99 protein-coding genes and 11 pseudogenes (1 of these 110 cut by a window edge) are annotated in these 115,343 nt (G+C 57.3%); 72 read left to right on the top strand and 38 right to left on the bottom strand.

Going from position 1 to position 115,343, the window contains the following annotated elements; all coding sequences use genetic code 11:
- The 8 genes from ATU_RS24220 to ATU_RS24255 form a co-directional block, all read left to right on the top strand.
- Positions 1–173: the final stretch of a hypothetical protein gene (locus ATU_RS24220; protein WP_035257813.1), read on the top strand. The gene continues 694 nt to the left of window position 1, outside the view; 173 of the gene's 867 nt are visible here — the last part of the coding sequence; its start codon lies beyond the left edge, outside the window; its stop codon occupies positions 171–173.
- 35 nt (positions 174–208) lie between these two features.
- Positions 209–517 (top strand): hypothetical protein, encoded by a 309-nt coding sequence (locus tag ATU_RS24225; RefSeq protein ID WP_010974321.1) that lies wholly within the window; start codon positions 209–211, stop codon positions 515–517.
- Positions 518–873: 356 nt separating this feature from the next.
- A complete protein-coding gene (locus ATU_RS24230; RefSeq protein ID WP_010974322.1) occupies positions 874–2,133 on the top strand; it encodes an ABC transporter substrate-binding protein in 1,260 nt (419 codons plus the stop codon).
- 58 nt (positions 2,134–2,191) lie between these two features.
- Complete coding sequence (locus ATU_RS24235; RefSeq protein ID WP_010974323.1) at positions 2,192–3,061, top strand: carbohydrate ABC transporter permease; 870 nt, start codon at positions 2,192–2,194, stop codon at positions 3,059–3,061.
- Positions 3,051–3,860, top strand: coding sequence for a carbohydrate ABC transporter permease (locus ATU_RS24240; protein WP_010974324.1), 810 nt, complete (start codon positions 3,051–3,053; stop codon positions 3,858–3,860). The genes ATU_RS24235 and ATU_RS24240 overlap by 11 nt, the downstream gene beginning before the upstream one ends.
- 16 nt (positions 3,861–3,876) lie before the next feature.
- The gene (locus ATU_RS24245) at positions 3,877–4,626 is read left to right on the top strand and encodes a glycerophosphodiester phosphodiesterase family protein (protein ID WP_010974325.1); all 750 of its coding nucleotides are present in this window, start codon (positions 3,877–3,879) and stop codon (positions 4,624–4,626) included.
- Complete coding sequence (locus ATU_RS24250) at positions 4,623–5,666, top strand: ABC transporter ATP-binding protein (protein ID WP_010974326.1); 1,044 nt, start codon at positions 4,623–4,625, stop codon at positions 5,664–5,666. Before ATU_RS24245 ends, ATU_RS24250 begins: the two co-directional genes overlap by 4 nt.
- Positions 5,638–6,564: a MurR/RpiR family transcriptional regulator gene (locus ATU_RS24255; RefSeq protein ID WP_236762350.1), complete on the top strand. Its 927-nt coding sequence runs from the start codon at positions 5,638–5,640 to the stop codon at positions 6,562–6,564. The genes ATU_RS24250 and ATU_RS24255 overlap by 29 nt, the downstream gene beginning before the upstream one ends.
- A gap of 245 nt (positions 6,565–6,809) precedes the next feature.
- Here ATU_RS24255 and ATU_RS24260 read toward each other — a convergent pair whose 3' ends face one another.
- Entirely contained in the window at positions 6,810–7,262 is a 453-nt protein-coding gene (locus ATU_RS24260) for a MarR family winged helix-turn-helix transcriptional regulator (protein ID WP_010974328.1), read from the bottom strand.
- Positions 7,263–7,394: 132 nt separating this feature from the next.
- Here ATU_RS24260 and ATU_RS24265 point away from each other — a divergent pair, with 132 nt between their 5' ends.
- Positions 7,395–8,216, top strand: coding sequence for an alpha/beta fold hydrolase (locus tag ATU_RS24265; protein ID WP_010974329.1), 822 nt, complete (start codon positions 7,395–7,397; stop codon positions 8,214–8,216).
- 72 nt (positions 8,217–8,288) lie between these two features.
- Positions 8,289–9,056 (top strand): alpha/beta fold hydrolase, encoded by a 768-nt coding sequence (locus tag ATU_RS24270; protein ID WP_010974330.1) that lies wholly within the window; start codon positions 8,289–8,291, stop codon positions 9,054–9,056.
- 298 nt (positions 9,057–9,354) lie between these two features.
- Here ATU_RS24270 and ATU_RS24275 read toward each other — a convergent pair whose 3' ends face one another.
- From ATU_RS24275 to ATU_RS24295, 5 genes are all read right to left on the bottom strand, one after another.
- Positions 9,355–10,248 carry a dihydrodipicolinate synthase family protein gene (locus tag ATU_RS24275; RefSeq protein WP_010974331.1) on the bottom strand — a complete coding sequence of 298 codons (894 nt, stop codon included), beginning with the start codon at positions 10,246–10,248 and terminating at the stop codon, positions 9,355–9,357.
- 22 nt (positions 10,249–10,270) lie between these two features.
- Positions 10,271–11,890 carry an ABC transporter ATP-binding protein gene (locus tag ATU_RS24280; protein WP_010974332.1) on the bottom strand — a complete coding sequence of 540 codons (1,620 nt, stop codon included), beginning with the start codon at positions 11,888–11,890 and terminating at the stop codon, positions 10,271–10,273.
- Complete coding sequence (locus tag ATU_RS24285; protein ID WP_170063832.1) at positions 11,883–12,749, bottom strand: ABC transporter permease; 867 nt, start codon at positions 12,747–12,749, stop codon at positions 11,883–11,885. Before ATU_RS24285 ends, ATU_RS24280 begins: the two co-directional genes overlap by 8 nt.
- A gap of 95 nt (positions 12,750–12,844) precedes the next feature.
- A complete protein-coding gene (locus ATU_RS24290) occupies positions 12,845–13,759 on the bottom strand; it encodes an ABC transporter permease (protein WP_010974334.1) in 915 nt (304 codons plus the stop codon).
- A 195-nt stretch (positions 13,760–13,954) separates the two neighbouring features.
- Positions 13,955–15,472: an ABC transporter substrate-binding protein gene (locus ATU_RS24295; RefSeq protein ID WP_010974335.1), complete on the bottom strand. Its 1,518-nt coding sequence runs from the start codon at positions 15,470–15,472 to the stop codon at positions 13,955–13,957.
- A gap of 351 nt (positions 15,473–15,823) precedes the next feature.
- On the opposite strand from ATU_RS24295, the gene ATU_RS24300 reads away from it, so the two are divergent.
- The 3 genes from ATU_RS24300 to ATU_RS24310 are packed head-to-tail and all read left to right on the top strand — an operon-like array spanning position 15,824 to position 19,101.
- Complete coding sequence (locus ATU_RS24300) at positions 15,824–17,014, top strand: sialidase family protein (protein ID WP_010974337.1); 1,191 nt, start codon at positions 15,824–15,826, stop codon at positions 17,012–17,014.
- A gap of 3 nt (positions 17,015–17,017) precedes the next feature.
- Positions 17,018–17,983, top strand: a complete 966-nt coding sequence (pdxA, locus tag ATU_RS24305) for a 4-hydroxythreonine-4-phosphate dehydrogenase PdxA (RefSeq protein ID WP_010974338.1) — start codon at positions 17,018–17,020, stop codon at positions 17,981–17,983.
- Positions 17,980–19,101 (top strand): iron-containing alcohol dehydrogenase, encoded by a 1,122-nt coding sequence (locus tag ATU_RS24310; protein ID WP_010974339.1) that lies wholly within the window; start codon positions 17,980–17,982, stop codon positions 19,099–19,101. Before pdxA ends, ATU_RS24310 begins: the two co-directional genes overlap by 4 nt.
- Before the next feature lie 60 nt (positions 19,102–19,161).
- Here ATU_RS24310 and ATU_RS24315 read toward each other — a convergent pair whose 3' ends face one another.
- Both ATU_RS24315 and ATU_RS24320 read right to left on the bottom strand, forming a co-directional pair.
- Positions 19,162–19,866, bottom strand: a complete 705-nt coding sequence (locus ATU_RS24315; protein WP_010974340.1) for a FadR/GntR family transcriptional regulator — start codon at positions 19,864–19,866, stop codon at positions 19,162–19,164.
- 3 nt (positions 19,867–19,869) lie between these two features.
- Positions 19,870–20,898, bottom strand: coding sequence for a four-carbon acid sugar kinase family protein (locus tag ATU_RS24320; RefSeq protein ID WP_010974341.1), 1,029 nt, complete (start codon positions 20,896–20,898; stop codon positions 19,870–19,872).
- 255 nt (positions 20,899–21,153) lie between these two features.
- Between ATU_RS24320 and ATU_RS27015 the strand changes: the two are divergent.
- The 7 genes and pseudogenes from ATU_RS27015 to ATU_RS24355 form a co-directional block, all read left to right on the top strand.
- A pseudogene (locus ATU_RS27015) lies at positions 21,154–21,356 on the top strand (transposase); the annotation flags it as partial.
- 1,073 nt (positions 21,357–22,429) lie between these two features.
- On the top strand, positions 22,430–23,491 hold the full coding sequence (locus ATU_RS24330; RefSeq protein ID WP_010974344.1) for a LacI family DNA-binding transcriptional regulator: 1,062 nt from the start codon (positions 22,430–22,432) through the stop codon (positions 23,489–23,491).
- Between the two features lie 45 nt (positions 23,492–23,536).
- A pseudogene (locus ATU_RS24335) lies at positions 23,537–24,783 on the top strand (ABC transporter substrate-binding protein).
- Positions 24,784–24,848: 65 nt separating this feature from the next.
- Complete coding sequence (locus tag ATU_RS24340) at positions 24,849–25,784, top strand: carbohydrate ABC transporter permease (RefSeq protein WP_010974345.1); 936 nt, start codon at positions 24,849–24,851, stop codon at positions 25,782–25,784.
- A complete protein-coding gene (locus tag ATU_RS24345; protein WP_010974346.1) occupies positions 25,781–26,659 on the top strand; it encodes a carbohydrate ABC transporter permease in 879 nt (292 codons plus the stop codon). Before ATU_RS24340 ends, ATU_RS24345 begins: the two co-directional genes overlap by 4 nt.
- A 28-nt stretch (positions 26,660–26,687) precedes the next feature.
- Positions 26,688–28,639: pseudogene (locus tag ATU_RS24350) on the top strand (glycoside hydrolase family 127 protein).
- Positions 28,636–29,768, top strand: a pseudogene (locus ATU_RS24355) (ABC transporter ATP-binding protein). The pseudogenes ATU_RS24350 and ATU_RS24355 overlap by 4 nt, the downstream one beginning before the upstream one ends.
- Before the next feature lie 32 nt (positions 29,769–29,800).
- Here the strand turns inward: ATU_RS24355 and ATU_RS24360 are convergent.
- Entirely contained in the window at positions 29,801–30,754 is a 954-nt protein-coding gene (locus tag ATU_RS24360) for a LysR family transcriptional regulator (protein ID WP_010974349.1), read from the bottom strand.
- Positions 30,755–30,847: 93 nt separating this feature from the next.
- Between ATU_RS24360 and ATU_RS24365 the strand changes: the two genes are divergently transcribed.
- From ATU_RS24365 to ATU_RS24380, 4 genes are all read left to right on the top strand, one after another.
- The gene (locus ATU_RS24365; protein WP_010974350.1) at positions 30,848–31,807 is read left to right on the top strand and encodes an MBL fold metallo-hydrolase; all 960 of its coding nucleotides are present in this window, start codon (positions 30,848–30,850) and stop codon (positions 31,805–31,807) included.
- A 681-nt stretch (positions 31,808–32,488) separates the two neighbouring features.
- Entirely contained in the window at positions 32,489–33,931 is a 1,443-nt protein-coding gene (locus ATU_RS24370) for a DUF7125 family protein (protein WP_010974352.1), read from the top strand.
- Positions 33,928–34,980 (top strand): sensor histidine kinase, encoded by a 1,053-nt coding sequence (locus tag ATU_RS24375; protein WP_010974353.1) that lies wholly within the window; start codon positions 33,928–33,930, stop codon positions 34,978–34,980. The genes ATU_RS24370 and ATU_RS24375 overlap by 4 nt, the downstream gene beginning before the upstream one ends.
- 1,099 nt (positions 34,981–36,079) lie before the next feature.
- Entirely contained in the window at positions 36,080–37,186 is a 1,107-nt protein-coding gene (locus tag ATU_RS24380; protein WP_162180338.1) for a cache domain-containing protein, read from the top strand.
- Positions 37,187–37,200: 14 nt separating this feature from the next.
- Here the strand turns inward: ATU_RS24380 and ATU_RS24385 are convergent, their stop codons facing one another.
- The 4 genes and pseudogenes from ATU_RS24385 to ATU_RS24400 form a co-directional block, all read right to left on the bottom strand.
- Complete coding sequence (locus ATU_RS24385; protein WP_010974356.1) at positions 37,201–39,174, bottom strand: glycosyltransferase; 1,974 nt, start codon at positions 39,172–39,174, stop codon at positions 37,201–37,203.
- A gap of 3 nt (positions 39,175–39,177) precedes the next feature.
- Positions 39,178–40,371, bottom strand: a complete 1,194-nt coding sequence (locus ATU_RS24390; protein WP_010974357.1) for an HlyD family secretion protein — start codon at positions 40,369–40,371, stop codon at positions 39,178–39,180.
- A 389-nt stretch (positions 40,372–40,760) separates the two neighbouring features.
- Positions 40,761–41,372, bottom strand: a pseudogene (locus tag ATU_RS24395) (transposase); the annotation flags it as partial.
- A gap of 41 nt (positions 41,373–41,413) precedes the next feature.
- A pseudogene (locus tag ATU_RS24400) lies at positions 41,414–41,746 on the bottom strand (transposase); the annotation flags it as partial.
- Between the two features lie 414 nt (positions 41,747–42,160).
- On the opposite strand from ATU_RS24400, the gene ATU_RS24405 reads away from it, so the two are divergent.
- Entirely contained in the window at positions 42,161–43,714 is a 1,554-nt protein-coding gene (locus ATU_RS24405; RefSeq protein WP_010974358.1) for an ISL3 family transposase, read from the top strand.
- A 518-nt stretch (positions 43,715–44,232) separates the two neighbouring features.
- Here the strand turns inward: ATU_RS24405 and ATU_RS24410 are convergent.
- A complete protein-coding gene (locus ATU_RS24410; protein ID WP_010974360.1) occupies positions 44,233–45,006 on the bottom strand; it encodes an SOS response-associated peptidase family protein in 774 nt (257 codons plus the stop codon).
- A gap of 55 nt (positions 45,007–45,061) precedes the next feature.
- The gene (ligD, locus tag ATU_RS24415) at positions 45,062–46,114 is read right to left on the bottom strand and encodes a non-homologous end-joining DNA ligase (RefSeq protein ID WP_010974361.1); all 1,053 of its coding nucleotides are present in this window, start codon (positions 46,112–46,114) and stop codon (positions 45,062–45,064) included.
- 272 nt (positions 46,115–46,386) lie between these two features.
- Here ligD and ATU_RS24420 point away from each other — a divergent pair, with 272 nt between their 5' ends.
- The 8 genes and pseudogenes from ATU_RS24420 (at position 46,387) to ATU_RS26625 (ending at position 56,167) form a co-directional block, all read left to right on the top strand.
- Positions 46,387–47,139 (top strand): ImuA family protein, encoded by a 753-nt coding sequence (locus ATU_RS24420; RefSeq protein WP_010974362.1) that lies wholly within the window; start codon positions 46,387–46,389, stop codon positions 47,137–47,139.
- Entirely contained in the window at positions 47,060–48,571 is a 1,512-nt protein-coding gene (locus ATU_RS24425) for a Y-family DNA polymerase (RefSeq protein WP_035257800.1), read from the top strand. Before ATU_RS24420 ends, ATU_RS24425 begins: the two co-directional genes overlap by 80 nt.
- On the top strand, positions 48,568–51,825 hold the full coding sequence (locus tag ATU_RS24430; RefSeq protein WP_010974364.1) for an error-prone DNA polymerase: 3,258 nt from the start codon (positions 48,568–48,570) through the stop codon (positions 51,823–51,825). Before ATU_RS24425 ends, ATU_RS24430 begins: the two co-directional genes overlap by 4 nt.
- A gap of 90 nt (positions 51,826–51,915) precedes the next feature.
- Positions 51,916–52,308 (top strand): annotated as a pseudogene (locus ATU_RS24435) (DUF1419 domain-containing protein); the annotation flags it as partial.
- 511 nt (positions 52,309–52,819) lie between these two features.
- Positions 52,820–53,419, top strand: a complete 600-nt coding sequence (locus tag ATU_RS24440; RefSeq protein ID WP_010974366.1) for a hypothetical protein — start codon at positions 52,820–52,822, stop codon at positions 53,417–53,419.
- 432 nt (positions 53,420–53,851) lie between these two features.
- Entirely contained in the window at positions 53,852–54,784 is a 933-nt protein-coding gene (locus tag ATU_RS24445; RefSeq protein WP_010974367.1) for an ArdC family protein, read from the top strand.
- 590 nt (positions 54,785–55,374) lie between these two features.
- The gene (locus ATU_RS24450; protein WP_035257795.1) at positions 55,375–55,686 is read left to right on the top strand and encodes a DUF736 domain-containing protein; all 312 of its coding nucleotides are present in this window, start codon (positions 55,375–55,377) and stop codon (positions 55,684–55,686) included.
- Between the two features lie 319 nt (positions 55,687–56,005).
- Complete coding sequence (locus tag ATU_RS26625) at positions 56,006–56,167, top strand: hypothetical protein (RefSeq protein ID WP_019565695.1); 162 nt, start codon at positions 56,006–56,008, stop codon at positions 56,165–56,167.
- Positions 56,168–56,316: 149 nt separating this feature from the next.
- Here the strand turns inward: ATU_RS26625 and ATU_RS24455 are convergent, their stop codons facing one another.
- The 5 genes from ATU_RS24455 to ATU_RS24475 all read right to left on the bottom strand — a co-directional run bounded on the left by ATU_RS24455 (position 56,317) and on the right by ATU_RS24475 (position 59,887).
- Positions 56,317–56,577, bottom strand: coding sequence for an HU family DNA-binding protein (locus ATU_RS24455; RefSeq protein WP_236762378.1), 261 nt, complete (start codon positions 56,575–56,577; stop codon positions 56,317–56,319).
- 51 nt (positions 56,578–56,628) lie between these two features.
- On the bottom strand, positions 56,629–56,940 hold the full coding sequence (locus tag ATU_RS24460; protein WP_010974371.1) for a WGR domain-containing protein: 312 nt from the start codon (positions 56,938–56,940) through the stop codon (positions 56,629–56,631).
- A gap of 520 nt (positions 56,941–57,460) precedes the next feature.
- Entirely contained in the window at positions 57,461–59,380 is a 1,920-nt protein-coding gene (traG, locus tag ATU_RS24465) for a Ti-type conjugative transfer system protein TraG (RefSeq protein ID WP_010974372.1), read from the bottom strand.
- Complete coding sequence (locus ATU_RS24470) at positions 59,377–59,610, bottom strand: conjugal transfer protein TraD (RefSeq protein ID WP_010974373.1); 234 nt, start codon at positions 59,608–59,610, stop codon at positions 59,377–59,379. Before ATU_RS24470 ends, traG begins: the two co-directional genes overlap by 4 nt.
- Complete coding sequence (locus tag ATU_RS24475) at positions 59,600–59,887, bottom strand: TraC family protein (RefSeq protein ID WP_010974374.1); 288 nt, start codon at positions 59,885–59,887, stop codon at positions 59,600–59,602. The genes ATU_RS24470 and ATU_RS24475 overlap by 11 nt, the downstream gene beginning before the upstream one ends.
- Before the next feature lie 222 nt (positions 59,888–60,109).
- Between ATU_RS24475 and traA the strand changes: the two genes are divergently transcribed.
- The 5 genes and pseudogenes from traA (at position 60,110) to ATU_RS24500 (ending at position 67,196) form a co-directional block, all read left to right on the top strand.
- The gene (traA, locus tag ATU_RS24480; protein ID WP_010974375.1) at positions 60,110–64,738 is read left to right on the top strand and encodes a Ti-type conjugative transfer relaxase TraA; all 4,629 of its coding nucleotides are present in this window, start codon (positions 60,110–60,112) and stop codon (positions 64,736–64,738) included.
- Positions 64,739–64,940: 202 nt separating this feature from the next.
- The gene (locus ATU_RS24485) at positions 64,941–66,263 is read left to right on the top strand and encodes a type II toxin-antitoxin system HipA family toxin (protein WP_010974376.1); all 1,323 of its coding nucleotides are present in this window, start codon (positions 64,941–64,943) and stop codon (positions 66,261–66,263) included.
- A 17-nt stretch (positions 66,264–66,280) separates the two neighbouring features.
- Positions 66,281–66,559: a helix-turn-helix transcriptional regulator gene (locus ATU_RS24490; RefSeq protein WP_010974377.1), complete on the top strand. Its 279-nt coding sequence runs from the start codon at positions 66,281–66,283 to the stop codon at positions 66,557–66,559.
- A 6-nt stretch (positions 66,560–66,565) separates the two neighbouring features.
- A pseudogene (locus ATU_RS24495) lies at positions 66,566–66,838 on the top strand (hypothetical protein); the annotation flags it as partial.
- 199 nt (positions 66,839–67,037) lie between these two features.
- A complete protein-coding gene (locus ATU_RS24500; protein ID WP_155276036.1) occupies positions 67,038–67,196 on the top strand; it encodes a hypothetical protein in 159 nt (52 codons plus the stop codon).
- 64 nt (positions 67,197–67,260) lie between these two features.
- Here ATU_RS24500 and rctB read toward each other — a convergent pair whose 3' ends face one another.
- The 4 genes from rctB to ATU_RS24520 form a co-directional block, all read right to left on the bottom strand.
- Positions 67,261–67,572 carry an SMa0974 family conjugal transfer regulator gene (gene rctB / locus ATU_RS24505; protein ID WP_010974380.1) on the bottom strand — a complete coding sequence of 104 codons (312 nt, stop codon included), beginning with the start codon at positions 67,570–67,572 and terminating at the stop codon, positions 67,261–67,263.
- A gap of 311 nt (positions 67,573–67,883) precedes the next feature.
- Positions 67,884–68,825: a nucleotidyltransferase and HEPN domain-containing protein gene (locus ATU_RS24510; protein ID WP_010974381.1), complete on the bottom strand. Its 942-nt coding sequence runs from the start codon at positions 68,823–68,825 to the stop codon at positions 67,884–67,886.
- 162 nt (positions 68,826–68,987) lie between these two features.
- A complete protein-coding gene (locus ATU_RS24515) occupies positions 68,988–70,229 on the bottom strand; it encodes an 8-amino-7-oxononanoate synthase family protein (RefSeq protein ID WP_010974382.1) in 1,242 nt (413 codons plus the stop codon).
- A gap of 125 nt (positions 70,230–70,354) precedes the next feature.
- Positions 70,355–71,080 carry a winged helix-turn-helix transcriptional regulator gene (locus ATU_RS24520; protein WP_010974383.1) on the bottom strand — a complete coding sequence of 242 codons (726 nt, stop codon included), beginning with the start codon at positions 71,078–71,080 and terminating at the stop codon, positions 70,355–70,357.
- 320 nt (positions 71,081–71,400) lie between these two features.
- Between ATU_RS24520 and ATU_RS24525 the strand changes: the two genes are divergently transcribed.
- Positions 71,401–71,616, top strand: coding sequence for a hypothetical protein (locus tag ATU_RS24525; RefSeq protein WP_010974384.1), 216 nt, complete (start codon positions 71,401–71,403; stop codon positions 71,614–71,616).
- Positions 71,617–71,634: 18 nt separating this feature from the next.
- Here the strand turns inward: ATU_RS24525 and ATU_RS24530 are convergent, their stop codons facing one another.
- The 5 genes from ATU_RS24530 to ATU_RS24550 form a co-directional block, all read right to left on the bottom strand.
- A complete protein-coding gene (locus ATU_RS24530; RefSeq protein ID WP_010974385.1) occupies positions 71,635–72,309 on the bottom strand; it encodes a winged helix-turn-helix transcriptional regulator in 675 nt (224 codons plus the stop codon).
- A gap of 38 nt (positions 72,310–72,347) precedes the next feature.
- The gene (locus ATU_RS24535; RefSeq protein ID WP_010974386.1) at positions 72,348–73,127 is read right to left on the bottom strand and encodes an SDR family oxidoreductase; all 780 of its coding nucleotides are present in this window, start codon (positions 73,125–73,127) and stop codon (positions 72,348–72,350) included.
- Positions 73,124–74,839: an acetolactate synthase catalytic subunit gene (locus ATU_RS24540; RefSeq protein WP_010974387.1), complete on the bottom strand. Its 1,716-nt coding sequence runs from the start codon at positions 74,837–74,839 to the stop codon at positions 73,124–73,126. The genes ATU_RS24535 and ATU_RS24540 overlap by 4 nt, the downstream gene beginning before the upstream one ends.
- Positions 74,839–76,173 (bottom strand): aspartate aminotransferase family protein, encoded by a 1,335-nt coding sequence (locus ATU_RS24545; RefSeq protein WP_010974388.1) that lies wholly within the window; start codon positions 76,171–76,173, stop codon positions 74,839–74,841. Before ATU_RS24545 ends, ATU_RS24540 begins: the two co-directional genes overlap by 1 nt.
- A gap of 114 nt (positions 76,174–76,287) precedes the next feature.
- Positions 76,288–76,977, bottom strand: a complete 690-nt coding sequence (locus tag ATU_RS24550) for a GntR family transcriptional regulator (protein ID WP_010974389.1) — start codon at positions 76,975–76,977, stop codon at positions 76,288–76,290.
- A gap of 205 nt (positions 76,978–77,182) precedes the next feature.
- Here ATU_RS24550 and ATU_RS24555 point away from each other — a divergent pair, with 205 nt between their 5' ends.
- From ATU_RS24555 to ATU_RS24585, 7 genes and pseudogenes are all read left to right on the top strand, one after another.
- Positions 77,183–78,295 (top strand): ABC transporter ATP-binding protein, encoded by a 1,113-nt coding sequence (locus tag ATU_RS24555; protein ID WP_010974390.1) that lies wholly within the window; start codon positions 77,183–77,185, stop codon positions 78,293–78,295.
- Positions 78,292–79,194 (top strand): ABC transporter permease, encoded by a 903-nt coding sequence (locus tag ATU_RS24560; protein ID WP_010974391.1) that lies wholly within the window; start codon positions 78,292–78,294, stop codon positions 79,192–79,194. The genes ATU_RS24555 and ATU_RS24560 overlap by 4 nt, the downstream gene beginning before the upstream one ends.
- Positions 79,184–80,041 carry an ABC transporter permease gene (locus ATU_RS24565; RefSeq protein WP_010974392.1) on the top strand — a complete coding sequence of 286 codons (858 nt, stop codon included), beginning with the start codon at positions 79,184–79,186 and terminating at the stop codon, positions 80,039–80,041. Before ATU_RS24560 ends, ATU_RS24565 begins: the two co-directional genes overlap by 11 nt.
- A gap of 27 nt (positions 80,042–80,068) precedes the next feature.
- A complete protein-coding gene (locus ATU_RS24570) occupies positions 80,069–81,151 on the top strand; it encodes an ABC transporter substrate-binding protein (protein ID WP_010974393.1) in 1,083 nt (360 codons plus the stop codon).
- Between the two features lie 485 nt (positions 81,152–81,636).
- Positions 81,637–82,296 carry an ABC transporter ATP-binding protein gene (locus ATU_RS24575; protein WP_035256994.1) on the top strand — a complete coding sequence of 220 codons (660 nt, stop codon included), beginning with the start codon at positions 81,637–81,639 and terminating at the stop codon, positions 82,294–82,296.
- A pseudogene (locus ATU_RS24580) lies at positions 82,293–84,700 on the top strand (ABC transporter permease). Before ATU_RS24575 ends, ATU_RS24580 begins: the two are co-directional and overlap by 4 nt.
- Positions 84,690–85,757, top strand: a complete 1,068-nt coding sequence (locus tag ATU_RS24585) for a lipocalin-like domain-containing protein (RefSeq protein WP_010974398.1) — start codon at positions 84,690–84,692, stop codon at positions 85,755–85,757. Before ATU_RS24580 ends, ATU_RS24585 begins: the two are co-directional and overlap by 11 nt.
- 517 nt (positions 85,758–86,274) lie before the next feature.
- On the opposite strand, the gene blcR is transcribed toward ATU_RS24585, so the two are convergent.
- Positions 86,275–87,102, bottom strand: coding sequence for an IclR family transcriptional regulator BlcR (gene blcR, locus ATU_RS24590; protein ID WP_010974399.1), 828 nt, complete (start codon positions 87,100–87,102; stop codon positions 86,275–86,277).
- Positions 87,103–87,157: 55 nt separating this feature from the next.
- On the opposite strand from blcR, the gene ATU_RS24595 reads away from it, so the two are divergent.
- From ATU_RS24595 to attM, 3 genes are read left to right on the top strand one after another with little or no spacing between them, the layout of a single operon-like run.
- Positions 87,158–88,612, top strand: coding sequence for an NAD-dependent succinate-semialdehyde dehydrogenase (locus ATU_RS24595; RefSeq protein WP_010974400.1), 1,455 nt, complete (start codon positions 87,158–87,160; stop codon positions 88,610–88,612).
- Between the two features lie 20 nt (positions 88,613–88,632).
- Entirely contained in the window at positions 88,633–89,793 is a 1,161-nt protein-coding gene (locus ATU_RS24600) for an iron-containing alcohol dehydrogenase (RefSeq protein ID WP_010974401.1), read from the top strand.
- Positions 89,794–89,838: 45 nt separating this feature from the next.
- On the top strand, positions 89,839–90,630 hold the full coding sequence (gene attM / locus ATU_RS24605) for an AttM family quorum-quenching N-acyl homoserine lactonase (RefSeq protein ID WP_019565706.1): 792 nt from the start codon (positions 89,839–89,841) through the stop codon (positions 90,628–90,630).
- 334 nt (positions 90,631–90,964) lie between these two features.
- Here attM and ATU_RS24610 read toward each other — a convergent pair whose 3' ends face one another.
- Positions 90,965–91,681: a class I SAM-dependent methyltransferase gene (locus ATU_RS24610; RefSeq protein WP_010974403.1), complete on the bottom strand. Its 717-nt coding sequence runs from the start codon at positions 91,679–91,681 to the stop codon at positions 90,965–90,967.
- 83 nt (positions 91,682–91,764) lie between these two features.
- Between ATU_RS24610 and ATU_RS24615 the strand changes: the two genes are divergently transcribed.
- The 3 genes from ATU_RS24615 (at position 91,765) to ATU_RS24625 (ending at position 94,923) form a co-directional block, all read left to right on the top strand.
- A complete protein-coding gene (locus ATU_RS24615) occupies positions 91,765–92,529 on the top strand; it encodes an AraC family transcriptional regulator (RefSeq protein WP_010974404.1) in 765 nt (254 codons plus the stop codon).
- A gap of 875 nt (positions 92,530–93,404) precedes the next feature.
- Positions 93,405–94,037, top strand: a complete 633-nt coding sequence (locus tag ATU_RS24620) for a CatB-related O-acetyltransferase (protein ID WP_019565710.1) — start codon at positions 93,405–93,407, stop codon at positions 94,035–94,037.
- 130 nt (positions 94,038–94,167) lie between these two features.
- A complete protein-coding gene (locus tag ATU_RS24625) occupies positions 94,168–94,923 on the top strand; it encodes an alpha/beta hydrolase family protein (protein WP_003517297.1) in 756 nt (251 codons plus the stop codon).
- Between the two features lie 69 nt (positions 94,924–94,992).
- Here ATU_RS24625 and ATU_RS24630 read toward each other — a convergent pair whose 3' ends face one another.
- Positions 94,993–95,421 carry a GNAT family N-acetyltransferase gene (locus ATU_RS24630; RefSeq protein ID WP_026330850.1) on the bottom strand — a complete coding sequence of 143 codons (429 nt, stop codon included), beginning with the start codon at positions 95,419–95,421 and terminating at the stop codon, positions 94,993–94,995.
- 328 nt (positions 95,422–95,749) lie between these two features.
- On the opposite strand from ATU_RS24630, the gene ATU_RS24635 reads away from it, so the two are divergent.
- Positions 95,750–96,334 carry an MgtC/SapB family protein gene (locus ATU_RS24635; RefSeq protein ID WP_010974409.1) on the top strand — a complete coding sequence of 195 codons (585 nt, stop codon included), beginning with the start codon at positions 95,750–95,752 and terminating at the stop codon, positions 96,332–96,334.
- Between the two features lie 83 nt (positions 96,335–96,417).
- Here the strand turns inward: ATU_RS24635 and ATU_RS24640 are convergent, their stop codons facing one another.
- The 3 genes from ATU_RS24640 to ATU_RS24650 all read right to left on the bottom strand — a co-directional run bounded on the left by ATU_RS24640 (position 96,418) and on the right by ATU_RS24650 (position 98,297).
- Positions 96,418–96,822, bottom strand: a complete 405-nt coding sequence (locus ATU_RS24640; protein WP_010974410.1) for an OsmC family protein — start codon at positions 96,820–96,822, stop codon at positions 96,418–96,420.
- A gap of 220 nt (positions 96,823–97,042) precedes the next feature.
- Positions 97,043–97,585, bottom strand: a complete 543-nt coding sequence (locus tag ATU_RS24645) for a GNAT family N-acetyltransferase (protein ID WP_010974411.1) — start codon at positions 97,583–97,585, stop codon at positions 97,043–97,045.
- A 76-nt stretch (positions 97,586–97,661) separates the two neighbouring features.
- Positions 97,662–98,297, bottom strand: a complete 636-nt coding sequence (locus ATU_RS24650; protein WP_003517288.1) for a glutathione binding-like protein — start codon at positions 98,295–98,297, stop codon at positions 97,662–97,664.
- A 142-nt stretch (positions 98,298–98,439) separates the two neighbouring features.
- Here ATU_RS24650 and ATU_RS24655 point away from each other — a divergent pair, with 142 nt between their 5' ends.
- The 4 genes and pseudogenes from ATU_RS24655 (at position 98,440) to ATU_RS24670 (ending at position 101,260) form a co-directional block, all read left to right on the top strand.
- A complete protein-coding gene (locus tag ATU_RS24655; protein ID WP_003517287.1) occupies positions 98,440–98,763 on the top strand; it encodes a winged helix-turn-helix transcriptional regulator in 324 nt (107 codons plus the stop codon).
- A gap of 626 nt (positions 98,764–99,389) precedes the next feature.
- Positions 99,390–99,902 (top strand): annotated as a pseudogene (locus ATU_RS24660) (GNAT family N-acetyltransferase).
- A 122-nt stretch (positions 99,903–100,024) separates the two neighbouring features.
- Positions 100,025–100,459 (top strand): MarR family winged helix-turn-helix transcriptional regulator, encoded by a 435-nt coding sequence (locus ATU_RS24665; protein ID WP_010974414.1) that lies wholly within the window; start codon positions 100,025–100,027, stop codon positions 100,457–100,459.
- Positions 100,460–100,513: 54 nt separating this feature from the next.
- Entirely contained in the window at positions 100,514–101,260 is a 747-nt protein-coding gene (locus tag ATU_RS24670; protein WP_010974415.1) for an SDR family oxidoreductase, read from the top strand.
- A 220-nt stretch (positions 101,261–101,480) separates the two neighbouring features.
- On the opposite strand, the gene ATU_RS24675 is transcribed toward ATU_RS24670, so the two are convergent.
- From ATU_RS24675 to ATU_RS24685, 3 genes are all read right to left on the bottom strand, one after another.
- Entirely contained in the window at positions 101,481–101,810 is a 330-nt protein-coding gene (locus tag ATU_RS24675) for a hypothetical protein (protein WP_010974416.1), read from the bottom strand.
- An 857-nt stretch (positions 101,811–102,667) separates the two neighbouring features.
- Complete coding sequence (locus tag ATU_RS24680; RefSeq protein WP_010974418.1) at positions 102,668–103,072, bottom strand: host attachment family protein; 405 nt, start codon at positions 103,070–103,072, stop codon at positions 102,668–102,670.
- Positions 103,073–103,432: 360 nt separating this feature from the next.
- Complete coding sequence (locus tag ATU_RS24685; RefSeq protein ID WP_010974419.1) at positions 103,433–103,795, bottom strand: transcriptional regulator; 363 nt, start codon at positions 103,793–103,795, stop codon at positions 103,433–103,435.
- A gap of 93 nt (positions 103,796–103,888) precedes the next feature.
- Between ATU_RS24685 and ATU_RS26810 the strand changes: the two genes are divergently transcribed.
- The 15 genes and pseudogenes from ATU_RS26810 to ATU_RS24755 all read left to right on the top strand — a co-directional run bounded on the left by ATU_RS26810 (position 103,889) and on the right by ATU_RS24755 (position 115,268).
- Positions 103,889–104,428, top strand: coding sequence for a hypothetical protein (locus tag ATU_RS26810; protein WP_010974420.1), 540 nt, complete (start codon positions 103,889–103,891; stop codon positions 104,426–104,428).
- Positions 104,429–104,430: 2 nt separating this feature from the next.
- Positions 104,431–105,117 carry a type IV secretion protein AvhB1 gene (locus tag ATU_RS24690; protein WP_010974421.1) on the top strand — a complete coding sequence of 229 codons (687 nt, stop codon included), beginning with the start codon at positions 104,431–104,433 and terminating at the stop codon, positions 105,115–105,117.
- The gene (locus ATU_RS24695) at positions 105,114–105,413 is read left to right on the top strand and encodes a TrbC/VirB2 family protein (RefSeq protein ID WP_010974422.1); all 300 of its coding nucleotides are present in this window, start codon (positions 105,114–105,116) and stop codon (positions 105,411–105,413) included. Before ATU_RS24690 ends, ATU_RS24695 begins: the two co-directional genes overlap by 4 nt.
- A 2-nt stretch (positions 105,414–105,415) precedes the next feature.
- Entirely contained in the window at positions 105,416–105,757 is a 342-nt protein-coding gene (locus ATU_RS24700; protein ID WP_010974423.1) for a VirB3 family type IV secretion system protein, read from the top strand.
- Entirely contained in the window at positions 105,750–108,131 is a 2,382-nt protein-coding gene (locus ATU_RS24705; protein WP_035257085.1) for a VirB4 family type IV secretion/conjugal transfer ATPase, read from the top strand. Before ATU_RS24700 ends, ATU_RS24705 begins: the two co-directional genes overlap by 8 nt.
- Positions 108,131–108,829 (top strand): P-type DNA transfer protein VirB5, encoded by a 699-nt coding sequence (virB5, locus tag ATU_RS24710; protein WP_010974425.1) that lies wholly within the window; start codon positions 108,131–108,133, stop codon positions 108,827–108,829. Before ATU_RS24705 ends, virB5 begins: the two co-directional genes overlap by 1 nt.
- Entirely contained in the window at positions 108,826–109,059 is a 234-nt protein-coding gene (locus ATU_RS24715; protein WP_003517253.1) for an EexN family lipoprotein, read from the top strand. The genes virB5 and ATU_RS24715 overlap by 4 nt, the downstream gene beginning before the upstream one ends.
- Before the next feature lie 4 nt (positions 109,060–109,063).
- Positions 109,064–109,999: a TrbL/VirB6 family protein gene (locus ATU_RS24720; RefSeq protein WP_010974426.1), complete on the top strand. Its 936-nt coding sequence runs from the start codon at positions 109,064–109,066 to the stop codon at positions 109,997–109,999.
- A gap of 35 nt (positions 110,000–110,034) precedes the next feature.
- Complete coding sequence (locus ATU_RS24725; protein ID WP_010974427.1) at positions 110,035–110,301, top strand: hypothetical protein; 267 nt, start codon at positions 110,035–110,037, stop codon at positions 110,299–110,301.
- 3 nt (positions 110,302–110,304) lie between these two features.
- Positions 110,305–110,976, top strand: coding sequence for a VirB8 family type IV secretion system protein (locus ATU_RS24730; protein ID WP_010974428.1), 672 nt, complete (start codon positions 110,305–110,307; stop codon positions 110,974–110,976).
- Entirely contained in the window at positions 110,973–111,827 is an 855-nt protein-coding gene (virB9, locus tag ATU_RS24735) for a P-type conjugative transfer protein VirB9 (protein WP_162180318.1), read from the top strand. Before ATU_RS24730 ends, virB9 begins: the two co-directional genes overlap by 4 nt.
- Positions 111,828–111,841: 14 nt before the next feature.
- A complete protein-coding gene (gene virB10, locus ATU_RS24740; protein ID WP_010974430.1) occupies positions 111,842–113,014 on the top strand; it encodes a type IV secretion system protein VirB10 in 1,173 nt (390 codons plus the stop codon).
- A gap of 8 nt (positions 113,015–113,022) precedes the next feature.
- Positions 113,023–114,033 carry a P-type DNA transfer ATPase VirB11 gene (gene virB11 / locus ATU_RS24745; protein ID WP_010974431.1) on the top strand — a complete coding sequence of 337 codons (1,011 nt, stop codon included), beginning with the start codon at positions 113,023–113,025 and terminating at the stop codon, positions 114,031–114,033.
- A gap of 30 nt (positions 114,034–114,063) precedes the next feature.
- Positions 114,064–114,592 (top strand): annotated as a pseudogene (locus ATU_RS24750) (NAD-binding protein); the annotation flags it as partial.
- A 391-nt stretch (positions 114,593–114,983) separates the two neighbouring features.
- Positions 114,984–115,268 carry a YMGG-like glycine zipper-containing protein gene (locus tag ATU_RS24755; RefSeq protein WP_010974433.1) on the top strand — a complete coding sequence of 95 codons (285 nt, stop codon included), beginning with the start codon at positions 114,984–114,986 and terminating at the stop codon, positions 115,266–115,268.
- Positions 115,269–115,343 lie beyond the last annotated feature (75 nt).

A 115,343-nucleotide genomic window follows, 5' to 3' on the forward strand; every position in this document is an offset into this window, starting at 1 on the left:
GGGGGCTGTGGCGCAAGCCGAGGTTGGACGAACTCGTACGCACAAGGCCTGCAAAGGTAGCACACGCGGAAGGCGCCGAGTGGTGGCAGCCGACTTTAGAAGAGCTTCGACCAGTCCGGCGGGCCGCTCGCCGGGGAGAAGACAGAAAACTTCGCAACAACGGCGCACCCTGAGAGTTTCACTTTCATCAAAGCCAAAGGAGATTATCATGGCAGACGACAGCACCGTTACCATCCGCGCGAGTTTCTCAACGCGTGAGGCCGCCGACCTCGCGGTCGAGCATCTCGTTCAAAAGCAGGGCGTGTCGCGGCCCGACATTTTTATACAGTCGGCCACCGACGAAAACACATCCGGTTCCCGCGCATCCGGCGGAGACGCCTCGCACGCCGATGGTACTCGCCATGACGGCGCCCTCGATGGTGACGTCGAGGTTTCGGTCGACATCGCTGCGGATCAAATCGCGGCCGTTCAACGCATTTTCGGAGATGTCGGGGCGATGAGGGTTTCGAAGGGCTGAGAAGGATGGTCGCGCAAGCGCACCGTTGGGCACGGCTGTCATCGATCTCGCTGTCTCTAACGCTGTTCCAATCTCCGCTCATTGGCTACTAGCAGCTACTCCCCTGGTGGCCCCGGAAGCCCGGCAAAACGAACCGTCGTCCCTCAATAAGGAATTTTAGTGCGTTAGGTCTGGCCTAATTGCAGGGCCGACGGTTCGTATCCGTTCAAGGTGAAGCATGGACACTCGGTTCTCGCCGGTGCCAGACACGAGCGCTGATCGAACCTGTCATCAAAACGTCGCAAGACCTTCAAGAAAGTGTCTCCTGCAATTGCTAGACAGCCGTCATTGCAATTCTTTTTGCACAGGAGATACGGATGTTACAGAAATTGCAGCTTGCCCTCGCAGCCAGCGTCCTTTCACTCGCCGCGGGGGTCTCTTCGGCTGATGCTGCCACAACCGTGAGGTTCTGGCACAGCTTCAACAAATCGAACGGCGAGGCGCTTGACAAGATCATCGCAGGTTTTGAAGCCGCCAATCCCGATACCGATATCGAAGCCGAGTATATCGGCAGCTACAACGACATCATCGCCAAGCTGCAGGCCGCCATTCCTGCACGCCGTGCACCAGATGCAGTCATCCTTGAAGTCACGCGCTATGGGCTGTTTGCTAACAACAATCTCCTGACCGATCTTACCCCATATTTCGATGCCGACCCACTAAAGGACGATCTCTACGATTACGCCCGCGAAGTCGGGGTAATCAACGGCAAGAATTACGTTGTGCCGTTCAACTCCTCGACCCCAGTTCTGTATTTCAACAAGGACATCTTCGCCCGCGCGGGTCTCCCGGCTGATACTCCCCTGAAGACGTTCGAGGATATCTCCACAGCAGCCAAGACGATCACAGAGAAGCTTGGCTCCCAAGGTATCTCCGGTATCGCAGCGCCGGGGCAGTTCGCGCGCTGGGGTCTGGTCATGGCGAATGATAGCGAAATGATCGATCCAAAGACCGGTGAAATCGTTCTGGATAAGCCGAACACAATCGAAGCTTATCAGTGGATGGCGTCGCTTGTGAAGGACAGCAAGGTCGCATCGCCGGACGGCGTCACCGAGGAAGACAATGGTCGCGACGCCTTTCTCGCCAGGAAGGTCGGGATCATGATGAACTCGACGGGCAATTACGTCGGTTCGAAAAAGGCCCTGGGAGGCGATCTGGTTGTTCGGCCGATGCCATGCAATAAAACATGCTCCGTTCCGATCGGCGGTGCTGGAATTGGCATCATGTCCACTTCGGAGAAGGATGTGCAGGATGCTGCTTACAAGTTTATAAGCTATGCAGCATCGCCTGAAGCAAACGCAACCTGGTTTGCGGGAACAGGCTACCTGCCGATCAACAAGAAGAGCGCGGACCTTCCGGTCTCCAAGGAAGCCCTGGCAACGCAGCCTGGCATCGATGTAGCGATCGAATCTCTGCCCGTCGCGCACGGTCGTGCTCGGACGACCGTGGTCACCTGGATGCGCACCACCGAATACAAGATGTGGGAAGCCATGGCGCTCGGTCAGCGTGATGTTGATGCGACAATGAAGGACTTTGCTGCGCAGACGCGCGCCGAAGAAAAGCGCGTCAGCAACTGATCCTCTCGTGAAAAGGGTACCGGCGGACGCCTCAAGCGTCTGTCGGTGCGGTCATTACATGCTTCGCAAGCTCACACCTTATCTCTTCGTGGCGCCGCTGATGATCTTCATCGCGCTGTTCACCTACATTCCCATTCTCGCAAGCCTAAATCTCAGTTTCCGCGAATGGAATTTCCTTTCCCCGAACATGCCCTTTGTGGGGTTTCGAAATTACGAGCAGTTGCTAGCCTCCCGTGATCTGTGGAACTCCCTTTGGGTGACGACCCTGTTTGCAGTACTATCCGTGCCGCTGCGGCTCGGCCTCGCACTGGTAATCGCCGCCTATCTCGTGCGCGAGTCCGTGCATGTACGTCTGCTGCGCGGCGCCCTGTTTCTTCCCTCGGTAACGTCCACTGTCTCCATCGCCGTAGTGTTCTCCTGGGTTTTCTCCACGGATTATGGCATGGCCAACGCATTGCTCGGCACCTTTGGTCTGGGCAAGGTTCAGTGGCTGCAGAACCCTCATCTGGCGCTCTGGGTACTGATCTTCGTCAACACATGGAAGCAGATCGGCTACGACATCGTCATCTACATCGCGGGCCTGCAGGCAATTCCGCGCGAGTTGTATGACGCAGCAGCTGTCGATGGCGGCAAGCGTCTGCATGTATTCCGTCGAATTACCATGCCTTTGGTCATGCCAACCACGTATTTTTTGCTGGTGATATCGGTCATCGAGGCCTTCCAGGTATTCACGATCGTCAACGTGATGACGAAAGGCGGTCCGGCAGGCGCAACCGACATGCTCGTCAGCCTCCTCTATGAGATCGGGTTCGTGCTTTTCGATATTGGCCGTGGGTCGGCACTGGCGGTGTTGCTGTTCATCCTGCTGGTCGGGCTCGCGATACTGAAATCTCGCATCATCGGCCGGAAGGTGCACTATGAAGCCTGAGAACCCACTTCTTGCCGGCCTGGCGCTGGTCGCCGGCCTGCTGTTTCTGTCTCCCGTGCTCTATTCCATCTGGATGTCGTTCCAAACGGTGGATGCCTACTACGCTGGCGAGCTCGGGTTCACCTTAGATAACTATGCGCGCGCAGTAGGGCAGTACAACTTCGCCCGTTACCTGCTGAACAGTCTGATCGTCTCGGCGATGGTGACGCTGCTCGGTATTACCTTCGCGACCATGGCGGCCTACGCCTTCGCACGGTATTCGTTCAAGGGCGGTGATTTCCTGTTTGCAGCAACCGTCGCAACGCTGATGATCCCGAGCCATATCAGCCTCATTCCGAATTATCTGACGCTGGCGAAGGTCGGGCTGCTGGACAGCTATGCCGGACTGATCTTGCCAGCGATATCGAACGGATTCGCCGCCTTCTTCCTGCGCCAGTACATCCGGGGCATCCCGAAGGCGCTGGACGAGGCGGCATACATGGATGGCGCAACGTCGCTGCAGGTGCTGTGGCGCATCATCGTGCCTCTGTCACGCCCGGCCATTGCATCCATGGCTCTCTACATCTTCATGACGGAATGGAATAATTACATCTGGCCGCTCGTCGCCGTCGGCAAGCAAGATATGTACACGCTGCAGATCGGCCTTGCCCGCCTTTACCGCATCAACCCCGGTGAAGGCCTGATTGACTGGCCGCTGGTCATGGCCGCATCTACGATCACCATTCTTCCCGTTCTCCTCGGCTTCCTTCTGGTGGAGCGCCATCTCGTGCGCGGCATCACCATGGGCGCGGTCAAATAATCCAGGACATTCAGATATGACACGCATTGCATCCCACCGCGGCGGTACGCTGGAATTCGGCGACAGCACACCCCATGGTTTTACCGCCACCGCCGCCATGGCGCTGGAAGAAGTCGAATTCGATCTTCACCCCACGGCTGACGGCGCCATCGTTGTCCATCATGATCCGACGCTCGATGCCACCACGGATATGACCGGCGCAATTGTGGATATGACGCTCGCCAAGGTGAAAACGGCGACCATCCGCTACGGCGCAGGCAGTCATCCGATGACGCTCGAGGAATTGTGCGCGCTTTATGTGGACAGCCACGTCAATTTCCGCTGCGAGATAAAACCCGGTGTCGATGGTCTTCCGTATGAAGGTTTTGTTGCTCTTGTCATCGCGGGGCTGGAGCGCCATTCCATGCTGGAGCGGACAACGTTTTCGTCTTTTCTTCTAGCATCCATGGATGAACTCTGGAAGGCGACGACACGTCCCCGGCTCTGGCTGGTCAGTCCATCGGTCTTGCAGCAATTGGGACCAGGAGCCGTTATCGAGACGGCAATTGCCCACAGCATTCATGAGATCGGTGTACACATCGATACCGCCGATGCGGGCTTGATGGCGCAAGTACAGGCCGCCGGCCTCGATTTCGGTTGCTGGGCTGCTCACACGCCCTCGCAGATAACCAAAGCGCTGGACCTCGGCGTGAAGGTCTTCACGACCGACCGCCCGACGCTCGCGATCGCTCTCCGCACAGAACATCGAATGGAGGCCTCCGTATGAGCGGGATTTCTCTGCGCGACATTCGCAAGACCTATGTCAACGGTCCTCAGGTGCTCCACGGCGTGTCATTTGATATTCAGCAAGGTGAGTTCGTAGTGATCGTCGGCCCGTCCGGCTGCGGAAAGTCCACACTTTTGCGCTTGATCGCTGGCCTTGATCGCTGCGAGGACGGCACCATCGAGATTGGTGGACGCCTTGCGAATGATCTCGCGCCGCAGCATCGCGACATCGCCATGATCTTTCAGAATTATGCGCTCTATCCGCATATGACCGTTCGCGAGAACATCGCATTTGGTCTGGAATTGCGCGGCATGAAAAAGTCGGAGCGCAACGAGCGCGCTCAATGTGTCGCAAAAACACTGCAACTCGAAGCCTATCTCGATCGTAAGCCAGCAGCTTTGTCCGGTGGTCAGCGCCAACGTGTTGCAATGGGTCGGGCGATGGCCCGCAATGCCTCAATCTTTCTGATGGACGAGCCGCTTTCGAATCTCGACAACGCTCTCCGGATAACCATGCGCACCGAGATCAAGGAACTTCACCGGCAGCTTGGCGCTACCATGGTCTATGTCACCCACGATCAAACTGAAGCTCTATCTCTGGCCGATCGTATCGCGGTCATGAAGGATGGCCATCTTCTGCAGTTCGATCGGCCCGATGTGATCTATGATCGCCCGGCCAATCGTTTCGTGGCAAGTTTTCTCGGCAGCCCGCCAATGAATTTCGTGCCGGCCGACCTGCTTCCGGGCTGGATCGGACTGCAGGGTCTGACAGCGGGCCTGCGCCCTGAAATTCTCTCCGTACACGCCGAAAAACCGCATGGGACAGCGCTCATGGCGCGCCTGCTTTTGTGCGAAATGACCGGTGCAGATGTGCTTCTTCATTGTGAAACCCCGGCTGGGCGTCTGACGGTTTCGGCTCCGCGTCAGGATATGCCGAAGGATAAGGGACAATTCTGGATTGCTTTCAACCTTGACCGCGCGCTGTTTTTCGATAGCCGAAGTGGTGAACGTGTTGATCTTTCGCCTGCAAACCAAGCGTGAAAGGGAATTTAGAAAACACATGGACAAGCAAGATGCACCGCTGGCTTTAAGCGATTTGATAAGCCGTCATTCGACGCGGCTGACTGATGCCGACACGCGCCTCCTCGATGTTCTGATAAAGGATCCAATCCGCGCGGCGATGGAGAACGGCAAGGATGTTTCTTCACGGGCAGGCGTGCATCCGGCCTCTGCGGTGAGGCTCGCGCGCCGCCTTGGCTTCAAAGGCTATCCGGAGTTTCGGGTGTTTCTGCAATCCAACCTGAGGGAAGGGGGCGGAGATTTTGAGAATCCTGCAGCGCGGATGGCTGCCCGGCTGATGCGGGCCGAAGACAACGGCCTGTTGGCGTCGGTCCTGGACAGCGAGATCGCTGCTCTTCAGCAGGCCCGCAACAGTGTCTCCGATGCCGATATTCGTGCGTTTTCGACCAGCCTACGCGACAGCCGTCGAATTTTCATCTTCGGACGCGGGCATTTTGCGGCGCTGTCATCCCTTATCGCGCTTCGCCTCAGCCGCTCCGGCTACGAAGCGATTGATCTTGCTAGTCAGATGCACCAGCTTGTGGAAGTGCTGGCAACACTGACCGCCGAAGATGTCGTTTTGTTTCTGGCCTTCCGCAGGGCGCCGCCACTTCTCCAGGAAGTACGCGAGATTGCAGGACGGCGAGGGGCAAAAACACTGGCTGTGACGGATGTCGGGGGCACACGGATCGATCCGGCACCCCACCATCAAATTCTGGTCTCACGAGGTGATCCAGGTGAATCGCAGTCTCTTGTGGTGCCTATGACGATTGCCAATGCGATTATCCTCGACCTGGCATCCATCGATAACGGGCGCTCGTTACAATCACTGAGTGAGTTCAAATCGTTCAGGTCATCGTCACGTCTAACTGTTTGCTAAAAGGTGAGCCCACGGTGAAGTCTGCCTCGCGACGCCGGGCTGCTACCTGCCAGTCCTGGCGAAGCATCCAATTGAGGTGATCACGTCGGCAGTGGTCCGGCTAAGATAAGAGCGTTGTCGCTGCCTGCTTTGAGCCAGACTCGGAAACCTTTGAGATTGCCCGCGCAGCCGGCGTTCATGTGAGTCAACTCTTTCGCTGGTGAAAGGAGCTTTGCCGGATCGAGGAGCCAAGGTGCGTTGCGGCGCTACGTCTTGATTTTGTCCCGTATGGTGTCGAGTGATTGCTTGATCGCTCGCAATGCCTCGGCATCCACTCCGACGGCTTCTTCGATACAGCGCATGATATCGGCGGCATGGGCTCTGAGCGCGCCGCCTTTCTCTGTCAGGTGAATGAGCACCTCCCGTTCGTCACTGCGGTTCCGGGTCCTGGTGATCAGCCCGGCCGCCTCCAGCCGCTTGAGGAGCGGTGTCAGGGTGCTTGAATCGAGGAACAGTGTCTTCCCCAGCTCCCTTACGGTCTGGCCGTCGCGATGCCAGAGTGTCACCATGACCAGATACTGCGGATAAGTCAGACCGACTTTGTGGAGCAGCGGCCTGTAGAGCTGTGTGAATGCGTGGCCGGCTGAATAGAGAGAAAAGCACAGCATGCCGCTCACGTCGGTCAGGCTGGTTTCGGTGTTAGATGGGACGGTTGTCATAACGGGCTCCTTTCGCTCTAAATAATTTGTGCGCGATTTAATTGCAAGCGCTTGACAGGGCGTATGTTGGTGAGCATATAGATCGTACACAAAGCAATTGTGCACTATCTATTTAAATGACAGGAGAACAGCATGTCGCGTTTCACCACCACTGACGGTACCCGCCTCTTTTATAAGGACTGGGGCGCAGGGCAGCCGATCCTCTTTGCCCACGGGTGGCCGCTGTCATCCGATGCATGGGACCAGCAGATGCTGTTCTTCAGCCAGAACGGCTTCCGCGTCATCGCCCACGATCGCCGCAGCCATGGCCGCTCGGATCAGACATTTGACGGCAACAACATGGACCAGTATGCCGACGATCTCGCCGAACTGATCAATGCACTCGACCTGTCGGACCTGATCTTGGTTGGCCATTCGACCGGTGGCGGCGAGGTCTCGCATTATGTCGGCCGTCATGGCACGGCTCGTGTTGCCAAGGTGGTTCTGGTGGGTGCGGTGCCGCCGGTGATGCTGAAGACCGTTGACAACCCGAACGGTACGCCGATGGAGGTATTCGACAGTATCCGCGAAAACACCGCGAAGAACCGTTCGCAGTTTTTCTTCGATCTGACGGTGCCTTTCTACGGCTTTAACCGGGAAGGTGTCGCGACCAATGACGGCATGCGGGAAAACTTCCGCCGCATAGGACTGCAAGGCGGCGTCAAGGGCCAGTACGATTGCATCCGGGAGTTCTCTGAGGTCGATTACACCCGTGATCTGAAGAGTATTGACCGCCCGACGCTGATCATCCATGGCGATGACGACCAGATCGTTCCGATCGATGCATCTGCCCATCGGGCTGCGGACCTCGTGGCCGATGCCACGCTGAAGATCTATTCGGGCGGCTCCCACGGACTGGCAGAGACTGAGGCTGATCGTTTCAACGCCGACGTGCTCGCCTTTATCCACGGCTGAACATCCGCAGCTTTCCCTGCGACAATCGAAGCATTTTTTTCCACCACGTGAACCGAAAGAAAAGGAACTCCCATGTCCACGTTTGTTGCCAGTCTTGCCGTTGCCGGCGCACTGCTGTCGGGTAATGCCGTTGCCCAGCCGGCAAAGCCCACCGTCGTTCTCGTTCACGGAGCCTTTGCCGACTCCTCAAGCTGGAACGGTGTCACCCGGATACTGCAGAAGGATGGCTACCGTGTCGTTGCTGCCGCTAATCCTTTGCGCAGCGTCTCATCCGACGCCGCCTACATCTCGGATATTGTTGCGAGCATAGCCGAGCCTGTCGTTCTAGTCGGCCATTCCTACGGCGGCCAGGTAATCACCTCCGCCGCCAATGGCAGGGATAACGTCAAGACGTTGGTGTATGTGGCGGCATTTGCGCCGGATGAGGGGGAGGCGGCTGCTGATCTTGCCGGAAAGTTCCCGGGTGGCACGCTCGGCCAGGCACTCGCTGCACCTGTCAAGCTGGCGGACGGCAGTACCGACCTTTCCATCGATCAGGAGAAGTTCCACGACCAGTTTGCTCACGATGTGGGCGTAGACAACGCTGCGCTGATGGCGGCCGGGCAGCGGCCCATCACTGAGGCGGCACTGACGGAAAAGTCAGGCAAGCCGGCCTGGAAGGCGCTGCCGTCCTACTTCGTCTACGGTGATGGCGACAAGAACATACCGGCCGAGGCACTCGCCTTCATGGCTGAACGGGCAGGCTCAAAGCACACAGTCGTCGCAAAAGGTGCCTCTCACGTGGTGATGGTCTCGCAGCCAGAGGTGGTCGCAGCCCTTATTGAAGAAGCGGCGAACTAGGCTCGTTCCCGCGCAGAAGACCGGCTCCTGCGGTCGGTCTTCTGCGGAACGAGACGGGATCACTCGTTCGGATCGCTTCAAGGCGTTGGAAGCGTAGACTTCCATTACTTTCATCAACGAAAATCCGATCAAAAAATAATTTGTTCAGTGTAGTGAAAGACGTCCAAGCCTAGACTGGATTTGCGCCATAAGGCGTCTAATAATTCGGCTAGTGGAGAAGGAAAATCGCAAGCTCCCGTGCGATTGCTCCTCGATCCTCGCAACCGACCGTTTATCAACCAGACAGTGTCAGGAGTTGTCACGCCTTTGTTACTAGAAGGCCATATTTTCTGAGGATTTCCTCAATCTTTTGATCCTGTTCTGCATCGGGAAGTAATGCTGGCTGCCGACTGGCTCCGACAGAGGGGTCCTGTAAATAAAGCGCGCGTTTGACCATGGCTGGAGGAAAGCCGTGGGCGTAGAGATCGGTGCGGAAAGCTGTGTAGACGGACTGTTGGCGTTCGGCGTACGTGATATCTCCAGAGTTGAAGCCATTGACGATGCCTGCGAGAACGTCGGGCATCGCGTTGCCGAGACCGGAGATGCAGCCCGCGGCTCCATTTTGCAGTGCCCAGAGGACGAGATGATCGGGCCCGGAATAGACCTCGAAGCCATCGACCTCCTTTGAGACCTGCAAGTAAGCTTCCAATGTCTCCTGCGCGCCGCCGGAATCCTTGATCCCGGCAATATTGCCATGGGTCGCCAGCTTTCGTGCCGTTTCGGGTTCGATGTGGTTCTGGGTGCGCGCTGGAATGTCATAAAGATAGACCGGCGTGTTCACCTCATCTGCCACCGTAGAAAAGTGGCGAATCAGACCATCTTGCGTGCAGGCGATGAAGAATGGTGTGATGACGGCAATGCCCTTGACGCCGATGCGGTCGAATTCCTTGGCAAGTTGCAGCGTCTCGAATGTTGCCGGCATGCCCGCATTGACGATGACATCGACCTTTCCGCCGACTTCATCGACAACCTCTTCCAGAATCCTGATTTTTTCGGAATGGGTGAGAGCGGTAAAATCACCGTTGGTGCCTGCGCACATGATGTTGTTGCCAGCCGTCACCTGACGGCGAACCTGCGCGCGGGTGGCTTCGTAGTTGATGGTCTCGTCATCGTTAAAGCAGGTCACGATCGCGACGAAGGCTTTCTTGGTCATCATCTATACTCCGGTCATTCAATCAGGAAATGCTTGCGAGGCGAGCATTCCGGTTGGCCGCCTGGACGTCCGGGTCAGGGTCGAGGGTGGCGGAAATCAAGGCTTGTGTGTAGCGCTGTTGCGGATTATCGAAGACTTGCGCAACTGTACCGAATTCGACCACCTCACCTTTCTGCATGACCATGACGTAGTCTGCAAAATCGCGCACGAGGGGCAGGTCATGGGCGATGAAGATGAAGGCAATTCCCATCTCTCGGCGCAGCTTGTCGAGCAGCCTCACCACCTGCGCCTGCACCGATACATCAAGTGCCGAAACGGCCTCGTCGCAGACGATCAGTTGCGGCTCAAGCGCAAGTGCGCGAGCAATGGCGATACGCTGACGCTGGCCACCGGAGAACTGATGCGGGTAGCGACCCATATGTTCGGGCGACAGCCCGACCCGTTCCAGCAATTCTGCGGCGCGTGCACGCCACTTCGCCTTGGGCAGAATCTCCGGGTGGATGACCCAGGCCTCGGAGATCAACTGGTAAACCGTCATGCGCGGATTGAGCGATTGGGTCGGGTCCTGAAACACCATTTGCAGGTCGCGGCGCAGCTTGAAGAGTTCACTCGGCGAAAGCGTGAACAGGTCCTGGCCTTTCCAATGCGCCGTGCCGCTATCGGGGTCATCGAGGCGCAACAGAATGCGGGCGAGGGTTGATTTTCCAGAACCGCTTTCACCGACGACAGCAACCGTTTCGCCAGCCTTCAGATCGAAGGAAATGCCCTTCAGCGCTTCGAAACCGCCATAGGACTTGCGAGCGTTCCTGACCTTCAGGATCGGTTCGCCATCGGTAGAAGGCTCATGCAATTGACCCTTGCCGGGAGCAGCGGCGATCAGCTTCTTGGTATATGGGTGCTGTGGGTTGCGGTAAACTTCGCGGACGGTGCCGCTTTCGACCAGCACGCCTTTTTCCATGACAACCACGCGGTCGGCGACTTCCGACACGACGCCGAGATCATGGGTGATGATCAGAACACCCATGCCGGTTTCGCGTTGCAGTTCCTTGAGCAGCGCCAGAACTTCTGCCTGCACCGTCACGTCGAGTGCGGTGGTCGGTTCGTCGGCGATCAGCAGGTTGGGTTTCAGCGCCAGCGCCATGGCGATCATCACGCGCTGTCGCTGCCCACCGGAAAATTCGTGGGGGTATTTGTCGACCGCCTTTTCAGGCTCCGGCAAGGCCACCCGTTTGAACAGACGCAAGGCTTCGACCTGGGCTTGGCGGTTATCGATACCGTGCGTTCTTAGCGCTTCGCGCATCTGCCAGCCGACCGTGTAGACCGGGTTCAAGTGGCTGAGCGGGTCCTGAAAAATCATGGCGATGAGGCGGCCATTGACTGCCCGGCGGTCGTCGGCACTCATTTTCAGAAGATCCTTGCCATTGAGCAGGATTTCGCCGGATGAAATCTTGCCGGGCGGCATGTCGATCAGGTTCATGATCGCAGAGGATGAAACCGACTTGCCTGAACCGCTCTCACCCAGAATGGCGAGCGTTTCGCCACGGTCCACATGGTACGAGATATTGCGCACGGCTTTGACAGTTCCGGTAGCAGTATAAAAATCCACCGAGAGGTTGCGGACCTCCAGCAAATGATCAGCCATTTTTCGGTCCTTTCATTTCCAGGCGCCAGCGCTGGACTGGGTCGAGCGCAATACGCAGCCAGTTGGACAGAAGGTTGAGTGATAGCGTGGTGAGGATGATTGCCAGACCCGGCCAGAAGGACAGCCACCAGGCATTGGTGAGATACTGACGGCCCTGACTGATCATCAGACCCCAGGTGATCTCAGGCGGCTGAATGCCGATGCCGAGGAAGGATAAGGCACTTTCCGCCAGCATGACATAAGCGAAATCCAGCGTCGCCAGGGTCGTGAGCGTGGGCAAAACGACGGGCAGGATGTGGCGGAACAAGATTCGCTTTGAAGACGCGCCCATGACACGTGCCGCCTGCACGAACATACGACTGCGGATCTCCATCACCTCGGCGCGTGTGGTGCGAAGATAGACGGGGATACGCGTAATCGACAGGACCAGCATCAGGTTGAGGATCGAAGAACCCAGAATGTAGAGCACGATTACGGCGACGAGCAGGGAGGGGAACGACATGATGACGTCGGCAAGGCGCATAATGATCTGGCTGGTGCGCTGTGACGAAAAGCCTGCGATCAGTCCAAGCAGCGTGCCAACGACGGCAGATATGAAGACCGCCCCGGCTGCGACCATGATGGTGTTCTGCGTTGCAACAATGATGCGTGGCCACAGCGGCCGCCCCAACGCATCGGCACCGAGCCACATAAACCATTCGCGGCTGAAATCGAACGGCGCGAGGTTGCGGCCTCGCAGGTTCTGTTTGGTGGCGAGTTCGTTGAGCAGGGTAGGGCCGATAATCGCAAGGATGATCACAAGGATGAGAAAGATCGCGGCACAGAGCGCAAATTTATCGGCCCAGAGCATGCGTGCCATGCGCACGAAGGCACTGGCTTCCTCGATGACCGGTTCTTTTGCGGCGCTGTTATCTACGGTGTTGGGGGATTGAATGGCCATGGTTATATCGGTCCTCAGTAGCGAATGCGCGGATCGAGCAAAGCATAAGCAAGGTCGATCACGAGGTTCATGAGGAAGATGGCGAAGGCGGTGACGAGAATTGCCGCCAGCACGACGTTGAAATCGCGCTGCAGGATGCTATCGATCATCAGCTTGCCGACGCCGGGAAAACCGAAGATTGTTTCGATGACGACGGCGCCGTTCAGAAGGCTCGCGGCCTGATCTCCGATGACGGTGATCACGGGGAGCATCGCATTGCGCAGCGCGTGAATGAAGATGATCGGGCCGGATTTGACGCCCTTGGCGCGGGCTGTCTTGACGTAAGCGGACGACAGCGCCGAGATCATTGATCCGCGCACGACCTGCACGATGATGCCGAAGGGGCGCACGAAAAGCACGCAGATCGGCAAAATCCAGTGGGACAATGTGCCTGTACCGGAGGTTGGCAGCCAGGAAAGCTGGATGGCGAACACGACGATAGCAACTATTGCTAGCCAGAAGTCAGGCACTGATGCGCCTATCAGCGAGACCATGGAGGAAAAACGGTCGAAGAAACCGCCGGTGCGGAACGCGGCGAGCGAACCGACGACGATGGCGCAGATGGTCACCAACGTCATGGTGATGACGGCAAGCCACAAGGTCCAGGTGAAGGCTTCAAGGACAACATCGAGGGCCGGGCGGGCCTTACGCAGGCTCTCGCCGAGATCGCCGGTCATGACGTTACCGACATATTGAACGAACTGCACCAGAAGCGGCTGGTCCAGTCCATGCAAGGCGCGAAACTCTGCCTTCATTTCCGCCGAGGCCTCAACAGGAAGAAACAGGGATGCAGGGTCGCCGGTCAGGCGGGAGAGAAAGAACACCATGATCAGAAGCCCTATCAGCGAGATAAGACTGGCGAGGGCGCGTTTGCGGATGAATCTGAGCATTGAGACCTCGATCTAGCTGGAATGGGCGGCGAACGGTTCGCTGTCCACTTCACTTCGACAGGACGATCAATCGCCCTCTTGGTGGATCAGCACAGTGGCAACCGGGTGAGTGCCGCTCTGACCTCTTTTATTGAGGGAGTTCCACCCTGCCCGCATGATCGCGATCGATCAGGGCAGGGTGGTGTTTTTGATTGCCTACTGCTTGAAGCCAATTTCTGAGAGCTGCAGCATGGAGTTGGTGGCGATGGTGGGTTTGAAGTCCAGACGTTCCGAGACGCGTGAGTAACCGACCATGTGGAAGAGGAGGACATCGGCAACAAGATCGTCATGGACATAGGCGATCAGCTGCGACCAGAGCTTTGCACGTTCGTCACCGGTGGCGGCAGATGCGCGTTTGATCAGGTCATCTACGTTCTTGTCGGAAAAGCCCGACTGGGTGCCGTTGGTATCGTATTTGAAGAACATCGTAAACGATGGATCGCCCTTGGAATTGTCGTGCATGGCAGCCACGATCTGCGGGCCGCGACCCTCCTTGAAGGGTTTCGAGTAATAGACCTCATGCTCGGCCACTTCGACGAAGCGCAGCTCGACCTTGAAGCCGACGTCCTGCAGCTGCGCCTGCACGGCTTCCATGATTTCTGTCACATTCGGGAAATTGGCTGTGCGTGCAATGATGGTGATCGGGTTATCGACCGGAACACCCCCAGCCTTGGCTTCTTCAAGCAGCTTCTTTGCCTGATCGGGATCGTAAGGAAAAACTTTGACGTCCGGGTTCCATCCAAGCGTCGTCGGTGGCACCAAGGCGGTTGCGAGAACGGCGTCCTGCGGGACGAGCGTACCGATAAACGCCTGCCGGTCGATGGCAAGGTTCAGCGCCTTGCGAACGCGGACATCGTTGAGCGGCGCGATATTGCCGTCGAGGCGCAGATACACCGTTTCGCTATCGAGGTAGGAGAAGTCCGTCTTGTCGTTGGTCGCATCCACCTGGGAAATCGACGGCGCAAGATCAGCCTCACCGGCTTGAACCATGGCGGCGCGAACGGCTGGATCGGCACGGAACAGATAGGTGGCCTTGGTGACGGCGGGCTTCTTGCCCCAATAATCGTCACGGGCATCGAGAACGATCTGCTGGCCAGGCGTCCAGTTGGACAGCTTGTAAGGGCCGGTGCCGATAGGTTCGCGTACGAATGCCAGCGGCGTGCCGTCCGGAACGATGGTGACGAGCGACAGCAGAAGTGGCAGGATCGGCTGGACCGGATCGACCTTGAAATCGATGGTGTTGTCGTCAACGACCTTCACGTCAAACTTCATGCCGCCGAAATAACGACGAGACTCGCAGATGTTCTTGTCGCTGAAAATTCGGTCGAAACTGTATTTGACATCCTTGGCGCCGAAGGTCTTACCATCGGAGAATTTGACACCCTGACGCAGGTGAAAACGCCAGGCGCTATCGCCGGTCTGTTCCCATTTTTCCGCAAGGCGTGGCATGACGCCCTGTTTGCCGCGCACGTCGAGCTCGGTCAGCGTCTCGCTGACATTCTCCATGATGACGCGACCGATATTGGAGCGTGTCGCCATGCAGGGCTCAAGCAGGTCGGCCTCTTCAGGCAGAACGATTTTGATATCTGTCGAGGCAGCGTTGGCCGGCGCGATGCCGGAGCCGAATGCGAGAACGGAACCTAGAATGGCTCCGAAAAGACGCGAGGTTTTCATGTCATTCTCCTCCCTATAGGTGCAGATCGCACCGCTTATTGTTCACCTCGCGACGGTATCGATGCGACGCGGCTTGAATGCATTCCTCCTTGAAGCCCTATGCGCCACCAGAGATACCTCGTTCTCTTGACGTCGCCATAAGTGGGCTGGCGCAGACCATCGGATTTCTTTGCAAGTTTGTCAAATTAAATATTCATTGCCGTCAGTTCGTGAAAAATTTATACGAATAAAAGGCTTATATTTCATATAGATATTGATAGTAATAGCGGTCAAAATAGAAATTTTTGATACTTTTCAAACTTGACAACTTTATTATTTTTGTGATTTTCGTAGTTGTAAGAGGAGACCGTGATGACGCCTGAGCAGATTGCAACCGTCATGACCGGCAAAGTTGAAGCTGCCGGAAAAGGACGACATGAGGCCGTGCTGGCCTCGCCGATGATTCAGAACCACGCACCCTTCCTGCACCTGGCCGATGATGGCGCGCTCATCTGCGCCTGGTTCGGCGGTACGCTGGAGGGAAAATCGGATATTTCCATCTTCACGTCGGTTCTGGCAGCGGGGTCCAATAAATGGGGCGAGCCGCAGCGGCTGAGTTTCGATCCTGATCATTCCGAGCAGAACCCGGTACTGTTTGCGGCGCCCGGCAATACGCTTTTGCTGTTCCATACGTCGCAGCCATCAGGCAATCAGGATGAATGCCGTATCCGTATGGCGGAGGTTTCGCGCGACGCCTCGGACCCGACTAGGCTGACGGCGGGTGAAGGACTTTATCTCGACCTGCCGCGTGGCTGCTTTGTTCGTGCGCCGCTGACAGTTCGGGCGGACGGTGCATGGCTTTTGCCGATCTTCCGTTGCATCCAGCGTCCGGGCCAGAAATGGAACGGCAGCCATGACCGCGCTGCGGTCGGCATTTCCGAAGATTGTGGCAAGTCCTGGCGTCTGGAGGATATCGACCAGTCCACGGGCTGCGTGCATATGAGTCCCTTGGTGATTGGCGACGAAAAGCTGGCTGCGGTGTTTCGCCGTCGTCAGGCCGATTTCGTCTATCGCACGGAAAGTGCCGATGGAGGTCGCACATGGTCGGCGCCCCAGGCGACCGATGTTCCCAACAACAATTCGTCCATTGCCGCGATCCGTTTAAACGATGGCCGTATCGCGATGATCTGCAATCCAACCAATGCCGCCATGTCGAGCGACCGTCGCGCCTCACTTTATGATGAGTTGGGCGAGGATGACGACCGGCCCGATGCCAACCCCGATGGTGGCTGCGTGCCAATCTGGGGTGTGCCGCGTGCACCCGTCACGGTCTGCATTTCGGAAGATGGCGCAAAAAGCTTTCCGCAGCGGATCACTATAGAAGATGGTCCCGGTACCTGCCTTTCGAATAACTCCATTGACGGTCACAACAAGGAAATGTCCTATCCGTGGCTGCTCGAGGGAGCCGATGGCAGTCTCCACATCGCCTACACCTATTATCGGCGCGCTATCAAATATGTTCGTCTGGCTCCGGGCTGGGCACGTGCGGCAGACGGGAGATAAATTATGAGCAATATCATCGGTATCACCATGGGTGACCCCTGCGGCGTCGGACCGGAAATCACAGTGCGGGCGCTGGCGGAGATGGATGAGGCGGACCGCGCCGCCACGCGCATCTACGGTAACCTGCCAACACTGGAAGCGGCACGCAAGGCGCTGAATGTCGATATCGATCTGGCGCCCTATGTGGTCGATCTGCCGATCGAAGATGCGCCGCTGGCCTGGGGTCAACTGTCGCCGGTCGCCGGTGATGCGGCTTTCCGCTTTATCGAAAAAGCAGTGCGCGATGCCGAGGCTGGAACAATCGGCTGCATTGTGACTGCGCCGATCAACAAGGAGGCGCTTAATCTTGCTGGCCACCACTATGATGGCCACACCGGTATGCTGCGCAGCCTGACCAAATCAGCCGCGGCCTATATGCTGCTGGCCTCGGAAAAACTGAAGGTCATCCATGTTTCCACCCATGTCTCATTGCAGGAAGCAATCCGCCGCGCCACGTCCGAGCGCGTTCTGGCGACAATCAAGGCGGGCAACGACCACCTGAAACGCACTGGTTACGAGCGCCCGCGCATTGCGGTTGCCGGGATTAACCCGCATTGCGGTGAAAATGGCCTTTTCGGCACGGAGGATGACGATCAGATCGCACCCGCCGTCGCCGCCGCCCGAGCCGAAGGCATCGATGCCTATGGGCCGATTTCCGCCGACACGGTGTTCCACCGCGCCTATTCCGGTGGCTTCGATCTGGTCGTAGCGCAGTATCACGATCAGGGGCATATCCCGATCAAGCTTGTCGCCTTCGATACGGCGGTGAACGTTTCCGTGGATCTCACCATCGACCGCACCTCTGTCGATCACGGAACGGCCTTCGACATCGCTGGCAAGGGCATCGCCAATCACGGCAACATGCTGTCCGCCATAGCATACGCCCGCAAGCTCGTGGCTGGCGGCGCTTCCAAGGGAGCGCAGGCATGACCAGCACTCCCACCATCACCCTGCATCAGCCAAAGCGGCTGATTGTCGGTGCCGGAACAATCGGCGACGTCGCCAACTGGGTCGGAGAGGTCTCCTCGACGCTGGTCATTGCCTCGCCGATCACCGGCCGCTTCGTTGACCGTATGAAACTGCCTGGTAAAGTCGCCTTGTTCGATGCCATTCCTGGCGAGCCTGAGATATCCACGCTCGATGCAGCGCTGGCAGCGGCACGCGTGGCCAAACCTGATGTCGTTATCGGTCTCGGTGGCGGTTCGGTGATGGATGTGGCCAAGCTGGTCGCCGCCCTCTGGGATGGCGAACAGACACTTGCCGATGTCGCAGGCCCCAACAAAGTGGCAGGCCGCCGAACCCGGCTGGCGCAGATTGCGACGACAGCCGGCACCGGCTCGGAAGCGGGCATCCGCTCGCTGATCACCGATCCAATCAAGGGCAACAAGATCGCGGTCGAAAGCCCGCATCTGATCGCCGATCTCGCGGTGCTTGACCCTGAATTGACCTATTCCGTGCCTCCTACGGTAACGGCCGCAACGGGCGTGGATGCCATGGCGCATTGCGTCGAAGCCTTCACCAGCAAACGCTCGCATCCGATGATCGACGGTTTTGCCCGCATGGGGTTTCACCTCGTCGGTAAATTTCTGGGTCGCGCGGTACGTGACGGATCGGATCGTGAAGCACGCGAAGGCCTGATGCTGGCTTCCTATTACGGCGGGATCTGCCTTGGACCCGTCAATACGGCGGCAGGTCATGCCATCGCCTATCCGCTTGGAACGCTGCTGCACCTGCCACATGGATTGGCCAATGCAATCGTGTTCCCGCATGTACTGGCTTTCAATCAGCCCGTTGTTTCGGCCAAAACGGCGGAAGTTGCCGAAGCGCTCGGTCTTGGGGCTGGTCTGTCGCAGACACAGTTGCAAGATAGCGCTCGTGGCTTCTGTTCCGATCTTGGGATCGAGATGTCACTTGCGAAACATGGTGCGGCCGAGGCTGATTTGTCGCGCTACGCTGCCGATGCGCATGCCATCCGTCGCTTGATGGACAATAATCCGGCGGATATGAGCGTTGATGACGTCCTCGACGTCTACAAGGCCAGCTTCTAAGCAACGTCAGTACAGCAGGAAAAGGCAGCGCATACGTGCTGCCTTTTTAGTTTGAGCGACCTATTTCTGCGAGGCTTGAAAAAGCCGTCCGCGCGACTCCTGAAGATGCTCGAACATGAGCCTTCTCGCATCGTCCTCTTGGCCATCGGCAATTGCTTTGGCGATAGCCTCATGTTCAGCGAAGACGCGGGTCAGGCCCGTGGCTTCACGACGGATAGACGCACCGTGGAATTTCATGCCAACCGCAATGTGGTCTTTTAGTGCTTCCATTGCAGTGGAGAAATAAGTGTTCTGGGCAGCGCGGGCGATGGCCAGGTGAAACTGAAAGTCGGCGTCCTCACGGTGCGATTGCCTATTCGTGGCATCGCGGAGCAGTTCAAGCGCCTGCCTGATGGCTTTCAGGCTGTCAGCATCGTGACGTGTAGCGGCGGCCGCCGCTGCCGCAGGCTCAAGTGTCAGGCGAAACTCGTAGCAATTCAACAGATCGGCGACATTTTCCAACTGGCCGAAGCCAAGTGGCTGCCGCAGTCCGACGGAGCGCACAAAACTACCCGCGCCACGGCGCGAATAGATCAGGCCCTGATCCCTCAGACGCTTGAGCGCTTCGCGAATGACAGGGCGCGAGACCTCGAACTCAGCGGCGAGTTCGTGTTCGGTGGGCAGACGTTCGTCAGGATTATATGCGCCTGATTTAATAGCGCGCAGCATGCGCTCGAACACGATGTCGGCAAGGCCTTTACGAGCGATTCCGGCTTCCAGTCCCATATATCAACTTGCCTTTCGCAGAACCATGTCTGCAACGATCTTGAGGGTATCTGGATGCCCGAACCCGCCTGATTTGGCAATGATGGTGCGCCCGTTTGCGGATGCGACACTGAGCCCCGGCAGGCATTCACCATGCAGATGCAGCCGAGAAACACCAAGGCTACGCATGACCGCCTCAGCGGTTGCCCCGCCCGAAAGAAGCAGTGTGTCGCTATGCCGGGACAAGTCGCCTTTTAGACCTTCGCCCAGAGCGTCGGCAACCGCCTGCGGGCTAACTCCGTGAGATCCGGGCGTTGCCTGTATCAACGTCAGCGCTGCATCGGCTTCCAGGGCAGCGTTAACATGCCCATTGGGCGCCGCTACATAATGCAGATCAATGGCAGCGCGCAATATGTCGATCTGTTCCAGCGTAATTGGATCACGCGAGCCAATCACGAAGATGGCGCTGCCAGCGGGGATTATCGCCACCTTCGAAAGCGCCCCGTTGGTCATGCGGCCAGCAAGTGCTTCGGCAAGCCCACGCGCACCGATCAAAAGATCGGTGCCATCGCGCTCAGCGGCAGCGAGCGCATTTTCCATGTCGATGTGCGTGCGTGTGTCGGGAGCATTGATACGCACGAGATGCGAACCGAAACGCTCGGCAATCGATATCGGCTTGTCGATACCGTGACCCGCGACGTAACCGAGCTCGACAATACGGTCGAATGTCGGAATGGCAGGTGCAACAAGCGCGCGGGAATAGGGGATGGCGTCGATCTCGGCGACAATATTGCCCTTAAGCCTGGAATCAACCTTCTTGAACAAACGCGTCTTGGAAGGCAAAAAGCTGATAGCTGCTGCTGTTGCGGTTCTCGCCTCATCGGAGCCGATCTCGCGGGTGTTCAGGTTGATCGAGATGATATCTGGCTTGTCCGTAACGATCTGGGCCACTGCCTCCAGATCAAGGGCGATATCTGCGCGAAGGCCGCGTGCGGCAAATGGTGCTGCTGAGTCCAGCGCACCGGTCAAATCGTCGGCAAGAATGGCCAGCATGGCTTTTATCCTATGAAGTTGTTAGCTTTATAATTGCAAAAAACGCTTTTTTGTCAATGATTAATAGATACATCTGGACAAGTCGATGGCAACTTGCAGCCTGGTGAGTGGTTATCTTGTCTTGATGTGACGCTAGAGTATCGAAGGGTCGCTAGTGTCTCAGGGCGGCATTGGTGCAGGGATCGAATTTCAACGTGGTCACCAGCGTGATTGATCCGCAGCCCAAGCTACATAAGCATAATGCCGCCCGCCGTCGCCCTGACATTGGGGCTCGTGTTCAGCCTGCGACTGCGCCACACCGAGGGCTTGCCGGTATCGGTGCTGAGTTGATGCAACTGGATCTCGCCATGCCCGATCACACGACGCTGTGCCGGCGGGCAAGGACATGGGCATGTCGATCGGCGAACGTGCAGGATGGTTACACCTCTCCGGGATTCGTTCACGTCCTTATCGACAGTCGGCGATGGGCCGACCTACCTGTGACTCGACATAGACGACCGGGATTGCGCTTGGAACCCGCGCCCTGAAGTTGGCTGGCTTACACCGGTCGATGTTTTGCGACTGTTGCGAGAGCTAAAGGGGGCCAATTTCGTTGGCGGGGACGTCGTGGTACATTGCCGCGCAGGTAATGTTTACGATCCTTTGCCTTATGGTATCCGGGAGAAGTAGCTGACAGTTCGATCCTCGCGTCTCACTTGGGGTCGCAGGTACGGAATCGTAAATGCGACGATTATCCGGCCGTTGTCGAGAGCAAGGGAGAGTTCGAGCACTAAATGGAGACGGCCCCAAGCTGAGGGTTCTTTTCGGTGTATGACGCAAAAACCCGCCGATCCGCTGTAGGCCCATATTGTTCATTCCGGAAACTTCAAGTTATTGGCCAGTATAACAAATCTAGCGAAATTCGGCTCTATTATAACTCGGTCGTCAGCTCGACTCCGTTCAAGAGCATAGCAATTGGCTGGTGCGCCGTGGGAGCTTAACGGGATGTTTGATGCGCGTCCGCCGCTTTGGAAGATGGCTTATCGAGTTTCGAAATGGACGACCGGACAGCAGCGAGAAATTCTTCCGCAATGCCAGGTGGTCTAAGCGTCTTGGGCCTAACACACCAAATTTCGGAAAAGAGTGTCGGCACGAATGGGCGGTAGACCAAGCCCGCTCTCCGGTAGCTGCTCGCCGCATCGGCGTCTCCAGATTCAACTTGCGTGAAACCCCAGCGTCGAGGGACACCTGGTCCGCTTGAGTGATATTGCCGATATCTCCGATCCGCACAAACTGTTCGCCGTCGAGATCTTTGGGCTGATGTTCTGGCGACCGGCCAGTCTATGACTCGACGGCATTACACAGACTTCTCGCACTCGCGTCGGAAGTTCACTGGAAACCTGAGGATGAGTGGCTCGGTTGCGGGTGAAGCCGATAAGCACAACGACTCATCGAGCTTCAACAACGTTCTTGACAGAGAAAACGTTTTCTCTATTTTGAAAAAACGATTTCTCACATTGGTTTTTGCTGACTATGCACGCTTGGGGACGTAATGCAGGACGCTAAAAATTCCATAATTGATGTGCCGGTAGCAGCACGCGCAACCATCAAGGATGTCGCCTTTGCCGCCGGTGTTTCCATCTCCACGGCGTCCAAAGCCCTAAACGAGCGCGGCCGGATGGCAGCCGAGACCCGTGAACGGATCCAGTCTGTTGCCCAGCAACTGGGATTTCGCCCGAACGCGATGGCGCGAGCTTTGGTCGGGCAGCGCTCATTTACGCTTGGGCTGCTGACCAATGACACCTACGGCCGGTTCACCTTGCCGATTGCTGCTGGCTTGTCTGCGGCCATGGCGGATCGCGGTGTATCTGTTTTTCTCTGCGCCATCGACGACGAGCCTGAGCGGGTGCGGCTTAGTCTGGAGGCGATGGAAGACAAGCGGGTCGATGGGCTTGTCGTCTCGGGCAAGCGTATCGACCGGGTCCTGCCAGTTGATATTCCGACGGTTCACATGCCGGTGGTCTATGTCAACGCGGCCTGCCCGGAGGGTGCTATCGGATTTGTGCCGGATGACGAGGGCGGGGCACATGCTGCGGTTTCACATCTTGTTGGTCTAGGTCGAAAGCGCATCGCGCATGTCACGGGTCCGCGCAGTTTCAGCGCAGTCAGCTTGCGTGAGAAGGGCTGGCGGCGCGCGCTGTCAGAAGCAGCTCTCCCCTGCTTCGGCGACGTGCTGTCCGGCGAGTGGTCCGAAGCATTCGGATACGCCGCCGGACAGCGCTTCGTGGCCAGTCCCATCTCCGAGAGGCCGGACGCTGTGTTCTGCGGCAACGACCAGATTGCGCGCGGTGTGATCGATGCTCTGGCGCTTTCCGGCATCCGCGTGCCGGAGGACATCGCTGTCGTCGGCTTTGACAATTGGGAGATTTTTGCAACGGCGACGCGACCACCGCTGACGACGGTGGATATGGCGCTGAAGGAACTCGGGCGGCAGGCGGGGCTAACATTGCTCGATATGATCGACGGAAAGCCGGTGGAGACCGGCCAGCGTCGTCTGCCCTGTCGTCTGAAAGTGCGTGAATCCTGCGGCTCACCAGCGCCGTGGGCCGAATGAAAATTTAACGGCATCGGGAACGGTGCTATCTGGGAGGAGAAAAGAATGAAAAACTGGATGTTTGGGTTCAGCGCCCTGTTTGCGACAGCGCTCGCGATGCCTCTGTCCGCCAACGCCGACACGTTTACGCTTTGGACGCGGTCGGATAGTTCGACCTTCATGCCGAAGCTCGTCGATGCCTTCAACAAGAGCCAGAAAGAGCATCGCGCGGATTTGCAGATCGTTCCTGTGAACGAACTTGTGCAGAAATACGCGGTTGCGACCGCCGGCGGCACGGCGCCAGATGCGTTGTCGCTGGACCTTATCTACACGCCGGCATTTGCTGCGGCCGGTCAGCTGGAAGACCTGACGGATTTTGCCAAGTCGCTGCCCTATCTCGACACCCTGTCGAAAGCACATATCTCGGTCGGGACTTACAACGATCGCATTTTCGGCATGCCGTTTTCTGCGGATGGTTCGGTTCTGATCTGGAACAAGAAACTCTTCAAGCAGGCGGGTCTAGACCCGGAAAAGGGACCGGCGACCTGGGCTGAGATTCGCGCTGACGCGGAAAGGGTGAATGCGCTCGGGGGTGCAAGGGCTTTTATTTTTCCGGTAATTGCGGTGGCTGCAACATTTTCACCTTCACGCCGCTGATCTGGGCATCAGGTGGGGATATTTTTTCCGCAGATGGCCGACAGGTAACGCTGGATACGCCGCAGATGCGTGATGCAATCGCTTTTTATCAGGGAATGGTGAAGGACAAACTCGTTCCCGCAGGAGCGCAGACGGATACGGGCTCCAACTTCTTTGCTGCCTTCGCCACCGGCAAGATCGGCATTACGCCTTCGGGTTCTTTCGCGATCGGCGCATTGGCCTCGCAAAGCCCGGACCTCGAATACGGTGTCGCACAGCTTCCAGGCAAAGACGGCGGCTCGTCTTCCTTTGCTGGCGGCGATAACTTCGTCGTCTCCAAGGGCACGAAAAAAATGGAAGCGGTCAAGGCGTTCCTGACATTTTCCTACTCGCTCGAGGGGCAGACATTGCTTGCCCGCAACGGCTCGCTGCCTGTGCGCAGCGACATCGCGAAACAGGCGCTCGCCGGTCTGGACTCTCGCTATCTGATCGCCGCCGATGCGATGGCCAAAGGTCGTACACCCTATTCGACGGTTTTCAACGACCTGATCAATTCGGCCAATGGTCCTTGGATCACCATGCTGAACACGGCATTCTTCGGTGGGCCTGACGGGATCGAACCTGCGATCCAGGCTGGGCAAAACGCCATGCAATCGATCATCGATACCGCCCCCTGATATCCATGGTGCCGAGAGGCGGAGCTATCCACCCCGCCTCATTCATCTCATCGGAGAACAGCCTGATGTCGGTTCAAAAGCTGGCGCCTGTCCGCGGTGCGCCCAATGCCCCCTTGCGTCCTCTGCGCAAACCTCGCCGGGATTGGATGGGCCTTCTCTACGTCGCCCCGGCGCTTTTGCTAGTCTTGGTGTTCTTCCTCGTGCCGCTTGGCATGACGGCGTGGATGTCCTTGCATAACTGGCCGTTGATCGGCATGCCGCGCTGGATCGGCTTTGCCAATTACAAGGTGCTGTGGAACGATATCAATTTCTGGAATGCGCTTGCATTCACTATTCGCTACACAGTTGCCGCGACGGTTGGCCTGATGCTGGCGGGCTTTGGGCTTGCCCTTCTGATCGAAAGGCCACGGCCATTCGCGAACCTATATCGCAACGCTTTCTTTCTGCCTGTCGTTATCGGTTTTGCCTCGGCCAGCCTGTTGTGGAGTTGGCTTTCCAATGTCGATAGCGGCCTGTTTTCGCCCCTTGCTGAAACTTTGGGTCTGACGGATGGCCGCGTCAATCTTCTGGCGACGTTCGCACCCTCGTTCTGGTCCGTGACCGCCATGGTGATCTGGAAAATGGCCGGCTTTTACATGGTCATTCTCATGAGCGGATTGCAGGCCATCCCCACCGACTTCATCGAAGCGGCGCGGATCGACGGCGCAAACGCGCTGCAACGGTTCCGCTTCATTACTCTTCCGCTGGTGCGCCGATCCTTCGCCCTCGCGCTGATCCTCTGCATTTCCGGCTCCATGCTGGCCTTCGATCAGTTTTACATCATTCTTGCCGGTGGCCCGCAAAACAAGACGATCACCGCCGTGTACTGGATTTTCAGCCAGTCCTTCGTTTCCTTCCGGCTTGGCTACGGTGCAGCCCTTTCCATGGTGCTGCTCGCCATTCTGGTCGTTCTGAGCATTGTCCAACTGCGTCTGCTGGGCGACAAGGAGCCGACACAATGACGTTGGCGCTAACCTCTGCGACAACGCAGCCAAAGAAGCGCCGGGGCCGCCGTATCGGCTTGTACGTGATCCTGTTTCACATCACATGCATTCTGGTTGGGCTTCTGTTTCTGGCGCCGATTGTTCTCGTGCTGCTGGCATCCTTCCGTCCCCCGGCCATGGCGAGCAGCGGCTTGTTTTCCGTCCAGGGACTGGGCTTTGGCAATTACGGACGGCTCGAGGATTTCGGTGCAGGCATCCTGCATTATGCCGGCAACAGCCTGTTCGTCGCGCTCGCAACGGCCGCTTTCACGATCCTGGTCTCGGTCTTTGCCGGTTACGGGTTTTCTCGCTTTCGCTTTCCCTTCAAACTGGTCGCTTTCGTGTTGATCCTGTCAACGATCATGGTGCCGTTCCAGTCCATCCTGACACCGCTCTTTTTGATCCTCCCCAAGCTCGGACTGCAAAATACCCTGAGTGGCCTCGTCTTCATCTACGTCACGCTGCAATTGCCTTTTTCCATCTTCATGATGCGCAATGCTTTCGATGCCGTGCCGAAGGAGATCGAGGAAGCGGCCCGTATCGATGGAGTAAAGGGACTGCGGGCATTGGTGTACGTCCTCGGGCCATTGGTGTTTCCTGGAATCGTGTCCGTCGGTCTCTTCGCCTTCCTGAACGCGTGGAACGAGTTTCTGGGCGCGCTGGTCCTGTTGACTGATCAGGACCGCTACACGCTTCCGGTGCTCGTGACTGCCGTGCGCTCCGGTCGTTACGGCTCAATTGACTGGGGCGCAGTGCAAGCTGGCGTCACCGTCATGATGATCCCCTGTCTTATCCTCTTCGTCACTCTCCAGCGCTTCTACATCCGCGGCCTTACGGCCGGTGCGGTGAAATGAGCTCAAACTTTTTGAAGGAAATAATGGCATGACCACTCTTTCTTCCTCTCCCGAGACGATCCGTCCCGCTGCCAAATTCCGGCCTCCGGCTGTCGACCAGGTGCGCGTTGGCGGGTTTTTCGGGCCTCGGATTGAAACTATCGCGACGACCACGGCACACACCCTGCTTGATCGATGCATCGAAGCAGGAATGCTCGATCAGGTTGACCCGGAACGTCCCAACCCCGGGCTTTGCATACCGTACCAGCAGGGCAATGATACCGTCAGCACGCAGATGTTCTGGGATTCGGATTTCGGCAAGAGCATCGAGGCGGCGGCATACGGGCTGTTGCACAAACCGGATGGCGTACTTGAGGCGCGTATCGATGAAATCGTCGATGCTTATGGGAGGCTGCAGGACGAAAATGGCTACCTGAATTCCTGGTATCAGCGCATTGAACCCGGCAAGCGATGGACCAATCTGCGTGACTGCCACGAGCTTTACAATGCCGGCCATCTCATGGAGGGCGCCGTGGCCTATTATCATGCGACGGGCAAGCGCAGGTTTATGGATATCATGGCCCGCTATGCCGATCATATCGCGACCGTCTTCGGGCCGGGCGACGGGCAGAAAAGAGGCTATTGCGGGCATCCGGAAATAGAACTGGCGCTGGTCAAGCTCGGCCGTGCCACTGGCGAACAGCGCTACCTGGACCTTGCCCGTTTCTTTGTCGATGAGCGCGGCCAACGACCGAATGGCGAACACTTTTACGATCGGGAAGCTCGCGAGCGTGGACGAGACCCATCGGACTATCATTTTGCGACCTACGAATATTCGCAAAGCCACATCCCTGTGCGCCAACAGCACCATGTCGTCGGTCATGCCGTGCGCGCCGCTTACCTCTATTCCGGCATGGCCGATGTTTCGACGGAATACGGCGATGGCAGTTTAAAGCCTGCCCTGGGTGCCATATGGACGCATCTGACCGAAAAGAACCTCTATGTGACGGGCGGGTTGGGCCCTTCCGCCCAGAACGAAGGCCTGACATTCGATTACGACCTGCCGAACGAGACTGCCTATGCGGAAACCTGCGCCGCCGTTGCCCTTGTTTTCTGGGCCAGCCGCATGCTTGGGCCAGGGCCTGACCGCACTTACGCCGACGTGATGGAACGGGCGCTTTACAACGGCGCGCTTGTTGGTCTTTCCCTTGATGGAACCCGGTTCTTTTATGACAATCCCCTGGAGAGTCGCGGCAAGCACCATCGCTGGACCTGGCATCGCTGCCCTTGCTGCCCCCCAAACATTGCGCGGCTGGTGGCGTCTGTCGGCACCTACCTCTATGGCGAAGCGGAAGATGAAATCGCGGTCCACCTTTATTGCGACAGCGTAGCGGACTTGAAAACGGGGGGAACACCGGTCCGCATCCGTCAGGAAACCGCCTATCCTGTGGAAGGTATGGTGCGATTGACGCTGGAGCCGGAGCAACCGAGCGAATTTACGCTGGCCTTGCGCCTGCCGGGATGGTCGCCAACGGTGACGATCCGTGTCAACGGAGCGTTGGTGGATCCAGCCCGGGTCGAACAGAAGGGTTACGCAAGGCTCACGCGACAGTGGAAGGCCGGTGACCGGGTGGAACTCGAATTCGACATGCCGGTGCAGCAGCTTTACGCCAACCCAAAGTTGGTGTCGATCAGGGCCGCGTCGCGCTTCAGCGTGGTCCGCTGGTCTATTGCCTCGAAGGCGTCGACAACGGTGATGATCTCAATGCCCTGGTGCTGCGGCCGAACAGTGATTTCCGGTGCGAAGCTGTAGAGGCGCTTGGCGGTCTTCCCGCGCTTGTCACGACCGGAATCCGCGAGACGGGCGCTGGCGAAGATCTTTATACCGCCACGGCGCCGCGTCGCGAGAAAGCTGAAATCCGCGCCGTGCCCTATCATGTCTGGGACAATCGCGGCGGCGGAGAGATGCTGGTCTGGATCCGCAAGGAGGCCGATCAATGAATGTCGCGGATAACAAAGGCACGTCTATCGCGATGAGTGGGGTCGAACTAAAGGGTGTTTCGAAGAGTTTTGGCGCCGTTGATGTCATCCATGATATCGACCTCTCCATAACAGCCGGCGAGTTTGTCGTTTTCGTCGGACCGTCAGGCTGTGGAAAATCGACGCTTCTACGCCTGATCGCCGGACTGGAAGAGACCAGCCGGGGCGAGATCCTGATCGGTGGACGCGACGTGACGGATGCCGATCCGTCCGACCGGGGGATTGCCATGGTGTTCCAGTCTTACGCGCTCTACCCGCATATGACCGTTGCCCAGAACATGGGCTTCGGCTTGCGGATGGCACATCGCCCGAAAGAGGAGGTCACAGCGATGGTGCGGCACGCTGCCGAAATCCTGCATCTGACACCTCTGCTCGACCGGCGTCCCGGCCAGCTCTCCGGTGGCCAGCGCCAGCGGGTTGCCATCGGGCGCGCCATTGTTCGCAACCCGGAGGTCTTCCTGTTCGACGAACCGCTCTCCAATCTCGACGCTGAATTGCGGGTTGGCATGCGCATCGAGATCGCCAGGTTGCACAAACAGCTTGGCAACACCATGATCTATGTCACGCACGATCAGACCGAAGCCATGACGCTGGCAGACAAGATCGTCGTTCTCAGGGCAGGGCGCATCGAACAGATCGGCTCACCCTTTGAGCTCTATAGTGATCCCGATAACCTGTTCGTTGCCGGTTTCATCGGCAGTCCAAAGATGAATTTCGTCCCAGCCGGGCATGAGGCGGGCGCACTCGTTGTCGCCGGCCACCGCTTAACCTTTGCCGCGCCTGCCGGATTGCCTACGAACTGCCAGTTGCAGCTTGGCATCAGGCCGGAGAACCTGACGCTGACCCGTGACGGTGAAAGGGGCCTTGCCGTTACCGTCGGCTTTACTGAATTTCTGGGAGGCACAACCTATCTCTACGGTCATATCGAGCCGGGAATGCCGCTGATCGTTCAGGGTGAAGCCGGCCCGGCGCCTCTCGTCGGCCAAACGGTTTTCGTGACTTCGATCCGACAAATGCCCGATTTTTCGATGCCGAGGGGATGCGTATTCGTCATGTTGAGGAACGTCCCGAAGCCGTTTCAGGCGATTAGCTTTCAAACAGCCGTTTGATCTTTATGGGACGTCACGCCGCAACTTCCGCGATCCTATCCTGGTTCTCCGACAACATCGCCTCACGGATTTGTTCCCGCAACCACGCGCAGCCAAGATCGCTGTCCATGTGAAGCGGCCAGACCATTGCCACGGGTGGAAAAGAAAGCGCCAACGGCACTGGGCTGACCTCAAGTCCCAATAGGGGGCCGTAGCGCCGCGCAATCCGCGACGATACGGTGGCAATCACCGCAGATGAGCGAGCCGTGGCTAATACCGACATGAAATCGGGTGCAGCCGCCACCACTTCCAGTTCTGCTCCGGCGTGTTCCAGCGCATCCTTGACGCAACCATGCAGGCTATCAGTCTGCGAGATGACGGCGTGTTGTGCGGCCATATAGGCATCAAGGCTCACCGGGTTGGAAACCTTCAGCAATTGCGGATTGAAACAGCACAATACGCTCGACTGATACAGCGGCTCGCTATGGTGCCGTGAGTCCGGCAGATAACTGCACCCGACTGACATATCGATGACACCCGCATCGAGCATCGCGTTGACCTCCGTCGCATCACCACCTCGCGCGAGAATGCGAATACCCGGCGCGATATCCCGCAGCCGTGCCGTCAGATCGGGCAGCAGTAGCAGCTCCACCTCGCTGGAAAGCCCCAGCCGGAATGTGCGTTGCTCGGTGGCCGGTTCGAAGGCGTCCGCCATCAAGACGGCCGCCTGCGCCTGCCGCAATGCCTGCCGCACCGGACCAGACAAGTTTAGCGCCCGCGCCGTGGGCTTCATGATCTGGCCCACACGTATGAATAGCTCGTCCTGAAACAGCGTGCGGAGGGTGGATATGTTGTGACTCATGGCAGGCTGCTGGATTTTCAACCGTCGCGCTGCACGCGTGACGCTCATTTCTTCCATCATCGCGTCGAAGGCAACGAGGAGATTAAGGTCGAAGGACCGAAGATTGAAATGGTCGATGACTTGCATGAACCGTATCGATTTGATTGCTGGCTGAGGCAGTCTTAGCTGATTGACCTGAACTTGCAAGCCGTTCCGCACCCTCACTCAAGGAGCAAACCCATGCCATCACGTCGATCCATTCTCAAAAGCGCTCTGACCGGCTTGGTCGCCGCACCGTTCGTCGCGCCGTCACTCACCTTTGCCAAAGCCCCCTATGCCGTTGTTCAGGCACCCGGTTTTTATCGGTTGAAAATCGGCTCTGTAGAGGTCACGGCCTTGTCCGACGGTACTATCCCTCTGCCGCTCTCCAAACTCTACACCAACACCAGCCAACAACATGCGCAAAGCGTACTGAGTGATGCCTTTCTGCCCGCATCCGTGCCAACTTCCGTCAATGCGTTTCTGGTCAATACCGGCGACCGACTGGTGCTGATCGACGCAGGCACCGGGACCTACATCGGGCCATCGCTCGGCAAGCTCGCGGCTAACATTGAGGCATCCGGTTACAAGGTGGATGACATTGATGATGTCGTCCTCACCCATATCCACACCGATCATTCCGGCGGGCTGGTGAGCAATGGTAAGCGCAGCTTTCCGAACGCCACATTGCGGGTCAATGAACGGGAGGCGAAATTCTGGCTGAGCGCGGACAACGCCAATGCGGCAACGGGCATCGTAAAGCAGCAATTTGCCGAGGCAGACCAGTGCGTAACGCCCTACGTTAAAGCTGAAAAATTCGAAACCTTCGCGGATAACGCCGCGCCGGTTCCTGGCCTCGGATCCATTCTTTATGCGGGGCATACGCCCGGCCACAGCGCCATCACTCTGGAAAGCGAAGGCCAGAAGATCGTCTTCTGGGGCGACATCACCCATGGCGATATCCTGCAGTTCGATGAACCCGGCGTCGCCATTGAGTTCGATATCGACCAGAAAGCCGCCGTGGCTGCACGCGACATTGCGTTCAAGCAAGCGGTGGAAGGCAGATATCTGGTGGGAGGCGCGCACATCGCCTTTCCGGGTATCGGCCACGTTCGCAAAGACAGCACAAATTACGACTGGCTGCCCATCAACTACGCTTAAGCTGCGACAACCGGCAAACATCCGGTGAAACAGGTGGAGAAGGGAATGCTTGTAGACGCTCCGCAACAGCCTCTTCTTCCGCCATGACGAGCCTTCGTTTGCCGAGGGCTACTGCCGATCTCGCCTTTTGAATAAACACATATGCTCAATAGGCACCGCCACAGACTTTCTGCACGCGCCATTGGCGTCGAGGCTGCGGATGCGCGCCTCGGACGAAAGACATTCGATACAAGGCGGGTTGCTCTTGTTGCCACGGATGCTGGACCCGGTGACTGCCCTGTCCGCGTTACACGGGATCCAGTCCGGCCGCCTTCGGCGATGGGTCCGCGACGGTAGCGCCGCAAGAAGCACAACGGGTGCAGGCGTTGGTATCGTCATTGCAACGGCCGCAATCGCATTGCTTGCGATCGTAAAGCCATTCTGATCGAGATATCTTTTGAGTTCCGTGATTCAGGCGTTGATCGAAACGACAAATCAAGTCTCGACAGTTCTTCTTTATGAACCTCCGCAGGTTGGGATTCCCCTTCTAGGCCATCCGATGGTGGGGGCTTATTGGCACCAACCTCATTTTTCATAATTGCATACAAATGGCGAACGAGTTGATGTTTTGTGAAAGAGAAATATAGATACTGTAGTGAAGTTGCCTCGATCTCAATGCGCGCGGCCAGCGGGAAGGTGAACATGCCGAAACCGAAAATGCCCTCTGTCGCCACCACCGGTATCGCGGGGCTTGACGAAATCCTTCGCGGTGGTCTTCCAGCATCCAATCTCTACATTTTGCAGGGCGCTCCAGGATCGGGCAAAACCACCGCCGCCCTTCAGTTCCTGCGAGCCGGTGTTGCCGCCGGCGAGAGCTGCATTTACGTGACGCTCTCGCAGACGGCTGCCGAGCTGAAGGCGATTGCTGTATCGCACGGCTGGACACTCGACGGTATTCGTATTGAGGAACTGGCAACATCCGGCTCTGTAAACGAGGCCGATGATCAAAGCATATTCATGACGTCAGACCTGCGGCTTGACGAGACACGCAAGGCGATTGAGGCCGCGATTGAGGAGCATAAACCGCGCCGGCTTGTCTATGATTCGCTTCTCGAAATCCGCTTGATAACCGGAGATTCTCCCCGGTTCCGCCGGGAGTTGATCGCCTTCAAGGCTTTCCTTGCCAAGCAGGATGTTGTGGCGCTGCTGCTTGATACCCAGTCGTCAGATTTTGATCGAAGCGGCGAAGAGATGGAGGGACTGGCTCACGGGGTAATCCGCTTTGACAAGTCGCTGGAGGAGTACGGTGGTGTTCGCCGCCGTGTCGAGATCTCCAAGATGCGCAGCGTGCCGATCGCCGACGGCTATCACGACATGGCGATTAGGGAAGGCGAAGGCGTGGTGATATTCCCTCGAATTATGCCAAGCGCAGCATCGGACACCGGAAAGCCACAACTGATCAAATCCGGTGTTGCCGAACTTGACGAGATGTTCGGCGGGGGCCAGGAAGCCGGAACGACAACCCTCGTCATCGGTCAGGCCGGGACCGGAAAATCGACGATGTCATCACTCTATGCAACAGCGGCACTTGAACGGGGAGAGAACGTAGCCCTCTTTCTATTTGAGGAGCGACTGGAAACCTTCTTTCGCCGGTCCGAAGGTCTTGGAATGCAACTCAGGCAGTTTCATAAGGATGGCAGGCTGATACTTCGTGACTTCAATCCCAACGAAATCTCACCGGGTGAATTCGGCCAGATCGTTCGGGATGCCGTGACGCAGAACAAGTCGAAAGTCGTCGTCATCGACAGTCTGACCGGTTACCTAAACTCGTTGCCACACCGGGACAAAGCAGTGCGCGACATTCAGTCCCTGTTAAAGTACCTGGCGCGCTCCGGGGTGTTGACCATGCTCATTGTGGCCCAGCACGGGCTCCTCGGGCAGAATGTCGGGATCGACGTGGACGTGAGCTTCCTCGGCGATACAGTCCTGCTGTTGCGGATCATGGAACATGAAGGGCGCCTCCGTCGGAATATTACTGTTGTGAAGAAGCGCCACGGCCCGCATGATCTGGACGTGAGGGAGCTGATCATAGAAAGCGGTAACGTCAGCGTGGTGGCCTACAACCCTCTTCCCGATCCAAAATGAGCGGGCTGCCAAGGGAAAATGAGGTGGACTGGGTGCTGGTCCTTGCCCCGTTTCGAAAGGATGCTGATTATATTGCCGCTCTTTTGCAAGACCAAAAGGTGGGGATGGTCTCGGCCAAGGTCGATGATGATCTTGAGGGTCTTCTTTGTTCATCACCAGACATCATCATCGTTACTCACGAGGCGCTCACTCCCTCTGTCTTGACCAAGCTTTCCGATCACTTGAAAGCTCAACCCGATTGGTCAGAGATACCGATCATCGTTCTTCTTGAGAAGGCCGCACCGGTGCAAGACATTCGCGACCGATTACAGGCGGCATGGCCAAAATCCCGTCTTCTGTTCCATTTGCGTCCGATCGCGCCGTTGGAGTTGGCCAACGCCGTTCAATTGAATCTCCTGGTACGATTACGGCAGCGGCAAGTCCGGGATTCCATCGAGCGAGAGCGAGAGCTGCGTTTGGAACTGAACCATCGCGTCAAGAACATCCTTGCCACCGTCACCTCTATTTTCCAGATGACGCGAAGAGGCGCTGCATCCGTGGAGGAACTGGCAGGCGATTTTGGCGCGCGGCTGCAGGCCCTTTCCGGTGTTCATTCCGCAGTCTTCGAGGCAGGCGGGGAAGAGGTTGGCCTCTCGTTGATCATGGCGACGACTGTCGCTCCCTATAACGGTGATGGCAGCAGCCGAATTGCCGTCTCCGGGCCGGACATAGTTGTGAGCCGGGATGCCGGGACGACCATCGCTCTTTGTGTTCATGAACTGACGACGAACGCTATCAAATACGGCGCACTTTCTGTTCCTGAGGGCAACGTTGAGGTAATTTGGGAGGTAACCGATGGTAATGATCCCCTGTTCAGCATGAACTGGATTGAAAGAGGTGGCCCGCCCGCAGTCACGCCAAGCCGCCAGGGATACGGTACACGCTATATTCGTTCAGCGTTGGGGTCACTGTTGGGCACAGCGCCTCAACTACAGTTCGACACCCAGGGGTTTCGCTGTCGTATTGCTGGACCGGTTTCGCAGCTGCGCACTGAAAGGCAGCCCGGGTAGCGATGATCACCGATGTCAGAACCACCGTGTCGAAATGGCAAGGAGTAAGCTATAGTCGACATGGATAGGGCAGCCTTCAGCTAACAAGGCCAGCCCGGCGCTATTTACATGTAGCGCCACGCATATTTGCCCGGCGCCCGATCGAGCGGTGAGTTGTGGGGCGACGAGGTTTCATCGGTCTCGACCGTATGGCCATTAAAGACGTTAGCTAAACCAGTACAGGGCGCCGACGGTTCAGATCCCTTCAAGGCGTAGGCTACGGGATATCTGCGCGAAGCCAACTATCGAAAACCGCACCCTATACCAAGGCATTGGGGATGACGAGACCGGATTAGTACCGGTTCAAACCGCAAAATAGCTCACCCTTCCGCGCGATGCGTTCGGGATTCCAGTCGCATCATAAAAGCACCACTTCCATTTCGCGACCGCAGGAGAACCTATGCTGTTTTGCTTGTTTCCGCTCGAACGAATAAGGACAGATGAGGTTCCTCGCAGTCAGGGAGTTCTTGCCGGTCGGGGGAAACGTGCGCTTGTAAGGCCGCAAGCTCTTGCTTTACCTCGTTCTTGACTCTCCGGCACAATCAGAACATTTTAGGAACGCAAGCCCAGAGAACAAACGTGCCGGTTCGCGCGAATGCATTTACTTTGGCTGATGCTTCAGGACGCTATCGACAAGATGGAGGGCGTATCGCGAAGTGAACGCATGGTACTGCCTTTCGGAGTAAAGGCGATCCATAACCGTATCCCGTATCGTTGACGCACCTATGGCGCACTCCACCAAATTGGGGGAGGTGGAAGCGACGCAGTTTTCGGCGCGTCAACGGCATTGTTCACGGCTGGCATTGCCGCCAGGACAACGCGACATGTTTTGTGGTGTCTGACCCGCACGGACTTGTTTGCGCCGGCGCTTGCTCAAGTTAGGCTCGATCCCAACCGTGTTGGCTTCGTCGCCGGGAACGGCGTGGGTCGCGATTTTTGGCAGATCCGAATTCGCGACCTCACGCCAGAAAAAACAACCCCTGATAATAGGCAGATTGCTGGCCCGCCGGTCGTTATCTAGTTTCCGTCGACGTTTACACGACAAAACGCGATGGTGTCCATGATCAAAGAACCCAAAAGCCGCCTGCCTTCGCTGACTGCTGTCACAGCGGGTTTCATGTTCGCCTGTATCCTCGTCGGTGTTGCGATCGTGTTCAAGGTGGTAGACGATCGAATGCTCGGTTTTCAGGAGGCAAGTCTGCGAACTGCCGTGGAAACCAGGGCGCGAGGCGTCCAAACAGCTTTTGCCGCTTCCCTTTATCGGGAATGGATAAACCTTGAAACGCTGGGAAGCTCGCTTGCGGTGAGCCAGCCCGAAGACATCCAGGACGATCTTTCAACGCTCGTGGGAAGCGGACGAGTCGTGTCATGGGCAGGGTATGCCGGAAATGACGGCAAAGTACGCGTCGCGTCGAATGGTCTATTGGTCGGGACGGATGTGTCATCGCGTCCGTGGTTTCAGAGGGGGCTTCAGGGCAACTTCGCCGGGGATGCGCACGAAGCGGTTCTTCTTGCGGCTAAACTTCCTGCTCCCGAAAGTGGAGAGCCGTTACGGTTTCTCGACCTGGCAGCCCCTGTAACCGGTGTTGGTCAGTCGGTAACAGGAGTGCTTGGGCTTCATCTTAATCTGGAGTGGGCAAAAGCCTACATTAGTGAGTTGAGTGATGCCCTGGACGTCGACGTGCTCATAGTCAATCCCGAGGGCAGGGCTGTTATATCGTCCTCGAACGAGAGCCCTTCCAACCTTGATGTGCCGAGCTTTCGAAGAGCAAGGACAGGTGCAACCGGCGTGAGCCTCGAGTTATGGCCGGATGGGGAGAATTACTTCGTAGCCACGCTTCCCGAGGCAAGCTACCAAAGCCTTCCAAGATTTGGATGGTCGATTGTCGCGAGGATCGATGCGAACGCATCCAGGAATCCGGCCAGTAGCTTCTCCAGCGGGCTACTTCTTAGTTTGTCTCTCCTGACCATGGCGCTGCTGCTCCTCATGTCCTTGTTCATTGTCTCGTTTATTCGGCCGTTCCATCACCTCGCCGTTAATGCCAAAGCGGTTGCGGATGGACAGAACGTATATCCTTACGAGAGCAAAAGAACCTCCGAACTGGCTACAATCGGTTCGGCAATTTCCCGCTTGCAGGCAAATGCAGACCGACAGGACAACGAGTAGGGAAGCCGGACCGGCTACCGGCGGGCAAAACGGGTGGTGGCGTCCCTGATGATCGCTGACAGCCGTGTTGACGTGACACTCGGGACGCTCCCTCCCGCATACAGCCTTTTCAGCAAGAGTTGGTACTGCGTTTCATCCAGCCCGAGCGCAACGACCAAGCCGTCGTCGGTTCGATCCAACACCGTGGCGGTGAAATCTCCGATTTCTTTGAGTTTCATGATGACCTGGGTAGCTATAGGCGCGTCTACCCCTCTGAGACGGGCAGTTTCCTGCGTCAGGTCCGTCATCCAGACACGCTTCAGCGCACCGCCGAGGGATATCACGACCCGTTCGGGACGATCCGCATAGTGTTTTTCACGTCGTGGCAACTCGACACAGACCAGCAGCGTTACGGCAAGGATCACCAGATTGTAAACAGTCCAGAACAGGATAACGACCTTCCCGTCTCCTGCGTCGTTGAACGCGAAACGGTCAGAGACCAGACCTATCAGGACCCCGGCAACGGTCAGAAACGTCAAAAGAAGGAAGGGGCGCATAAGACGCCATTGGACAACGACTTTTGTTCGGTCTCCTCCCTTTGCCGTAACACTGAAAGGGTGACCTTTCGGTTTCACAAGCCCCACAATGGCGGCTCTCGATATGGGGAGCGCACCAAGCAACTGGCTGACGTCATTGACGATGGGTATCACCATTCCGGACGAGATGAAGTTCAACACGAATAGGATCCAGACCATATACGCCCCGAAATAGCTGATGACATCGGGAACAGATGCGTTGACCACCGTGATGTTGAAAAACCAGTAAAAGAGAGGAAAGGTCATGGAGGCGATGCGGAATGTGAAGGTAGTGAGCCAGAAAAATACCGAGTCAACGACGCTCCAGCGATCGCGCAGCCGCAAATTGTTCCGCGAAAAGGGACCTAGCCTTCCTCGGGCAATCTGCATGAGCCCCAGGCACCATCGCGCTCGCTGAGTGACGTATTCCTTCAACCCCTCCGGAGCAAGGCCCTCGGTCAACGCTTCATTCAGATAGACCGTCCGATAGCCGTACTCCTGCAACTGAAGCGTCAGCATGAAATCTTCCGTGATGCTGTCTGTCGGGAACCCACCGGAGGCCTGCACTGCCCTCCATCTGATCACCGACGACGTGCCGCAGCAGAATGCGATCCCCCAGCCGTCGCGGCTTGGTTGTAAATGGTCAAAGAAAAAGCGCTGCTCGTCGGGATAAGATCGGCTGAGCCCGAGATTATGCTGGATAGGATCCGGATTGAAGAAGTGCTGGGGGGTTTGAACCAGTCCGACCTCCTGGTCGTGGAAAAGCGCAAGTGCGCGCGAGACAAAATCCGTGTGAGGAACAAAGTCCGCGTCCAGCACGGCTATGAAGTCTGGCGGTTGATCGTCTTGCGCAAGAACGCCCAGGGCATGATTGATGTTGCCGGCTTTCGAGCCCTTGTTATCTGGCCTGCGAAGGTATCGAACGTCGTGCTCCTCGCAGAAATCACGCAGCCAGTCACGGCGCCCGTCATCCAGCACAAGAACCTGAACGTCCGGATGATCGCTGGCCTTGGCTCCGACGATCGTCCGTTCCAGAACGGCCTGCTCCTCGTTGTACGTGGCGATCAGAATCGCGACTTTTGGAGGCGGATCCGGTTTCCACCAGGATTTGTTCTCCTCGACTTCCGGCGACCGATCAGTGGTTCTGGTCAGGATTGTGAACGCGCTCAGCGACGAGAGAACAGATAATGCTTCCAATGCAAAGAATGACCAACTGAACAGACAGTCCAGCGTGAAGCCGGGCGGGGCCAGGGTCTGGGTTCCTCGCCACCAGATATATCGCACCGCTAAAGCCATTCCGATCGCGAAAAGGAAGGTCCTGTGGGTCCAGTTACGATTGTTCAGGAGGTATGGCAGGACGAGTGCGCACCCGAAGGCCAGAGCCAGATGAGCGAAGCTCGACTGGAGTTCGCTAAGATAGAGAAAACTGTCCAAGTCCTATCTCCATAGTCCTCGCAGCCAGTCAAAAGCCCGCGTTTCGAAAAACACCCTGCCGGTGCGCCCTGCGAGGCACCGAAGGTCGGGGTCGTCCCGAAGAGCCGGGACATCAAGTGCCACGTCGTACCTCTGGAGGTGGCGCTGACTCGGTGCTATTGCCATGTTTTCATAGATCGTAGCCGCGCCGGAACCTGCAAGGCGGATTACCGATCCCTGAAGAACCTGACGGCTTCGGTTAAGGCGAAAGGTCGCGGGTGCGCCGACCCTGAGGGAATTGTAGACGCTTTCCGACACGGATAAGGTCACAATTGCGGAGTCGCAGTCTATCAGGCGCATGAGGTCCTGACCGCGCTGGACCGTTTCGCCCGAAGCGGAGAGATACTCCCACAGCGCACCATTCACATTTGCCGCCAGATCTGACGAAGAAAGTCTGTTTACACGAAGACGCTCGTTCGCCAGCCGATCTGAAATTGCAGTCAATGCCAGTTTCTTCGCCTCAAGTTGCGCTTTTAATTCCAGACGCTGTACGTCGATCTCGGAAATCCTCTGTTCGGAGTAGGGAGCGTCGTTAAATCCGTCCCCGAGAAAGACTCCCCGCTCGGCCGCCTTCTGTGCGACAACGATTTCGGCGGCCTGAGCCTTTGCATTTGCGACCTCCAGCGCGGAAACCTCGGAAAGTGACTGAGCCTGTTCGAGGGACTGTGCGGTGGAAATGCCCTGACCGCTTAGCCGTGATGATCGCTCGCGGCTGAGTTCCGCGTATTTCAGACGCGCCTCGGACGCGGCACGCGAGGCGTCGGCAGACTGGGCCTGAGCCGCGAGCTGGCGTTTTCTTTCCTCACGATAGATAGCCGCGCGGGTCTGCAACTGATCAATCGATTCATCGAAAGACGTGACGACGGTTTCGAGCCTTTTTATTTCGGTCTGAGCATCGGCCTGTTGAAGTTCGAGATCAAGGAGACGGATGCCGTCAACAAGAGGATCCTCAAGAGAGCCCAGTGGATCGCCTCGCGCAACCTGGGCGCCCAGCGGCCTGGAAATCAATTCTATTTTGCCAGCGATGGGAGCGCGTATCGTCGTCAAACGGGCATTTATGAACGCATTTGCACTCGCCCCGCTAAGCTGTTCCCCAAGCACCACATAAAGAGCACCGCAGATCAGCAACAAACCGAATCCGATCTTTATGAGCTTCATGTTTCCTCCTCCGCATCTACCTAACAAAACGTACGGCCGGGGATCGGTTCACCCTGCTTGAGGAAACCCGCTCCCAGCGTTAGCGCGCGGTTAAACGAGAACCGGCGCATATAGACTTCCAGCTATCAAACCACCGAGCGCTAAACCTGTCTCAGGTCAAAACTTGCCTGCGAGTTTTTGTGGAGCGCTCGCTTTGCACGATATTCGACGGGCAAAGGGCGAGAACGGTGTGACGGTCACCGAGAAGAGGAGGCTCGGCGGCGTCATGGATAGATCGAGAAGCTCGGGAGACGCGACTAGGGTCGGTCGTTCGTTCGACACGCCGCGTGAATTAGTCCAGATCGACAGCAATAAGATCGCGACGCGGCGGTCGTGACGGGCGGATCGCACGCAGGATCAGACGGGGAGATGAACTTTGGCGTCACTGGCGACGCAGCACCGAAAGCGGCATCATCGAGAACAGCCAGATATTCTCGCACCGAGCGGCCAGCGTCCTCCTTTGCTTCCCACTCAGCTCCTGGTACCGAACGCTGTTTGTTGGCATCCGCTGCAATAAGGCTGGCATCGACGGCAAATCCTTCCGCGCCCACCAATCCTTGCGCGAGGCATCGCTCCACTACCGTTTCGAACATGTGTCGCAGGATATCGCTCTGCCGGAACCTGCCATGGCGATTCTTCGAGAAGCTGGAGTGATCACGCACCTTGCCGCTCAGTCCGAGGCGGCAGAACCAGCGGTAGGCGAGGTTGAGATGGACCTCTTCACACAGCCGCCGCTCCGAACGAATGCCCATTGTGTAACCGACAATCAGCATCCGCATCATCAGTTCGGTATCGACCGAGGGACGGCCAGTGCTGCTGTAGAAAGCCTTCAACTGCTCTCGAACGCTATCAAGTTCGAGATGTCGGTCTATCCCCCGCAAAAGGTGCTCGGCGGGGACGTGATCGTCAATGCAGAAGTCATAAATGAGCTGCGCCGGAGCTGCCTGACTGTTGATTGCCACTGAGAACTGACCCGACGGGAAGCGAAAAAACTTGGACTGATTTAGACGCTAAGGCCAAGACTTCTGCGATACTCTATGGGACTGAGTGATCCCAATGATAATTTGATGCGCTTTTCATTGTACCATCGGATGTAGGCATCAACCTCCCGGACAAACTGCTTGATCGTGATGGTTCTCCAGTCGCCAGGATAAAACAGTTCCGTTTTCAACCGACCGAAGAAGCCTTCGCACGCGGCGTTATCCTGTGAATAGCCCTTGCGAGACATCGAACGTAATAGCTTCGCATCGCTAATCCGCGTGAGCCAGCCGGGCCAGCGATAATGCGCTCCACGATCAGAGTGGACGATCGTCCTGCCTTCGCCGTCGGTAACGGTCTTGCCTCATCTTGGGCGGATGGCCCTACGACAATTTGTCTCTCGCAGGTCCAAATCCGCCAAACGCGTGTGGGTGATGACAATGCAAAGGACATTTATGTGCAAGCTTTTCGGTTTCGTTCGCAAAATATTTCTACAACCCATTGGCGCTCGATCAGCTGTGATGGAGATGCGCCAGGTTTTTGGCCCAGACGCTACCTTTTCTATCATGGTGCCTGTAGATTGGCTGGACGAGTCGCAGACGGAAAAGCTTGTGATCAGCGCGCCGCGTGGCGTGTAGACGAGGAGGTGTCGCTGCGCAGTTTCGCTGCCGCGCGGTTTGCCTGTGTTTCGGCGTGGAATATTGGCTCTGACTCAGTTTTGATGCAGTTGTAACGATGCTGTCTTGCTGGTTTCCACAAAGGAATCAGCATGATGAGCACCAAGTTCCGCGCTTCTGATTTGGTACCGGCTGGCTTCACCGCCGAACGCATCACTCACATTGATGACGAGACCCGCATCGTGCTTTCCCGAGCAGTCGCTAGCGCGGCGTGTCCGGCATGCGGACGAATGTCGCGAACGGTTCGAAGTCGCTATTGCCGCCAAGTCGCGGACCTTCCCCTCTCTGGGAAACGCGTCAGGCTGCTCGTACAGACACGAAGATTCGCTTGCGATGCCGTGCTCTGCGGCAGACAAATATTCGCTGAGCGGTTTGGCGAGGTCCTGCTTCCCTATGCCAGACGAACCGGACGCCTCGAACATCTCGTCCACCATTTGGCGCTTGCGCTTGGCGGAAGACCGGCGGCGCGTTTTGCCCAACGGCTGATGCTTCCCGTAAGCAACGATACCTTGCTCCGCGTTATCCGCAGGCAAGGACTTCCGCCGTCGACCCCGCCCTCGGTGATCGGCATCGACGACTGGGCATGGCGGCGCAACCATCGCTACGGCACGATCGTGTGCGATCTGGAACGTCGGCGGCCGGTCAGTCTGCTGCCGGACCGGGAGCCGGCGACGGCAGAGGCGTGGTTGCGGGGAAATCCCCAAATCGAGATCATTGCTCGCGACCGCGGTGGCGCTTACGGGCTGGCGGCAGCAAAGGCGTTGCCTGATGCAGTGCAGGTCGCTGATCGATGGCATCTGATGGAGAATGCCAGCCGTGCGTTCCTGGACGCCGTCCGCAAGTCGATGCGGCAAATCCGCAAGACACTCAAAGCAACGCGCGTCAATCCCAAGCTGCTGACCGCGGCCGAACGCCTTCAATACGAAGGCTATCTCCGGCGCGAACAGACCAACGCGGCCATCATCGCGCTGGCAAAGGACGGTATCATGATCAAGGAAATCGTGCGCCGTACCGGTCATAGCCGTGGCTTGGTCCGCCAAGTGCTCAGAGGTCAACGAAACGATGTCTTTCGGTCCAGAGAAAGCTCATTGGAGAGCTATTTTGAATGGCTCGACGCGCAATGGGCCGCCGGCAAGCGGAACGCTACTGAGCTATGGCGGCGTTTGCGAACACAGGGATTTCGTGGTTCTCGCCGGGTCGTGAGTGAATGGGCCACGAGAAGAAAGCGGGCCGACAAGGCGGATGCGGAATCGTTGACCCGCATTCCCTCCGCCCGAACGATTGCCCGCCTTTTGACAAACAGCAGAGACAACCTGACAAAATCCGAGACCGTCACCATCGCGGCCATCGAAAGCGGCGTCCCGTTGCTCATTGCGGCTCGCGATATCATTACCGACTTCCATCTGATGATCCGGCGCAAAGCGGAAAACCAACTCACGTCTTGGATCGACCGCGCCCGCGACAGTCTGGTTTCATCCTTTGGCAATGGCGTGGTGAAAGACATTCAGGCTGTCCGGGCAGCTATCGTCTCACCCTGGTCAAATGGACAAACCGAAGGGCAGATCACCAAGCTCAAGCTGGTGAAACGCCAAATGTACGGACGCGGAAAACTTGATCTTCTTCAAGCCCGGCTGATCGGTGCGACATGAGAGAATTGCACCAAATCTGCGTCAGAGCCAATATTGGACGCCGATAAGGGGTCAACATTCCGAGCCGATTGACATGCAATCGTCCCGGTAATGGGTTCAATCCATGCTCGACCATACCGGTTCGTGGATTCTCTCAAGATTTTCGCATCACTTCGCTCTGCTATGGAGGACGACAACCTGCGTAGATTGCCGGAGTTCGGGGGTGCCGATCAGTTCATCGCCAGCAACTTCGTTCTCGCTGTTCCCGCATACGCGAGCGCCGCCGTCGCTTCGCTTTGGGAGCTGTCAAAAGGCTCTGACGTCCTTTGAGGTCTTCTTCGGATCCGGGATCTGCTCCCAGCCTCAAGCACGGTGGAAAGCGATCATTGGTCTCCTGTCGAAAATGCTTTCCCAATTCTGCGAGCAATCAATCAATTTGACTTCGTATGGACGCTGCTAAATCGGGGTTTCTCACAAGCTCCCTTAAAACATCCGGCATGGCGATCTGAATGTCGTCGTGCTGCTGACTAAAGCGCTTTTTATAGCAGCCTGCCTTGCTCCTCCGACTCGCCAGATTTCGACACAATCGACGACCCATAAGGCTCGCGCGACAGAATAATCAACGCATCGTTCGGTAGTGGGCGGGCGAGGTGCTTTGCCTCGTCCCAGGGTGCCCGCATCCAGATTTCGGTTTCTTCCCTCGTCAGCAGCAGAACGGGCATGGCCTTCTCATGGATCGGCTTGACGAGATCATTGGGATCCGTGGTCAAGAAGCCATAGAGGTCGTCAGTGGTGAGGCCGTCACGTACTTTGCGTACACTCTTCCATTGCGGCACGTGGATACCGGCGAAAAACATCAGCGACTTTGCCTCATCACGGGCAAACCAGGCATTGGGCACATTGCCGCCTTCCTGTTTGCTCGCGGGGTCCGGTTCGGCGAAGCTTGTGACCGGGACAAGACACCTGTGTTCGACACCAAACCACCGCGTCCAGTGAGGCAGGTTGAGCTTGCGGACATTGGTCACGCCACGGTCCGGCTCCATGCGAATGAGTTCGTTGATATCGAAGGCTTTGCCCTTGGCCTTGAGTTTATCTGCTCGAGCTTCCGCAGCCTTCTTTTGCACGAAGATCGGTGAGGGCAGGCCCCATCGGGCATGAACCAGCTGCTTCTTGCCGTCCGCCGTGTTTCGGACGATCGGCCCCATCTGGTCGGGGTTCATCTGATAGGCTGGCATCAGATTGATCAGGCTTTCGGCGTCCTGGGCCCATTTTGAGACCCAGTCCTTGTCTTCCATGCGATAAAGGTTGCACATGGCAGCAATTCCTCCGTTGCGACCGAATGCAGTTTGTCAGGTTCCGCCTGTGTCGCTACTCGAGCCTGTAAACGTCGGCATTGTCTTGCCGTTCCCGCAAGCCCTTGTAGGAAGCGTGTCGCAATTTACCGTCGGCTGTCCACGCCCGAAACTCGATCTCTGCAATCAGTGTCGGCTCGACCCAAACGATATCTGTTTTTTCGGTAAAGGGCACAGGCGGCGGCTTTCGTTTCCAGCGCAGCTTGTCGAGCATTTTGCGAAGCCCGATCATCTCGGCTTCTTTGAAGCCCGTGCCGACGTTTCCGACATGGATGAGCTCGTCGCCGCGATAAGCAGCCACCACCAACGAGGCGAACCCGGCAGGCGATGCCATCGATGGCTCGTAACCCACGACCATGAAGGCTTCGCTCTCGATGCATTTGACCTTCACCCAGTCGCCGGCGCGACCGGAACGATAGGGCTGATCCAGATGCTTGCCGACGATGCCTTCAAGACCAAGGCTGCGGATATGCTCCAGCAGGACGTTGGGGTCAGCGTCGAGTGTTTCCGATAGACGAATGGCGCCGTCGTTTGCCTTTATCGTATCCTCGAGAAGATGCCGGCGTGATCGGTACTCCATCTCCCGCAGATCGTGGCCGTCGAGGTACATGAGATCAAAGGCGTAGAGGATGGCATCAGACGCTCGATTGCCAGCCGCCTTGCCCGAAGCACCCAACGATTTCTGAAGCAGCCCAAAATCAGGCCGCCCTTCGTCGTCGAGCACCACCGCCTCGCCATCGATGATCATGGTCGCCGGTCCGAGCGCTCGCGCTGCCTCTGCAATTGCCGGAAACCGATGCGTCCAGTCATGGCCGCCACGCGTCAGGATGCGGACCCCGGTCGGTTCGATATGAACCGCAAGCCGATAGCCATCCCACTTCAGCTCCCAGCTCCATTGATCACCTTGTGGCGGATGGGCCTTCAGTTGCTCAAGTGCCGGCTCGACGCGATCAGGCATCGGATTGAACAGAAGCTGTGGCTGTGCGGGATTGCGCTTCCGACGCGGCTTTGAGCGGATCGGGGCTTCGGTATCACGAAGGAGCGGCTTTGATCTCGGTGGCTTCGTCATGCAGACGAGTTCAGCACGAAAACCTTAAGAAGATTGTGACGCCGCCCATCTATCCCCGATCGGAGTTCGACACGAGGGGAGTGCGGTAAAAATTCTTGTTATCCCTACATCCTTGAATCCTTTTCGAATCTTCGGTTTTGCTAATGTTGGGATAATATTCCTCAACCCAGCGGTGCTTGACTCTTCTGCGGCGGAGGAACAAACAATGAACAAATACAACTTTCGACATGATGTCGATCCTTTGAACACGACCTCGAAGGGAGCCGTGAACGATGACTGCTGCCCATCAGAGGGTGATCTGCGACTTGCGCGAACGCATCGCCTCAATGGAGGGCGGATCCGCGAAACGAGCCGGAACGCTCGCCTTCGATGTTCCCGAGATCGATGCGGCCCTGCCTGGCGGTGGGCTTGCCTATGGGGCGCTGCACGAGTTTGCGGGCGGCGGTTCGGGTACCGTTGATGGCGCGGCGGCTGCGCTCTGTGTCGCTGGCATAGCCGCGCGAACGAAAGGCCCGGTCGTCTGGTGCCTGACGCGACCTGATCTGTTCTTTCCGGGGCTTGCTGAGGTGGGCCTTCACCCCAACCGCGTGATCTTCGTCGAATCCGACAGGGAAGAGGATGTTCTGGCCAATATGGAAGAAGGCTTGTCCTTCGGCGGAATTGGCGCCGTCGTTGGCGAGCTCGTTCGCCTGCCCATGGTCAGTTCCCGTCGCCTGCAGCTGGCAGCCGAACGGACGGGGAGCATGGCGCTCGCGGTCCGGCGATGGCGCAGGCAGTCTGAGGCGAATGATTTTGGCCAGCCGACCGCCTCGACAACAAGGTGGCGGGTGAGCGTGATGCCATCAGAGGAGCTGCCGGTACCGGGGGTGGGCAGGCCTCAATGGTTTCTGGAGTTGATGCGCGTGAAAGCGGGTGAGTGTGCTGAGTTTCTCGTGAGAGCGTGTGATGACAAGGGTCGTATCCATTTATCTTCCGGATCTGCCGACGGATCGAATACGTCGGGCCGATCCCTCCATTCCGCCTGAACAGCCAATCGCCGTGATTGCGAGAAGCGGTTCGAAGCGATGGGTGTCGGCTGCCGATGCCTCTGCGCGCAAGGCAGGCGTTCACGTTGGCATGGCCGCGGCAAAGGCACAGTCGCTGTTTCAGGGTCTCATGCTGATCGACGCAGATCCCGAAGCCGATCGCGTCGCACTTGAGCGCATCACGCTCTGGGCGCTGATGATCTATTCGCCAATCGTCGCCGTCGACGGGATTGATGGTATCGTCATGGATACGGAGGGTGCCGAACATCTGCAGGGCGGCGAGCTTCCCATGGTCACAAAGATTGCAAACCAGTTCCTGGGCAGGAAGCTGACTGCGCGTGTGGCGGTCGCCGACAGCTGGGGTGCTGCTCATGCCTGTGCCCGAGCCATCAGTCGCGAGACGATCGTCATTCCACCGGGCGAGACCGTCCGGGCCGTCGAAAAGCTTTCAATCTCGCTTCTGCGTTTGCCGGCAAAAATCGTGAGCGATCTGCGTATCCTTGGTTTTCAGACGGTCGGCGAGCTCGCAAATACCCCACGTGCCCCGCTTACTCTCCGCTTCGGTCCCGAGATCGGACGCCGTCTCGATCAGATGCTCTGTCGTATCGCCGAGCCTATCGAGCCGATCCGCACCCCTGAACTGGTGGAAGTCTCGAGAGCCTTCGCTGAACCGATTGGCGCTGCCGAAACGATCGACAAATATGTCGGCCGCCTCGTCGTCCAACAGGTTGATGCGCTACAGAAGCGCGGCCATGGTGTCCGCCGTGCTGACCTGATCGTCGAGAAGGTCGACGGTACCAGACAGGCAATCCGTGCGGGAACGGCAAAGCCGGCCCGCGATATCGCCTGGCTGACGAAACTGTTTCGGGACCGGACGGAGAAGATCGAGCCGGGTTTCGGGATCGAGAAGCTCACCCTCGTCGCCGTCATGACGGAGCCATTGGAGGAGGCGCAGAAAGCCTCTGCCCTGATTGGGGATGACGTCACCGATGTGACGCCGCTGATCGACATTTATGGAAACCGTGGACAGAGAGTCTATCGCGTCGCACCGGTTGCATCCGATGTGCCGGAACGCTCCGTCCAGCGGATCAGCCCTGTTGCCGAGCCGATCGCGGTTGCCTGGGTCAGCCATTGGCGCCGGCCGGTTCGTCTCCTGCCGCGCCCGGAACTGATCGAGGCGATCGCACTGATGCCGGACCGTCCACCGGTGTCCATCGTCTGGCGTGGCAGACGCCGCAAGGTCAAGCGTGCCGATGGGCCTGAGCGCATTTTTGGAGAGTGGTGGCAACGCGACGCCGAGATGGATGCCGTGCGCGACTACTTTGTTATCGAGGATGAGGCAGGCGAGCGCCTCTGGGTCTTTCGCTCCGGCGACGGCGTTGATCCTGATACCGGTTCTCATCGCTGGTTCTGCCATGGGATTTTCGCATGAGCTACGCCGAGCTTCAGGTCACGACGCACTTCTCCTTTCTGCGCGGCGCCTCGTCTGCACAGGAACTGTTCGAGACCGCAAAGGCTCTGGGTATCCAGGCAATCGGCGTCGTTGATCGCAATTCGTTGGCGGGGATTGTTCGCGCACTTGAAGCCTCACGCGCGACAGATATTCGGCTGGTTGTTGGCTGTCGTCTCGATCTCACCGATGGCATGTCTCTGCTTGTCTATCCCACGGATCGAGCCGCCTATTCGCGCCTCACCCGTCTAATTACGCTCGGCAAATCGCGGGGTGGCAAGAACAACTGCATTCTGCACTGGGACGATGTCATCGCCTATTCGCGCGGCATGATTGGCGTTCTCGTGCCGGATCTGCCGGATGCCACCTGTGCTGCGCAGCTTCGCAGAATTGCAGAAGCGTTTGGCGATCGCGCTTACGTGTCGCTCTGCCTGCGTCGGCGACAGAATGACCAGATGCGGCTGCATGAGATTTCTAATCTCGCAGCTCGGTTCAAGGTGAAGACCGTCGTCACCAATGACGTGCTGTTTCATGAGCCGGGCCGGCGGCAACTGCAGGACATCGTCACCTGTATCAGGCACAACACCACGATCGACGATGTCGGCTTTGAGCGCGAACGCCACGCCGACCGCTACCTCAAGCCTCCGGAAGAAATGGAGCGCCTGTTTTCGCGATACTCCGAAGCGCTGGCGCGCACTTTGGAAATCGTACGTCGCTGCAAATTCTCGCTTGAGGAACTGACCTACCAATACCCGGAGGAGGCGATCGTGCCGGGCAAGGATGCCCAGGCCTCGCTGGAGCATTATGTCTGGGAATGTGCGCCGGACCGGTATCCGGAAGGTCTGCCACAGGATGTATTGAAGACCGTACGCCACGAGCTCGATCTCATCCGCACCATGAAATACGCCCCGTATTTTCTGACGGTGTTTTCGATCGTGCGTTTTGCCAGAAGCCAGGGCATTCTCTGTCAGGGCAGGGGGTCCGCCGCCAATAGCGCCGTCTGCTATATTCTTGGCATCACCTCGATCGATCCCTCGACCAATGATCTCCTATTCGAGCGTTTCGTCAGTCAGGAACGCGACGAGCCGCCGGATATCGATGTCGACTTCGAGCATGAACGGCGCGAGGAGGTCATCCAGTGGATTTATAAGACCTACACCAAGGACAAGGCAGCACTTTGCGCGACCGTCACACGGTACCGTGCCAAAGGGGCGATCCGTGATGTCGGCAAGGCCCTCGGCCTTCCGGAGGACGTCATCAAGGCCCTGTCATCAGGCATGTGGTCGTGGTCGGAAGAGGTCCCGGATCGGAATATCCGGGAACTTAATCTCAATCCGGACGATCGCCGTCTGGCGCTCACCCTGAAACTGGCGCAGCAGTTGATGGGCGCGCCGCGCCATCTCGGTCAGCATCCTGGCGGCTTTGTCCTGACACATGACCGGCTGGACGATCTCGTGCCGATCGAGCCGGCGACGATGAAAGACAGGCAGATTATCGAATGGGACAAGGATGACGTCGAGGCACTGAAGTTCATGAAGGTGGACGTTTTGGCATTGGGGATGCTCACCTGCATGGCCAAGGCTTTCGATCTCATCCGCGAACATAAGGGCCAGCAACTTGATCTCTCGAACATCGAGCAGGAGGACGCGGCGACCTATGCAATGATCCGCAAGGCCGATACGCTCGGCACGTTCCAGATCGAAAGCCGCGCGCAGATGGCGATGCTGCCGCGGTTAAAACCGCGCACCTTCTACGATCTCGTCGTGCAGGTGGCGATCGTCCGCCCCGGCCCGATCCAGGGCGACATGGTGCACCCCTATCTTCGCCGGCGTGAAGGCAAGGAGCCGGTCGAGTATCCGACACCCGAGTTGGAGGCCGTGCTTGGAAAAACGCTGGGCGTGCCACTGTTTCAGGAGAGCGCCATGCGGGTTGCCATGGTCTGTGCAGGCTTTACCGGTGGTGAGGCCGATCAATTGCGCAAATCGATGGCCACTTTCAAGTTCACCGGCGGCGTCTCACGTTTCAAGGACAAGCTCGTCTCGGGGATGGTGAAGAATGGTTATTCGCCAGAGTTTGCCGAAAAGACCTTTTCGCAGCTCGAAGGCTTTGGCTCCTATGGCTTTCCGGAAAGCCATGCCGCCTCCTTCGCGCTGATCGCCTATGCTTCCAACTACATCAAGTGCCATTATCCGGATGTGTTTTGCGCAGCACTTCTCAACAGTCAGCCGATGGGATTTTATGCTCCGGCCCAGATTGTTGGTGACGCGATCAAACATGGTGTCGAGGTGCGGCCGGTCTGCGTCAACCGCTCGCGATGGGACTGCACGCTGGAAAGGATTGAGGGCAGCGATCGTCATGCTGTGCGCCTCGGGTTTCGGCAGGTGAAAGGGCTGGCTGTCGCGGACGCCGCACGGATCGTTGCAGCGCGCATGAACAACCCGTTCGCCTCAGTCGATGACATGTGGCGCCGGTCCAGCGTGCCGACCGAAGCACTTGTTCAACTCGCGGAGGCCGACGCCTTTCTGCCATCGCTGAAACTCGAACGACGCGATGCGCTCTGGGCGATCAAGGCGCTGCGCGACGAGCCCTTACCGTTGTTCGCAGCCGCAGCCGAACGCGAGGCGACGGCCATTGCCGAGCAACAGGAGCCGGAGGTCGCCCTTCGGCAGATGACGGACGGGCACAACGTCATCGAAGATTACAGCCATACGGGCTTGACGCTACGGCAGCATCCGGTTGCGTTCCTGCGCAGGGACCTGTCGGCACGCAACATCATCCCTTGTGCGGAGGCGATGAATGCTCGGGATGGGCGATGGGTTTATACTGCAGGTTTGGTGCTGGTGCGCCAGAAGCCCGGGTCGGCCAAGGGTGTCATGTTCATCACCATCGAGGACGAAACAGGCCCTGCCAACATCGTCGTCTGGCCGTCACTGTTCGAGAAGCGCAGGAGCGTGGTGCTCGGATCCTCGATGATGGCAATCAATGGGCGGATTCAGCGGGAAGGGGAGGTCGTGCATCTTGTCGCGCAGCAACTCTTCGACCTGTCAGCGGACCTTGTCGGTCTGGCTGATCGGGATACCGGGTTCAGGCTGCCGGCGGGGCGGGGCGACGAGTTTGCCCACGGCGGCGGCGGGCCTGATTCGCGTGATCGACAAAAGCCTGTTGTCCCGCGGGACATGTTCACACCCGATCTCCATATAGATACGCTGAAGATAAAAAGTCGGAATTTTCAGTGATTTTTCGCTATCCCGGGAGCCGCGCCGCTTGGCGTCCCTCGAGGGCCCCCGCAGCATTTTTTTGGAAAACAGTAGAGTTGGCGTGCAGCCATGGGTGCCACATCAGCGCGATCATTACCGAACGAGGCTGAGCATGTATGGGAGGGGGACGACAGCGCGCTCTACAGCGGCGAATGGTTCGAGATCGCCGACGCATCCCACGACTACACGTTTGAGATACTGCCGCCGCTCTCGATCAAGGCCGGGATATTCGCCATGCGCGAATTCCCGAACGGTTTGGTCACCAGCATCCTCTTCTGTCTGCCGGTCGACGGGTGCCTCTGGCACTTCCGCGGTTATTGCGACCTGGCCGACAAGAGCTCGCCCGAACGCATGTAAAGCGCTGTCATCGAACGCGAATCCAGGCCCTCCCTTGTGATGACGCACGACGAGAAGCTGGAACATATTTGGTCGCGCACTGCGGACGATTGTCTCGGTTATGCGGCATAATTCCTCCGTCGATGGACTTTCGTGAACGCTCGCGCGACAGGAGGATGCAATCGCATCATTGCGTGCCCGTGCACATCTGCCGGGTGGCTCAGGCCAAACGGGACCACGAGCCGATAGTGACGTCGGCGGTTGTGATGACTGGGCAAGCTGCGGCTTGGACGTTGGATCGGCGCGGCCTGGCGCAGGTCTAGCGTGGTTTCCTCTCAGCTTCGGCATCCGAGGTTTGCCTCTGGCCGTTCCGTCCTTCGGTTTCGTGGCGTCTGAACCGGCGCCCGTTCGGTTCAAGGCCGCTGTCGCGCCGCGGGGCGGCCGGTCATGCCGCTCTCGACAAAGCAGGCACGCGGGCTTCGCAAGGGCTTGTCACCCCTGCTTGACCGCCTGCCTGCTTCGCTCGATATGGCCTGCCCGGGCCCTGATCCGCCCGGATTGCGCCTGTTCCTTTCGACCGCACCGAAGGACAGAACGGCCAGGGGGCCGACACTTCGGCGAAGCAAAGGAGACCACCATGGCAAAGTCAGCAACCCAATCCCGTCAATCAATCCGCCAATCCGCCCGCGTCGTGCCGCTGCGCAGAGGCGCCACCCTCGAAATGGTCCGCCTTTCATGCCCCGATGAAACACAGGCGCTTCGGATCGCCGAAAGCTTCGGGATCGCCATTGTCGACAGCGATGGCATCCGTGGCATGCACGAGCGCCTGATCGTCGAAACCGCCACCGCACTTTCCGATGGCCTTGGCGACCGGGCGATGCAGATCCATCTGCAGCGCATCGTCGGGGCCTATGTCGGATCGGCCCATGGCGCCGGCCAGTTCTACTCCCGCGCCGTCACCGAGGCGCGGAACGCCACCGCCAAGAGCGCTGCGGATGCCCGCGACGAGGATCTCGACGGTCCGGTCGGCTATGAGAGCGCCGCCCAGCGCAAGCGCGAATTCGCAGCCGACATGGGCATCCAGGCACATGCGCTCAGAATGGCGGCCGTCGGCTCTGTCGCAGCCTATGAGCAGGTGGTGGGCGAAACATGGAAGCCCTTCGACCGGCCGGTCGAAAATCCCGGCCAGACGCTCGACCGCAAGGCGGCAGCAGTCCAGCTGTCAGCCTTCGAATAACATCCATCACGGCGGGGCTCCGGCCCCGCCTTTGTTCACGTCGACGAAGGTGTCCTGTTCTCGTCAGCTCGAAGTCACGAGGGCCTGTGCCGGCCACCGCCTTCGGATCAACGACGGGACGCGACTTCAATGCGTCGACAGAAGGTCCCAACCTCAACCGCGCCGTTGCTAAGATTCCGTCCGCTGCCGTGCGGCAGAAAGTGGTCTTGCTGGCGAAGCCCTTGCATTGGCTGCGGATGAAGATCGGTAATCTGTCCATTGCGACCCCGTTCCGCCTTCGGTCTGCCGGGTTGAGGGTCTCGCGCAAGGGCTTCGCCCTCCTTCACGTTGTTACGGCGCGTTCCGCGTGCGCTCATCCCTGATCTGCCCGGCTTTTGACCGACGTGACGGGGTCGCGATGGTCGCGACCTCCGAAAACGGAGGTTCAAGGATATGAAAAGAAAAGGGCAGGGCGAGCGCGCCGATCTCTATGCGCGGATCACCGACAGGATCGTTGCGGATCTGGAAAAAGGCGTCCGTCCGTGGATGAAGCCCTGGTCGGCCGCAAACACGACCGGACAGATCACCCGGCCGCTGCGCCACAACGGCGAAGCCTATAGCGGTCTCAACGTGCTGCTGTTGTGGTCGGAGAGCACAGCGAGGGGCTATGTCTCGCCGACATGGATGACGTTCAAACAGGCCTTGCAGCTGGATGGAGCTGTTCGCAAGGGCGAGACCGGAACGACGGTCATCTATGCAAGCCGCTTCACCAAGTCGGAGACCGACAGCAATGGCGGCGAGGTGGAGCGCGATATTCCGTTCCTTAAATCGTACACGGTGTTCAACGTGGCGCAGATCGACGGCCTGCCTGACCACTATCATGGCGTACCCGAACCGCTCCTGAGCCCGATCGAGCGCATCGGTCACGCCGACGAGTTCTTCCGCAATACCGGCGCAGTCATTCGGCACGGCGGCAAACAGGCATACTATTCTCCGGCCATGGACTATATCCAGATGCCACCGTTCGAAGCCTTCCGCGATGCCGCCGGGTATGCGGCAGTCCTCAGCCATGAGGCGACCCACTGGACGGCGGCAGAACATCGCGTGGGACGCGACCTGTCGCGCTATGCCAAGGACCGGACGGAGCGAGCGCGGGAAGAACTCATTGCCGAACTTGGCAGTTGCTTCCTCTGCGCTGACCTCGGTATCGCGCCGGAACTTGAGCCGCGGCCGGATCACGCGTCCTATCTGCAGTCATGGCTCTCGGTGCTGGCCAACGACAAACGGGCAATTTTCCAGGCGGCCGCGCATGCGCAGCGGGCGGTCAATTATCTCCACGGTCTTCAGCCAAGGGCGGATGCCTGCGCGACGAGGGAGGCAGTGTAATAGCGCCCCTCTCTTTTTAGAGCGTCCTTTGGTACTGCTCCCAAAATCTGAATCCGGGCAGCGCGGATTGACCGTTCGGGAGGAAAGCGAAGGCGATCTTGTTCCGTGCGGGCGCGAGCCAGTTTTGCTGCGACTGGCCCTCATGCGTTGCGCATCAGCAACAGGTCATGTTTGCGGATACGAGCAAGCATGGGCAACATGTGCCCGATTGAAAACCGGAGCCGCCATCGAGAAGGAAAGTTCGGCGACGCTCACCGGACTTGTCGCATTGGCCCGGCAATGCCCAAACGATCGATGTGGCCATTGCTGCCATCCATTCGGGCATAGGAAGTGGGCGCGGCCAACGCGGCCTCGATTTGACATGTCTGATCGAAGAGCGGCTGCGCCTCGATCGTTCTCCCGCAACGGCATCGCCCCCTTTCTTCCCCTGCGACCTGCGTTCGCATTCCTCGCGGTCCAAGAAAGCCGTCTCCCGCCGCCCTCCATTGCATTCCGGTCCCTTAAGGATGCGGTCCGATCGTCCCCGATCAAATCGACAGTCATCGAGGACGCGATGGTCGCGGCCCGATCAAACCGAAAGGATCACGACAATGGCAATCATCGGCGAATTCACCACCAACGGCAACACCATCCTCGGCCACGTACGCACTCTGACGGTCTCCATGAAGGCCCGCCTGAACCCGATCGAACGCACATCCCGCGACGCTCCCGACTTCCGGATCATGTCCGAAGCGGCCGAAGTCGGCGCCGCCTGGAGCCAGGTTTCCGGCGACGGAGAGCCCTACATTTCGGTCAAGCTCGACGATCCGAGCTTCCCGGCCCCGATCAATGCGGCACTTTGGCCGACCGAGAGGGAAGGCGACTATACGTTGGTCTGGAACCGCCCGAAGCGCGACGCCTGATCAAAGACGAAGCCCTGCCGGAAACGGCGGGGCTTTTCCCTTGTTCAAACCAAGAAGGAACCGGGCATCTAGCCCGCTTCTTCTTCTGGTCGCGATACGGAGAGGCGGGGTCTGCTCAGAGTGACCAATCGTGCCGCGAACAAATGTCGGCCTCAAGGACTTCGCGTAGCCCCCCGATTTTGCTTCCGCTCCGGTTCCCTGCGCTTCAACAAAACCGGCACCCCACTCGCCGCCTCTGGCGGTCGCCGACGCGATCCCTGACCCCGTCATTTCCTCACGCCCCGCGGCGTCATCTTTCTCAAACGTCAAGGAGATGACGATGCTACTGGAACAACATATCGAAGAACTGCGCGCCGAGATGAACCATTGCCACCCAGACGAGCGTCGCCAGATTGCCGCGGAGCTGGAACTGGCTCTGGCCGAACTGGCCGTTATCATGGCCGAGCAGGACGGTTCCGTTGACGCCGTGCCGCCCTTCTGAGGGTGGCATACACCCGCAATGCTGCCACCACCGTCCGATTGCCATCGAGATCGAGATCAGCTTAAGCGTGATGGCAAGCAGCGCCGATGATGCTGCGCCGTCTGCCTTTGGCGGCTCCCCCCTGATGACCCCGCTTACCGCGGTGCGGCTCACTTGTTCAGCACATCTTTCAGTGCTTTGGCAGGCTGAAACGTAAGCTTCTTCGCAGCGGCAACCTTGATGGTGGCGCCGGTTGCCGGATTGCGAGCCTCACGCTCCGGGGTATCCTTGATCTTGAACTTGCCGAATCCCGGGATAGATGTTTCCGCTCCGGACGTGGCTGCCGTCGTGATCGACGCGAAGACGGTTTCGACGATCGATTTCGCCTGGGCTTTGGTCAGGTTCTGTTCGGATGCGATCTTTTCGGCGATTTAATTGGTTGTGGTCATGACGGTTTCCTCGTTAAAGACGGGAAAACCCTTTCAGGCGATCGTTACGTTGTCATGCGGCGTTGTCCTCACACTGGCGCTCCTGCAGGGGTTTCCACAGCTTCTTGCCGGTTGATAGCCCCTTTTGCGCTTCTGCAGTACCAGTTCGAGAAAGCGCGATATCGCATCGTTGTCATTGCCGAACACCTCGGTCATCTCCCCGCCAGCCTTGCCGATCCGTCCCCAGCTTCGCACGACGGCTATTTCGCCAAAAAGGGTTGGCCGGATCGCGAGCGCGTAATATCGGGCCATGTTCCTGTTGGCGTCGATCCTCTGGCAATAAAGCTGGTAGTGGTGTGTTCCCATCCCCGCATGATCGGCGATGCTCGCGATCTGGTCCAACGAGACTTATGAATCGAAAGGTCGGTTCCGATTCATTTCTGTGATGGATGCCTGTTGCGATTTCGGCAGTGTCCGATCATCCTCACGGGATCAAGCTTCCCGGTCTGAACGATACGCCCGGGCGCGATCGTCGAGGTGAGCACAGCCGGTAAATCAGATGGCGAGCTGTCTCCGCTTCCGGTCGTCAGTATGTCCATGTTCAGGCATCGCATGTTTTCGAAAAAGGAGGATCAAATGTCACCCTTTGAGGAAGCGGCGGCCGCGACGACTACGATACAGGAGCATCTGTCATCTACACTGGAGAGGCATTAGGACGGGTTGAGCTAGCACATCGTCAATTCCTCGGTGTCCATGCTCATCCTTCAACGAGACACAACGACCTGATCGAAGCGCTAGAAGGCGATCGACGCGGCACTGGCGCTGATGAAGGCAACGAAATGGCCAATAGAAGCCGAATACGGCCCGCAAGAAAACGTCTGAGCCGTCAAGGTCCCAGCTTGGCAAACCTGTTGGGCCTGGCGTGCATATCCATGTCCTTCCGCCTGAAATAGATCGCCCGTCCGCAGCGGATCGGACTGTGGCCCTGGACGATAATGATCTGCTCGTCCTTGCGCATCGATTGTGTGATTTCGTGCGGCATAATGAGCGGCCGGCGCTGGAAATTGATGTTTTCTGATTTCCGCGATGCGCTGTTTTTCGTACCCCAGCCGAGATTGCGAGAACTGCCTTTGACTTCGACAGTCATTTCTCCACATTGGGCTGAGACGTTGCGGGCGGTATCCAGTGCCTTGATCGCGGCGTAACTCGCGAAAGCGCAGCCGTCGATCCACGACACCGCACCGTCTTTTCCGAAGTGCCGTTCCAGTTGCCCGACGGATTGGTACATCAGCATCATGCTGACGCCATACTTGCGACCGCGATCGCGCGCCTCTTCAAGCACGCGCATGTAGCCAAGCAGATCGACTTCGTCCAAAATGAACAACGCTCGCCTCGTGAACGCACCATCCGCTTCGATCATCGCGTTGATCAGCGAGCCGATGATCACCCGACCGATACCGGGATAGGACCGCAGGATCGATGCGGGGATATTGATAAAGACGTCTTTCTTTCCGCCAGCGATCTCGCTCGATTTGAACGTGTTGCCGCAAACCAGTGCCGCGTAATTATCGAGCGACAGCCATTGCGTATCCTTCGATGCCGTCGAATAGACGCCTGAGAACGTTTGCTCGGTCATGTTAACAAAGACGCCGAGCGTTTCGCGGATGAAGGCGGACGCGGAGTGTTCCTGTACGTCGCGCAGCATGGCGAGCACGGAGTTTTCCGGCTCGGAGACGATCTGGCGCAGGCTGCGCAGATTTCGCTGTCCTGCATATTCCGGTGACAGCATCACATGCGCCAGAAGACCAGTCAGCAGATTGTGCGCCTGCGATTGGAAGTAAGAGCCAGTCGACGATTCGAAGCGCACGCTTTCCGAGAGTAACATGTGCGCGATGCCGACAATGTCCTCTTCCTTTTTTAGCGAGTGCTCGATGCCGTCGAGCACGTTAAATCCCATGACCGGATTTGCCGGATCGAGCACAACAACCTCTCGGTCGAGTTTATCTCTTCGATGGTCAACGACCATCGGGGCTACCTCGGTGGACGGATCCAGGCAAATGAGCGGACCCGTATATCTGAGCGCCGTCGGCACGACGTTGCTGGTGGTCTTGAAGCCACCAGAGCCTGCGAAGAAAAGCATGTGGGTCGAATCGAAATCCTGGGCGTAGGTCAGCAGCGGGGCTTTGCCACCACGTCCCCAGGTAGCCGGATCGTTCGGATCGAACGGCAGCTCATGGATGAGTTCCTTGTCGACCCTGTAGCGCTCACCGATGACGATTTCGCCATCATCGGGAAACAGCCGTGCCGCCGCCGACATCGGCAGCCAGTCTGCATCTCCGAATGTTCCGCGCCTGGCGCGCGTCACCTGTTCGGGCACGACGCTGGAGATGCGCGCCGCGACCGCGGCCGCCATGAACCCCATCGCTGCGCCAACGACCGCAATCATGTCAACGAATGATAGCGCCTGATCCCAGGTCAGCACACCGCTCTCTACGAGCGGCTGAAGCCGACCGAACTCGCGCATCCCGTAAAAGCCGGCCACCAGGAAAAAGCATAGAAAGCTTGCCAATGCCACGGGCCTTCGCCGATGGAGGGGCAGCGCCCAAACTGCCAGCAATCCAGCCAGCGGCCCGAACAAAAGGACGGGCAACGGTGACGCCCGAAGGAACCAGTATTGCGTCTTGCCTGTGATGCCGGCCGCCAATTCAGGCCAACGCCAGTGGGCGACGTAAAAGGAAAATCCGGTGACGGCGATGGGAATGGTGATAAGCAACAGGCTCGGATGCTGTTTGGCCTTTCCCTTCATTCCACCACCTTCAAAAAGCGTTCTAACCCGCCGTTGGATGCCGCATCCCTGAAGGCCAGCTCTCCGATATCGCACAGACGCCGATGTTCAGGTGTCCCCTGCACGACCCGCTTCATTTCGAGAAGTCCGCCAAGCAGGAAAGCCCGATCGGCGTCCGACAGGCCCGCGCGAACGACAATGTCACCGAGCAAGAACTTTTCTCTCGCTCCCTTCTTTCGGTCAGATGTCATGAGGAACCTCCGTTTCCGAACCAGTCGCTCCATTTGCCTGTCCACGCGGCGAAGCAGGTGAGCCAGCGGCTTGCTTCTTCTCGCCGTTGCGAAATCGCGCTGCGATCTCGTCGAAGATGCGATCCACCTCCTCGTCAGCGATCTCCATCTCCGCCAATCCCGACTTCGTCGCCGCACGCGCGAAACGATCAGCTGATTTTACTATTAAAGTTTTTCTTCGTTCGCGAAGCTTCTCGATTTGAGCATCAATATCCATGAGCGCAGGCTTGGTGGCCATAATTAAGTCCTCTCAACCTCTTTGGAAATTTCTATTCCGTCATTTAACTGGCTAGAAAATGTTAGTAAAACGCGCTACCGTACACAAGCCCCCAAACGTCTATTTTGGAAATCCCAGCTGGGCCGTCTTCCGGAAAAGCAGCATCGGTCTTGTCAGGCCGATTCATTTGAGGGCGCAATATACGTCGCTGACGCGACGGGCCTGGAAGGACTGGAGACGTCAGTGGCGATCATGTTCGTCAGAGCGCAGGTGATCAGCAGGGGAGCGGGACGCAGTATCGTTTCGGCCGCCGCCTATCGTCATCGGGCGCGGATGGTGGACGAACAGGCCGGAACCTCCTTCAGTTACCGTGGCGGCGGCGCCGAACTGAAACACGAGGAGTTGGTGCTGCCGGACCAGGTACCGGCCTGGCTGCGCGCGGCTATCGATGGGAAGAGCGTCGTTGCGGCCAGCGAGGCGCTTTGGAATGCAGTGGACGCATTCGAAACTCGTGCCGACGCGCAGCTTGCCCGCGAGTTGATCATCGCGCTTCCGGAAGAGTTGACGCGATCAGAGAACATCGCCCTTGTGCGCGAGTTCGTCCGGGACAACCTGACGTCCAAGGGCATGATCGCCGACTGGGTTTATCATGACAGGCAAGGCAATCCACACATCCACCTGATGACCGCGCTTCGACCTCTGACGGAACAGGGTTTCGGGCCGAAGAAAGTGCCGGTGCTTGGCGCCGACGGCGAGCCGTTGCGTGTCGTCACGCCGGACCGACCGAAGGGCAAGATCGTCTACAGGCTCTGGGCCGGCGACAAGGAAACCATGAAGGCATGGAAGATCGCCTGGGCGGATACGGCCAATCGGCATCTGGCGCTTGCCGGCCAGGAGATCCGCCTCGACGGGCGTTCCTATGCCGAACAGGGGCTCGACGGGATTGCCCAGAAACATCTTGGGCCGGAAAAGGCAGCGCTCGCCCGCAAGGGTGTCGCGATGTATTTCGCGCCGGCCGATCTCGCGCGCCGGCAGGAGATGGCCGACCGGCTGCTGGCCGATCCGTACCTACTCCTGAAACAACTCGGCAACGAGCGCTCCACCTTCGACGAACGTGACATCGCCAAGGCACTGCACCGCTATGTCGACGATCCGGCCGATTTCGCCAACATACGCTCCAAGCTGATGGCCTCCAATGACCTCGTGCTGTTGAAGCCGCAACAGGCGAACCTGCAGACCGGCAAGGTGGCCGAACTTGCGGTCTTCACCACACGCGATATCCTGCGCACCGAATACGACATGGCGCAGTCGGCGGAAGTTCTGGCCCGGCGCAAGGGCTCCGGCGTCGCCAACGCGAAAATTGCGGCGGCTGTCAGAACCATAGAAACCGGCAATCCGGAAAATCCGTTCACGCTTGATCGCGAACAGGTGGAGGCTGTCCATCATGTCGCCGGCGACACTGGCATCGCCGCTGTGGTCGGGCATGCCGGTGCGGGAAAATCGACGCTGCTTGCCGCGGCGCGCGTCGCCTGGGAGAGCGACAACCACCGTGTCTTCGGGGCGGCGCTTGCTGGCAAGGCGGCCGAAGGGCTTGAGGATAGTTCCGGCATCAGATCGCGCACGCTGGCCTCATGGGAACTAGCCTGGGAGAACGGACGCGATCTCCTCGACCGGCGGGACATCTTTGTCATCGATGAAGCCGGCATGGTCTCGTCGCAGCAGATGGCGCGTGTGCTCAAGCGCGCCGAGGAGGCTGGAGCCAAGGTGGTTCTGGTCGGCGATGCAATGCAGCTTCAGCCGATCCAGGCCGGCGCGGCCTTTCGGGCAATTTCCGAACGGATCGGTTTTGCCGAACTTGCCGGTGTGCGGCGTCAGCGCGAGGAGTGGGCGCGAGAGGCTTCCCGTCTTTTCGCCTGCGGCAAGGTCGAGGAGGGGTTGGATGCGTATGCGCAGCGGGGGCGTATTGTTGAGGCGGAGAGCCGGGCTGAAGCTGTTGAGCGCATTGTTGCAGACTGGACGAGCGCTCGCCGCGAGCTCATCCAGCAACATGCCGATAAAGAACAGCCGGTCCGCTTGCGTGGTGACGAACTGCTCGTTCTCGCCTATACCAATGACGACGTAAGGCGGCTCAATGAAGCGCTGCGCAACGTCATGAAAGATGAAGGCGCCCTGACCGTCTCTCGTGAATTTCAAACGGAACGAGGCGTGCGGGAGTTCGCCGTCGGCGACCGGATCATCTTCCTCGAAAACGCCCGGTTCCTCGAGCCGCGGGCGCAAAGACTTGGGCCTCAATATGTCAAGAACGGCATGCTCGGCACGGTCGTCTCCACCGGCGACACGCACGGCGGCCCACTACTATCGGTCCGTCTCGATAATGGCCGGGATGTCGTCATTAGTGAAGACAGCTATCGCAATGTCGATCACGGTTATGCCGCGACCATTCACAAGTCCCAAGGTGCGACCGTCGACAGGACATTCGTGCTCGCAACCGGGATGATGGATCAGCACCTGACGTACGTGTCGATGACTCGCCATCGCGACCGGGCCGATCTTTATGCCGCTCGCGAGGACTTTGAGCCGAAGCCGGGATGGGGAAAAAGATCCCGGGTTGATCACGCCGCCGGCGTCACGGGCGAGCTGGTCGGAACCGGCAATGCGAAGTTCCGGCCGCAAGACGAGGATACCGATAAAAGCCCGTACGCCGATGTGAAAACGGACGACGGAACCGTGCATCGGCTTTGGGGCGTGAGCCTGCCAAAGGCCCTGGAGGAGGGCGGCGTGTCGGAAGGCGATACGGTAACGCTGCGCAAGGACGGCGTCGAACGGGTGACGGTGACGGTATCCGTCATCGACGAGAAAACCGGAGAGAAGAGGTTCGAGGAACGGACGGTCGATCGAAACGTCTGGACTGCCAAACGGATTGAAACGGCAGAGGTTCGCCGGCAGCGCATCGAGGAGGAGAGCCATCGGCCGGAACAATTCAAGCAACTGGTGGAGCGTCTTGGCCGCTCCGGCGCCAAGACGACGACCCTCGATTTCGAGAGCGAGGCCGGCTACCACGCGCACGCTCGGGATTTTGCCAAGCGTCGCGGTATCGATACGCTCTCCGGTGTCGCAGCCTGGATGGAGGACGGGGCGGGGCGGCAGCTGGCGTGGCTGGCGCAGAAGCGCGAGCAAGTGGCGAAGCTTTGGGAGCGGGCGAGCGTGGCGCTCGGCTTCGCGATCGAAAGCGAGAAGCGTGTTTCCTATAGTGAGGAACGAGCCGAAACCCGGACGGCAAAAATTCCGACGGATCGACAATATCTCATCCCGCCGACAACATTGTTTTCCCGTGGTGTCGGTGAGGATGCCCGCCGCGCTCAGCTTCGCTCGGATCACTGGAAGGAACGCGACGCCATTCTTCGCCCAGTCTTGCAACAGATCTATCGCGATCCCGAAGGCGCGCTTGCCAGACTGAACACGCTTGCTTCCGACGCGCGGATTGCGCCCCGCGAGCTTGCCGACGACCTTGAGGCCTCGCCGCAGCGCCTCGGCCGTCTGCATGGATCGGATCTTCTTGTCGATGGCCGCGCGGCCCGCTCCCAGCGCGAAGCGGCGTTGTCGGCGTTGTCCGAATTGCTGCCGCTGGCACGTGCCCATGCCACAGAGTTCCGCCGCCAGGTCGAACGCTTCGGCATGCGCGAGGAGCAGCGGCGCGCCCACATGGCCGTCTCGGTCCCAGCGCTGTCCAAACCGGCTATGGCGCGCCTTGCCGAAATCGAAGCCGTACGCGAGCGCGGTGGCAAGGATGCCTACAAGACGGCCTTCGCCTACGCGGCGGAGGATCGCCTTTTTGTTCAAGAGGTGAGGGGGGTCAACGACGCTCTCAACGCTCGCTTCGGCTGGTCCGCCTTCACCGACAAGGCAGACACTGTTGCCCAGCGCAACATGATCGAGCGCATGCCGGACGACCTTGACCTCGACCGGCGCGAAAAGCTCAATCGTCTTTTTGCCGCCATACGCCGCTTTGCCGAAGAACAGCATCTTGCCGAAAGGAAAGATCGCTCCAGGATCGTTACCGGCGCCAGCGTCGTGCCTGGGAAAGAGACGGTGCCGGTGTTGCCAATGCTTGCAGCTGTAACAGAGTTTGAAACCCCGATCGACCACGAGGCGCGGGAGAGGGCGCGAGCTGTTCCTCACTACAGTCAAAATCGCGCCGCCCTTGCGAACGCGGCAGCGCGTATCTGGCGCGATCCGGCAGGTGCTGTCGGAAAGATTGAAGATCTGATCCTGAAGGGCTTTGCCGGTGAGCGGATCGCTGCGGCCATCAGCAATGATCCCGCTGCCTACGGCGCGTTGCGAGGCTCCGGCCGTATCATGGACAAATTGCTCGCTGTCGGCCAGGAGCGGAAGGAGGCTTTCCGTGCCGTCCCGGAGGCGGCAAGCCGTGTGCGGTTATTGGCCACCTCATTTAGGGCCGCATTTGATGCAGAGAGGGAGGCGATCACTGAGGAGCGCCAGCGCATGAGCATTGCCATCCCGGGACTGTCGCCGTCCGCCGAAGATGCACTGAGAGAACTCTCAGTGGCGATGAAGAAAAAGAACGGCAGGCTCGACGTCGCTGCCGGCTCGCTCGATCCCGCCATTAGTAAGGAGTTTGCAACCGTGAGCCGCGCCCTCGACGAGCGCTTCGGCCGCAATGCTATCCTGCGTGGAGAGCTGGATGTTATCAATCGCGTGCCGCCTGCTCAGCGCCGTGCGTTCGAGGTAATGCGGGAACAGTTGAAGGTGCTGCAGCAGGTTGTCCGCATGCAGGCAAGCCAGAACATCGTAGCAGAGCGCCACCGGCTTGTACTCGACCGCGCCCGCGGCGTTATCCTCTTTAACCAATGAATGGCTAACACCTGTGCTGAGCTTGTCCCTCATGCTGTTCGCTTACGGCAATGCGTTGCGTGGCCGGAAGATGGTCAGCCGGATCAGGAGTTTTAATGACCGCTTCAGTAGCTGGCAGTTCCAAGGGCAGTTATTCAACCCACTTTGATGGGTTGAATAAATTGAAAATATACATTAATTGAACCATTGAAAGGGTCAATTAATGCGCCTAACGCTCCAAACCCATTTTTATGGCCAGTGGCACCACGCCGCGACGCTAGAACTTAAGGATGACGCGGCCGGCTTCCAGGGCGCGTCCATCGTTGATTACGATCTCGACTATTTCGTCACAGTTGCATCTGCGGAGTTCGCGGGTGGAAAAACGGTTCGCGACCATCGCGCGTTATCTGTCCGATATCCCGTTGATCTCGAAAATCGATATAGCCGCAGCTGGCCGCCCTTCCTCTTGGATCTTATGCCCCAGGGGCATGCAAGGCGAAAGCTTGCCGAGCATCTCAGTCTTGCTGAAGGCTCGCGCGCTTCCGATCTCCCGCTGCTTCTGCGATCGGCGACGGGCGGCATAGGCAATATCCGGATCAAAGAAGCGGCGGAGGCCGAGACGGAACGGCTGCGCGGTGTTGAGCGCCAAGGGGTTACAGAAGCGGAAATCCTTGAGCGCTCGGATCGTTTCATGGAAGTCGCCGATCGCTTCGGAATGCTCGCCTCTGGCTCAAGTGGCCTGCAAGGCGAATGGCCTAAGGTCTCGATGACCCAAGCGAAGGACGGTCTCTATTATCCCGACAGCTTCGTAACTGACGATGAGGCCGTGCGCCACGTCATTGTCAAGCTGGTCCGCAGCAACGAGCCCGTGGACCGCCTTATACTCGAAGGCGAAGCTCTCTATTCGCGGATCGCTCAAGAGATCGGCCTGAATGTGCACGAACCTTCGACCTATGCCGAAAGCGTCCTGATCATTCCTCGGTTCGACCGGAAGAAAAAAGAAGGTGGCGGAACCGTTAGGCTAGGCCAAGAAAGCCTGGTATCCGCGATCGGCGTTGCTGATTTCGGTCATGTCGGCTCGCACGAGGCCTACATCGACGTTTTGCGCCAATATTCTGCTAATCCCTTCGCGGACATTGTCGAATACCTGAAGCGGGACATCGCCAATTTGGCGCTCGGCAATCCCGATAATCACGGCCGAAATTCTGCACTGAGTAAGCACCAGGACGGCACGATCCGCCTGTCTCCGCTCTTTGATTTCGCGCCAATGCGGATTGCCAAAGAGGGGATCGTTCGTTCCACCCGCTGGGCCATGATGAGGGACGGTGGTCGCGATCACCTTCCCGATTGGAAACGCATTTGCGCTGAACTGATCCCTGATCCAGATGAGCAGAATGCGCTCGCAGCTGAGCTTTCCGTGTTTGCCGAATACCTCCGGCAAACACCGGCTATGGCGAAAGATATGGGTGGGTCTCCGGAAATTCTAGAGCGTGCAATTGGACGCTGCATTGAAATCGCGGAGAGCGTTCTGGCGGCGTGCCAGTGATGCCGGAGGACAGCTAAATGGCGCGATGGAGAAAGCCAACGAAAGAGGAAATTCTTGAGAACCGGCGAACACTGGCGGAACGCGCTCGGACTGGCGACTTGAGGTTACCTGAGGCTGTTGTTGAAATCCGAAGAGGGCTTGGTTTGACGCAGGACGAATTCGCCAAGACGCTATCGCTCACCAGGCGCCAAGTTGCTGAGATCGAAGCCGGGACGGCGAACCCAACGCTCGAAACTTTAGGGAAGGTTGGCCGATTGTTCGGATTTACTGTGGGGTTTATTCCGAAGGCGCAATGAGGGCTGATTTTCTCGGGGGATGGGCGTTGGTACTACGCAAGTAAGCGACGGCGACCATCAAAAATCAATCGGCTGCTGGAGGCCGCTGGCTGGCGCTTCTTCGATGACAAGAGCGGTCCCGTGAATGTCGTTCTTGAGCCGAATGTCAAGCTGAAGCCTGAGCACATCGAAAGTCGCGGTGCAGACTTTGAGAAAAGCGCGGAGGGATTCATCGACTTTTTGTTGCCGGGCGACGACGGCAAGCCGCTGATCGTCTTGGAAGCGAAATCGGAAGATAAATCGTATAGCCCCACCTGCAAGCGTATTCGCGCATTCTGACCTTGCCATCAATGTCGTAGCGGCATTTTTCGGAAAGCCCAATCGAGCTTGGTCAATGTGCAAGGAAAACACCGCTTACTGCTCCGATCCCTGAAAACTGGACCAGTTCATAACTGGAGTTTTCCGCGATAACTTCCCGGTTGGGACAAGGAGCGGAAGTATGAAGGCATCGAACTTCTCGGACGCCCAGAAGTCGTTCATTTTTAAGCAGGGCGACGACGGCGTGCCGGTGGCGGAGATTTGCCGGAAGGCGGGGAAAGGCAACTTCACAAATTTGTCGGCTATGCCCTTAACTCGCTTGTCTTTCCGGGAAAGTTGAGAGGCGACCTGATCCGAAGCCATCTTGTGTTATCCGTAGCGGGCGCTCTCTACCTGTGGCCCGGTCACTCGAGGGGCTCGCCATCGGCGCGGTGCCATTCGACATTCGGAAGCATACTGGTAGCGACCTTATAGAGGGCTGCCTGCAGCACGGACCGCATCCCGAGGAGTATTAAAGGATCCTCGGCCTCCACACGAAGGTGGAGGCTACCGTCTAAGTTGGTGATGATGACTCTCCCGTCGTCAAAGGTAAGAAGTCGTTCGGAATGATTGGTGGTGGTTGAAAAAGACCAACACCGCAGGGCTGCGCACAGCAGATCGATCGTCCGATCCGAATTCGGGATCGACACAAACGTTTCGGAAATGTGTTTGGCCATAAGAAATTCTCGGCGACTGGTCAGAAAAACAATAAGGCTGGAGCAGCTGCAGCTTGTAACGCAAACACCGTTTTGTAATAAAGTGGATCATACACTTAGAGTTTTCCGAAATTGACAGCGAGGATACTGCACGAAAACGTCGATCCGACGCAACAGACGGTCAAAGTCACGTAACAACAGTTTGACGGTCATCATTCCTTCCCGGATTCTTCATTCGGAACTCCACAACGCGCAATTAATGAACGACTGTGCCGCTAGCCGCCAAGGTCCACTACCAAGTTAAAGTTAATTTGGGAAAGCGCTTTAGCCCGCTATTCTTCAGCCGCGCCTTGCTCGGCAATCTCACGACCGGCGTCTCTCTCAAGCGCCGATATATGATCGCGGCATACCTCTCCCACCAGACTGAGCAGCAGCGTTGCTCGCTCGCCAATCCAGTCAAGCGCTTCCTGACTGATTTTGTACTGGCTTGAGTAGCGTGCTTTTACGTATGCTTCGTTTATCGTATTGAACCATGCTCTCTCCCGATGGTGATCGCGAGGGAAGGCCTCGATCAGTCGACGATCCCGTTCTTCTGCGAAGGATCGCAGGACTTTCAGGTTGTGAGACGCCGGCGTGTAGTTCGTCAGCGTCAAAAGAACGCTGGCATAGGCCTGCTCGATTGCTTGGTGTAGGAGGAATGCAGCTTCACTGATCATTCCCTTTTGTAAAGCAGCGTCAGAAAGTGCCGCAAAGTTTCTTCCCGCGCCAAAACGCTTCTCAAAATGCTCTTTTGCCACGCGTAATTGCTCTTCCGGCGTCAAAGTCTTGGGCTCTGCGAGCGGCTTGTCGTCCAGCTCATAAAGCGCGATGCCTTCCTTGCGGATGTCGGAAAAGAAATGCTGGCTCTCCTGCAAAGATGTGTTCACTTCCCGCAGCGAGTGGACGATGATCTGCACGGGTCTCTTTATCATCTTGTCACGGATCAACCTGTCGGCAGCCTTGTACCAATATTCGGCAAAATCCGTCAGCTTGCGGTTGTTGACGATCACAAGAAGATCGAAATCAGATCTATACCCCTTGGATGTGAACGGTTCGTCCACCTGCGTACCTCTGGCATAGGATCCGAAGAGGATGATCTTCAGGATGCGGCCACGCTTTTTGAATTTCGCCGTGCCGCCCTCCAGGGCATCCTCGAATTCTTCGTGAATAATCTCCAGCGCGCGCTGGAGCTCCGTTTGTATTTGCGGGGGAATATGATCGAGCGATGTTTTCATGGTCGGCAAATGTCTTCTCTTCTCCGCAACAGGCTGGATTCGTCCGCCTCAATCTGTAGTTTACATCACACTTTGCTGGCAACAAATGTTGCTATCCGCAAAACCCGCCGCTCATTCTAGTCGCAAGACCGGCCTTCTGGGCGACTACAGCCTGATGCGGACTTACGATATTGCCTGGTCATCCATGATCTCTGACAGAGCTGTGCAAAGTCCCGTGATTTCCTCAGGTGTATGGTCCGAGGTGACACAAACGCGAATGCCGGCCTTCCCCTTCGCAACTGTCGGGAAGAAGATCGCCGAGCCGTAAATTCCCCGATCGAGCAGCGCCCGGGTCCCATTGACGGCACGCTCTTCGGTGCCAAGGTTCACCGTCCGAATTGGCAAGGGAGCTCCGCTTTGCTCTGTCACCAACATCGAGTCCAGAAGTGCGATATTGGAACTGAGAGCCAGCTGTCTTCGCAAAAGCTCGTCGCTGCGGTGTATTGTCAACGAACCTGAAACTGCACCAATTGCCGCAACATTCAATGACGCAGAAAATGCGTGCGCGACAGCAAAACGACGGAATAGTTCTTCCTGACGCGCCGTACCAAGCATCAACATTCCGCCCGAGGCGCCAAAACCCTTTCCGAGCGACGCGGCTATGATAGTTCGCTCGCCGAGTTCGTTTCCGTATTGTGACCGCACAAATCCTTCACCGTTCTTCCCGCAGATTGATACGCCGTGGGCGTCATCGATGTAGAGAAACAGACCGTATCGATCCTGCAAGTAGCGCAGATCCCTAATGGGCGCATTTCCACCCATCGAGTAGACGCCGTCGCAAACGTAAGCCACGGCCCTGTTGGACCGGCACAACTCCTCCAATGCATCTAGATCATTATGGGCCAACGTACGGACCTGCGTTTCCAGAGCGATTGTGCCCTTGTGAAAGGCGAGTGTTGCGTGCGCGTGACGGTCAAAAACCATCATCGGCCTGATGCCGCCGGTGAGGTGTCCGGAGGCGACGATAGGTAATGCTCCCATGTTCGCCGCCAGCACCGTTGTGTAGGTGATGACCCTCGCCTGGAAGAGATCTGAAAGCGAATTTTCCAAGTCGCGGAGGATTGCAAAATTCAGTCGGGTCCTTGCGCATGACCAGTGCAGTGCCCGGTATTCCTCAATCGCCTTGATCGCGCCGTCTATGATGAGCGGGTGATTGTCGAGGCCCAGATATGAACAACGCACGAAATCAGTGATGCGCTGTGATGGAAAGCCGTCAAAAACGATGTCTACCTGCCTCGCAGCCCTTGGCCGCGCATATAGGGCCATCAAGCCCTGCTGGTGAGCCGCGTTAAAGTAGTCTTGCGCATGATCTATCAATCCCCCGGTGTTTCGGCTTGCATGCTGCTGCGTTTTGTCGGTCGACATTTCTCAGGTCCCCTAACCAAAAAGATGCATGCAGGATCGGCAAATTATCGCAACGATCAACAAACGCTCTCGGAAGATTTTGAGAAATCTCTGTAAACCTTTGGCGTCATAAACCAGAACGGCGCTTACGCCGGCTGCGCGGCTACATCGATGGCGTAGCCGCTTGATCTCGCGGTTCTGATGATGTCGAAGCCCGCCGCTTTCTTCAGGTGCCGCCTGATACGGCCAATGTGAACGTCAACCGTCCGTGGTTGCACGTAAACCTCATTCGGCCACGCCGCTGTTATCAACTCGTCTCGACTGAACACTCTCCCGGGAGCCGTAAGAAGGTGCTCGAGCAATTTGAACTCAATCGGTCCCAAAGTGAGCTCGACGCCGCTAACCAAAACGCGTTTGCGTTCTGGCCAAAGCTCGATTTCGCCCAGTTTAAGGGATGCGTTTTGTGACGTTGTCGCGACTGGTTGTTGCCGTACAGGGTTTATGCCTTCGAGAAAGCCCAGCAGATGTGGCGGCCAGAATGGGCGGATCAGGCACTGATCCGCGCCTGCACGCATGAGTTCCATATAGGCTTCCGTGTCGCCGTTGGGAATGATGGCAAGTACTGGCAGTTTTTCCGTCTTGTCACACGATTTGATGCGTTGGCAGATGATGGCTGCCCCATGGTGATCGCGATCCACGTCGAGGATCAGTCCGACGATGTCCGGCTGGGCAACTTTGTCGCCGATTTCGTTTCTATCGCAGAGAACCGCCCGCGTGCCCTCCGTAGAGAGAATGTGCTTGAGCATCGCATAATAGTCCGCGTTCTCCGTAAGAATTGCGACTGCGGCTTTGGTCTCTATCCCGTGCTGCATCTCAGATCCTCAATACATAACGTCTTTTAGTAGCCGTCATATGATGTCACAAAAAATAATGCAATCACCGGTAGCCATCTATGTAAAATAGAATAATCAACAAATTATCCTCGATATACCGGCAAGTCGCTTGAAGTCAGAGCGTATTATGTGACATCATAAAGATGCTTTCTTGCGGCCCATTGCGCTTCATGGGCGGGAAAGCCGTAACCTGATCGAATAGCCATGGGCGAACATGCAGGCGCTGCGCTCTGCATCTCTGAAACGAGCCTGAACGCCCGGCAAATTCGTTGTTCCGCGCCGGGTGGCTCGGAGGTTACATGCGTAGTTGGAAAAGTACAGGCATTGCCCATAGCGCCGGCGATGACATTCTCACGTCTTGCGATGAAGCCGACGCCACGGCAATTGCCAGAGTGATTTTCGGTACAGATGCCGCGCTCGCCGTCGCCTTCAGTGCTATTGATGCACGCCTCGACGGGAGGGATCGCGATTTTCTTTTTTGGGCCAGAGTTTTTCGGTCGCTTGCTGACGTATGAATTGTGCGCGCCGGATTATTATTTTGTGGCCGAATATCCTGCGGAGCGCACGGTTCTGATGACGTTGTGGCCGTGTCGGTTCAAAGACCGTCTTATTTTGCCGATGTGAATGTCCACTGTACGCGGTTCGACATCGGCATCCTCGGGCCAGCAATTCCGGATGAGTTCGTCCCGGCTGACGACCCTGTCTGTGTTTCTTGCCAGATACAACAGGATCCTGAAATGCAGGGGCGAAAGACTGATGTGCGTCTCACCCCGCCGGACCCGGACGGATGCAACATTGATTTCCACGTCATCGAGAAAAACGCTGACATCAGTTGGTGCGGTTGTGTTGCAACGCAGGCCAAACTTGAGAAACTCAAGCAGGTTGCCCGGGTCAAAAGGGCGCCTCACCAGATAGTCAAACACGGATGATTGAACGCCGCCCATCTTTTTATTGTCAAGTGGGAAGCCGACAACTCGAATGTCCGGCTGTTCTTTCTTTATAAGAACCGCTGAGCGGAGCAGATCGTCCATTGCAAGGCAGATCAGTACCGTGCGGCGGTGTGGCTGACTATTCGCTTCATCCGGTAAAAACATGTCGAGGCTCGGCAGCAGGTCGACGTCGTGGCCGGCCTGCTCGAGAATGTAACGCAAAATCAGGTAGAGCTCCGGGTCAGTCGTGTGGATTAAGATCGAGTGACGCAAGAGCATCTCCCTTCGCTTTGTTTCTGCGTCTGACAATTTGTGGGTCAGGCGGGCGTGTACTCGCCGCCGTTGATGTCTATGATCGCTCCATTGATGAAAGCGGCTTCATCGGAGACTAAAAAGCCGACCAGCCGTGCCACTTCTTCGGCCTCTCCTAGTCTCCTGGTGGGTATTCGTTTTACTGCCTCGAGATTGACTGACGTCGCTGCGGTTCCCGCCATTGGCGTCAAGATGCGACCCGGAGCGGCGACATTGATTGTAATCCCGTCGGCTGAAAATTCGCTGACGAGCGCACGGGCCAGGCCAGCGAGCCCGGCTTTTGATGCTGCATATGCCGCACCGGCGATCATAGGCCGTGTTCGTCCTGCAAGCGAGCCGATGAGGACAATCCGGCCAAATCCCTTGTCGACCATACCTGGTAAGGCTGCTTGACAGCAGAGCATGGCGCCCGTCAAGTTCACGTCCAGCACATCATTCCACTCGTCCAGGTCAACCGAGGTAAATCGCTTGGCCACACCGTCCGTTGCTTTCGGCGAAATGCCCGCGCAATAAACCAGTAGCGCAGTGGACGACCACAAGGTTTCGACATCGCGAAAGAAATCGGCAACCTCGCCTGGATTTCTGACGTCGCAACAACCGACCAATAGCTGGTTAGATGTTATCTCAGCCTCGAAGGACGAGCGCGCGGCCTTCGCCGCGCTTTCTGTCTGCCCAAAAACCGCGACCTTGTGGCCAATACCGAGTAAATGTCGTGCAACCGACAGTCCGATACCGGACGTGCCTCCGGCGACCACTGCGACTCGGCTCTGGCGATCTCTCGTCATGCCGCACTGTCCATCTGAGCAAAGAGAGAAAGTGCCGGGTGAGCTTCGGGATCGGTCATAGCCTCTATCAGCAACGGCAACTTTCTTTTCTTGACCTTTTGCATATGGGCCTTGAGGTCCTGCGGTTGCGTGACACGGACCGCATCGCATCCGCACGCGTGTGCAATCTTGACGTGATCGACCTCTGCAAAATGGCAGGCGGTTGTGTACTTTCCGAATTTTACAGTTTCGGCATCACGCTGGAAGCCAAGAATTCCGTTGTTTAGCACGATGATCGTGATCGGAATTTGCATGCGGACCAGGGTTTCAAGCTCGGCCCAGCTGTGCGCAAATCCCCCATCTCCCACCAGCGCTACAACATCGCTCTCAGGTGCGGCGACCTTGGCTCCGATTGCAAGGGGAACTCCCCACCCAAGTCCTGCAAGACCCCGGGGGGTGAGCACACGTGTCCTTTCGGAAGAAATTCTGAGTTGTCCGAGGACCCACATCGATGAATAACTAGCGTCCGCCACCACTGTGGTGTTTTCATCGATAACTCCCTGAAGTTCGGCCATAATCCGTTCGGGACGAAGCGGTGAGGCCTCAGAGCTGTAATAGCCTCTGCGATCATCATTGAATTTCCTCCAGCTTTCCCGAAGACGGTTGCAGACAGCCTCGCGGGAAACGGTTCTCAGGTGCAAGTCACAAAGCCTGATCCTTTCGCGTAGGCCGGCCAAGGTCTCCCGTGCGTCACCAACAAGACGAATTGCCTCAAAATTCCGGCCGACCTCCTGTGGATCGGTATCTATGTGAATAATCTGGGCATCAGGACTATACTGGCGCCAGTTGTCTGTTCCATTCTGGTTCGTCCTCGTGCCGATTAAGACGACAAGATCCGCTTCCCGAACGATCTCGACCGTGTGTCGACCCAGTGACTTCGGACCGACAAGAGATGCCAGTACCCCTCCTGAAAGAGGGTGCCACTCATCAACTGAGCCCTTGCCCATATTCGTTGTGAAGACAGGTATCGAGCATTCGTCCTGCAGTAGTCGCAACTGCTGGGCAGCCCCGGAGGCGTGGATGCCGCCGCCTGCTATCACGACAGGTGCGCGTGCGTTCGCAATCGCTTTCGCAGCGATATCAAGATCTTTGTCGGCGGGACGTGATCTGTCGAGCGGCCAATGGCCGAGATTGTTCGTTCTTCTCCTTGAAGGGGTAGTAGATACGGATCGCAAAAGATCCGCAGGAAGAAGCAGGACTGCGGGACCTGCTCTACCAGACGAGGCGGCGGTGAACGCGGCATCGATGTAATCGTCTATCCGCTCTTCCACGGAAACACGACGAACCCATTTTGTGCATGACTGAAACAGGCCGATGTGATCGAGGTCCTGAAACGCGTTCCGATCAGTCTGATCACGCTCCACATCCTGGACAAGTGCTACGACCGGGACGCTAGCCTTGAGTGCTTCAGCCAGCGGAGCAACCAGCAGCGCCGCCGCGGGCCCGTTCTGGGCTGCCACGATCCCGATTTTGCCCGAACGCCTGGCGTAACCATCGGCCATGGCGCCACCCATGTTTTCCTGACGATAGGCTATCTGAGTTATACCGATCTTTTCGGCCGCCAAAATGACCGCCGACGGAAGGCTTTGTCCAAAGATTACCTCCACATCATGGCGCCTCAACGCTTTGGCAATACGCTCAGCGACGGTTGTTTCATGAACTGCAGTATCCATTATGCGGCCTCCCAGGCATGTCGATCGAGATTCACGAGGAAATCGTCAAAGACGGAAACAATGTCACCCATGTCATTGTCCGTCATGGGCGTTGATAGCGACGCAGCGGCGCCGTAGGGCATCAAGATCCCATTGTTTGCAAAGTGCCTGCGCAGCAGTTTCAAAACGACGTCTTCCGAAGCTGTCGGAATGCTGTCCTGATAAGAAACCGGCGCCACTTTCTTGGCGTGTATTCGAAAAAGCGAAGCCGCTCCCGTCACGCTCAGATTTGCGCCGTGACGTTCGATGCGTGACCTCAACCCCTCGCGAACCAGGTTGCCCATATGTTCGAGACGTTGGAAAGCATCTTGCGTCAGGGCTTCCATCGCAAGACGGCCAGCGACCATCGACACGGGATTTGCAGCAAAGGTTCCGCCTTGCGTCAATGGCGCCTTACTTCCTTGCTTGCCAAAGGCCGACATGATCTCCCGACGTCCACCGACTGCCCCTATTGGAAAGCCACCGCCGATGATCTTCCCCATTGTGACGAGATCCGGCTTCAGACCGTAGCGCGCTGAAGCTCCAGCGAAGCCCTGGCGGAGGTTCAGGACTTCATCCGCGATAATGACGATCCCATGTTGCTTCGCCACCTTGTTGATAGTTGCGATGAACTCCTCTGTTGGCTCTATGAGGCCTGCCCGGCTGGGCATCGGATCGATAAGAATAGCCGCAAGGCGCCCGGCATTCATCGCGATCTGTTGCTCCAACTCTGCGGGGCAGTTAAATTGGAGGAGCACGACGTCATCTATGACGCTTGCTGGCATTCCTGGATAGGCGGCGCAGGGCGTATTCGACGATGCGTGCTGGCCCGCCTCCGCCCAGTCATATGCGCCGTGGTACGCACCCTCCACCCGAGCGATTGCGACCCGGCCGGTCGTTGCTCTAGCGGCTTTGATGGCAAACATAACGGCTTCCGTTCCACTCGCGACGAAGCGGACCTGCTCAACAGCCGGAATCCTGCCTACTAGCAATTCGGCCAGATCGATTTCATGGTTCATCGGATTAGCAAAGCAACTGCCTGTTCTTAGTAGTCCGGCAATCGCTTCAGTTATTGGGGGATAGGCATGTCCGTGGATCAGGGTTGTGAAGTTATTGTTTAGATCCAGCATACGGTGCCCGTCGACGTCGGTCACAAACGCGCCTTCCCCGTAGGCAACAAAGATCGGGTGGGGATCCAGCTCAATTGTCGCGCGTGTGACACCGCCTGGAAAAACGGTGGAGGCGCGTTCAAAGAACGCGATGGACGTTTGCCGGTCGTTGGGACCTGTTAGCGGGGTATTCGACGATGACAGCATTGAACCATAAAACCCTTGTCCTGGAGGAAGACAGGCAATCTGCGCCCGCCATTTGCAATTTTGTTGCAACAAAAACTTGATGAGTCAATATGTGACGTCAATTTTAAGTTCAGGTTATAATTCGTCTGTCACCGATACGGCGTTGCGAAGTTTGCGGTAACCCTCCCTGATATCGTTCTCTATCGCCGCCCGCACGCCGGCCGGGTCTTTGTCAATAAGAGCCTCAATCGCGACCATGTGATTGTGGACGCCCTGGCGGTTTTGCGCGTACTCGGGGTAGAGGTTGAGAAGTGTAGGGCCAATGCGCGCCCACAGGGTTTCAATCATGCTGAGCAGGCCGGTCAGTCCGGATAGATTATAGATGGCAAAGTGGAATTCCTTGTTGTGCCACAGAGCATCGTGATACCGGCCCGCTGCTAAATTCTCGTTTATAACTCTTTGTATATCAATGAGTTTTCTATTTGTCGCTTCGTCGGGATTCCTTGCCCCGTATTCAGCGGCGGTTCCTTCCAGGGCGATCCTCGTAACGGTGATATCGCGTAATTCCGCCTTTGTGAGCGTCGGAACGATGAGCGTCTTGGGGCCGGAAAAAACAAGTACCGATTCCGTTGTCAGGCGGTTCAACGCGTCGCGGGCAGGCGTCGTGCTCACGTCGAGTTCACTGGCTATCCCCCGGACAGTAAACTTGTGCCCGGGAGGGTAGCTGCCGCGGATCATTCTCTCCCGTAGCACGTCATAAACCATGCTTCCCATTCGCTGGCCTTGGGCGCCGGTATCGCTCTCATCACGTAAAATGTCGATCATTTTCCCCTCATGTTCCGTTGACTCATCACATTTTTGATGTCACAAAAATGGAATGCAAAGTTTTTGCGAACGCTATGTGACATCATAAACGCTGTTAGCATCTAATCCTGTTACGCGTCGCTGGCTTGGCAAGATAATCTTGAAAGCCGCTCCGAGCACTCGTTTTCACGTTCGTCGCGGCAATAAAAAACGGAGGGGTGAGGTATTGATAGGTGAGACTCTAAATCTTGACGGGCTCGCGAAGAGCTATGGCAACGTCGTTGCAGTCGCTGGTGTTGACGTCCGCGTGGAGCCAGGCGAGTTCGTGTCAGTGCTGGGCCCATCTGGGTCAGGCAAGACCAGCGTCCTGACGATGATTGCCGGTTTTGAGCGTCCCACGGCAGGCAGGATCGTGATCGGCGACCGAGACGTGACCGACCTTGCGCCGAATAAGCGAAATATCGGGATGGTCTTTCAGAAATACGCGCTTTTCCCCCATCTCACTGTCCGTCAGAACATTGCTTTCCCGCTAAAGCTCAGATCGCGGTGGCGCTCCGGATGGAGGCAGCGGGCAGACGACATGCTTGACCTCGTTCACCTAGCCGGTTTTGCTGACAGGTTTCCTTCTGAACTTTCGGGTGGCCAGCAGCAGCGTGTGGCGGTCGCACGAGCGCTTGCGTTTGAGCCGCCCGTTATGCTGATGGACGAGCCCCTCGGCGCGCTTGACAAGAAATTGCGTGAAGCCATGCAGTTCGAAATCAAGCGCATCCAGAGACAGGTGGGAGCAACCGTCCTTTACGTAACGCATGATCAGGAAGAAGCGCTGACGATGTCCGATCGCGTTGCGATAATGCAGGGCGGAAACATCGTCCAGATAGGGGCTCCTTCTAGTCTTTACCACGCGCCCGCAACCCGTTTTGTTGCTGATTTCGTCGGAAAAATGAGCTTCGTCGGAGGAGAGATTGTTTCTTTTGAAGACGACGGGATGCTCGTGCGATTGGCGGACGACGTATTTGTCCGGACCGCTTCTGTCGATGCGGCACGGGCGGCACTCCGGCTTGGTGACGAGGTAATCCTGGCCATGCGTCCCGAGAGGATCGCCTTGAAAAAACGAGGTCCTCGAGGTTTTGGGGCAATACCAGCTCAGATCGAGAGCCTTGCATTCGTTGGATCATTCCATGCGTACATGGTCCGTCTGGACCTGCCTGGATCACCGCTGGTGGAGGTTCAGGTCGTGACCGGAAGTGAGGTAAATTTCCGCGCCGGTGATACGGTCGATCTCGTACCCGACCCGCAGGCTGTCAGCTTTTTTTCAAAAGAGGAGACGTCTGCGGCATGAGCGCTTCTTCACTCGCTTCCAGAGCAATCGCCAATTTACAAAGCGTGATGTTTTCTACGCCCTCTGCAAAAACATATTCCCATGCAGGCGCATTGCTTTTGCTTCTGCCAGCTGCACTCATGCTTTTGACAGGATTCGTTTATCCTCTGGCAAGGCTCGTCGCACTCAGTATGCCGGACATGAGCCTGGAGCTGTACATCCGCATCTTTCGCGACCCGCTTTATCTAAACGTCCTGTTCTCCACGACGGTCGTGGCACTTGCGGTTATGTGCTGCTGCCTGCTCCTAGGCTTTCCTGTAGCCAACGCGATGGTCCGGCTCAAACACCCCTGGACCCTCATATTGACGGGATGCGTGCTCATTCCGCTCTGGACATCGGTCTTGGTCCGATCATATGCTTGGATTGTGCTGCTTCAGAGAACCGGCATTATCAACCAGGCACTTCTCTCGACCAAGCTCATCGACGAGCCCCTGCGCATGATCTACACACAGGGTGCGGTCATCGTCGCAATGACCCATGTCCTTCTTCCCTTCATGATCATGCCTATCTTTGCGGCACTGCGGGCTATCCCCCCCGAGTACGTTCAGGCGGCAATGAATCTTGGCTCAACTCGATTGCACGCCTTTCGCGCGATCATTGTTCCTCTGAGCCTTCCTGGGATATTTGCGGGCTGCGTTATCAGTTTCGTTCTTGCACTCGGTTTCTACGTCACCCCGGCGTTGGTAGGGGGAGCAGGATCGCTCATGGTGGCAACGCTCATCGGTCAACAGACGACTGTCCTGCTCGATTGGCCTTTTGCGGCTGCGCTCTCAACCTCACTGTTGGTCGTCACGCTTGCCGTCGTAATCATATTTCGAAGAACACTTTCGCTAAGCAAGGGGCTGAACAGTGGCATCTGATAGCTCAACATTTCCGGTCCGGCCTTCTTTGGCGCGGCCACTGCGCAATGCCGTCGGACGGTATCGCAATATCGTACGGATCTATACCGCAGGCTTCTTCGTCTTCCTGATAACGGTATTCTTGATCCTGCCGACATTTCTCGTCGTCCCGATGAGCCTGAATGACGGCAGCTACCTTGCGTTTCCACCGCAAGGCCTCACTTTAAAATGGTATAGGGCGTATTTCTCTGATCCTGACTGGATGTCGGCAACATTGTTCAGCCTGCAGGTCGCATTCGCGACAGCTATCGTGGCAACAACCATTGGCACGACAGCAGCGCTAGCGCTCGCAAAGAGTAGATTGCCTTTTAAGGGGCTTCTGCAAAGCCTTGCGCTTGGGCCAATGATCGTCCCGCACGTAGTTCTGGGTGTATCGCTTTACCTGGTGTTCTCACCGTGGAGAGTAACGGGGACGTTTGCAGGCTTTGTTCTCGCGCACACAGTTTTAGCCATCCCCTATGTCATGATCGTGGTGGGTGCTGCGGTGCAGAAGTTTGACCCTTCGCTCGAACTCGCGGCTCTCAACTGCGGCGCAAATCGATTCCAGAGCTTTTTCCTCGTGATGCTGCCTAATATTGGCCCGAGCGTCGCCGCGGCTTCGGTCTTTGCATTTCTTGCGTCGTTCGATGACGCGACGGTTTCGTTCTTCATCTCTGACATTGGCGGGAAGTCGATTGGACGCAAGATGTTCGAAGATATCGATTTCAATCTCACGCCAGTGATCGCCGCCGCGTCAACCGTGCTCGTCGCGATCTCACTCGTGCTCATGACGGCGGCGCAACTTCTGACTACTCGAAGCAGACACTAACTCCACATTAACTGAAGAGGATTTGAAATGATCAGATCGGATCAGACGCCGAAGGCTTGCCTGAAATCCGCGTTTTACGTGTTCGTCGCCTTCGCTCTCATGTTCGCTCTTGGGCTTGAAAAGGCGAGTGCCGAGCAACGTGTGGTCATTGCTACTACGGGAGGTACCTACGAAAAGGCGCTGCGTGAAGCGTGGTTCGAGCCCTTCACGAAAGCGACAGGAATAAAAGTCGTCACTGTTTCTGGAACAGATGCGGAGAAGCGGGCGAAGGTCACTGCTATGGTTCAAACAGGCAACGTCACATGGGACCTCTATCTGGATGGCGAAATCCAAGCTGGATCCGACGCACACTTCGCCATAACGGAAGACCTGTCAGACTTTTGCATGCAGTTCATTAACAGCACGGACCTGCTGGCCGACTCTTGTACGCGCGGCGGGGCGAAATTGCAGTCAACCTCCACCCTTTTGGCTTACAAACTGAATGAGAACGGCAGCAACCCTCAAACTTGGGCTGACATGTGGGATCTGGCGAAGTTTCCGGGTGCTCGAAGTTTTCCTAATTTTGACGATCCATGGAGAGTGTTGGCCGCAGCATTGCTCGCGGACGGAGTGCCGAGAGAAAAACTTTTCCCACTTGATGTAGATCGAGCATTTCGCAAGCTTGACGAACTCAGGGACAGTGTACAGGTTTGGTGGAGGACGGGAGATCAAAGCGTTCAAGCATTTCGCAATGACGAGTATCGCGTTGGACAGATCTGGTTGACGCGCGCGAAGGCCTTGAAAGCAGAAGGTTACAAGATAGGCTGGAGTTACGATGGCGCATTTCTTGTGGGCGATCGCATAGCGCTCGTGCGTGGCGCACCGAATCGGGAAAATGCGCTGAAGCTCATTGAGTTCTGGCTAAGGAATCCTGCGGCGCAGGCCAAAGCCTGCGAAACGCTTTCTTGCACTCCTCCAAGTCAGAAAGCGATTTCGCAGATGTCATCTGAGGCTCGCGCCACCCTCCCATCTGCGGCAGATGTTGAAAACCGGATCATCGTCCCTGATGCACAATGGATCAACGCGAACATGGGCATGCTGGTGCAGCGCTGGAACTCATGGATACGCTGAAAAAACCGAGGGCGCCAAGGCACCTTCCTTGACGCTGCGAGCGGATGCGCAGGCGGCTCTCTTTGGGCGCCTGCGCCGACCGCGTCACCGCGTTCGCAAGACCACAGCAGAGCAAGAGCGGGTTCAGACGTCGCGTCTTTCTTTTATGCAGAAGAGATTTTCGCACGATGAACCCGTCATTGTGCAGTCCGCTGTCTGGATGGTGCCCGGCTCACAAACTATCTAAGGCGCCGCGACATAAAACCTTCAGGTTGATCATGTCGTTCGTCCATCCATCCGATCCTCGAGAGCCGCCATGACTGTCGGAAGCCTACGGTGAGCGTTCTCAAACTCGGAACGGGCGAGGAGAGATGCCAGAGGGGAGGGCGACTTTACAGCCAGAAACGGTGCGGTCGTTTAGGCTGCGCGTGGAATATCGGTATCTAAACCGGTTGAGATCCGCCTGCATATCGGTCCATATAGGACGAAGCAGAGATCGAAGAGCCATGGTCCTTTCACTTTCCGGCATCAAGAAATCCTACCAGACAGCCGAAGGCAATATCCCGGTCCTGAACGGCGTCGACCTTTCACTTGAAGCAGGCGAAAGTCTTGCCCTGACGGGGGAATCCGGCAGTGGAAAGAGTACGCTTTTGCATCTGGCCGGCGGCCTTGATTTGCCCGACAGCGGCATTATCACGGTGAGGGGTCGGAAAATCACCGATCTCGACGAGGCCGGTCGAGCGAGCTTCCGACGCCGGGAGGTGGGATTGATCTTCCAGCAGTTCAATCTCATTCCGAGCCTCGATGTCGGATCCAATATCTCGTTTCATGCCCGGCTGGCGGGCCGTTTCGACCCGGTCTGGGAAAAAAGCCTGGTCGAGGCGCTCGGGATCGGAGAGCTGCTTGCACGCTATCCCGAACAGCTCTCCGGCGGTCAGCAGCAAAGGGTGGCGATCGGACGTACGCTTGCGGCAAGACCGCCCCTCATCCTTGCCGATGAGCCGACGGGTAATCTCGATGAGACGACGGCTGATATCGTCATCGATCTCATGTTGAGACTGACAAAGTCCGCGCAGATCACACTCCTCCTGGTGACCCATTCCAGCCGGCTGGCGGTAAAACTCGATCGGCGTCTCGCGCTGAGTGGCGGGAAGGTTTCGCAATGAACTGGACCGCTTTCCGGGCGCTGCTCTCACACTGGCGCTACAGACCGCTTCAGCTTATCACCCTCATTGTCGGCGTCACGCTCGCAACCGGCCTCTGGTGCGCCGTCCAGGCAATCAATGCCGAAGCCAGAGCAAGTTATGACCGGGCGGCCTCGGTCCTGGCGCAAAACCAGCTGGATCAACTGGTGGCAAAGGACGGCGGCAGAATTTCCTCCCAAACATATGCCCGGCTTCGAAGGACGGGTTTGCACGTCTCTCCGATCATTGAAGGCGATTACAGGTTTGGTACGACGCGTATCAGGCTTATCGGCATCGACCCCCTGACCATGCCGTCCGAAGGAATGGTGCCTGCACCATCTGATCCGTCCGGGCTGGTGTTATTCATCCAGACGCCCGGACAGATGATCGTTTCGCCTGCAACGGCTGCCACATTGAAAGATACCTCTGGCCTTTCCCTTAAGGCACGAGCGGACCTCCCCGACGGCGCAGCATTTGTCGATATTTCCACGGCTGACCGCCTGTTGAAACGCAATGGTGACCTGAGCCGGCTTATCGTTTCGCCATCGCAAGACCCCGATCTTCCGACGATCGGAAACATAGCCCCTGAACTTTCCCTCGAACACGCAAGAAGCAGGCCCGACGTTGCAAGGCTCACGGACAGTTTTCATCTCAACCTGACCGCATTTGGTTTTCTTGCCTTCGTTGTCGGTCTCTTCATCGTGTATTCCGCAACGGGCTTGTCGTTCGAGCAACGGCGTGGGTCGTTCAGGACCATGCGGTCGCTCGGGGTCTCACTTCGCTCCCTGACCGCGATGCTGGTTATCGAAACCGCGCTCTTTGCGCTGGTATCGGGAGCGCTGGGCATTGTTGTCGGATACGTGGTCGCATCGGCTCTATTGCCGGGCGTGGCCGCGACGCTGCGTGGTCTTTACGGGGCCAGTGTTGCCGGTTCACTCTCGCTGCGGCCTGAATGGTGGATTGCCGGCCTTGCAATGGCGCTGGTGGGGACCGGGCTCTCCTCGCTTCAACATCTCCTCCGCGTCTGGCGGATGCCCATACTGTCCACGGCACAGGGAGGGCGTGGGCGATGGTGTCCACGAGAAGCCTCCTCCATCAGGCGGCCGCCGGGATGGTTCTGCTCTTTGTATCCGGCGCGCTTGTGTTGCTGGGCGGGGGGCTCATTTCAGGTTTCGCAGTGCTTGCAGCGCTTCTTCTGGGCGCTGCACTCATTCTTCCAACCTTGCTGGCACTGGGCATGAGAGCGGCCGAACACATCTCCGGACACGGACTGACCCGCTGGTTTCTCGCCGATACGCGCCAGCAACTGCCGGGTCTTTCCCTGGCGCTGATGGCATTGCTGCTCGCTTTGTCGGCCAATATCGGGGTCGGCACCATGGTCTCAAGCTTCAGGCAAACCTTTGTGGGATGGCTCGATCAGCGCCTGGCCGCAGAGGTCTATGTGACGGCCCGTGACGAGGCTGAAGCTGCGCATCTGCGGCAGTGGTTTCCACACCATGCAAGGGCGGTTCTACCCATCTGGAGTACGGAAGGGGAAATTTCGGGGCAGGACGTCCGCATCTTCGGCGTCGCTGACGATGCGACATACAGGGATCATTGGCCGTTGATTTCGGGTGCGCTCGCAACATGGGACGAGATTGCGAGCGGGAAGGGTGCACTGGTCAACGAACTGTTCTGGAGGTCAGGAAAGGCGTCGCCCGGCGCAGAGATAGAAATGCCAGGTGGCTGGAAAGCCCGGGTCGTGGGGGTGTTTTCCGACTATGGCAATCCGAGGGGCGAGGTCATCATTGGTCTTGATGCCCTTGTCCAGCACTACCCGGACGTGGAAAAGCTGAGATACGGCCTTCGCATGCAGCCACAGGAGGTTGCGGGCTTCAGACAATGCCTCATGACTGAGTTCGGCCTGCCCGAAGCCAATATTGTCGACCAGGTCTCGCTGAAACGGCAGTCTGCTGCAATCTTCGAACAGACGTTTGCGGTCACCGGCGCGCTTAATGTGCTCACGCTCGCCGTGGCGGGTTTTGCCATGTTTTCGAGCCAGCTTACGCTCGCTTCGCTTCGACTGCCGCAGCTTGCTCCTGTCTGGGCACTTGGACTTCGTCGCCGCGACCTTGCGATGCTGGAGCTCCTGCGAACTCTTGCGCTATGGCTTGTGACATTCATTGCCGCCATCCCTGTCGGGCTGGGACTGGCTTGGGTTTTGCTGGCAATCATCAATGTAGAGGCTTTCGGATGGCGACTACCGCTGATCCTGTTTCCGCTGGACTGGCTGAGGCTGGGTCTTGTTGCCCTGCTTGCCGCCATCATTTCGGTCCTGATCCCTGTTCGACGGCTTGCTAAAACCGCGCCGGCTGATCTTCTGAGGATATTCGCCAGTGAACGCTAAAGCCATTCTCCTGCTCCTTTGCGCTTCATGCACTTCCTTGCCCACGCCGGTCATGGGGCAAGGCTTTGCGGGCCTCGGGTCAAATGCCGAAGGCTTCAGCATTCCCACACGCGGCGTTGAACTCGTCTTTCCAAAAGACCACAAGCCGCATCCCGGTTTCAAGATCGAGTGGTGGTACGTTACTGCAAATCTGCAGACGGCCGATGGACAGCGCATGGGCGTCCAATGGACACTTTTTCGTTCTGCGCTTGAACCTGTGGAGCGCCCCGGATGGTCCGACCCTCAAATTTGGATTGGCCACGCAGCCGTGACGACTGCGAGCCGCCACCATGTTGCCGAACGGCTGGCGCGGGGAGGCGTGGGGCAGGCGGGGGTCAAAGGCGAACCCTTCGACGCCTGGATTGACAATTGGCAAATGAAGGCAGGGACTGACGACGCACGGGACGACCTCGATCAGATCGATTTGAACGCCAATGGCGAGAGCTTCCGATATCGTCTGAAACTTCAGGCCCACGGGCCTTTGGTGCGTCAGGGGGACAACGGCTACTCGGTTAAATCGGCAGAGGGCCAAGCAAGCTATTATTACTCCCAGCCATTCTACAGTGTCAGCGGCAGCGTCTTTCTTGATGGTGAAACTCATGAGGTAACGGGCGAGGCGTGGCTCGATCGGGAATGGTCGTCGCAACCGCTAGCCTCGAGCCAGACGGGATGGGACTGGTTTTCCCTTCACCTCGCATCCGGCGAAAAACTCATGGCCTTCCGTCTGCGTGACGACAAAAGCGGCTACATCTCCGCCAACTGGATTTCCGCCGATGGCAGGGCGTCTCCCGTCGATCCGGACGACGTTTTGCTCAGTCCGTTGCGAACCGCGGATATCAACGGCAAGAGCGTTCCGGTCGAATGGAGCGTGAAGATACCCAGCCGTGGCCTCGACATAAAAACGAAGCCCCTGAACGAGAAAGCCTGGATGGCGACGTCAACCCCCTACTGGGAGGGGCCAATAGAGTTTGATGGAAGCACATCGGGACAAGGTTATCTGGAGATGACCGGATATTAGCCAGTTCAACTGCGTTTGCCGAGATATCGGCTGCAACAGGTCCCGAGCTTACAGACGCCGCCTCATACGGTCCGGCGAGACACCTAGGACACGCTCCGAAGGAGTCGTCTCGAGTTCCTCGATCTAACGATAAGCGTCGTTTCCACTCTTGCCAGGTTTCCCCGGGTCGGGAACGTACATCTGCCTTCTGGCACTGCAATTGCCGAGAAATTATTGGCAAGTTCGTGGAGACACGCACGAGGTTTTCGCACCGTACCGGAGGGCAATGACCTATGTTGACAACCCTTTGTTCGGCTTCGTCCCAGTTGGGTATCAGGCAACGCGGTGGATGGCGCATCTCCGGACCGAGGTCTTTTCACTTGGTGCTCAACACATCAGCGATGTATTTTTTTGTTCTCGATCCGGAGTGCGCCCGGCGCAGCCGTACTCTGCACGCGGGTTACCTGGGGTATTGGTGCACTGGCCCCTACAGCAAAGCTGGGCTCGTCGGCATCGACCATACCCCTACAGGTTACGACTAGTCTTTCTGCGATCGGTACCCAAGCTTTTCAGAAAGCGCGTTGGCAGTGGTGCGAAGCTCCTCACCAAGGCTAGCGATTTTTTCGTCGCTGGCTTCGCTGCGGATCAGACTGATTGCAATGCCGGCAGATGCGGCTCCCGAGTAATCGCGTATCGCAGCCCCAATGCAAAGCATACCTTCGCGGATCTGACCATCGTCGATGGAGTAGCCGCGAGCGCGCGTCAGAGCCAGTTCCTCTTCAAGCTGCGAAAGGCCAGCAACACTCCTTGATGTCAGAGGCTGTGGAAACTGAGAGAACAGCATCCTCAATTCACCAGGCCCCAGATCGGACAGGAGAATCTTCCCGGTGGCCGTAAATGGCGCCGGCAGACGCATACCGATCCGGAACGTGTGTCCAAGCGGCTGAGCCGAGTTGCGACAGCCGATGTAAACGACTTCGCCACCCTCGCGGACGGTGAGGGTCACCGTGTAGGGATCGAGGTCGTGGCGCTGGGCGAGATGGTCGTTGAATGTCGATACTATATCGAGGTGCGACAGAAAACCATTTGCCCATCTGAGCGAGTGGGGTCCAATACGCAGGGTTCCATCGGCAGATCGCGCCAGAAGATCAAGCTCAGTCATCACCGCAAGCAAGCCATGCGCGCTGCTTTTGGGCAAATCCAGAATGCGTGTCAGCTCGGCGGCTGTAAGGTCCCGCGGGGAACCTGCCACAAGATCCAGAATACGCACGGCGCGTCTGAGTGCTGGTACAGTGTCTGATATTTGCGACGATTGTTGATCTTCAGCCATGCACCTTCCTTGACACACTTGGCCCCTTTGGCCCATAGTTCACTCTAATGATTCAAGTTCAATTAGTTGAACTCTAATGCGGGAGAGGTCGATGATCAAGCTAAAAAATGCGGCGCTGTTGCGTGATGCCTGCCTGGTGAATGGTCGCTGGCTGAAAGCCGCGGATGGCAAGACGATTGCGGTGGAAAATCCCGCCAACTCGATGATCATCGGTCACGTTCCTTCATTGTCGGCAGATGAGGTTAAAGCTGCAGTCGAGTCAGCAGGCAAGGCATTTTCCGAGTGGAGCCGCCGTTCTGCGAAGGACCGCGCTGCCATATTGCGTCGATGGTTTGATCTCATGGTGGCGAACGCTGACGATCTTGGTGCGTTGATGACTGCCGAGCAGGGAAAGCCGTTTGCGGAAGCAAAGGGCGAAGCCCTTTATGCGGCATCTTTCGTGGAATGGTTCGCGGAGGAAGCCAAACGTGTTTATGGCGATACCATTCCTTCGCCGACCACGGACAAGCGCATTACCATCCTGAAGCAGCCGATCGGTGTCTGCGCCGCGATCACGCCATGGAACTTCCCGGCCGCGATGATCACCCGCAAGGCGGCCCCGGCACTTGCCGCAGGCTGCGCGATGATCGTCAAACCGGCTGAGCAGACCCCTCTCACCGCACTTGCTCTGGGTGTTCTCGCCGAAGAAGCGGGCGTTCCCGCCGGTGTCTTCCAGGTGGTGACGGGCGCCGCACGCGATATCGGCAAGGTGTTTACCGAAAGCGACACGGTGCGAAAGATCTCCTTTACCGGATCGACTGAAGTCGGTCGTCTGCTGATGGCGCAATCGGCCCCGACGATCAAGAAACTGTCGCTGGAACTTGGTGGCAATGCGCCTTTCATCGTCTTTGATGATGCCGATCTGGATGCGGCCGTTGAGGGCGCGATCGTGTCGAAATACCGCAATGCCGGACAGACCTGCGTGTGCTCCAACCGGATCTATGTCCAGGATGGTGTTTACGACGCATTCGCGGAAAAGCTGGTCAAAAGGGTCGAAAGCCTGTCCGTCGGTGAGGGCACGGAACCTGGTGTTCTGATAGGTCCACTGATCGACCAGGAGGCCGTGGCAAAGGTCGAGGATCACGTTGCTGATGCCCTTGGCAAGGGAGCAAAGATCGTCATCGGTGGAAAGCGTCATGCTCTTGGAGGCACATTCTACGAACCAACGGTTCTGACTGGTGCAACCCAGGCCATGAAGGTTGCCCGTGAGGAGACCTTTGGACCCGTCGCCCCGCTCTTTCGGTTCGGGACGGAAGACGAAGCGGTCGCCATGGCGAACGATACCGAATTTGGTCTGGCGGCCTATTTCTACACCGAGAATGTCCGCCGGACATGGCGTGTCGCAGAAGCGCTCGAATACGGCATGGTGGGCCACAATACAGGCCTCATCTCCAACGAAGTCGCACCATTCGGTGGCGTGAAGCAGTCCGGCTTGGGCCGCGAAGGCTCGCACTACGGCATCGATGAATATCTTGAAATCAAATACCTGTGCTCGGCCATCGGCTGAGATCACGCTGGGAGGATCAGATGACCATCAACCCTTTCGAATTCCGCACCGTTCCCTCCATGCAGGTTGCCTGGGGTGGCGCCCATCGCCTCGGAGAGATTCTTTCCGGCAGGTTTCAGGCGCGCAAGGCGCTGCTGATTACCGATGCAGGTCTCATCAAGGCCGGCCTCATCAAGCCGATTGCTGACGCCCTTGCGGCCAGCGGCTTTAACGTCACGATCTTCGACAAGGTCGTTGCTGATCCGCCAGAGCACATCGTTGCCGACTGCGTCGAGTCCGCAAGGCAGATCGGCGTCGATATCGTTATTGGTCTTGGCGGGGGCTCATCGCTCGACATCGCCAAGCTCGTGGCTGTCCTTCTGGTTTCCGACCAGACGCTTGCCGACATGTACGGGATCGGAAACGTTAAGGGATCACGCCTGCCGCTCGTGCTGGTGCCGACCACGGCCGGTACCGGTTCGGAAGTCACAAACATCTCCATCATCACCACGGGAGAAACCACCAAGATGGGGGTCGTTTCTCCGCAGCTTTACGCTGATTTCGTTCTTCTGGATGCTGAACTGACGGTGGGACTGCCGCAGGTCCATACGGCTGCCACCGGTATCGATGCCATGGTGCATGCCATCGAGGCTTACACCAGCAAACACAAGAAGAACCCGCTATCAGATGCTCTGGCGCGCGAGGCACTGCGGCTGCTCGGTGCAAACCTGATCGCCGCCTGCAGGAACGGGGCCGACCGGAAAGCCCGTGAAGGCATGCTTTTGGGTGCGACATTGGCAGGTCAGGCTTTCGCCAACTCACCGGTGGCCGCCGTCCACGCGCTCGCTTATCCGCTGGGCGGCCATTATCACGTGCCACACGGGCTTTCCAATGCCCTGATGCTGGGGCCGGTTTTACGCTTTAACGCGAAGGCTGCAGCGTCGCTTTATGCGGAGCTTGCCGACGTGCTGGGTGTTCCGGGTGAAGGGGATGCGGCAACCCGTTCGGATGCGTTCGTTCAGCATATGGAAACGCTGATGGACGAAAGCGGCGCGCCGCGGCGTCTGCGCGATGTCGGCGTGACGGACAACACGCTCGCCATGCTTGCGTCCGACGCAATGAAACAGAGCCGTCTGTTGGTCAATAATCCGGTCGAAGTCCGCGAAGAGGATGCGCTTGCGCTCTACCGCGAGGCGTTCTGACCCATTTCTTACAGCGATATCTTCAGTTCCAAGGGAGGAAAACGAGTGACCGATATCAGACTTTACATGCTTCAGTCGGGTACGCTGAAATGCAAGGTACACAACATTAAGATGAACCAGGGGAACGGTGCAGACTATGAGATCCCCGTTCCGTTTTTCCTGATTACCCATCCGGCCGGGCACACCGTGATCGACGGCGGCAACGCGATTGAAGTTGCAACAGATCCGCGTGGCCATTGGGGCGGCATCTGCGATGTCTATTGGCCAGTACTGGACAAGGACCAGGGCTGCGTTGACCAGATCAAGGCGCTTGGTTTCGATCCGGCCGATGTCAAATATGTTGTGCAGTCGCACCTGCATCTCGATCATACCGGCGCCATCGGTCGCTTCCCCAACGCAACCCACATCGTGCAGCGCTCTGAATATGAATATGCCTTTACGCCCGACTGGTTTGCTGGCGGCGGCTATATCCGCAAGGACTTCGACAAGCCGGGTCTGAAGTGGCAGTTCCTCAACGGTGCGCAGGACGATTATTACGATGTTTACGGCGACGGCACGCTCACCACGATCTTCACGCCCGGTCATGCGCCCGGCCACCAGTCCTTCCTGGTGCGCCTGCCAAACAGCAAACCGCTTCTCCTGACGATCGATGCTGCCTACACACTGGACCACTGGGAAGAGAAGGCTTTGCCTGGCTTCCTTGCCTCGACCGTTGACACGGTCCGTTCTGTTCAGAAGCTCCGCACCTATGCCGAAAAGCATGATGCGACAGTCGTCACCGGCCATGACCCTGACGCCTGGGCGAACTTCAAGAAGGCTCCCGAATTTTACGCGTAAATAGAACGCGCAAGTCAACGGCCAGATACGGCGAGGTTGCATGCAATCTCGCCGATTTTTATCATATGAGCCAAGGGCACCGAGCCGAGCGGGACCGTGTATTTCGGCGCATCGACCTTTTCCGGATATACGGCTTCGTTCAGGTCGCTCTTGTTGTCGCTTCAAGGCCTGAAAGCTATCCTCTAGCTGCGCGAGTGTGCTCATACGACGTTTTTCGCCCCGGCGTTACGTAGAGCCATCGGGGTTCGGGCTGACAATTAGCCAATACCGGATGGCTTAGAGTAAACTTGTCTCTTTGATCCAAACTGTCTGCAAATCGAGCAGATTATGGCGCTCACTTAGCGTTCCCCACGTGTCGGGCCAGCCATGCTCCCCAAAACAGGCCTGCAAAAAACCGAAGCGGTTCGTTGAAACCAACGCCTTCCAGCAATGAAATGACCTCGTCTTCCGATCGGGGTGGCTCCGCACCCTGCAGAATCTTGCCCATTTTGGCCTGGACCTCTTCTGGCCCGGCGCCGTTCATACGCCAGCGTGCTGCCCATGCTGCCATGAGCAGGGGCTGCGACGCATACGCCCGATAATTCCCCGCCACAATCAGGGGCGCGTCAGGATACAGCCGCATTGCAATCTGCGCCAGAACATCCTGCTTTGCGGCGTTCCCTGGCAAATGGTGCAGCACGCCGATCATGATTGCGGCGTCAAACGATGGAGCTCTATCCAGATCGGAGACCGTTCCGAGGACGGTCTCCACCCGGTCAGACACTTCGGCCCTGACCAGATGATCGCGTGCAAGGTTGAGCATCGGTGCTGAAGGATCGACGGCGACAAAGGACCATTGCGGTTCCAGCCGAGCGGCGGCGATGATTTCGCCCGCCGTACCGCCGGCCCCGACAACCAGAACCCGTGCCGCCGTTCCTTCGCCCAGAGCTGCCGACAGCATGCAGGCGGAAAGCTCGTGGCAGGCGTCATATCCGGCCAGCGCTATCCTACTCTGTCGTGCGTATTCCCCTGCGCGGGAGGCGTCAAATTTAGCTGCAAAATCCTGTGTCATGCTGTCTCTTGTCTGTTTAGACGTGCTGGCGTGCTTCGCTCAAGGAGGATACAAGATTTGCGATCAGGAAAGGGAGGAAATACATGACTGAAAGTTCAGATTCCGGGCGAAAACATGATCGGTTGACGGCTTTCCTGAAAGCCTTTCATCTTGGCGCATCACGTTGCGATTGTGCTGAAGCCGCTAACCTCCTGATCATCAATGTCCATGGCGCAGGTGAACCGACCCATCTGCTTTATCGCGCCAGATCCACGGCGTCGCTGCCGGATGGCGCAGCTATATGCGCTGGCGCCACAGTGGATTTTGGCGGTAGTGCCAATCCGTTGGTCGGTGCACTGCCAGACGAATTGTGCCTTTCACTGGCCAACGAACCGGAATTGCGCGGTTTGTGTCAACTGATGGTGGCCGAGGTCGAGGTCGCCCGCTGTGGTGGCGGTACTATCGAGGCGCGTCTATGCGAGATCATCGTCGTGCTTGCGATCCGCAAGGCAATAGCGATCGGCACGGTCGATGCGGGATTACTGGCGGGTCTGGCGCACCCCGGACTGCATCCCAGCCTTGTGGCCATACATGACAATCCGGCGCGAAATTGGCGGATTGCGGACCTTGCCGCCATAGCGGATATGTCGCGCGGACAATTCATTTCCACCTTCACGCAAACCGTTGCCCAGTCGCCTATCGCCTACCTCAATGGCTGGCGCCTGGCGCTTGGACGAGCAGAACTGCGCGCCGGACGAAGTGTCAAATCGGTCGCCACCGGGGTCGGCTTCGGCAGCGCCGCCGCATTTTCCCGCGCCTATTCCCGCAAGTTCGGCTCACCGCCGGCCCAGAGCAAACCACGACCATGAGGCAGAGGATATTAATTCCCGACAGTGCTCCAGCCCTCTCGGCCAATATTGAGGCCACTTTCCAGGGCACGACCGCCGATGCTCGTGTCGAGTGGCACGATCTGGGAGAGAGTTTCCCAGAGGAACGTCCGATTTGGCGACCGTCATGTTTCTCACACGAGATCTTGGGGAAGCTGCGAGCGAGGTATAAGGACGGAGCGCAAGGCAAGCTTTTGGATTAGTTGCTCGCGGCGGCTTTTGGGCGTTGGCGTTCTGGCGCCAAACGGCCAGAATGGGATCGGGTCTGGCAAGCTGGCAAAGCGGCTTCAATCGGTCGTTCGGCCCGCATTAAGTTCACGGAAGCTTCCGTTCGCTAAACCAGCCGATCCTCACAGACGCATCGGTTCACCTTTGAATGCGAGCTAACTAATGGCGTCGACGAGGCGACCCATCGGTTCCTCTTCAGGCGCGCGATCGACTTGCGCGAGAACGCGGAAATGGCAACGCTGCTCTATTGCATGCGTCGCTACCTTTACAGCTAAGGCCCCCCGCGATGATTGCTTCCGGGAAGTCAGCCCGCATAGTGAACGGCGATAATGGGGTCGGCTCCGGCCAGTCGGCAAAGCGCCTTCGTGTCGGTCACAGAGGCCATCATGGGACGCGCCTGAAAGCAGGCAACGCTTCGCAACGGCGTAACACGTCACCTGTGCGCCAGAAGCGGTCATTGGCGCACAAACACTCGCCAAGCCATTATAAAAACCATTCATGGCAGCGATAAAGGCGGCACGGTGGCTTCCGTGGCTTGGAAGGGATATCGTCATTCCGATCACGTCAATCTAGCCTACTCAACGCGCCCGACCTCGTGTAGCGTCGGAATGGGCAGTAAAAGGTTCACCATGTCGCTCCTCGATCCTGACGCAATCCATCCTATCACCCTGCCTGACGGCAGGGTTTATTCGGACACGGTGTATCTAAAGAACGTCGTCGACCATCCTCGTATCGAGGTCGGCGAATACAGCTACTTCACGCATTCTGGAACCCCAGAAGAGACAGCCCAGATACTTGCCCCTTATCTCGGTCACACATGTCGCGAGCGGCTGCTGATCGGCAAATTTGTACAGATTGCTAAGGGTTGCTACTTCATAACCAGCTCGGCCAATCATCCCATGACTGGTTTCACAACATATCCATTTCGAATCTTCAAGCCCGAGACGTTTGGCTACAAGGAACTGCCGGTCAAAGACACGGTCGTCGGTCATGACGTTTGGATCGGCCACAACGCGGCTATCATGCCTGGTGTGCGCATTGGCGCGGGTGCTATCGTGGCCGCAGCCTCGGTCGTTGCTCGCGATATCCCGCCTTACGCCGTGGTTGGCGGCAATCCCGCTACCGTGATTAGAATGCGTTATCCCGCTGAGGTGATAGATGTCCTGCTTCATATTGCTTGGTGGGACTGGCCAATCGAGAAGATTGAAGCTAATTTAGCATCTCTGAGTAATGGTGACCTTGACGCTCTCAAAATCGCCTAGCGCCGGGCTCGCCATCTCGTAATGTTCGCAATCGGCCCAAGGCTGTCATGTCGCAGAAGCGCCATTTGGGGACCTTGACGGTAGGACATCCCGCCGTATCCTCACCCGCAGTTGCAACGGGGTGACCGCCATGGCTGAGGTAACAGAACACACCATAGATCGGGGCGATGGCGCTCGTGTTCAGCTATTCCAGGCGCGTGCTTCGGATCGACGAAACGGAGCGATACTGTTCGTTCACGGTAATCAGGGAGGACTTCTTTTAGGTGGACAGGAAGCGGTCGAAGATGGATCCCTCGTCCGGTTCTCCTCGCGCCTCGGCATAACGGCGGCCGCCGTATCGCAGCCTGGTTTCGGCACATCGGACGGACCAGCGGATTTCTGCGGACCGTCGACACAGAAAGCGATTGTCGCGGCGTTGGATTTCCTCAAGCGGCAGCCATCGGTCGATCCAGAGCGTATCGTACTTTATGGCAACAGCCGTGGGGCTGTCGCCTCTGCCATGGTGGCAACCAAGGTGGCCGATCTCAAAGCGATCATACTGACTGGAGGCGTCTATGACTTGAGAGACGCCTACAAGACAAGTGCACGAGGCCTGCAAGAGGCTATCCGAAACGAAGCAGGTATCTCAGACGAGGCCTTCCTGGATAGATCCGCACTCTATCATGCTCATAGCATCCGATCAGAAACCCTACTTCTCCACGGCAAATATGATGATCGTGCATCGGTCGATCAGGCTGAACGATTTTCCGAGGCTCTTGCAAGGTCGGGGGTCCCTGTACGTTTTCACGCGCTTGATGGCGGTCATCGGCTTCCCCGCGATCAGGTCACTCCCATTCTCCGCGATTTCCTTACCCGAGTGTTCGCACCGATGGCGACTATTCATTGATGATCGTCCGCTTAGGGCCGACTGCCGTCTTCCGCTTTGCGCCAATTGCGGCCGTCTTGCAAGCTCGTTTCAAGGTTCAGCCGAAGTAACCCGATATGCCATTCCCAGCGATCGCGGAGCAGTTTCTTTGAAGCCAAATTTTTCGTAGAGTTTGTTCGCCGGAACGTCGGCGATCAGACTGACATAGGCCGAGACGGGCAGCTTTCGCGAGACATACGACATGATTGTCTGCATGATGGTTTTCCCCAGTCCTCGTCCCTGATGGTCGGGATGAACAGCGATGTCGACAACCTGGAAAAAGCAGCCTCCATCGCCGATCAATCGCCCCATCCCGATTGCCGCGCCTCGATGCATGACAACGACCGAGTAAACCGTACCCGTTAGCCCTAACCGGGCAGCCTCTGGCGAAAACGCACTTAGCCCGGCGACAGAACGAAGATGCAGGTACTCTTCTACTGTCGGCAAACGGGACGCGGTGCTGTATTGCGATTGTTCCATCTTATCGGACGCTTTCCAAATTGAACCCATAAAGTAGCGATTATTTGCCACTCCAAACAGGGTCAGTTGTCAATGGACGTTCAGGACCGAGCTCGACTTCCTCTCCGGGCCGAAGGTCGTCTTCCGCTTCGCGCCTGCATTCCAGTCACAGACACCGTGTTTGCCCGTACCTAAATGCAGACATGGCTTTACATCCCGGTGCTTGCTGCTTGCGCTCGCACGAGCAATCGCTCCGCTGGACGGTTGGGGGAAGGCATCCCGCGGCAATTGACGGTGCGAGCGGCTGTTATTCCCCCTATCGGCACAAAAGTTACCCTCACGGGTGACGATGGCGGCAGTGAAGTTGCCAACGCAGCGTTTGTATGGCACCTCGTTTACATGCCAAATTTGCGAACGAAATAAGGATGCGACCGTGGGAGACGAAGTTTGGGGGACGTTAGTCAAAGAATTCTCTGATGTTCCAGACGCGTCGGCCATAACTCGCATCACTGTGCGCCTTGTGATCGCGGCGGTACTCGGTGGGGTTCTCGGGTTCGAACGCGAGAGCAAGGGCAGAAGTGCTGGCTTGCGGACTCACATGTTGGTTGCCGTAGGTGCTGCACTTTTCGTTTTAGGTCCACTGCAGAGCGGCATGCAGATCGGCGATCTGTCACGGGTACTGCAGGGTGTCGTTCAAGGAATAGGCTTCCTCGGCGCGGGTGCTATCATAATCCGCTCGGCGCAGCGGGAGGTAGAAGGGCTCACCACAGCGGCCAGTATCTGGGCGACAGCCGCGATTGGTGTAATGGCCGGCCTGGGAATGGAGGTAACGGCCGTCTTATCGACCGCGATCGTCTTGGTCATTCTCGCAGCGGTGCCTCACATCTTGCCCACGCCATCCGAGACGGACTCAAAGTCTATTGGGGACGATTGACCGTAGGACGACAGCGAAGATGTTTCGGCCTCAACTCAATCTGTAGCAGGTACCGCGAAAAGGCTGAAAAGCGCCAAAAACGGTCATGCGACCTGTATTATCGTCGGGATCCCGCGATTGAGGGAGTTGGCGACTGTGCACACCGACCACGCATGATCGATCAAGGCTTTCGGATCGGAGCCGTCCGATGTCTCGCACTTTACAGATAGCACGGCTTTGGTGGCGACCAGCGGTACACCCTCTAGGTCAAGTGTCGCTGTTACGGCAATTTGTTCGATTTTCACGCCACGTTCATGGGCGACATAGCGTAGGTCATTACAGTAGCAGCCTCCTATTGCTAGAGCGAGCATTTGGCCGCCATTGAAACCGAGACCCAATCCCCCGGCCTTGCCTTCCGGCCGATCGATGACCACCGTATGGCCGCCAGCCCAACCCATCGCTGCCTCAGTGCCGGCGACGTTCCGCAACTCGATGACCGACCGCACCATCACATAACTCCGTCCATGTCTGAGCTTTGCAAGTTCGTGGCAAACGTTGGCGTGGTCAACTGTGTTTTCGAGCCTGTTCTTTAAAAGATGAGGTTTGAGGCCGCTCGGGGCGGCGGCCAATTTGGCGAGAGTGCACCAGAAGCGGCCGTTCCGGCAACAGAGAGTCCAACTTATGGCTGGGTGCCGTTGAGTTAAGGAATGCCCGCAATTTCGGGAAATGCTACACTTCTGATGTCCACCATGTCGAAGCTAATGAAAGGTTGGCTTGGCTCAATAACGCAGTTTTGGCGGCATCCCGTTGAGCGCCAACTACCACAACTTGTGCGAACCCCCGCCGATTTAGCTCCGATTTTGCGCGCTGTAACAATGCTGCACCCGCATCGTGCCAACGATCTTTAGCAGCAACGCAGAAGTCATCGATCAAAGCGGTCGCCCCACCCGGATCGTATACTTGCGGAGTTGGAAACTCTCGCGCGATAAGAAAACCGACGATCAGTGTGTTCTCAACGGCGACAAGAGACACGTTGTGCTCATCAGAGAACAGTTTTTCAAACCATGAAAGAGTCGAAGCAGCTGAGTTAGCGGCTTTCTTCCAAAAGCGCGGCTCGTAGTTCTCGTATTCTTTGCGTCTTGCTTCGACAAGCTCCACGCACCGGAGCGCATCCTCTTTCGAGGCATTCCTAATTTGCATCTGGCTAACCTTGTGGCTGCATTCATCTGCGATGGCAGCCAGTACAGTGTGGCAAAACACCTCTGTCAACATCTGCTATGGGCCAACGGCCGACTTGGCGCGGAAGCGCCAATTGCGGACATATAGCGTGCTGGAAAGAATGATGAACTCAGCTCAGCGATAAGCCTTCTTCAAGTATGGACTGCTTCACCGCATCCCGTTCTTTTACGCGTTCATACCAGCCTCTGAGGTTGAGAAGATCGTCGAAATGGATATCTGCACCATAGTATGACTTCAGCCATGACGCTTGTCCCCAGCTTGTGAGAGCGAACAGATATGCATCGGCGACCGTGAAATTCTCGCCCATCAAAAAACGCTGCGATGCCAGCAAATTGTCGATCCATGCGTAGCGCTTTTCCAGCTTCGGCGTTGCTGTTTCGAGATATGCACCCGCCTGTTTCGCATAAAGAAGTGGAATGAAGCCCTTGTGGATTTCGGTCGATAGGAAACTCAGCATCTCCTGCAGCTTGTAACGCTCGAAAGTGCCGTTGGCGGGAGCGAGGCCGGATTGAGGCTTCAGATCGGCCATGTATTGGACGATGGCTGGCCCCTCGAAAAGCATCGCGCCGTTCCCCACGTCCAGGGCCGGAATGTAGCCATTGGGATTGATGTCGTAATAATCTTGGCCCCCTTCAGTCTTATGATCTTTGAAGTTCACCCTGACAAATTCGATATCCAACTCCAGTTCGTTGGCAACGATGTGTGGTGAGAGCGAGCAAGCGGCGGGCATGTAGTAGAGTTTCATTAATCGTCTCCTGGATTTCAGTACCTCGCGGCATGTTGCATGAGGACCAAAATCCACTTAGTTGACGCGGTAGAGAAATGTAAGAACGCAAAATAATGTCATCTAGGTACATAAATTATACCGGTTTTCAGGAGGTGCGAATTTGAAGGACACCGTCACCGGTTGTTCCGTTGAGCTCGCAATGCATCTGCTGGGCGGAAGATGGCGTTTGCTAATCGCATCCTATCTCATCGATGGTCCAAAACGGTTCAACGAACTCAGGAGGCTCATACCGGGCATTTCTCAAAGGATGCTGAGCCTAGACCTCCGTGCATTGGAGGACGCCAGCTTGATTGCCAGAACCGTTTACCCAACAGTTCCCGTAAAGGTGGAGTATGCGCTCACCGAAGAAGGACGCCGTCTGGGTAAAGTTGTCGCAGTCGTTCAGGAATTCGGGCTTTGGCTGAAAGATAGGAATGCAAGCTGACCTGATGTCCGCTTCGGGCGGGGAACTGCCCTAATGCAAAGCACCAAGTGCGGTCGGGAATCTATCGGACGCGGGGAACTACCGGATTTTCAAGAAAGCCACGCCGGAAGGCTCTTGCAACAACCACGCCCAGTCCAAATCCCGATATCAATCTTGCTAGCAAAAGATCAGGCAATGAATAGGACGCCAGCCAATGAAAGATTCCAAATGCCAAGAACGATGTTGCGACAAGGCTAAGCTGGCCGTCTGTTGCTGGCCGACGAAAAGCCACAGAATGAAACCCAGCGACGCCCCCAACCAAGCATGGCAAAAACTGACCGAGAGTTATCGTTGGCTTCGCCGTAAGCGTGTCCAGATGGCAAAAGATGAACGCTAACAATCCGGTGCCAAGTAACTGCAACAATACGGCTCCAACCAGGCGTGTTCTGACGGAATATTTGGGTTTTGAGTAGCGAAAATATGTGACCAAGACGCCCTCCTTTGACGTGGTCGCGTTCGATGGGCCGCGACCGCCTTAAAATTCGTACAACCTCAACTAGAGTTGAGGTCAAGGGGCAATGGCACAAGAGTCAACCTTTTGGCAGAGTGTCCGACGGGCGAGATGAGAGGTTTGCGTGCCAACTATTATGAGGACTAACCGACTGCTTCTTAGGGAAGTCGAGAAACAAGACCTAGACGCGTTGAGCAAGATTTACGCCGACCATGAATGCATGAAATTCTATCCAAGCACCAAGTCGTCATCGGAAATCCGGACTTGGTTTCAGGAGCTTTCATTCGACAGCTACCTCAAGCACGGCTTCGGCCTTTGGGCAGTAGTTGACCCTTCTTCTGGACAGGTCATCGGCGACTGTGGGATTACTCTCCAAGAGACCCCTGAAGGCACCGAACCGGAAATTGGGTATCATCTGTGGCGTGGCTTCTAGGGGAACGGCTTTGCTACTGAGGCTGCGACAGCTTGTCGGGGCCATGCGCTGAACACCCTTGGCCTGGGCAGGGTGGTCAGCATAATAAGCCCCGAAAATATACCGTCGCAGAAAGTCGCGGAAAAAGTCCATGACCGAATGGAGGTCTACCAAAAACGGCTCCAGAGCAGCGGGCGCATCGTAAATCGATACCTGTATATTAGCCAAGCTCAATGACCACTACGGGCCAACTGCGGTCTTCCGCTTCGCGCCAAAAGCGGTCATCGCATAAATTCAAGGAATGCCTGTTCTAAGGTATATGGCTTACGTCCTCCGAGCAGAAATGCTTAATTCCAGGAATGACAGAACCTACGCCCGAACAAATCGAAAAACTCGCTACCGCCTTTGAGCGCTTTACCCGTCGTTTCAAGGTCGCGGAGGCAGCGGCAGTCATGCAAAACTCGCTCAACCCCCTCGACATTCAGGCGCTTCTTTTCATTGATGAGCATCCCGAGTGTAATCTGGGGGATGTAGCCCGGCATCTTCAGGTCGCGCTGACGACAATGTCGTCTTCGGCCGACCGGCTGGTCCGTCGGGAGATGATTGAACGGCAGCGGCCAGAGGCAAACCGCAGGTCGGTGGCTCTGACAATCACGGACAAGGGGCAGCAAGTGGTCGCAGGCTATATCGATGGATATCGAGCCTCCTGCAAAGCGATGCTGCGGGCGCTTGATACCGTTGACCAAACCGAATTTCTGAGGATTACCCAACAGATCGCAAAATACGAAGGTTGAATATTACGAATATCGTAGTATGTCTCTGACATCGAAATGATCAGGGACGTCATCATGACCCACACACCGCCCACTGCACTCGTCACAGGAGCAAACAAGGGTATTGGCCTCGCCATCGCACGGCAGCTTGGCGCAGCCGGACACACGGTCTGGCTGGGGTGCCGAGATATGTCACGGGGTGAGATGGCAGCTTTCGAACTGAGAGAAAACGGGGTTGACGCCCGTGCAGTGCAACTCGATGTTACGGACGATGCGAGCGCGTCCAGTGCCGCCAAAACTATCGAGAGTGAAGTCGGGCATCTCGACGTTTTGGTCAACAACGCCGGGCTCATGTTTGGTTCGCCTCCCTCTCTTGCCGAGGAGTCAATTGACGAGATTCAGCAAATGTTCAACACCAACGTTTTCGGGGTGATGCGCGTCACTCAAGCCTTCTTGCCGTTGTTGCGCAAATCGAAGGCGGCCCGGATCGTAATGATGAGCAGCGGCCTCAGTTCGTTGACGGATGCCTTGGACATGCGGAGCGAAACATGGACGGTCGGTTTTGGCGGATACTGCGCCTCAAAGACTGCACTGAACATGTTGACCGTCAAGCTTGCGAAGGAGCTTGATCGGGAAGGGATCAAAGTGAATGCGGTAGACCCCGGCCTGACATCGACTGATATGACAGGCAACGGACCGGGGCACTCACCTGAAGATGGCGCACGCCCCGCATTCGCTCTAGCAACGACGCACGCATATGGACCGACAGCAGGGTTCTACGCTTGCGCTCCATCAGGCGAACTTGTGCAAAAGAGTTGGTGAGACGCATTCAGCGATTATGGGATGCGGGCCGACCGGTTCCGCATCTCAATGTCTCCTTCGGGCCGACAGGAGACGCTCTGCCGCAAGAAGGGTTGCCGTCGGCTTTTCCGTCATCCCCGTTGCTCGGTTTCTTGCTATTCTTCGCTGAGTGTGTGTTGAACCTTACATCCTGCGCTCGGTACTCTTCAGTGAGCTTGAGAGCCCGGAAACGCGACTGGCCTCACGCTGCTGCAAGACATGCCGGGATTCGGCCAGTATCTCGCGATACCTTTGGATCTTGGTCGTTTTCATCCTGAATAAGTCGTCGACTGATACCGTTGCCTGCTGCACCGGAAAAGCCATTTCGTTTTCCAGAAGGTCGAGCAAAAGGTTTCGCATCACTGCGTTTTTCTCGAAGTTTCGCGAGCTCAATAGCCTTCCCACTCGACTCAAATTTCCGTGCGATAGCTTTGTCAATATCGTGTTCGACAAGCAGAATCTTGGTGGTATAATACCGGCAAGCAAAGAATGCTGTGACGAGCGCGCATAACGCGATGACAATGTAGATCATTTCGACCTCCAGGTTATCCTAAAAGTCGATATTCGGAAGTCGGATTTCAATACGCGATTCACTCGGCAAACCAAAATGGCTCCGCTTTGATGAGGAACCGGGCCGTAACCGTATCAAGTTCATCGCGATTGAAACGGTGATTGTCAGACGCTTCAATCTTACATACTTTGGCGTCTTGTTACCTTAACAGGTACTTCGCCTTTCTCACGGGGTATGCGAGAGGCTCACCATTTTCCAAGATGAAACCCATACGGTACATGCATCTGCGCATTTCGGGAGAGCCATATGCACCTCCATAAATACCGACGGGGTGGTATGATGGGTAAGATTCAAAACTGCATCTGTCGAGTGCTGAACGATAGGCGATCTCACGTACGTAGTCACCCGTCACCGGAACCGTACCGTAAAGATGCCATTGAGTACGTGCTTCCGCGACTGCTGCCGTGAAGGTAACGCCCAGAATCACGCTTAGAGCCGCTTGAGTTTCATGACACGCCTCCAAATGAACAATTATGACGAGCAACGGAGATTTCGTCCGGTTATTCCCTCGCTCAGACGCAGTTGCGCAATTGTGGTCTCTTCGCCCCCACGGTCGGAGTACATGCCACTTTCTTTTCCCCTTTGGGTCAACTTCGGGAGTGACGTCAGCTTTGGGCCTCCGTACCGGCTATTCAGATCAGTCCCGCCATCTCCTGAAATAAGACGTAAGCAAAAAGTCGTGGCGTCGTTCTTGTCAGGGACAGTCTAGCAAAATTTGGCAACACTACATTGTTGCCGATTCTCTACATTTCCAACGAGCGCCAAGCAAAAACCCCGCCGGGGATGGCGGGGCCGATAACGCCGTTTAGATGCAGGATTTAAGCGACAGCGAGTGCTTTCTCGATATCCTGTACAGAATGGCCAGTCAGATCTTTATCCAGTTCTCCAATAAGAACTTCCGACAACGACTTATGGTAGCCCTTGCGCATCTCACCCAGTGTGCGCGGTGCCGCGATAATCACCAGACTTTTAATCTTGCCCTCAAGCACCTGCTTGTTCAGCATATCCGTAACACCTGCACCAAACCCGTCTTCGTCTTGCTGGCTATCGTCGGGATTAGCCGAGCTACGGGAATGTCGGGCGCCGGAAGAGATCTTCGAGCTGTCGATCGCCGGATCTGGCAACGCTGTCAGATTGACAGTCGCCGCATCTCCGTCGTTCCGAAAAAGGCTAAGCTTTTCGCCATCGGCAACGGCAACGACCGTGTTCTGCGGAAGGTTCATGTTGATCTCCTTGGTGAGCAGCTCGAGCCCAGATGACCGACCCTGCTTGTTTCTGTCAGAGAATAACCTCGCTACAGACCATCCGTTCCGCAGTCGGCCCGACAAAAATCCAGCCTTGGCGTATCGCCTTGATCAGTCATCCCAGTCAAATGCTTGATGGCCTTCCTCTAGCCATCGCTGCGGCAGAGGTCAGTCGAGGCTGCTGTACCAAGCACAGACCCTTGGAACAAACTCGGCAGTAAGCATCCGCAGCGAGAAACTTCCGCGACAATGCTGGTGAGCGGTACGGCATGGACATGCCGACCCTGTAATCTGAAACGGCGTCCACATTGAATACTGTATAAAATATAATTGGTAAAATCAGGCATTTCCGGTCGCTGTGGTACCCCCAAGCGCGGCAAAAACCTGCGGGGAAAACTCAAACTGTCGAGCCGTTCCTCGTCCCATTGAGTTTCTTCCCAGCGTTTCCGTAAGGATGCCCCGCCGGACCAAGAGTTCAATGGTTTCGATCACCCCACCACGCGTCATTCCGGTAATATCAATTACATTTGAGAGTGTTAGTTTCTGATGCGCCTGGTGCATCAGATAGAGAATATTCATCATGCCGATCTGCTTGATGCGAGACTGCGCCGATTCACCATCGATCGGCTTCTCCAGGATTTCACGCACCGCAAAAACGGACAAGGCCTGACTCTGCCATCTTTCACTTAAATTGCTTGCCATCGTTTTAACTATCTATTATTTGCATAGTGAAATAATTGTGCTGAGTCGCCGTGCAGTTGAGGCGGACATTTAGGAAGACGGAGAGTAGGTGGCATGAAGGGCCTTTTCTTTCGAATGATCATAGCAGCGTCAGGGTCCATTTCACTCTATACCATTTCGGAGCGAAGCGCTCGTGCCGACGAATGGGGGTGCCAGGTTATCCTGTGCTTATCCAATCCCGGCGGTCCGACCCAGTATGGCGAATGCAAGCCGCCCGTCGAGAAGCTTTGGAGGTGGTTGGCAAAAGGGCGTCCGTTTCCAACTTGCGCGGGCGTGGGTTTTCAGACCTCTCGCCCTCTTTACGAACCATATTACTGCAACGCCGGCTACCGCTTATCTGCTGGCTACGGTCCTAGGGGACGTGACGCGACGTGCATTTCCACGTCGCTGCAGGCCGTGAGCGATAGCTTTTGCCGGCGAGATCGAGACGGTGGCGATCCGAACAAAGGCTCTGTCACGTCGCCGAGGTGGCAAAGGGTAAACGGGCGATACCAATGCCTGGCCAATACCGTCGCCCGACCCCTGGTCCGCGAGAAACCTCGATACGTCGACTTGACGATTGAGGGCGTCGCCACGCAGAGGGTGTGGTTCTGAACATGCCCGTTGTCTTCTCAGATTTTTGCCAGACCTTCGAGCCATTCCTTGCGTCGGACGCCGTTCCGGGTGTTGCGGGCTTCAAAAGCCAATTGTCTCCGCTCGACATCAGGAGCGACAGCAGTGCGCCGCTCGGGCGGCCTGAGACCAAGCCAGAGGTGATCAAAGTTGCCACATCCTTTCCGGTGGAACGCCGCGAGATGCACATTGGTGTTGAAGGGATCGGGCCGCAAGAACTGCGCAGATTGAACCCCTCGATACCGGAAGCCATCGAACTCCGCCTTGACCAGACGTCTACAGGAACGCAACTCGACGCCTGTTTTCGTGTCGCGGTGAAGGTGGAGGCGCACCCTGCCTCGGGCGAGCAGGTGCCGCAATCCCGCCGCGGACGTGACGATCCGTCGGTCGGGGGCGTGGTCAACTATGGCGATCAGGTTCGCCGCGAAATCGAACGGCTCGGACCGACAGTGGCTCGATTTACAATCGGCGACACGGGAAAAGGGTTGCAGACAAACGTGTCGGCGAATTCTTCCCAAGCAGACGTTGTTGCCGAAGTGGTGGCGGAAAACACTCCGGGGGAAGCACACGCGATCTCGGCGGCGTCCGCGTGGGACGTCTTCAAGACCCGAAGCCGTTCATCCGTCCTGGTGTTTCAAGACAATCAATTGGAATTGGAGCAGAGTGAATGATAATCAGTTCCCGGATCAGACCCGTCGTCGCTTCGTCCGTCATGGCCGTCGCCATTATAGTGACGATGGTTGAGCCCGCCTTCGCGCAATCCGCCGGCATCGAGACCGTCCTGCAGAACATCGTTGACATGCTGACGGGAAACATTGCGAAGCTTCTCGCTGTGATTGCGGTCATCGTCATCTGCATCGCCTGGATGTTTGGTTACATGGACCTGAGGCGAGCGGGCTTCTGGATCATCGGAATTGGCGGCATCTTTGGCGCCACCGAACTCGTCAACACCATCGTCGGAGCCTGAAGATGGTAGGCGGACAAACGGTTTTCGAAGAAGACACACTCTTCGTCGCGTGCACGCGTCCCGCGATGATTGCCGGTGTTACGATGGAGGCGATGGGCTTCAACATCATGGTCACGACGATCCTATACATCATCGCCGGATCTATCGCCTACGCGTTCGTCGGCATCGTTTTCCATCTCATCTTCAAAGCGCTCGTCAAGCACGATCACAACATGTTCCGCATCCTGCTCGCCTGGGTCGAGACACGCGGCCGCTCGCGCAACGGTGCCTATTGGGGCGGGGCAACACTTTCCCCCCTGAGACTGACACGCCGCTTCGACGAAAGGGATATTGGAATTGCCTGACATCGCCACCCTTAGATCACGCGAACTCACGCCAGAGGCTTTTATCCCTTACGTGCGGCACATCGACGAGACGACAATCGCGCTCGAGTCCCGGACACTCATGGTCATGGTCGCGCTCGCAGGCGTATCTTTCGAAACTGCTGATCTGCTCGACATCAACGCGCTCCATCGCGATCTCAACACGCTCTATCGAAATATAGCCGATGAGCGGCTCGCGATCTGGACCCATCTCATTCGGCGCAGGGATAGTGACTATCCGGGCGGAACGTTTGCAACGCCATTCTCCGCCTCGCTCAACGAGAAATACCGGGAACGCATGGCACGCGAACACCTTTTCCGCAACGATCTCTATCTGACCGTCCTTTGGTCGCCAGCGCGTAGCCCTGCGGACAAGGCGGGGAAGCTGCTGTCGTACCTTCGACGGTCAAAACGACTCGATACGGAGCTGGATGAAGAGGCTCTGAAAGAGCTTAAGGATAAAGTCGTCATTGTAATGGCGGGCTTGAGGAGCTTTGAGCCACGGCTCCTTTCTCTTTATGAACAGGAAGGCATGCTCTTCTCTGAACCGAGCGAGGTGCTGCACCAGCTCGTCGGCGGGAGGCGTGAGCGCGTGCCGCTTACCGAAGGTCGCGTCGCGTCGGCAATTTACTCTGATCGCGTCATCATAGGTCGGGAAACGATCGAGATCCGGCATGAGGCAGAAAGCCGCTTCGCCGGCATGCTGAGCTTCAAGGAATATCCAGCCCGTACCAGGACAGGCATGCTGGACGGAGTTCTAAACAGTCCGTTTGAACTCATTCTCTCACAGTCGTTCTGCTTTGTGTCGAAGGCGGACGCTCGCGTCATCATGGGGCGTAAGCAAAACCAGTTGGTGAGCAGCGGCGACAAGGCGGCTTCGCAGATCGATGAACTTGACGATGCGATGGACGACCTGGAGTCCAACCGCTTCGTGCTCGGTGAGCATCACCTGACACTCTCCGTCTTTGCGACCACTTTAAAGGAATTAACCGACAATCTGGCAAAGGTTCGCGCCAGCCTGACCAATGGCGGGGCTGTCGTTGCGCGCGAGGATCTTGGTCTCGAAGCGGCATGGTGGGCGCAACTTCCGGGCAATTTTCGTTACCGCGCGCGCTCAGGCGCGATCAGCTCGAAGAATTTCGCAGCATTGTCACCGTTCCATTCCTATCCGATCGGACAGAAGGACGGCAATGAGTGGGGACCCGCCGTCGCCCTGCTCAAGACCGCTTCAGGCTCGCCCTACTACTTCAATCTCCATTATGGCGATCTGGGCAACACCTTCATGTGCGGTCCGTCGGGAGCGGGCAAAACCGTGATTGTCAATTTCATGCTGTCACAGCTCGAGAAACACGACCCGCACGTGGTGTTCTTCGACAAGGATCGCGGCGCGGACCTTTATGTTCGCGCCGCCGGAGGCACCTACCTGCCGCTGAAGAACGGGGTCCCCACCGGCTGCGCTCCCTTAAAGGCCCTCAACCTGACGCCGGAGAACAAGGTGTTCCTGGCGCGCTGGATCGGCAAGCTTGTGGGTTCAGGGGCGCGGGAACTGACTGTCACCGAACTTCGCGACATCTCCGGCGCGATCGACGGCCTTGCCGACCTGCCCGCTGAGCGACGGACAATAGGGGCGCTGCGGGCTTTCCTCAACAATACGGATCCGGAAGGTATCGCGGCGAGGCTCCGCCGGTGGGAAGAGGGAGGGCCGCTCGGCTGGGTCTTCGACAATGTCATCGAAGATATCGGATTTGGCGATTTCGGCGGATCAGGGAAGTTCATCGGCTACGACATGACCGACTTCCTCGACAACGAGGAAATTCGCATACCGCTGATGGCCTATCTCTTCCATCGCGTCGAGCAGGTGATCGATGGCCGCCGGATCATCATCGTCATCGACGAATTCTGGAAGGCGCTACAGGACGAGGGGTTCCGCGATCTTGCGCAAAACAAGCTGAAGACCATCCGCAAACAAAATGGGTTGATGCTGTTTGCCACGCAAAGCCCGCGCGACGCGCTGAACTCGCCAATCGCGCACACGATCATCGAGCAATGCCCGACACAGATCTTCCTGCCCAACTCGCGCGGCAACCATGCCGACTATGTCGATGGATTCAAGCTCACCGAGCGCGAATACGAATTGATAGCGCGCGAGCTTTCCGTTGAAAGCCGGAGGTTCGTGTTGAAGCAAGGACACAACAGCGTCGTTGCCGAGCTCGATCTCAACGGCTTCGATGACGAGCTCGCCATCCTCTCCGGCCGGACCGCCAATGTCGAACTTCTCGACGCGATCCGCGCGGAGGTTGGAGACGACGTCGAGAACTGGCTTCCCATTTTCCAACAGCGAAGGAGTGCTAGCTGATGACTTCCTATCGACTTCATGGCGTACTGCTCAGCGCGGTGCTTATGCTTGCTGCTGAAGGCGTGTCAGGGCAGGGGATTCCTGTCAACGATCAGGCTGCGATTGCCAAGCAGATCGAGAGCATCGCTCAGCTCAAGTCGCAACTCGACGCGCTCAATGAGCAGATCGGCCAGGCTCGGCAGCTTTATGGCTCGCTCAACAAGCTGACCGATATGGCGGATGTCGCCGAGGTTCTCAACGATCCGGCGATCCGCAAGGCGCTTCCCTTTGACTTCGCTGCCATCGAGGGATTGCTCAAAGGCAACGGCACCGGCGTGTTCGGTGATTCCGCCTCAAGGTTTCTGGAAGGTAACTCGACCTACCGCACTGACGCCGATGATTTCTACGCTCGGGAATTGTCACGGCTTCAGAACAAGAATGCCGGGCAAATGAGCGTTGGTGAGCAAATCTACGATGCCGGGACCAAGCGCATCGACGGGATTGATCAGCTGCGGGGAAAGATTTCCACGGCTGGCGACGCCAAAGAGATTGCCGACCTGCAGGCTCGGCTACAGGTCGAACAGGCATTTCTTCAGACCGACGTCCTGCGGATGGAGGGGCTGAGGATGGTGCAGGAGGCGCAGAACCAGGTCGACGAACAGCGCAAGGCGGAGGACTGGCGCCAACGGATGGACAATATGAAGGCGGCGCTGCAGTGAAGTGCACCCTCATCGTCCTTTCCCTGGTGCTCTTGTCGGCTTGTTCGCAAGAGGCGGAGCGAACTCATACGGTGGACGAGTTCGTCGCCGACACCGAATTGCTGTCCCGTACGATTACCGAGTGCCGCAACAACCCGGGTGCATTGCGCCAGACGCCCAATTGCCAGAACGCGGAAGCGGCCGAGGTTAAGCTCCGGCTCCAGAACATGCGCAAGGCATTGGGAGGCTGACCAAATGTACCAGGTGTTTGAGTTTATCGACGGTCAGTTCAAGCGGCCGTTGGAGATTTTCGTCTCGGATGGGACGTCGAACATAGCAGAATGGGTCGCTGGTCCGTTGACGGTGGCAGTGACCCTCTACGTCGTCCTCTACGGCTATCTCATCCTTCGGGGCTCGGTCCAGGAACCTATCCTTGACTTCGCCTTCCGCGCGATGAAGCTCGCGATCATAGTGATGCTGGTGAAGAACGCGGGCGAATATCAGACCTATGTCACAAACATCTTCTTCGATGTTTTGCCACGCGAGATCGCTCAGGCGCTGAATGCAGGTACGGCGCCGAGTGCCAGCACCTTTGACAGTCTGCTCGACAAGGGCCAGGCCTCTGCGACCGATATCTGGACCAGGGCTTCCTGGCCGATTGACATCGTCACAGGTGTGGGCGGCATCATGGTGATCGGCGTCAGCTTTCTGGTGGCGGGGATCGGTTATGTTGTTTCCCTTTATGCACGGTTGGCGCTGGCGATCGTCCTGGCGATCGGGCCGATTTTCATTGCGCTTGCCATGTTTCAATCGACGCGCCGTTTTACCGAGTCCTGGATCGGGCAGCTCGCAAACTTCGTGATCCTTCAGGTCCTTGTCGTTGCCGTCGGTTCGCTTTTGATCTCCTGCCTCGACTCGACCTTCACCGCAATCGACAGCTACAGCGACGTCCTTATGCGCCCTATTGCTTTTTGTGCCATCGGGATAGCTGCCCTGTACATATTCTACCAGCTACCTGGCATTGCATCGGCGCTGGCGTCTGGCGGCGCCTCGCTGGTCTATGGTTACACGACCGCACGCGATGCGCATGAAGGCATGCTGGCCAGAGCAGCCTCCCACACCGGCCGGATGATCGGTCGCGGTGCTCGGTTTGCCCGCCGCGCCTTCGGATCAAGAAATGCCGGCGTATGACACCCAATCCAGAACATTAGATAAAGGCCTGCTGAATGATTAAGCCTGCCCTGTTGATCATCTTTTCAGCCACGCTTGTCGGCTGCGCTTCGATGACCTACCCATTGCCGAACTGCGACGGCTATTCGCGCCGCCCATTGAACCGCCCGATGTGGGACTGGGAGGGCGGCAGCAAGCTGCAACAGCAGCAATCCAACACGAGTTCGTCCACGTCCCTCACACCTTTCGTAAAAGAGGCCAGCGAGACTTCCGCTTTTGCGCATCTGGACATCGACGGTTCCTATCGCCGCTGTGAGGGATGAAACATGGCGACGACAGATAATCTCAAGAGCTACTTCGACAAAGCACGTCGTTTCGACCAGGACCGGATGATCCAGGTCGAGCGATCGAAGAGGATTGCCTGGTCGATCGCCATAGTTTCAGGCATTGTCGCCGCTGTAGCCGTCTTCGCGGTCGCGTGTCTCACACCCCTCAAGACGGTTGAACCCTTTGTGGTGCGCGTCGACAATTCGACCGGCATTGTCGACGTCGTGTCAGCGCTGACATCGACGGCTGGCACCTACGATGAGGCGGTGACGAAATATTTCGCTGCAAAATATGTCCGGGCCCGCGAGGGTTACGTCTGGAGTGAAGCACAGGAAAATTTCCGCACCATCGCCCTCTTGTCGACGCAAGCGGAGCAAACGCGTTTCGCGGCCCTCTACCGTGGCAGCAACCCGCAATCGCCCCAGAATACTTATGGTCGCGGGGCTACAGCAAGGATCGATATCGCTTCAATCTCCCTCATCAATCAGAATGTCGTTTCCGTACGCTACATGCGAACCATCACGCGTGGCGAGGAAGTACGAACGACCCATTGGGTTGCGTCGATCACCTATTCCTACGCGAACGCTCCGATGTCCTCGACGGACCGGCTCGTAAACCCGCTCGGTTTCGTCGTCAGCGAGTATCGCGCTGATCCGGAGGAGGTGAGATGATGCGCATCCCTCGAATTCCTGCACTCATCGTGACCCTTTCGATGTCGCCGGCGTTTGCGCTTGAGATACCCCGAGGTGCCTCGCAAGACAGTCGTATCCGGTTCGTGAACTACCAACCCTACAACATCACGCGGGTGGTCGGCACTCTGCGGTCATCCGTACAGGTCGAGTTCGCGGCGGACGAGGAAATCGCCCATGTCGCGCTCGGCAATAGCGTCGCCTGGGAAGTTGCGCCGGCCGGCAACATCCTGTTCCTGAAGCCACGCGAGAGCCAGCCGGTGACGAATATTTCCGTGGTTACGACGCGCAGGGATGGCTCGACCCGCAGCTACCAGATGGAACTGACGGCGCGCGATGGCTCCGTGGAGGCTGGTCAAAACACCTACTTCTACGTGAAGTACAGGTATCCAGGCGATGACGCCGAGCTTCGCCGCCAGCAGGCAGCGTCGAGGGCTCTCGCGGCCCAGGCGAAGGACGCCGACAATGTGCTGGCGCTTCACGAAGCCTATGGCCCCCGAAACTGGCGCTATTCTTCTCAGGGATCGCAGGCACTGGAGCCGCAAAGCGTCTACGACAACGGCAAGATTACAACGTTCGCCTTTGTGGGTAACCAGGAAATGCCCGCGATCTATATGGAGAACTCCGATGGCTCCGAAAGCCTTGTTCCGAAGTCGGTCGATGGAGATCTGGTGATGGTGCACGCGATCAGCCGCAAGTTCATCTTGCGTCGGGGCAAGGATGTGCTCTGCGTCTTCAACGAAGCCTACGACCGCGTCGGTATCAATCCTGACACCAACACAACGTCTCCTTCGGTGGAGCGCGTCGTGAAGCGCGACGTTACCGGGCAATAGGGAAGGGAACAGTCATGGCTCAGGAAGACGAGGATCGCATCCCCGGAGAGCGTGCCGAAACCGTCACCAGTCGTCAGATCGACAACAGCCCTCTCTTGAAACGCGGCGCTGTTGCCATTGCGATCATCGCGTTTGTCAGCTTCGCGCTTTGGTCGACGACGGGAAAGAAGGGAAGGGATGAAAATGTTCAGCCCGAACGGATCATTATTCGTCAGACGACCCCCTTCGAGGCCGCAAAAGAGAAAGTTGAACCGGACCAGGCGCTCCCTGAAGTAAAATTGCCAACGCCTGTCGTCGAACCGGTCATTGAAGAGCAGGATAAGCTGCTCGATTCCGCCCGCCGCGCGCCCGTGATGGCCTTCAGTGGAGGGCAGAGGAATCGGAAAGAGCTGAGGGAAGGTGACAGCTCTTATCCTTCCGACAACAGCAATTTCGTGCCGCTCGACAACAATATGTCTGTTCAGAACCAGCAAAACAATGAGCAGCAGAGTTTCGATGGCCTGCTGCGGCCAACGCGGCTTGAAGGCTCAAGGGCCGGTACACTCGGAAACCGCAATTTCATCGTCGCGATGGGAACGACCATTCCCTGCGTTCTTGAAACCGCGTTAGCATCCGACCAGCCGGGTTTTACCACTTGTGTGATCAACCGCGATGTTCTCTCTGACAATGGCAGGGTGGTCTTGATGGAAAAGGGCACGCAGGTTGTCGGCGAATATCGTGGAGGGCTTCAACGCGGGCAAGAGCGCCTGTTCATTCTCTGGAATCGCGCGAAAACGCCGAAGGGCGTTATCGTCACTCTCGCATCACCAGCAACCGACGCACTGGGTCGTGCCGGTGTCGACGGCCATGTCGACACCCATTGGTGGGAGCGGTTCGGCAGCGCTCTTCTGCTTTCCATTGTCGGGGACGCGACGAACTATGCAAGCAGTCGGCTGCAGGACAGCGATGTCGACGCGCAAAAAACAACGAGTGCCAGTCAACAGGCGGCCGCCATCGCGGTCGAGCAGTCCATCAATATCCCGCCGACACTCAATAAGCACCAAGGTGAACCGGTTTCGATCTTTGTCGCTCGCGATCTCGACTTTTCCGGCATCTACGGTCTTCGGGTGACCGAACCCAGAAACCGCGTTTTCGATCGTGCAGTCCTGGGGGATTTCGCGCCACGATCGACGCTCCTAACGAAATAGGGCGCGAAATGTCAGAGAGGCAAGAATCGGCTGTCGTCAGCGAGCTGTTGAAGCCGTTTTCGACATTCCTTCAGGACAAGTCTCTCCTAGAGGTGATTGTCAATCGGCCCGGGCAGGTGTTGACGGAAGGTCCCGGTGGGTGGCGGACCTATGAAATGCCGGAGCTGACCTTCGAAAAGCTCATGCGTCTTGCCCGGGCAGTCGCAAGTTTTTCCCATCAGTCGATTGATGAGACGCGTCCAATATTGTCGGCGACGCTACCCGGGAACGAACGAATCCAGATCGTCATCCCCCCGGCGACCATCAATGACACTGTCAGCATGACAATCCGCAAGCCTTCTTCGGTCGACTTCAGTCTTGATGATCTGGAGGAAAAGGGATTTTTCCAGACAGCGTGCGCAGCGACCAGTACCTCCTCCTCCGCGCAGGATGAGGAACTGTGTGAAACATATCGTGCCGGCCGTTTTAAGGATTTCCTGCGGCAGGCCGTCATCGCTCGAAAAAACATCATCATTTCTGGCGCCACAGGTTCGGCGAAAACGACACTTTCCAAAGCATTGATCAAGCATATTCCCGAAAACGAGAGGGTCATTTCAATCGAGGACACTCCCGAGCTCGTTATCTCACAACCGAACCACGTGCGCTTGTTCTACTCGAAAGGACGGCAGGGGCTTTCGCGTGCCGGACCGAAAGAGCTTCTCGAATCCTGTCTTCGTATGCGGCCGGATAGGATTCTGCTTCAGGAGCTTCGCGATGGGACGGCCTTTTATTATATCCGGAACGTGAATTCAGGCCATCCTGGCTCAATAACCACGGTCCATGCGAACTCGGCCGAATTGGCTTTTGAGCAGCTGGTCCTCCTCGTCAAGGAATCGGAGGGCGTTGCAGGCTTGGATCGGGCCGACATCGTGGCTTTGTTGAAGGCGAGTATCGATATCGTCGCCCAGTGCAGGAGAAACAAAGGAAACTTTCGGCTGTCTGAGGTTTATTTCAGGTGTGAGCGTAAAGCCAAGGACTAGCAAACTGATCGATTCACGCATGGTTTCGTTGCCGGAAATCTGGTCATCGACATGAGCTCGATTTCACCTATTGCTACGAAGGGTTTTGCCGCGCGCATCGAGGAAATGGGATGTGATTATCTCGACGCGCCGGTGTCAGCCGGCGAGGTTGGCGCCAAGGCGGCGTCGCTGACGATCTTGGTCGGCGGCAGATCGGATGTGTTCGAACGCGCAAAGCCGTTGTTCGAAAAGATGGGCAAGAACATAACCCTGATCGGTGACGGGGGAAATTGTCAGGTTGCCAAGGTTCCCAACCAGATCGTGGTTGCCCTCAACACTCAGGCCGTTTCAGAAGTCCTTCGCTTTTCCAGCAAAGCAAGTGCGGATCCCGCCACCGTCCGCAAGTCGTTGTGGGCGGCTTTGCCGCGTCGCGCGTTCTGGACGTTCACGGCGAACCGATGATCAACGAAACCTTCGAGCCCTGCTTTCGGATACGCCTCTATCACAAGGACATATACTGGCGATGGATGCGGCGCGTCTGCTGGAGCTTATGCTGCCAAACACTGCGATGGTTCATCAATGGCCTAGGCGACAAAGACCTCTCGGCGCTAATCAATGTCTTATAGTTCGAACGAGACCTCCTGATTGACAGTAGGCAATCCAGCGTAAACCGCGCAATATCAGAAGATGAGCCCATCGGTAGGGCCGCAAGAACGTTTGCGAGGGACTGTGCGTAGTCATTTCGACTCACCATCCTGAAACGCAGTGAAGAGCAGCGAGAGTCTGGAGCCGATAAATGGGCGTCACTTGAGAATGGGCGATCGCTAAGGCGCGCGTCCTACAGGATTTGCTCTTTCGACAGGTGTCGATGGCAACGGTTCTGCGTAACTTCCACGTAATTTTCGGCGGCCATACGTCTTTGCCTCAGAGGTCGACGGACGGCCGCAGTGGCGGTGAACGAAAGGACAGGCATGAAAAAGATCATTTCGGGTGTACTCGTTTGCGTGGCACTGACCGCGTGCAGCCAGACCGAAAAGGGCGCCGGCATTGGCGCGGCGAGCGGTGCTATCATCGGTGGGTTGGCAAGCGGTACTTGGGAAGGCGCCGCGGTGGGAGCCGCCGCAGGCGGCGCGGGTGGCGCTGTGATAGGCAACATCAGCGAACGTCAGGACCGGAACCGCCGCGACCGCTGGGAACAACGGGATCGCCGCGACTACAACTGCAGATACCGGGATTATTACGGTCGCTGCCGATAGAGATTGCAGTCGGGCTGCCTCACGTCAAAGGTGAGAGCGATACCGACGAACCCCGGTTCTTCGGTCTCGGCGTCC

This window comes from Agrobacterium fabrum str. C58 (assembly GCF_000092025.1).
Lineage (GTDB): Bacteria > Pseudomonadota > Alphaproteobacteria > Rhizobiales > Rhizobiaceae > Agrobacterium > Agrobacterium fabrum.

Excerpts from the sequence above, each read along its gene's own strand:
- ligD (WP_010974361.1), bottom strand. The coding sequence starts at position 46,114 with ATGACGAAGCCACCGAGATCAAAGCCGCTCCTTCGTGATACCGAAGCC.
- ATU_RS24730 (WP_010974428.1), top strand. The coding sequence starts at position 110,305 with ATGGCGACGACAGATAATCTCAAGAGCTACTTCGACAAAGCACGTCGT.
- ATU_RS24235 (WP_010974323.1), top strand. The coding sequence starts at position 2,192 with ATGCTTCGCAAGCTCACACCTTATCTCTTCGTGGCGCCGCTGATGATC.
- ATU_RS24425 (WP_035257800.1), top strand. The coding sequence starts at position 47,060 with ATGACAAGGGTCGTATCCATTTATCTTCCGGATCTGCCGACGGATCGA.
- ATU_RS24520 (WP_010974383.1), bottom strand. The coding sequence starts at position 71,080 with ATGCAGCACGGGATAGAGACCAAAGCCGCAGTCGCAATTCTTACGGAG.
- ATU_RS24295 (WP_010974335.1), bottom strand. The coding sequence starts at position 15,472 with ATGAAAACCTCGCGTCTTTTCGGAGCCATTCTAGGTTCCGTTCTCGCA.
- virB11 (WP_010974431.1), top strand. The coding sequence starts at position 113,023 with ATGTCAGAGAGGCAAGAATCGGCTGTCGTCAGCGAGCTGTTGAAGCCG.
- ATU_RS24680 (WP_010974418.1), bottom strand. The coding sequence starts at position 103,072 with ATGAACCTTCCGCAGAACACGGTCGTTGCCGTTGCCGATGGCGAAAAG.
- ATU_RS24575 (WP_035256994.1), top strand. The coding sequence starts at position 81,637 with ATGGTCCTTTCACTTTCCGGCATCAAGAAATCCTACCAGACAGCCGAA.
- ATU_RS24440 (WP_010974366.1), top strand. The coding sequence starts at position 52,820 with ATGGCAAAGTCAGCAACCCAATCCCGTCAATCAATCCGCCAATCCGCC.
- ATU_RS24310 (WP_010974339.1), top strand. The coding sequence starts at position 17,980 with ATGACCAGCACTCCCACCATCACCCTGCATCAGCCAAAGCGGCTGATT.
- ATU_RS24640 (WP_010974410.1), bottom strand. The coding sequence starts at position 96,822 with ATGGTGCGGTCGGTCATCGAGTTGCGGAACGTCGCCGGCACTGAGGCA.
- ATU_RS24725 (WP_010974427.1), top strand. The coding sequence starts at position 110,035 with ATGATTAAGCCTGCCCTGTTGATCATCTTTTCAGCCACGCTTGTCGGC.
- ATU_RS24625 (WP_003517297.1), top strand. The coding sequence starts at position 94,168 with ATGGCTGAGGTAACAGAACACACCATAGATCGGGGCGATGGCGCTCGT.
- ATU_RS24685 (WP_010974419.1), bottom strand. The coding sequence starts at position 103,795 with ATGGCAAGCAATTTAAGTGAAAGATGGCAGAGTCAGGCCTTGTCCGTT.
- ATU_RS24340 (WP_010974345.1), top strand. The coding sequence starts at position 24,849 with ATGTCGGTTCAAAAGCTGGCGCCTGTCCGCGGTGCGCCCAATGCCCCC.
- ATU_RS24370 (WP_010974352.1), top strand. The coding sequence starts at position 32,489 with ATGCCGAAACCGAAAATGCCCTCTGTCGCCACCACCGGTATCGCGGGG.
- ATU_RS24490 (WP_010974377.1), top strand. The coding sequence starts at position 66,281 with ATGGCGCGATGGAGAAAGCCAACGAAAGAGGAAATTCTTGAGAACCGG.
- ATU_RS24630 (WP_026330850.1), bottom strand. The coding sequence starts at position 95,421 with ATGGAACAATCGCAATACAGCACCGCGTCCCGTTTGCCGACAGTAGAA.
- virB10 (WP_010974430.1), top strand. The coding sequence starts at position 111,842 with ATGGCTCAGGAAGACGAGGATCGCATCCCCGGAGAGCGTGCCGAAACC.
- ATU_RS24420 (WP_010974362.1), top strand. The coding sequence starts at position 46,387 with ATGACTGCTGCCCATCAGAGGGTGATCTGCGACTTGCGCGAACGCATC.
- ATU_RS24600 (WP_010974401.1), top strand. The coding sequence starts at position 88,633 with ATGACCATCAACCCTTTCGAATTCCGCACCGTTCCCTCCATGCAGGTT.
- ATU_RS24445 (WP_010974367.1), top strand. The coding sequence starts at position 53,852 with ATGAAAAGAAAAGGGCAGGGCGAGCGCGCCGATCTCTATGCGCGGATC.
- ATU_RS24500 (WP_155276036.1), top strand. The coding sequence starts at position 67,038 with ATGAAGGCATCGAACTTCTCGGACGCCCAGAAGTCGTTCATTTTTAAG.
- ATU_RS24275 (WP_010974331.1), bottom strand. The coding sequence starts at position 10,248 with ATGACCAAGAAAGCCTTCGTCGCGATCGTGACCTGCTTTAACGATGAC.
- blcR (WP_010974399.1), bottom strand. The coding sequence starts at position 87,102 with ATGGGCCAAAGGGGCCAAGTGTGTCAAGGAAGGTGCATGGCTGAAGAT.
- ATU_RS24530 (WP_010974385.1), bottom strand. The coding sequence starts at position 72,309 with ATGCTCTTGCGTCACTCGATCTTAATCCACACGACTGACCCGGAGCTC.
- ATU_RS24650 (WP_003517288.1), bottom strand. The coding sequence starts at position 98,297 with ATGAAACTCTACTACATGCCCGCCGCTTGCTCGCTCTCACCACACATC.
- ATU_RS24410 (WP_010974360.1), bottom strand. The coding sequence starts at position 45,006 with ATGTGCAACCTTTATCGCATGGAAGACAAGGACTGGGTCTCAAAATGG.
- ATU_RS24450 (WP_035257795.1), top strand. The coding sequence starts at position 55,375 with ATGGCAATCATCGGCGAATTCACCACCAACGGCAACACCATCCTCGGC.
- pdxA (WP_010974338.1), top strand. The coding sequence starts at position 17,018 with ATGAGCAATATCATCGGTATCACCATGGGTGACCCCTGCGGCGTCGGA.
- ATU_RS24645 (WP_010974411.1), bottom strand. The coding sequence starts at position 97,585 with ATGTTGACAGAGGTGTTTTGCCACACTGTACTGGCTGCCATCGCAGAT.
- virB9 (WP_162180318.1), top strand. The coding sequence starts at position 110,973 with ATGATGCGCATCCCTCGAATTCCTGCACTCATCGTGACCCTTTCGATG.
- ATU_RS24245 (WP_010974325.1), top strand. The coding sequence starts at position 3,877 with ATGACACGCATTGCATCCCACCGCGGCGGTACGCTGGAATTCGGCGAC.
- ATU_RS24270 (WP_010974330.1), top strand. The coding sequence starts at position 8,289 with ATGTCCACGTTTGTTGCCAGTCTTGCCGTTGCCGGCGCACTGCTGTCG.
- ATU_RS24675 (WP_010974416.1), bottom strand. The coding sequence starts at position 101,810 with ATGATCTACATTGTCATCGCGTTATGCGCGCTCGTCACAGCATTCTTT.
- ATU_RS24615 (WP_010974404.1), top strand. The coding sequence starts at position 91,765 with ATGACTGAAAGTTCAGATTCCGGGCGAAAACATGATCGGTTGACGGCT.
- ATU_RS24460 (WP_010974371.1), bottom strand. The coding sequence starts at position 56,940 with ATGGGAACACACCACTACCAGCTTTATTGCCAGAGGATCGACGCCAAC.
- ATU_RS24260 (WP_010974328.1), bottom strand. The coding sequence starts at position 7,262 with ATGACAACCGTCCCATCTAACACCGAAACCAGCCTGACCGACGTGAGC.
- ATU_RS24470 (WP_010974373.1), bottom strand. The coding sequence starts at position 59,610 with ATGACATCTGACCGAAAGAAGGGAGCGAGAGAAAAGTTCTTGCTCGGT.
- ATU_RS24345 (WP_010974346.1), top strand. The coding sequence starts at position 25,781 with ATGACGTTGGCGCTAACCTCTGCGACAACGCAGCCAAAGAAGCGCCGG.
- ATU_RS24670 (WP_010974415.1), top strand. The coding sequence starts at position 100,514 with ATGACCCACACACCGCCCACTGCACTCGTCACAGGAGCAAACAAGGGT.
- ATU_RS26810 (WP_010974420.1), top strand. The coding sequence starts at position 103,889 with ATGAAGGGCCTTTTCTTTCGAATGATCATAGCAGCGTCAGGGTCCATT.
- ATU_RS24230 (WP_010974322.1), top strand. The coding sequence starts at position 874 with ATGTTACAGAAATTGCAGCTTGCCCTCGCAGCCAGCGTCCTTTCACTC.
- ATU_RS24700 (WP_010974423.1), top strand. The coding sequence starts at position 105,416 with ATGGTAGGCGGACAAACGGTTTTCGAAGAAGACACACTCTTCGTCGCG.
- ATU_RS24365 (WP_010974350.1), top strand. The coding sequence starts at position 30,848 with ATGCCATCACGTCGATCCATTCTCAAAAGCGCTCTGACCGGCTTGGTC.
- ATU_RS24405 (WP_010974358.1), top strand. The coding sequence starts at position 42,161 with ATGAGCACCAAGTTCCGCGCTTCTGATTTGGTACCGGCTGGCTTCACC.
- ATU_RS24380 (WP_162180338.1), top strand. The coding sequence starts at position 36,080 with ATGATCAAAGAACCCAAAAGCCGCCTGCCTTCGCTGACTGCTGTCACA.
- ATU_RS24610 (WP_010974403.1), bottom strand. The coding sequence starts at position 91,681 with ATGACACAGGATTTTGCAGCTAAATTTGACGCCTCCCGCGCAGGGGAA.
- ATU_RS24545 (WP_010974388.1), bottom strand. The coding sequence starts at position 76,173 with ATGCTGTCATCGTCGAATACCCCGCTAACAGGTCCCAACGACCGGCAA.
- ATU_RS24265 (WP_010974329.1), top strand. The coding sequence starts at position 7,395 with ATGTCGCGTTTCACCACCACTGACGGTACCCGCCTCTTTTATAAGGAC.
- ATU_RS24330 (WP_010974344.1), top strand. The coding sequence starts at position 22,430 with ATGCAGGACGCTAAAAATTCCATAATTGATGTGCCGGTAGCAGCACGC.
- ATU_RS24755 (WP_010974433.1), top strand. The coding sequence starts at position 114,984 with ATGAAAAAGATCATTTCGGGTGTACTCGTTTGCGTGGCACTGACCGCG.
- ATU_RS24525 (WP_010974384.1), top strand. The coding sequence starts at position 71,401 with ATGCGTAGTTGGAAAAGTACAGGCATTGCCCATAGCGCCGGCGATGAC.
- ATU_RS24720 (WP_010974426.1), top strand. The coding sequence starts at position 109,064 with ATGTACCAGGTGTTTGAGTTTATCGACGGTCAGTTCAAGCGGCCGTTG.
- ATU_RS24510 (WP_010974381.1), bottom strand. The coding sequence starts at position 68,825 with ATGAAAACATCGCTCGATCATATTCCCCCGCAAATACAAACGGAGCTC.
- ATU_RS24285 (WP_170063832.1), bottom strand. The coding sequence starts at position 12,749 with ATGGCACGCATGCTCTGGGCCGATAAATTTGCGCTCTGTGCCGCGATC.
- ATU_RS24315 (WP_010974340.1), bottom strand. The coding sequence starts at position 19,866 with ATGGGACTGGAAGCCGGAATCGCTCGTAAAGGCCTTGCCGACATCGTG.
- ATU_RS24360 (WP_010974349.1), bottom strand. The coding sequence starts at position 30,754 with ATGCAAGTCATCGACCATTTCAATCTTCGGTCCTTCGACCTTAATCTC.
- ATU_RS24560 (WP_010974391.1), top strand. The coding sequence starts at position 78,292 with ATGAGCGCTTCTTCACTCGCTTCCAGAGCAATCGCCAATTTACAAAGC.
- ATU_RS24620 (WP_019565710.1), top strand. The coding sequence starts at position 93,405 with ATGTCGCTCCTCGATCCTGACGCAATCCATCCTATCACCCTGCCTGAC.
- ATU_RS24290 (WP_010974334.1), bottom strand. The coding sequence starts at position 13,759 with ATGCTCAGATTCATCCGCAAACGCGCCCTCGCCAGTCTTATCTCGCTG.
- ATU_RS24540 (WP_010974387.1), bottom strand. The coding sequence starts at position 74,839 with ATGGATACTGCAGTTCATGAAACAACCGTCGCTGAGCGTATTGCCAAA.
- virB5 (WP_010974425.1), top strand. The coding sequence starts at position 108,131 with ATGACTTCCTATCGACTTCATGGCGTACTGCTCAGCGCGGTGCTTATG.
- ATU_RS24690 (WP_010974421.1), top strand. The coding sequence starts at position 104,431 with ATGCCCGTTGTCTTCTCAGATTTTTGCCAGACCTTCGAGCCATTCCTT.
- ATU_RS26625 (WP_019565695.1), top strand. The coding sequence starts at position 56,006 with ATGCTACTGGAACAACATATCGAAGAACTGCGCGCCGAGATGAACCAT.
- rctB (WP_010974380.1), bottom strand. The coding sequence starts at position 67,572 with ATGGCCAAACACATTTCCGAAACGTTTGTGTCGATCCCGAATTCGGAT.
- ATU_RS24240 (WP_010974324.1), top strand. The coding sequence starts at position 3,051 with ATGAAGCCTGAGAACCCACTTCTTGCCGGCCTGGCGCTGGTCGCCGGC.
- ATU_RS24535 (WP_010974386.1), bottom strand. The coding sequence starts at position 73,127 with ATGACGAGAGATCGCCAGAGCCGAGTCGCAGTGGTCGCCGGAGGCACG.
- ATU_RS24515 (WP_010974382.1), bottom strand. The coding sequence starts at position 70,229 with ATGTCGACCGACAAAACGCAGCAGCATGCAAGCCGAAACACCGGGGGA.
- ATU_RS24320 (WP_010974341.1), bottom strand. The coding sequence starts at position 20,898 with ATGCTGGCCATTCTTGCCGACGATTTGACCGGTGCGCTGGACTCAGCA.
- traG (WP_010974372.1), bottom strand. The coding sequence starts at position 59,380 with ATGAAGGGAAAGGCCAAACAGCATCCGAGCCTGTTGCTTATCACCATT.
- ATU_RS24475 (WP_010974374.1), bottom strand. The coding sequence starts at position 59,887 with ATGGCCACCAAGCCTGCGCTCATGGATATTGATGCTCAAATCGAGAAG.
- ATU_RS24695 (WP_010974422.1), top strand. The coding sequence starts at position 105,114 with ATGATAATCAGTTCCCGGATCAGACCCGTCGTCGCTTCGTCCGTCATG.
- ATU_RS24550 (WP_010974389.1), bottom strand. The coding sequence starts at position 76,977 with ATGATCGACATTTTACGTGATGAGAGCGATACCGGCGCCCAAGGCCAG.
- ATU_RS24225 (WP_010974321.1), top strand. The coding sequence starts at position 209 with ATGGCAGACGACAGCACCGTTACCATCCGCGCGAGTTTCTCAACGCGT.
- ATU_RS24280 (WP_010974332.1), bottom strand. The coding sequence starts at position 11,890 with ATGGCTGATCATTTGCTGGAGGTCCGCAACCTCTCGGTGGATTTTTAT.
- ATU_RS24485 (WP_010974376.1), top strand. The coding sequence starts at position 64,941 with ATGCGCCTAACGCTCCAAACCCATTTTTATGGCCAGTGGCACCACGCC.
- ATU_RS24665 (WP_010974414.1), top strand. The coding sequence starts at position 100,025 with ATGACAGAACCTACGCCCGAACAAATCGAAAAACTCGCTACCGCCTTT.
- ATU_RS24570 (WP_010974393.1), top strand. The coding sequence starts at position 80,069 with ATGATCAGATCGGATCAGACGCCGAAGGCTTGCCTGAAATCCGCGTTT.
- ATU_RS24595 (WP_010974400.1), top strand. The coding sequence starts at position 87,158 with ATGATCAAGCTAAAAAATGCGGCGCTGTTGCGTGATGCCTGCCTGGTG.
- ATU_RS24635 (WP_010974409.1), top strand. The coding sequence starts at position 95,750 with ATGGCGGCAGTGAAGTTGCCAACGCAGCGTTTGTATGGCACCTCGTTT.
- ATU_RS24250 (WP_010974326.1), top strand. The coding sequence starts at position 4,623 with ATGAGCGGGATTTCTCTGCGCGACATTCGCAAGACCTATGTCAACGGT.
- ATU_RS24300 (WP_010974337.1), top strand. The coding sequence starts at position 15,824 with ATGACGCCTGAGCAGATTGCAACCGTCATGACCGGCAAAGTTGAAGCT.
- ATU_RS24375 (WP_010974353.1), top strand. The coding sequence starts at position 33,928 with ATGAGCGGGCTGCCAAGGGAAAATGAGGTGGACTGGGTGCTGGTCCTT.
- ATU_RS24390 (WP_010974357.1), bottom strand. The coding sequence starts at position 40,371 with ATGAAGCTCATAAAGATCGGATTCGGTTTGTTGCTGATCTGCGGTGCT.
- ATU_RS24430 (WP_010974364.1), top strand. The coding sequence starts at position 48,568 with ATGAGCTACGCCGAGCTTCAGGTCACGACGCACTTCTCCTTTCTGCGC.